At 63.4% G+C, this 110,259-nt stretch carries 115 protein-coding genes, 1 tRNA gene and 2 pseudogenes (1 of these 118 only partly in view); 65 read left to right on the forward strand and 53 right to left on the reverse strand.

Features of this window, described 5'->3' with window-relative positions; genetic code table 11:
• Nucleotides 1-83: 83 nt before the first annotated feature.
• Nucleotides 84-944 carry a LysR substrate-binding domain-containing protein gene (locus J2Y68_RS18030; protein ID WP_309995385.1) on the reverse strand — a complete coding sequence of 287 codons (861 nt, stop codon included), beginning with the start codon at nt 942-944 and terminating at the stop codon, nt 84-86.
• 70 nt (nt 945-1,014) lie between these two features.
• On the opposite strand from J2Y68_RS18030, the gene J2Y68_RS18035 reads away from it, so the two are divergent.
• Nucleotides 1,015-1,980 carry an alkaline phosphatase family protein gene (locus J2Y68_RS18035; RefSeq protein WP_309995387.1) on the forward strand — a complete coding sequence of 322 codons (966 nt, stop codon included), beginning with the start codon at nt 1,015-1,017 and terminating at the stop codon, nt 1,978-1,980.
• Nucleotides 1,977-2,828, forward strand: coding sequence for an EamA family transporter (locus tag J2Y68_RS18040; RefSeq protein ID WP_309995389.1), 852 nt, complete (start codon nt 1,977-1,979; stop codon nt 2,826-2,828). Before J2Y68_RS18035 ends, J2Y68_RS18040 begins: the two co-directional genes overlap by 4 nt.
• Here J2Y68_RS18040 and J2Y68_RS18045 read toward each other — a convergent pair.
• The 3 genes from J2Y68_RS18045 to J2Y68_RS18055 all read right to left on the reverse strand — a co-directional run bounded on the left by J2Y68_RS18045 (nt 2,825) and on the right by J2Y68_RS18055 (nt 5,481).
• Nucleotides 2,825-3,658, reverse strand: a complete 834-nt coding sequence (locus tag J2Y68_RS18045; RefSeq protein ID WP_309995391.1) for an alpha/beta fold hydrolase — start codon at nt 3,656-3,658, stop codon at nt 2,825-2,827. The two genes, J2Y68_RS18040 and J2Y68_RS18045, sit on opposite strands and share 4 nt — an antisense overlap.
• Before the next feature lie 62 nt (nt 3,659-3,720).
• Nucleotides 3,721-4,575, reverse strand: a complete 855-nt coding sequence (locus J2Y68_RS18050; protein WP_309995393.1) for an alpha/beta fold hydrolase — start codon at nt 4,573-4,575, stop codon at nt 3,721-3,723.
• A 9-nt stretch (nt 4,576-4,584) separates the two neighbouring features.
• A complete protein-coding gene (locus tag J2Y68_RS18055; protein WP_309995395.1) occupies nt 4,585-5,481 on the reverse strand; it encodes an alpha/beta fold hydrolase in 897 nt (298 codons plus the stop codon).
• A gap of 75 nt (nt 5,482-5,556) precedes the next feature.
• On the opposite strand from J2Y68_RS18055, the gene lysS reads away from it, so the two are divergent.
• The 15 genes from lysS (at nt 5,557) to J2Y68_RS18130 (ending at nt 20,069) form a co-directional block, all read left to right on the forward strand.
• The gene (gene lysS / locus J2Y68_RS18060; protein WP_309995396.1) at nt 5,557-7,086 is read left to right on the forward strand and encodes a lysine--tRNA ligase; all 1,530 of its coding nucleotides are present in this window, start codon (nt 5,557-5,559) and stop codon (nt 7,084-7,086) included.
• A gap of 2 nt (nt 7,087-7,088) precedes the next feature.
• Nucleotides 7,089-7,262, forward strand: coding sequence for a hypothetical protein (locus J2Y68_RS18065; RefSeq protein ID WP_309995398.1), 174 nt, complete (start codon nt 7,089-7,091; stop codon nt 7,260-7,262).
• Between the two features lie 128 nt (nt 7,263-7,390).
• A complete protein-coding gene (locus tag J2Y68_RS18070; protein WP_211711044.1) occupies nt 7,391-7,717 on the forward strand; it encodes a histone-like nucleoid-structuring protein Lsr2 in 327 nt (108 codons plus the stop codon).
• Between the two features lie 370 nt (nt 7,718-8,087).
• A complete protein-coding gene (locus J2Y68_RS18075) occupies nt 8,088-10,580 on the forward strand; it encodes an ATP-dependent Clp protease ATP-binding subunit (protein WP_309995401.1) in 2,493 nt (830 codons plus the stop codon).
• A gap of 154 nt (nt 10,581-10,734) precedes the next feature.
• On the forward strand, nt 10,735-11,943 hold the full coding sequence (locus J2Y68_RS18080; protein WP_309995403.1) for a glycosyltransferase: 1,209 nt from the start codon (nt 10,735-10,737) through the stop codon (nt 11,941-11,943).
• Nucleotides 11,944-12,008: 65 nt separating this feature from the next.
• Nucleotides 12,009-14,111 (forward strand): S9 family peptidase, encoded by a 2,103-nt coding sequence (locus tag J2Y68_RS18085; protein WP_309995405.1) that lies wholly within the window; start codon nt 12,009-12,011, stop codon nt 14,109-14,111.
• Nucleotides 14,112-14,273: 162 nt separating this feature from the next.
• A complete protein-coding gene (locus J2Y68_RS18090; RefSeq protein ID WP_211711039.1) occupies nt 14,274-14,783 on the forward strand; it encodes an amino-acid N-acetyltransferase in 510 nt (169 codons plus the stop codon).
• A gap of 221 nt (nt 14,784-15,004) precedes the next feature.
• The gene (locus J2Y68_RS18095; protein ID WP_309995408.1) at nt 15,005-16,393 is read left to right on the forward strand and encodes an FAD-binding oxidoreductase; all 1,389 of its coding nucleotides are present in this window, start codon (nt 15,005-15,007) and stop codon (nt 16,391-16,393) included.
• A gap of 27 nt (nt 16,394-16,420) precedes the next feature.
• Nucleotides 16,421-16,597, forward strand: coding sequence for a hypothetical protein (locus J2Y68_RS18100; protein ID WP_309995410.1), 177 nt, complete (start codon nt 16,421-16,423; stop codon nt 16,595-16,597).
• A 147-nt stretch (nt 16,598-16,744) separates the two neighbouring features.
• A complete protein-coding gene (gene dhaK, locus J2Y68_RS18105) occupies nt 16,745-17,746 on the forward strand; it encodes a dihydroxyacetone kinase subunit DhaK (protein ID WP_309995413.1) in 1,002 nt (333 codons plus the stop codon).
• A 2-nt stretch (nt 17,747-17,748) separates the two neighbouring features.
• Nucleotides 17,749-18,411: a dihydroxyacetone kinase subunit DhaL gene (gene dhaL, locus J2Y68_RS18110; protein ID WP_309995415.1), complete on the forward strand. Its 663-nt coding sequence runs from the start codon at nt 17,749-17,751 to the stop codon at nt 18,409-18,411.
• On the forward strand, nt 18,408-19,091 hold the full coding sequence (gene dhaM / locus J2Y68_RS18115) for a dihydroxyacetone kinase phosphoryl donor subunit DhaM (protein WP_309995417.1): 684 nt from the start codon (nt 18,408-18,410) through the stop codon (nt 19,089-19,091). The genes dhaL and dhaM overlap by 4 nt, the downstream gene beginning before the upstream one ends.
• An 89-nt stretch (nt 19,092-19,180) precedes the next feature.
• Nucleotides 19,181-19,357, forward strand: a complete 177-nt coding sequence (locus tag J2Y68_RS18120; RefSeq protein WP_211711034.1) for a CsbD family protein — start codon at nt 19,181-19,183, stop codon at nt 19,355-19,357.
• A gap of 88 nt (nt 19,358-19,445) precedes the next feature.
• Nucleotides 19,446-19,706 carry a DUF4235 domain-containing protein gene (locus J2Y68_RS18125; RefSeq protein ID WP_309995419.1) on the forward strand — a complete coding sequence of 87 codons (261 nt, stop codon included), beginning with the start codon at nt 19,446-19,448 and terminating at the stop codon, nt 19,704-19,706.
• A 3-nt stretch (nt 19,707-19,709) separates the two neighbouring features.
• Entirely contained in the window at nt 19,710-20,069 is a 360-nt protein-coding gene (locus J2Y68_RS18130; RefSeq protein WP_309995421.1) for a VOC family protein, read from the forward strand.
• A 60-nt stretch (nt 20,070-20,129) separates the two neighbouring features.
• On the opposite strand, the gene J2Y68_RS18135 is transcribed toward J2Y68_RS18130, so the two are convergent.
• On the reverse strand, nt 20,130-20,642 hold the full coding sequence (locus J2Y68_RS18135; RefSeq protein WP_309995423.1) for a VOC family protein: 513 nt from the start codon (nt 20,640-20,642) through the stop codon (nt 20,130-20,132).
• Nucleotides 20,643-20,728: 86 nt separating this feature from the next.
• Here J2Y68_RS18135 and J2Y68_RS18140 point away from each other — a divergent pair, with 86 nt between their 5' ends.
• Nucleotides 20,729-21,523: a helix-turn-helix domain-containing protein gene (locus J2Y68_RS18140; RefSeq protein WP_309995424.1), complete on the forward strand. Its 795-nt coding sequence runs from the start codon at nt 20,729-20,731 to the stop codon at nt 21,521-21,523.
• Here the strand turns inward: J2Y68_RS18140 and J2Y68_RS18145 are convergent.
• From J2Y68_RS18145 to J2Y68_RS18160, 4 genes are all read right to left on the reverse strand, one after another.
• Nucleotides 21,477-22,868, reverse strand: a complete 1,392-nt coding sequence (locus J2Y68_RS18145; protein ID WP_309995425.1) for a cation:dicarboxylate symporter family transporter — start codon at nt 22,866-22,868, stop codon at nt 21,477-21,479. The genes J2Y68_RS18140 and J2Y68_RS18145 overlap by 47 nt on opposite strands.
• Nucleotides 22,869-22,995: 127 nt before the next feature.
• A complete protein-coding gene (locus tag J2Y68_RS18150; protein ID WP_309995426.1) occupies nt 22,996-23,541 on the reverse strand; it encodes a hypothetical protein in 546 nt (181 codons plus the stop codon).
• A gap of 89 nt (nt 23,542-23,630) precedes the next feature.
• On the reverse strand, nt 23,631-24,113 hold the full coding sequence (locus tag J2Y68_RS18155) for a hypothetical protein (RefSeq protein ID WP_309995427.1): 483 nt from the start codon (nt 24,111-24,113) through the stop codon (nt 23,631-23,633).
• Between the two features lie 24 nt (nt 24,114-24,137).
• Nucleotides 24,138-25,088: an HhH-GPD family protein gene (locus J2Y68_RS18160; protein WP_309995429.1), complete on the reverse strand. Its 951-nt coding sequence runs from the start codon at nt 25,086-25,088 to the stop codon at nt 24,138-24,140.
• Between the two features lie 136 nt (nt 25,089-25,224).
• Here J2Y68_RS18160 and J2Y68_RS18165 point away from each other — a divergent pair, with 136 nt between their 5' ends.
• The gene (locus J2Y68_RS18165; RefSeq protein WP_309995431.1) at nt 25,225-25,932 is read left to right on the forward strand and encodes a hypothetical protein; all 708 of its coding nucleotides are present in this window, start codon (nt 25,225-25,227) and stop codon (nt 25,930-25,932) included.
• 41 nt (nt 25,933-25,973) lie between these two features.
• On the opposite strand, the gene disA is transcribed toward J2Y68_RS18165, so the two are convergent.
• The 5 genes from disA to J2Y68_RS18190 all read right to left on the reverse strand — a co-directional run bounded on the left by disA (nt 25,974) and on the right by J2Y68_RS18190 (nt 31,717).
• A complete protein-coding gene (gene disA / locus J2Y68_RS18170) occupies nt 25,974-27,050 on the reverse strand; it encodes a DNA integrity scanning diadenylate cyclase DisA (RefSeq protein ID WP_211711025.1) in 1,077 nt (358 codons plus the stop codon).
• Nucleotides 27,051-27,331: 281 nt separating this feature from the next.
• Complete coding sequence (locus J2Y68_RS18175; RefSeq protein WP_309995433.1) at nt 27,332-27,955, reverse strand: Pr6Pr family membrane protein; 624 nt, start codon at nt 27,953-27,955, stop codon at nt 27,332-27,334.
• A gap of 76 nt (nt 27,956-28,031) precedes the next feature.
• The gene (locus J2Y68_RS18180; protein ID WP_309995434.1) at nt 28,032-29,075 is read right to left on the reverse strand and encodes a glycosyl hydrolase; all 1,044 of its coding nucleotides are present in this window, start codon (nt 29,073-29,075) and stop codon (nt 28,032-28,034) included.
• A 92-nt stretch (nt 29,076-29,167) separates the two neighbouring features.
• The gene (radA, locus tag J2Y68_RS18185; RefSeq protein ID WP_309995436.1) at nt 29,168-30,541 is read right to left on the reverse strand and encodes a DNA repair protein RadA; all 1,374 of its coding nucleotides are present in this window, start codon (nt 30,539-30,541) and stop codon (nt 29,168-29,170) included.
• A gap of 48 nt (nt 30,542-30,589) precedes the next feature.
• Nucleotides 30,590-31,717 carry an FUSC family protein gene (locus tag J2Y68_RS18190; protein ID WP_309995779.1) on the reverse strand — a complete coding sequence of 376 codons (1,128 nt, stop codon included), beginning with the start codon at nt 31,715-31,717 and terminating at the stop codon, nt 30,590-30,592.
• 237 nt (nt 31,718-31,954) lie between these two features.
• Here J2Y68_RS18190 and pstS point away from each other — a divergent pair, with 237 nt between their 5' ends.
• The 4 genes from pstS to pstB all read left to right on the forward strand — a co-directional run bounded on the left by pstS (nt 31,955) and on the right by pstB (nt 36,093).
• Entirely contained in the window at nt 31,955-33,076 is a 1,122-nt protein-coding gene (pstS, locus tag J2Y68_RS18195) for a phosphate ABC transporter substrate-binding protein PstS (RefSeq protein ID WP_309995438.1), read from the forward strand.
• A 138-nt stretch (nt 33,077-33,214) separates the two neighbouring features.
• Nucleotides 33,215-34,147: a phosphate ABC transporter permease subunit PstC gene (gene pstC, locus J2Y68_RS18200; RefSeq protein WP_211711020.1), complete on the forward strand. Its 933-nt coding sequence runs from the start codon at nt 33,215-33,217 to the stop codon at nt 34,145-34,147.
• Nucleotides 34,148-35,251, forward strand: a complete 1,104-nt coding sequence (pstA, locus tag J2Y68_RS18205) for a phosphate ABC transporter permease PstA (protein WP_309995441.1) — start codon at nt 34,148-34,150, stop codon at nt 35,249-35,251.
• Nucleotides 35,252-35,313: 62 nt separating this feature from the next.
• Entirely contained in the window at nt 35,314-36,093 is a 780-nt protein-coding gene (gene pstB, locus J2Y68_RS18210) for a phosphate ABC transporter ATP-binding protein PstB (protein ID WP_167269230.1), read from the forward strand.
• Nucleotides 36,094-36,251: 158 nt separating this feature from the next.
• Here pstB and J2Y68_RS18215 read toward each other — a convergent pair whose 3' ends face one another.
• Together J2Y68_RS18215 and J2Y68_RS18220 are read right to left on the reverse strand one after the other, a co-directional pair.
• Complete coding sequence (locus J2Y68_RS18215) at nt 36,252-37,268, reverse strand: inorganic phosphate transporter (RefSeq protein ID WP_309995444.1); 1,017 nt, start codon at nt 37,266-37,268, stop codon at nt 36,252-36,254.
• Between the two features lies 1 nt (nt 37,269).
• Nucleotides 37,270-37,887 (reverse strand): DUF47 domain-containing protein, encoded by a 618-nt coding sequence (locus J2Y68_RS18220; RefSeq protein WP_211711016.1) that lies wholly within the window; start codon nt 37,885-37,887, stop codon nt 37,270-37,272.
• 198 nt (nt 37,888-38,085) lie between these two features.
• Between J2Y68_RS18220 and J2Y68_RS18225 the strand changes: the two genes are divergently transcribed.
• Complete coding sequence (locus J2Y68_RS18225; protein WP_309995446.1) at nt 38,086-38,811, forward strand: hypothetical protein; 726 nt, start codon at nt 38,086-38,088, stop codon at nt 38,809-38,811.
• A gap of 232 nt (nt 38,812-39,043) precedes the next feature.
• On the opposite strand, the gene J2Y68_RS18230 is transcribed toward J2Y68_RS18225, so the two are convergent.
• Both J2Y68_RS18230 and J2Y68_RS18235 read right to left on the reverse strand, forming a co-directional pair.
• Nucleotides 39,044-39,703: a hypothetical protein gene (locus J2Y68_RS18230; protein ID WP_309995448.1), complete on the reverse strand. Its 660-nt coding sequence runs from the start codon at nt 39,701-39,703 to the stop codon at nt 39,044-39,046.
• Nucleotides 39,704-39,725: 22 nt separating this feature from the next.
• The gene (locus J2Y68_RS18235) at nt 39,726-39,878 is read right to left on the reverse strand and encodes a hypothetical protein (protein ID WP_309995450.1); all 153 of its coding nucleotides are present in this window, start codon (nt 39,876-39,878) and stop codon (nt 39,726-39,728) included.
• Between the two features lie 63 nt (nt 39,879-39,941).
• Here J2Y68_RS18235 and J2Y68_RS18240 point away from each other — a divergent pair.
• From J2Y68_RS18240 to J2Y68_RS18250, 3 genes and pseudogenes are all read left to right on the forward strand, one after another.
• Nucleotides 39,942-40,014: transfer RNA gene (locus J2Y68_RS18240), tRNA-Lys, on the forward strand.
• A gap of 125 nt (nt 40,015-40,139) precedes the next feature.
• Nucleotides 40,140-40,580, forward strand: a complete 441-nt coding sequence (locus J2Y68_RS18245) for a hypothetical protein (RefSeq protein ID WP_309995452.1) — start codon at nt 40,140-40,142, stop codon at nt 40,578-40,580.
• Between the two features lie 115 nt (nt 40,581-40,695).
• A pseudogene (locus J2Y68_RS18250) lies at nt 40,696-41,556 on the forward strand (alpha-L-arabinofuranosidase C-terminal domain-containing protein); the annotation flags it as partial.
• Between the two features lie 3 nt (nt 41,557-41,559).
• Here the strand turns inward: J2Y68_RS18250 and J2Y68_RS18255 are convergent.
• From J2Y68_RS18255 to J2Y68_RS18270, 4 genes are all read right to left on the reverse strand, one after another.
• Nucleotides 41,560-41,934, reverse strand: coding sequence for a hypothetical protein (locus tag J2Y68_RS18255; protein WP_309995454.1), 375 nt, complete (start codon nt 41,932-41,934; stop codon nt 41,560-41,562).
• 112 nt (nt 41,935-42,046) lie between these two features.
• Complete coding sequence (locus J2Y68_RS18260; RefSeq protein ID WP_309995456.1) at nt 42,047-42,343, reverse strand: hypothetical protein; 297 nt, start codon at nt 42,341-42,343, stop codon at nt 42,047-42,049.
• A gap of 10 nt (nt 42,344-42,353) precedes the next feature.
• The gene (locus tag J2Y68_RS18265; protein ID WP_309995458.1) at nt 42,354-43,076 is read right to left on the reverse strand and encodes a GAF and ANTAR domain-containing protein; all 723 of its coding nucleotides are present in this window, start codon (nt 43,074-43,076) and stop codon (nt 42,354-42,356) included.
• 144 nt (nt 43,077-43,220) lie between these two features.
• A complete protein-coding gene (locus J2Y68_RS18270; protein WP_309995460.1) occupies nt 43,221-43,946 on the reverse strand; it encodes a GAF and ANTAR domain-containing protein in 726 nt (241 codons plus the stop codon).
• A 255-nt stretch (nt 43,947-44,201) separates the two neighbouring features.
• Here J2Y68_RS18270 and J2Y68_RS18275 point away from each other — a divergent pair, with 255 nt between their 5' ends.
• Together J2Y68_RS18275 and J2Y68_RS18280 are read left to right on the forward strand one after the other, a co-directional pair.
• On the forward strand, nt 44,202-45,206 hold the full coding sequence (locus J2Y68_RS18275) for a LacI family DNA-binding transcriptional regulator (RefSeq protein WP_309995462.1): 1,005 nt from the start codon (nt 44,202-44,204) through the stop codon (nt 45,204-45,206).
• A gap of 18 nt (nt 45,207-45,224) precedes the next feature.
• Nucleotides 45,225-46,325: a D-TA family PLP-dependent enzyme gene (locus J2Y68_RS18280; protein ID WP_309995464.1), complete on the forward strand. Its 1,101-nt coding sequence runs from the start codon at nt 45,225-45,227 to the stop codon at nt 46,323-46,325.
• Here J2Y68_RS18280 and J2Y68_RS18285 read toward each other — a convergent pair.
• Nucleotides 46,322-46,843 (reverse strand): flavin reductase family protein, encoded by a 522-nt coding sequence (locus tag J2Y68_RS18285; RefSeq protein WP_309995466.1) that lies wholly within the window; start codon nt 46,841-46,843, stop codon nt 46,322-46,324. The genes J2Y68_RS18280 and J2Y68_RS18285 overlap by 4 nt on opposite strands.
• A gap of 200 nt (nt 46,844-47,043) precedes the next feature.
• On the opposite strand from J2Y68_RS18285, the gene J2Y68_RS18290 reads away from it, so the two are divergent.
• From J2Y68_RS18290 to J2Y68_RS18325, 8 genes are all read left to right on the forward strand, one after another.
• Nucleotides 47,044-47,346 carry an urease subunit gamma gene (locus J2Y68_RS18290; protein WP_211711008.1) on the forward strand — a complete coding sequence of 101 codons (303 nt, stop codon included), beginning with the start codon at nt 47,044-47,046 and terminating at the stop codon, nt 47,344-47,346.
• Between the two features lie 7 nt (nt 47,347-47,353).
• Complete coding sequence (locus J2Y68_RS18295) at nt 47,354-47,722, forward strand: urease subunit beta (protein ID WP_309995469.1); 369 nt, start codon at nt 47,354-47,356, stop codon at nt 47,720-47,722.
• Nucleotides 47,719-49,449 carry an urease subunit alpha gene (ureC, locus tag J2Y68_RS18300; RefSeq protein ID WP_309995471.1) on the forward strand — a complete coding sequence of 577 codons (1,731 nt, stop codon included), beginning with the start codon at nt 47,719-47,721 and terminating at the stop codon, nt 49,447-49,449. The genes J2Y68_RS18295 and ureC overlap by 4 nt, the downstream gene beginning before the upstream one ends.
• A gap of 6 nt (nt 49,450-49,455) precedes the next feature.
• A complete protein-coding gene (gene ureE / locus J2Y68_RS18305; RefSeq protein WP_309995473.1) occupies nt 49,456-49,932 on the forward strand; it encodes an urease accessory protein UreE in 477 nt (158 codons plus the stop codon).
• Nucleotides 49,913-50,590 carry an urease accessory protein UreF gene (locus tag J2Y68_RS18310; RefSeq protein ID WP_309995475.1) on the forward strand — a complete coding sequence of 226 codons (678 nt, stop codon included), beginning with the start codon at nt 49,913-49,915 and terminating at the stop codon, nt 50,588-50,590. Before ureE ends, J2Y68_RS18310 begins: the two co-directional genes overlap by 20 nt.
• 13 nt (nt 50,591-50,603) lie before the next feature.
• The gene (gene ureG, locus J2Y68_RS18315; protein ID WP_309995477.1) at nt 50,604-51,221 is read left to right on the forward strand and encodes an urease accessory protein UreG; all 618 of its coding nucleotides are present in this window, start codon (nt 50,604-50,606) and stop codon (nt 51,219-51,221) included.
• 248 nt (nt 51,222-51,469) lie between these two features.
• The gene (locus tag J2Y68_RS18320) at nt 51,470-52,219 is read left to right on the forward strand and encodes an urease accessory protein UreD (protein ID WP_397335343.1); all 750 of its coding nucleotides are present in this window, start codon (nt 51,470-51,472) and stop codon (nt 52,217-52,219) included.
• Entirely contained in the window at nt 52,219-53,262 is a 1,044-nt protein-coding gene (locus tag J2Y68_RS18325; RefSeq protein ID WP_309995479.1) for a HoxN/HupN/NixA family nickel/cobalt transporter, read from the forward strand. The genes J2Y68_RS18320 and J2Y68_RS18325 overlap by 1 nt, the downstream gene beginning before the upstream one ends.
• Here J2Y68_RS18325 and J2Y68_RS18330 read toward each other — a convergent pair.
• The gene (locus J2Y68_RS18330; protein ID WP_309995481.1) at nt 53,259-54,236 is read right to left on the reverse strand and encodes a serine hydrolase domain-containing protein; all 978 of its coding nucleotides are present in this window, start codon (nt 54,234-54,236) and stop codon (nt 53,259-53,261) included. The genes J2Y68_RS18325 and J2Y68_RS18330 overlap by 4 nt on opposite strands.
• Nucleotides 54,237-54,354: 118 nt before the next feature.
• On the opposite strand from J2Y68_RS18330, the gene J2Y68_RS18335 reads away from it, so the two are divergent.
• The 4 genes from J2Y68_RS18335 (at nt 54,355) to J2Y68_RS18350 (ending at nt 56,471) form a co-directional block, all read left to right on the forward strand.
• Nucleotides 54,355-54,864, forward strand: coding sequence for an RNA polymerase sigma factor (locus tag J2Y68_RS18335; RefSeq protein WP_309995483.1), 510 nt, complete (start codon nt 54,355-54,357; stop codon nt 54,862-54,864).
• 5 nt (nt 54,865-54,869) lie between these two features.
• The gene (locus J2Y68_RS18340; RefSeq protein WP_309995485.1) at nt 54,870-55,898 is read left to right on the forward strand and encodes a hypothetical protein; all 1,029 of its coding nucleotides are present in this window, start codon (nt 54,870-54,872) and stop codon (nt 55,896-55,898) included.
• A 148-nt stretch (nt 55,899-56,046) separates the two neighbouring features.
• Nucleotides 56,047-56,244: a hypothetical protein gene (locus J2Y68_RS18345; protein WP_309995487.1), complete on the forward strand. Its 198-nt coding sequence runs from the start codon at nt 56,047-56,049 to the stop codon at nt 56,242-56,244.
• Nucleotides 56,241-56,471, forward strand: a complete 231-nt coding sequence (locus J2Y68_RS18350) for a hypothetical protein (protein ID WP_309995489.1) — start codon at nt 56,241-56,243, stop codon at nt 56,469-56,471. The genes J2Y68_RS18345 and J2Y68_RS18350 overlap by 4 nt, the downstream gene beginning before the upstream one ends.
• Before the next feature lie 72 nt (nt 56,472-56,543).
• Here J2Y68_RS18350 and J2Y68_RS18355 read toward each other — a convergent pair whose 3' ends face one another.
• Genes J2Y68_RS18355 through J2Y68_RS18375 form a run of 5 tightly spaced genes read right to left on the reverse strand, consistent with a single transcriptional unit; the run spans nt 56,544 to nt 61,272 of the window.
• Nucleotides 56,544-57,587, reverse strand: a complete 1,044-nt coding sequence (locus tag J2Y68_RS18355) for a lactonase family protein (protein ID WP_309995491.1) — start codon at nt 57,585-57,587, stop codon at nt 56,544-56,546.
• Between the two features lie 2 nt (nt 57,588-57,589).
• Nucleotides 57,590-58,420, reverse strand: coding sequence for an aldo/keto reductase (locus J2Y68_RS18360; RefSeq protein WP_309995493.1), 831 nt, complete (start codon nt 58,418-58,420; stop codon nt 57,590-57,592).
• Nucleotides 58,417-59,451, reverse strand: a complete 1,035-nt coding sequence (locus tag J2Y68_RS18365) for an NAD-dependent epimerase/dehydratase family protein (RefSeq protein ID WP_309995495.1) — start codon at nt 59,449-59,451, stop codon at nt 58,417-58,419. Before J2Y68_RS18365 ends, J2Y68_RS18360 begins: the two co-directional genes overlap by 4 nt.
• A complete protein-coding gene (locus tag J2Y68_RS18370; protein WP_309995497.1) occupies nt 59,448-60,419 on the reverse strand; it encodes an aldo/keto reductase in 972 nt (323 codons plus the stop codon). The genes J2Y68_RS18365 and J2Y68_RS18370 overlap by 4 nt, the downstream gene beginning before the upstream one ends.
• A 31-nt stretch (nt 60,420-60,450) precedes the next feature.
• A complete protein-coding gene (locus J2Y68_RS18375) occupies nt 60,451-61,272 on the reverse strand; it encodes an aldo/keto reductase (protein ID WP_309995499.1) in 822 nt (273 codons plus the stop codon).
• A 199-nt stretch (nt 61,273-61,471) separates the two neighbouring features.
• Between J2Y68_RS18375 and J2Y68_RS18380 the strand changes: the two genes are divergently transcribed.
• Nucleotides 61,472-62,350, forward strand: a complete 879-nt coding sequence (locus J2Y68_RS18380; protein ID WP_309995500.1) for a helix-turn-helix transcriptional regulator — start codon at nt 61,472-61,474, stop codon at nt 62,348-62,350.
• Nucleotides 62,351-62,403: 53 nt separating this feature from the next.
• On the opposite strand, the gene J2Y68_RS18385 is transcribed toward J2Y68_RS18380, so the two are convergent.
• Nucleotides 62,404-62,613 carry a dodecin gene (locus tag J2Y68_RS18385; protein ID WP_211710990.1) on the reverse strand — a complete coding sequence of 70 codons (210 nt, stop codon included), beginning with the start codon at nt 62,611-62,613 and terminating at the stop codon, nt 62,404-62,406.
• A gap of 103 nt (nt 62,614-62,716) precedes the next feature.
• Nucleotides 62,717-63,523 (reverse strand): SDR family oxidoreductase, encoded by an 807-nt coding sequence (locus tag J2Y68_RS18390; protein WP_309995502.1) that lies wholly within the window; start codon nt 63,521-63,523, stop codon nt 62,717-62,719.
• A gap of 160 nt (nt 63,524-63,683) precedes the next feature.
• On the opposite strand from J2Y68_RS18390, the gene J2Y68_RS18395 reads away from it, so the two are divergent.
• Nucleotides 63,684-64,115 carry a universal stress protein gene (locus tag J2Y68_RS18395; protein WP_309995504.1) on the forward strand — a complete coding sequence of 144 codons (432 nt, stop codon included), beginning with the start codon at nt 63,684-63,686 and terminating at the stop codon, nt 64,113-64,115.
• A 67-nt stretch (nt 64,116-64,182) separates the two neighbouring features.
• On the opposite strand, the gene J2Y68_RS18400 is transcribed toward J2Y68_RS18395, so the two are convergent.
• The 7 genes from J2Y68_RS18400 to J2Y68_RS18430 form a co-directional block, all read right to left on the reverse strand.
• Complete coding sequence (locus J2Y68_RS18400; RefSeq protein WP_309995506.1) at nt 64,183-65,859, reverse strand: thiamine pyrophosphate-binding protein; 1,677 nt, start codon at nt 65,857-65,859, stop codon at nt 64,183-64,185.
• Nucleotides 65,856-66,632: a cyclase family protein gene (locus tag J2Y68_RS18405; protein ID WP_309995508.1), complete on the reverse strand. Its 777-nt coding sequence runs from the start codon at nt 66,630-66,632 to the stop codon at nt 65,856-65,858. The genes J2Y68_RS18400 and J2Y68_RS18405 overlap by 4 nt, the downstream gene beginning before the upstream one ends.
• Before the next feature lie 7 nt (nt 66,633-66,639).
• Nucleotides 66,640-68,271 carry a phytoene desaturase family protein gene (locus tag J2Y68_RS18410; protein WP_309995510.1) on the reverse strand — a complete coding sequence of 544 codons (1,632 nt, stop codon included), beginning with the start codon at nt 68,269-68,271 and terminating at the stop codon, nt 66,640-66,642.
• 25 nt (nt 68,272-68,296) lie between these two features.
• Nucleotides 68,297-70,024, reverse strand: a complete 1,728-nt coding sequence (locus J2Y68_RS18415; RefSeq protein WP_309995512.1) for a flavin reductase — start codon at nt 70,022-70,024, stop codon at nt 68,297-68,299.
• A 27-nt stretch (nt 70,025-70,051) separates the two neighbouring features.
• The gene (locus J2Y68_RS18420) at nt 70,052-71,290 is read right to left on the reverse strand and encodes a styrene monooxygenase/indole monooxygenase family protein (RefSeq protein WP_309995513.1); all 1,239 of its coding nucleotides are present in this window, start codon (nt 71,288-71,290) and stop codon (nt 70,052-70,054) included.
• 36 nt (nt 71,291-71,326) lie between these two features.
• Nucleotides 71,327-72,115 (reverse strand): SDR family oxidoreductase, encoded by a 789-nt coding sequence (locus tag J2Y68_RS18425; RefSeq protein ID WP_309995515.1) that lies wholly within the window; start codon nt 72,113-72,115, stop codon nt 71,327-71,329.
• Nucleotides 72,116-72,235: 120 nt separating this feature from the next.
• A complete protein-coding gene (locus tag J2Y68_RS18430) occupies nt 72,236-72,385 on the reverse strand; it encodes a hypothetical protein (protein WP_309995516.1) in 150 nt (49 codons plus the stop codon).
• 160 nt (nt 72,386-72,545) lie between these two features.
• Here J2Y68_RS18430 and J2Y68_RS18435 point away from each other — a divergent pair, with 160 nt between their 5' ends.
• Nucleotides 72,546-73,514, forward strand: coding sequence for an AraC family transcriptional regulator (locus J2Y68_RS18435; RefSeq protein WP_309995518.1), 969 nt, complete (start codon nt 72,546-72,548; stop codon nt 73,512-73,514).
• A gap of 12 nt (nt 73,515-73,526) precedes the next feature.
• Here the strand turns inward: J2Y68_RS18435 and J2Y68_RS18440 are convergent, their stop codons facing one another.
• Both J2Y68_RS18440 and J2Y68_RS18445 read right to left on the reverse strand, forming a co-directional pair.
• Entirely contained in the window at nt 73,527-74,228 is a 702-nt protein-coding gene (locus tag J2Y68_RS18440) for a FadR/GntR family transcriptional regulator (protein WP_309995520.1), read from the reverse strand.
• A 77-nt stretch (nt 74,229-74,305) separates the two neighbouring features.
• Nucleotides 74,306-75,109, reverse strand: a complete 804-nt coding sequence (locus J2Y68_RS18445) for an alpha/beta fold hydrolase (RefSeq protein ID WP_309995522.1) — start codon at nt 75,107-75,109, stop codon at nt 74,306-74,308.
• A 129-nt stretch (nt 75,110-75,238) separates the two neighbouring features.
• Here J2Y68_RS18445 and J2Y68_RS18450 point away from each other — a divergent pair, with 129 nt between their 5' ends.
• From J2Y68_RS18450 to J2Y68_RS18470, 5 genes are all read left to right on the forward strand, one after another.
• Nucleotides 75,239-76,741 carry a four-carbon acid sugar kinase family protein gene (locus J2Y68_RS18450; RefSeq protein WP_309995524.1) on the forward strand — a complete coding sequence of 501 codons (1,503 nt, stop codon included), beginning with the start codon at nt 75,239-75,241 and terminating at the stop codon, nt 76,739-76,741.
• A gap of 26 nt (nt 76,742-76,767) precedes the next feature.
• Nucleotides 76,768-77,670, forward strand: a complete 903-nt coding sequence (locus tag J2Y68_RS18455; RefSeq protein ID WP_309995525.1) for an NAD(P)-dependent oxidoreductase — start codon at nt 76,768-76,770, stop codon at nt 77,668-77,670.
• A 102-nt stretch (nt 77,671-77,772) separates the two neighbouring features.
• Nucleotides 77,773-79,239, forward strand: coding sequence for a GntP family transporter (locus J2Y68_RS18460; RefSeq protein ID WP_309995527.1), 1,467 nt, complete (start codon nt 77,773-77,775; stop codon nt 79,237-79,239).
• Nucleotides 79,239-80,114 carry a class II fructose-bisphosphate aldolase gene (locus tag J2Y68_RS18465; RefSeq protein ID WP_309995528.1) on the forward strand — a complete coding sequence of 292 codons (876 nt, stop codon included), beginning with the start codon at nt 79,239-79,241 and terminating at the stop codon, nt 80,112-80,114. Before J2Y68_RS18460 ends, J2Y68_RS18465 begins: the two co-directional genes overlap by 1 nt.
• A 39-nt stretch (nt 80,115-80,153) precedes the next feature.
• Entirely contained in the window at nt 80,154-80,546 is a 393-nt protein-coding gene (locus tag J2Y68_RS18470; RefSeq protein WP_284986889.1) for a DUF1304 domain-containing protein, read from the forward strand.
• Nucleotides 80,547-80,617: 71 nt separating this feature from the next.
• Here J2Y68_RS18470 and J2Y68_RS18475 read toward each other — a convergent pair whose 3' ends face one another.
• Nucleotides 80,618-81,037 carry a VOC family protein gene (locus J2Y68_RS18475; protein WP_309995531.1) on the reverse strand — a complete coding sequence of 140 codons (420 nt, stop codon included), beginning with the start codon at nt 81,035-81,037 and terminating at the stop codon, nt 80,618-80,620.
• Nucleotides 81,038-81,207: 170 nt separating this feature from the next.
• Between J2Y68_RS18475 and J2Y68_RS18480 the strand changes: the two genes are divergently transcribed.
• Together J2Y68_RS18480 and J2Y68_RS18485 are read left to right on the forward strand one after the other, a co-directional pair.
• Nucleotides 81,208-82,569, forward strand: a complete 1,362-nt coding sequence (locus J2Y68_RS18480) for an acyltransferase family protein (protein WP_309995533.1) — start codon at nt 81,208-81,210, stop codon at nt 82,567-82,569.
• Entirely contained in the window at nt 82,566-82,922 is a 357-nt protein-coding gene (locus tag J2Y68_RS18485) for a GNAT family N-acetyltransferase (protein WP_235520283.1), read from the forward strand. The genes J2Y68_RS18480 and J2Y68_RS18485 overlap by 4 nt, the downstream gene beginning before the upstream one ends.
• A gap of 4 nt (nt 82,923-82,926) precedes the next feature.
• Here the strand turns inward: J2Y68_RS18485 and J2Y68_RS18490 are convergent, their stop codons facing one another.
• Complete coding sequence (locus J2Y68_RS18490; protein WP_309995537.1) at nt 82,927-83,526, reverse strand: hypothetical protein; 600 nt, start codon at nt 83,524-83,526, stop codon at nt 82,927-82,929.
• 64 nt (nt 83,527-83,590) lie between these two features.
• The gene (locus J2Y68_RS18495; protein ID WP_309995539.1) at nt 83,591-84,178 is read right to left on the reverse strand and encodes a hypothetical protein; all 588 of its coding nucleotides are present in this window, start codon (nt 84,176-84,178) and stop codon (nt 83,591-83,593) included.
• A 145-nt stretch (nt 84,179-84,323) separates the two neighbouring features.
• Here J2Y68_RS18495 and J2Y68_RS18500 point away from each other — a divergent pair, with 145 nt between their 5' ends.
• Both J2Y68_RS18500 and J2Y68_RS18505 read left to right on the forward strand, forming a co-directional pair.
• The gene (locus J2Y68_RS18500; RefSeq protein ID WP_309995540.1) at nt 84,324-85,943 is read left to right on the forward strand and encodes a sigma-70 family RNA polymerase sigma factor; all 1,620 of its coding nucleotides are present in this window, start codon (nt 84,324-84,326) and stop codon (nt 85,941-85,943) included.
• 127 nt (nt 85,944-86,070) lie between these two features.
• Nucleotides 86,071-88,653 carry a DUF7507 domain-containing protein gene (locus J2Y68_RS18505; protein WP_309995542.1) on the forward strand — a complete coding sequence of 861 codons (2,583 nt, stop codon included), beginning with the start codon at nt 86,071-86,073 and terminating at the stop codon, nt 88,651-88,653.
• Nucleotides 88,654-88,730: 77 nt separating this feature from the next.
• Here J2Y68_RS18505 and J2Y68_RS18510 read toward each other — a convergent pair whose 3' ends face one another.
• A complete protein-coding gene (locus J2Y68_RS18510) occupies nt 88,731-89,135 on the reverse strand; it encodes a hypothetical protein (RefSeq protein ID WP_309995544.1) in 405 nt (134 codons plus the stop codon).
• Between the two features lie 237 nt (nt 89,136-89,372).
• Here J2Y68_RS18510 and J2Y68_RS18515 point away from each other — a divergent pair, with 237 nt between their 5' ends.
• The 5 genes from J2Y68_RS18515 to J2Y68_RS18535 all read left to right on the forward strand — a co-directional run bounded on the left by J2Y68_RS18515 (nt 89,373) and on the right by J2Y68_RS18535 (nt 95,569).
• Nucleotides 89,373-90,935: a pyridoxal phosphate-dependent decarboxylase family protein gene (locus tag J2Y68_RS18515; RefSeq protein ID WP_309995546.1), complete on the forward strand. Its 1,563-nt coding sequence runs from the start codon at nt 89,373-89,375 to the stop codon at nt 90,933-90,935.
• Nucleotides 90,932-92,275 (forward strand): lysine N(6)-hydroxylase/L-ornithine N(5)-oxygenase family protein, encoded by a 1,344-nt coding sequence (locus J2Y68_RS18520; RefSeq protein ID WP_309995548.1) that lies wholly within the window; start codon nt 90,932-90,934, stop codon nt 92,273-92,275. Before J2Y68_RS18515 ends, J2Y68_RS18520 begins: the two co-directional genes overlap by 4 nt.
• On the forward strand, nt 92,272-92,862 hold the full coding sequence (locus tag J2Y68_RS18525; RefSeq protein ID WP_309995550.1) for a GNAT family N-acetyltransferase: 591 nt from the start codon (nt 92,272-92,274) through the stop codon (nt 92,860-92,862). The genes J2Y68_RS18520 and J2Y68_RS18525 overlap by 4 nt, the downstream gene beginning before the upstream one ends.
• Entirely contained in the window at nt 92,859-94,700 is a 1,842-nt protein-coding gene (locus tag J2Y68_RS18530) for an IucA/IucC family protein (RefSeq protein ID WP_309995552.1), read from the forward strand. The genes J2Y68_RS18525 and J2Y68_RS18530 overlap by 4 nt, the downstream gene beginning before the upstream one ends.
• An 89-nt stretch (nt 94,701-94,789) precedes the next feature.
• Nucleotides 94,790-95,569 carry an SDR family NAD(P)-dependent oxidoreductase gene (locus tag J2Y68_RS18535; protein WP_309995554.1) on the forward strand — a complete coding sequence of 260 codons (780 nt, stop codon included), beginning with the start codon at nt 94,790-94,792 and terminating at the stop codon, nt 95,567-95,569.
• Here J2Y68_RS18535 and J2Y68_RS18540 read toward each other — a convergent pair.
• Both J2Y68_RS18540 and J2Y68_RS18545 read right to left on the reverse strand, forming a co-directional pair.
• Entirely contained in the window at nt 95,566-96,120 is a 555-nt protein-coding gene (locus J2Y68_RS18540) for a TOPRIM nucleotidyl transferase/hydrolase domain-containing protein (protein WP_309995556.1), read from the reverse strand. The genes J2Y68_RS18535 and J2Y68_RS18540 overlap by 4 nt on opposite strands.
• A gap of 23 nt (nt 96,121-96,143) precedes the next feature.
• Nucleotides 96,144-97,202: an FUSC family protein gene (locus J2Y68_RS18545; protein ID WP_309995558.1), complete on the reverse strand. Its 1,059-nt coding sequence runs from the start codon at nt 97,200-97,202 to the stop codon at nt 96,144-96,146.
• Between the two features lie 130 nt (nt 97,203-97,332).
• Here J2Y68_RS18545 and J2Y68_RS18550 point away from each other — a divergent pair, with 130 nt between their 5' ends.
• Complete coding sequence (locus tag J2Y68_RS18550) at nt 97,333-97,803, forward strand: SRPBCC family protein (RefSeq protein ID WP_309995562.1); 471 nt, start codon at nt 97,333-97,335, stop codon at nt 97,801-97,803.
• On the forward strand, nt 97,800-98,315 hold the full coding sequence (locus J2Y68_RS18555) for a GNAT family N-acetyltransferase (RefSeq protein ID WP_309995564.1): 516 nt from the start codon (nt 97,800-97,802) through the stop codon (nt 98,313-98,315). The genes J2Y68_RS18550 and J2Y68_RS18555 overlap by 4 nt, the downstream gene beginning before the upstream one ends.
• On the opposite strand, the gene J2Y68_RS18560 is transcribed toward J2Y68_RS18555, so the two are convergent.
• The 3 genes from J2Y68_RS18560 to J2Y68_RS18570 are packed head-to-tail and all read right to left on the reverse strand — an operon-like array spanning nt 98,312 to nt 100,319.
• Complete coding sequence (locus tag J2Y68_RS18560; protein ID WP_309995566.1) at nt 98,312-98,725, reverse strand: VOC family protein; 414 nt, start codon at nt 98,723-98,725, stop codon at nt 98,312-98,314. The genes J2Y68_RS18555 and J2Y68_RS18560 overlap by 4 nt on opposite strands.
• A gap of 9 nt (nt 98,726-98,734) precedes the next feature.
• Nucleotides 98,735-99,358: an FMN-binding negative transcriptional regulator gene (locus J2Y68_RS18565; RefSeq protein ID WP_309995568.1), complete on the reverse strand. Its 624-nt coding sequence runs from the start codon at nt 99,356-99,358 to the stop codon at nt 98,735-98,737.
• A gap of 28 nt (nt 99,359-99,386) precedes the next feature.
• Complete coding sequence (locus J2Y68_RS18570; protein ID WP_309995570.1) at nt 99,387-100,319, reverse strand: DMT family transporter; 933 nt, start codon at nt 100,317-100,319, stop codon at nt 99,387-99,389.
• On the opposite strand from J2Y68_RS18570, the gene J2Y68_RS18575 reads away from it, so the two are divergent.
• Nucleotides 100,318-101,733: an aminotransferase-like domain-containing protein gene (locus J2Y68_RS18575; RefSeq protein ID WP_309995573.1), complete on the forward strand. Its 1,416-nt coding sequence runs from the start codon at nt 100,318-100,320 to the stop codon at nt 101,731-101,733. The genes J2Y68_RS18570 and J2Y68_RS18575 overlap by 2 nt on opposite strands.
• Before the next feature lie 112 nt (nt 101,734-101,845).
• Here J2Y68_RS18575 and J2Y68_RS18580 read toward each other — a convergent pair whose 3' ends face one another.
• Together J2Y68_RS18580 and J2Y68_RS18585 are read right to left on the reverse strand one after the other, a co-directional pair.
• Nucleotides 101,846-103,480, reverse strand: coding sequence for an MFS transporter (locus tag J2Y68_RS18580; protein ID WP_309995575.1), 1,635 nt, complete (start codon nt 103,478-103,480; stop codon nt 101,846-101,848).
• Between the two features lie 787 nt (nt 103,481-104,267).
• Nucleotides 104,268-105,588: pseudogene (locus tag J2Y68_RS18585) on the reverse strand (type I restriction enzyme endonuclease domain-containing protein); the annotation flags it as partial.
• A 47-nt stretch (nt 105,589-105,635) separates the two neighbouring features.
• On the opposite strand from J2Y68_RS18585, the gene J2Y68_RS18590 reads away from it, so the two are divergent.
• Nucleotides 105,636-106,196 carry a DUF2130 domain-containing protein gene (locus J2Y68_RS18590; RefSeq protein WP_309995577.1) on the forward strand — a complete coding sequence of 187 codons (561 nt, stop codon included), beginning with the start codon at nt 105,636-105,638 and terminating at the stop codon, nt 106,194-106,196.
• 22 nt (nt 106,197-106,218) lie between these two features.
• Nucleotides 106,219-106,737, forward strand: coding sequence for a DUF2130 domain-containing protein (locus J2Y68_RS18595; protein ID WP_309995785.1), 519 nt, complete (start codon nt 106,219-106,221; stop codon nt 106,735-106,737).
• A gap of 54 nt (nt 106,738-106,791) precedes the next feature.
• Here the strand turns inward: J2Y68_RS18595 and J2Y68_RS18600 are convergent, their stop codons facing one another.
• Nucleotides 106,792-107,592 carry a putative protein N(5)-glutamine methyltransferase gene (locus J2Y68_RS18600; RefSeq protein ID WP_397335351.1) on the reverse strand — a complete coding sequence of 267 codons (801 nt, stop codon included), beginning with the start codon at nt 107,590-107,592 and terminating at the stop codon, nt 106,792-106,794.
• Between the two features lie 238 nt (nt 107,593-107,830).
• Here J2Y68_RS18600 and J2Y68_RS18605 point away from each other — a divergent pair, with 238 nt between their 5' ends.
• Nucleotides 107,831-108,031: a hypothetical protein gene (locus J2Y68_RS18605; protein WP_211710949.1), complete on the forward strand. Its 201-nt coding sequence runs from the start codon at nt 107,831-107,833 to the stop codon at nt 108,029-108,031.
• A 34-nt stretch (nt 108,032-108,065) separates the two neighbouring features.
• On the forward strand, nt 108,066-108,326 hold the full coding sequence (locus J2Y68_RS18610; protein ID WP_309995581.1) for a hypothetical protein: 261 nt from the start codon (nt 108,066-108,068) through the stop codon (nt 108,324-108,326).
• 81 nt (nt 108,327-108,407) lie between these two features.
• Here the strand turns inward: J2Y68_RS18610 and J2Y68_RS18615 are convergent, their stop codons facing one another.
• Nucleotides 108,408-110,259 carry the 3' portion of an ATP-dependent DNA ligase gene (locus J2Y68_RS18615; RefSeq protein WP_309995585.1) on the reverse strand. The gene runs 668 nt beyond the window's last position, so the window shows 1,852 of its 2,520 coding nt (coding positions 669-2,520); the start codon falls outside the window, past its right edge; its stop codon occupies nt 108,408-108,410.

The following is a 110,259-nucleotide window of genomic DNA, read 5'->3' on the forward strand; positions in this document are numbered from 1 at the left end:
CCGGGAGGGTGTGGGAGAGTAGGACACCGCCGGACACACATTAACAGGGGAGCCCCGACCACGACGGTCGGGGCTCCACCCATTTAACCCACACACTCCAACACCGCACCCAGCACATGACCACGTTGATTGTCCGTGCGATACACCAGGAGTTCCGTAATGGGCGCAATGGCGTCCGCGAAGTCCAGGAGCACCAGCCTCGGGTCGTCGTTGAACTCGTCCTCGGCGATCACACCTATGCCCAGACCGGCGATCACGGCGGCGTGTACTGCTTCCCTGCTGTCCGTCTCGAGTACTTCGGTGGGCTGGAGTTGGGCGGCGGCGAGTGCCGTCTCAATCGAGCGGCGCGTGACGGAGCCGACCTCGCGAATGACCAGTGGATGGGTGACCAAGTCATGGAGCCGGATCACTTTGGCGCCGGCAAGGGGATGATCGTGCCGCACAAAGGCCACGAGATCCTGGGTGCCCAGCCGGCGGGCGCTAAGGTCCGGGTGGGACGTTTCGTCAGCGATGATGCCGACGTCCACGGTTCCGGCCAGCACACGTTTGCGAATCTCTGCGGAGTTGCCGCTGACGAGTTGGATGCTGACTCCGGGGTTTCGTTTCCGAAAGGTGCTCAGGACCCCCACAGCATTGATGGGCGCGTCGGTACCGAACCGCAGTTCACCCTGCATGATGTGTCGTGCCTTAGCCAGGACAGCCTCCGCTTCCATTTCTGCTGCAAACAGTTTGGACGTGACCTCAAACAGCTTGCGTCCCAAGGCGGTCAACTCCACGGAACGGCCGGCACGCTGCAGCAGGCGAACTTCGTGCTGCCGCTCCAGAAGACGGACTTGTTCCGATAGTGTCGGTTGGCTGACACCCGCTGCCGCTGCGGCTGCCACATAGCTGGCGTGGGTGGCGACATAGTGGAAGGCCCGAAGGTGCGTGAGATTCATAGGCATGGCCTAAGTCTTCTATAGATACGACCGGTAGTTCCTATGTGTTGCCGGGCAAGGCCAGTACCGTCGTCGTGTGAAGAAAGAACCCCACGTCCTGGTGGTCGGCATGGACGGCGTCCGTTACGACTCCCTCAGGTCAGCAGCCAGCCCTGCTTTGGACCGGATCGCCGAGGATGGCTTCCTGGTCCCTGTTCGCGTCCACGCTAAGAACGCCACCATCTCCGGCCCCGTATGGGCCACCGTGGCGTCGGGCGTCCATGCCGACCGGCACAGGGTGACGGGCAACAGCCATCACCCTGCCGAGCTCGGCCGGTTCCAGGACTTCACGGCGGTGCTTCGCTCGGCCCGTCCCGAGTTGGAAACCATGATCGCCGCCAGCTGGCACCCGCTGGCGGTCAGGACCGCGTGTGGACCGATTTTCTCTTCCGGCGGATGGGTGCCGACGCCGGACCCTGAAGAAGCGAACGACGCCGTCAGTTGGCTCTGTGCCGACGACGCCGTTGCGGACTACGCGTCGAGGCGTCTGGGAGCAGAGAACCTCGCGGTCTCTTTCGTGTACTTTGGCGAAGCCGACGTGGAAGCCCACAACCACGGAACAGGCCCTGGCTACATTGCTGCCATTGAACGCTGCGACTCCCGCCTGAACCACCTCCTCGACGTGATCGACTCGCGGCCCAACCACCACAGGGAGGACTGGACCGTCATTGTGGTTACCGACCATGGCCACCTCGACGCCGGCGGACATGGTGGTGAGAGCGAGGTAGAGCGCACGGCCTGGATCGCGGCCAGCGGCGCAAGCCTGACCCAAGGAATCACAGCCACGGACCACGCCGACATCTTCCATCAGGTCTTGGCCACCTTCGGTGTAACCCCGGATGGAGAGGTAGCAGAATCCGGGGGCGCCCCGTTCGGCGCAAGGCAGCGTGAAAGGCAGGAGGCATCGCGGCAGAAGCCAACGCAACCAGGACCAACGCAACAACAATCAACGCCACAAGAACCAGCGCAACGCCTGGCCCAACGAGGGGGAGGCGCCCGTTGACCGTCGCAGTGACGTTGGCTGTCCTGTTCGCGGCGGTCCTCCACAGCGCGTGGAATGCGATAGCCAAGGGCATCCCGGACCGGCTGGCCGCGTCGACGATGATCGCCTTGGCCTATCTGGTCTCCGGTGGACTAGGCGCGGTGGTCTGTGGAATTCCGCTGCAGGACTCATGGCCGTACGTCGTGGGTTCCGCAGTCCTGCAGACCTGCTATCTCATCCTGCTGACCACGTCCTATAAGCACGGCGACTTTTCCCAGGTCTATCCGCTGGCCCGTGGCCTTGCGGTCCTGCTGGTGACGGCAATTGCCAGCACTTTCCTGGCGGAGGCATTGAGCTTTTGGCAGTTGGCCGGGGTGGCCGTCGTCGCGGGTTCGCTGCTGAGCCTGGCCCTGACCGGTCACGGCCAAAAGGCCACCACAAACCGGAAGGGCACCGCCTTCGCTGTGCTGACGGGCGCGGCCATAGCTGCCTATACCTTGGTGGACGGCGTCGGAGTCCGCCTGTCCGGTGACCCGTTGGCCTATATTTCGTGGCTGTTCCTCTTCCAAGGCCTGCTGATTCCCCTTGTCTGCTGGGGCATGGCCGCGGATCGGCGCCGGTTCCCGCAGCGGGTTGCACGCTATTGGAAACCGGGCTTCCTTGGGGGAGTACTGTCCATGCTCGCCTACGGGATCGTGGTGTGGGCGCAGAGCCTTGCACCACTGGCTTTAGTGTCAGCACTGAGGGAGACCAGCGTCCTGCTGGCAGGCCTCATCGGCGTCGTGTTTTTCAAGGAAAGGTTCAGCCGGCTGCGGCTCACCCTGACGGTTGTAGCGGTGGCCGGCATCGCGGCCATTCAGTTGGGCTAGCCCGAGAAGAACTCCGACAACTCCGCGATCAGCTTGTCCGGAGCCTTGTTGGGGCCGTCGTGCCCGAAGCCGGCCAGTATGGTGTAACTCGACCCTGACAGGACGTCGTGGATTTGGCCGCAGGCAACACCGAAGTAGGCAGGGCTCTTTTCGCCGACTACGATCAGCGTTTCCAAGGGGAGTTCAAGGAATGGCTCAGCGGGCATGTCCGCGGCGATGACGGCTTTGATCTCCCGCACGCCGCTGGTCATGAGCTCGCGCATCTGTTTGCCCATGGGCGTGACTGCAGTCAGCTTGGTGGCCAGGGTCAGCATGGACAGCGGCATGCGCCCGAAGGCGCCTTCCGTTTCCACCCCCTTGATCAGCACGGCGAGGGCGCGATCGTAGTCCCCTGCCGCCGCCGCGCGTTCATATTCCGGCGCCCATTCAGCCTTGACGCTGTGGTTGACGGAAACAGCCGGATCATAGACGGCCAGCCGTTCCACCGGAAGCGTCCGCGCTGCGTGCAGTGCCACGGCGCCACCGAAGCTGTGCCCGAACACGTCCGTGCTGGAGGTGTGCTTCATGACAGCGTCCAAGTCCCGGATGTCGGCCTCGAGCGTGTAGTCCTCGGCCTGGGGGGAGGAGTCGCCGCGTCCACGCCGATTGAACGTGTGTACGGGCCGACCCAGGGATTCACTGAGTTTCTGGGCGAAACGCGTGTAATCGGCGGCGGTGACCATGGAGGCCGGAACGACGACGACGCCCGAACCCGCCGCTGCCAGGTCACCACCGGTGGTGAGTACTTCGAGGTGTCCGCCGTCGTGGGTGATGATGATGTCGCGCGTCATGACTCGAGCCTAACCGAGCCACCTGAAAGCGGGCAGCACGCCGGCCCGTATGTGGAAAACCGTCAGCGCGTAAAGTACTCGGAAATATCGGAGACAAGTTCCTTGACCGCCGCCGGAACGGAGCCGTGGAAGCCTTTCGGCGAGACTTCCAAGGTGCTGCCAGGCACTGCCCTGTTCAGGCGCGAGGCGGCGACTTTATAGAACTTCGGGCTCTTCTTTCCCACCATGAAGTGCGTCGTGGGCGGCAAGACGGAGAAATCCCGGGGCGTGTCGGCGGCTTCGAACGCTGCCTTCAGTTCGCCGACGCCCGATGGCATGAGGTCACGGAACAGCTTGTTGACTTTGGTGCGCGAAACGATGGCCATCAACCCGGCCAGGATTGGTTCAGGGACCTTAGCGAGGGCAGTTCCCTGATTCATTCCACGCTTCATCCGGGCCATCGCCCGGCCTGCTTCGCCTTTGTTAACGGCATCAGCGAACCCCGCGAGCCAGTCAGTGTCCATGCTCCCGTCAATATTCACTGCGGCGTCGTAGACCGCCAGCTTGTCCGGTTCGTGACGGGTGCCCGCGAAGGCCTGGGCAGCGTTGAGGGCGACGGATCCGCCCAGGCTATGGCCCAGGATGTGGCGTGCGCCCGTAGCGTCCATGATGGTGCGGACATCGGCAATTTCCGTGGCCATGGAGTAGCCGCGCGGTTGTTCCGTCGACTTTCCCCTCCCTCGGCGGTCGTAGACGTCCACGGCCCAGCCTTCACCAAGTCCCTTGGCCAGGGCGATCGAGAAGGGGCGGTAGATCAGGGCTGTAAGGAACGCACCGCCGATAACAATCACCCGGCGTTCGCCGGGCGCGTCTTCCGCGCCGTAAGTGTATAAGGCGAGTTTGCCGCCGTCGTGCGTGCTGATGTCCCGTTCCCTCACCGAAACATCCTAGGGGGCAACAGCGCGCTGACCGACATGTTGGGTTGCTGACAGGAACCGGGCGACGCGGGCTGCGAGCCGCCGGCCCGGACGCAGGGGGCCTTCGTGGAATTGCAGCGGCACTATGGCGAACTCGATGGCAGGCACGGCCCCACTGAGCATGCGGCCGGTCTCGGCGAAGTAGGAAGGGCTCCAGCCGCCGCTGAGCATGAGCGTTGGCGTGGAGAGCTTCATGAAGTCGTGAAGGTGGGCGTCGGCGTCCAGTACCGCACGCATTTCGGTGACCGCTGTGGGCAGCAAGGAACGCATTTCCAGCCCAAGCCGGGTCCGGGCAGACAACACGCTGAGCGTTCGCAACGCCCCCATGGGCAGGTACGAGATCGGCCCGGCTGTGCCCAGCCCCTGCACAAGGTGGGCCCACGCATGATCCAGTTGCCCCGCCGTTACTGCTTCCTCAAGCTCAGGCCGCCACCTGCTGCTGAGGTTGCCGGAAAGGGACACTGCAGCGTCGTACGTGACCAGGCGATTGATCTTGAAGCGTCGGGCGGCTTGCAGGGCCACGAACCCGCCGTAGCTGTGCGCCACAACATCATTGGATCCGCTCTTCTCCATGACCGTCTGGAGGTCCGCGATCTCCGTCTCCACCGAGTAGCCCGGCGGTTGTGGTGCGGAATGCCCGCGGCCGCGGCGGTTGTAAGCGTGGACCGGGCGCCCCAGCATCACACTGAGCGTCCGCGCGAACGGCCAGTAAAGGGAGTCGGTCACCAAAGTGCCATGGACAAGTACGACGCCGGCCGGTTCAGCGGGTGCCTTCGACCCAGGAATTGCCGCAAGCGACGCTGGCCGGAAGGTGTGCACCTCAAGCTGCCCACCGCCGTCGTTCGTTTCAACCGTCCATGTCTCCACAGCCCGAGTCTATGCGTTCCCCGTATCCCGGGGCCCGGAAGTGAAGACCCGTAATCAACGGTAAACTTAAGGACTGTGACTTCCGCAAACACCCCAGCCCCGAACACCTCCGCAGAACCCGTCGATGCCAGCGAGCAAATGCGCATTCGTATGGAGAAGCGCGCCAAGCTGATCGAGCGCGGCACGGAGGCCTATCCGGTGGGTGTTGAGCGAACCCACTCCCTCAGCGAAATCCGCGAAAAATATGCACACCTCGAAGCCGACGAGACCACGGGCGACACCGTGGGCGTCACCGGGCGCGTCGTGTTCGTCCGGAACACCGGCAAGTTGTGCTTCGCCACGCTCCAGGAAGGCGGCGTGGACGGCAAGGGCGTCCGGCTGCAGGCGATGCTTAGCCTGGCCAACGTCGGTGAGGAAGCGCTCGCGGATTGGAAGGCCCTGGTTGACCTGGGCGACCACGTGTTCATCAAGGGCGAGGTCATTTCCTCACGCCGCGGTGAACTGTCCGTGATGGCAGATTCCTGGTCGATGGCCTCCAAGGCACTGCGACCGCTCCCGGTCCTGCACGCGGAACTTAACGAAGAAACCCGTGTTCGCCAGCGCTACGTGGACCTCATGGTGCGCGATGAAGCCCGAGAAATGGTCTACAAGCGGGCCGCCATCACCCGCTCGGTCCGGGACACTCTGGACCGTCACGGCTATGTGGAGGTAGAGACACCAATCCTGCAGCTGGTCCACGGTGGCGCTACTGCCCGTCCGTTCGAAACGCACATGAACGCGTTCGACCAGAAGATGACCCTGCGCATTGCCACTGAGCTGTTCCTGAAGCGCGCCGTTGTTGGCGGCATCGACCGCGTGTACGACATGGGACGCGTCTTCCGCAACGAAGGCGTGGACTCCACGCACAGTCCCGAATTCACCACGCTTGAGTGCTACGAAGCCTGGGCGGACCAGTTCGTCATGGCTGAGCGGATGAAGGAAATCATCCTCAACGTAGCCGACGTCGTAGGCACGCGCACCATCCAGACCGATGCCGGCGAAATCAATCTCGACGGCGAATGGGCTTGGATTTCGGTGTACCCGGGTATCTCCGAAGCGGTGGGTGTGGAAATTACGCCGGACACCACTGTGGATGAGCTGCTTGCCATCGCCGCCAAGCACGAGGTCAAGGTGGACCCCAAGTGGGACGCCGAGAAGATCGTGGTTGAGTTGTTCGGCGAGATCGTGGAACCCACCTTGCTGAACCCCACGTTCGTCTACGACTACCCGCCCTCCGCGCAGCCGCTGGCCCGTCCGCACCGCGAAGACGGCCGGCTCATCGAGGCCTGGGACCTGATCATTGGCGGGATGGAACGCGGAACGGCGTTCTCGGAACTCATTGACCCTGTCATCCAGCGTGAGCGGCTTACGGAGCAGTCACGCCGTTCGGCTGCGGGTGATGAGGAAGCCATGCAGCTGGACGAGGACTTCCTCCGCGCCCTTGAATACGGTGCTCCGCCCATGGGTGGCATCGGACTCGGCATCGACCGCCTGGTGATGCTGTTCACGGGTGCAGGAATCCGTGAAACCATCCTGTTCCCCTTGCTGAAGCCCGAAGGACACTGATCATGGAGTACATCGCAGTCCTGGCGCCGTCGGTGGTTGTTGGATTGATCTTTTGGTTTGCCATGAAGTCAATCTTCAATGCCGACAAATCGGAGCGTCAGGCGGAAGCCCGCGCCCAGGCGGAAGCGAATTCGAGAAATGTTGGCCCGGCATCCGAAGGTCCTGCCGCTAAATAGCCCCTAAATGGGTTCCCATCATGGATGAATCCATTTGTGCTTTGACGTGCGTGCTTGCCGTGAACGATAATCAACAAAGGAATCCGGGGAATTTCTGATTATCCAACCCTCCAAAAGAGAGGCAACTCATGGCACAGAAAGTAAAAATCATCCTCGTCGATGACCTGGATGAAGGGGCTGCGGACGAAACTGTCCGATTCGGCCTTGATGGCGTCAGTTACGAGATGGACTTGTCCACCGCAAACGCTGCTTCGCTTCGGAAGGCCCTGGAACCGTACGTGGCCAAGGCCAGGAAGACTTCATCCGGCCGCGCCACCCGCGGTCGCGCGACGGCGGCCCGCAGCCAGGATTCCGCACAGATCAGGCAGTGGGCCCGTGATAACGGTTACACGGTGAACAGTCGCGGACGTATTCAGGCTGAAATTCAGGAAGCGTACCAAAAGGCCAATTCCTGATTCATCGCTTCAACGCCCCGGCAGCCACTGCCGGGGCATTGATGTTTTAAGGGGCAGTATGTGGGTGCGCGCGCCGCGCCGGAACCATGGAATATTCTGTGAATCACGGGCTGCCCGACTAGCCGGGATTAGGGGCGCTAATCGGCTCGACAAAGCTGTGTTCAGATACTGCTATTGAATACTCCCGGCCCTTGGTCACCGGCACGAGTGGGAAGCGGTGCGGCAGCATGCCACCGCAGGACGCACGGGTCAAGGGGAAGTGTCCGTTTTATTCCGCAACCCCGTCATGTTTCCCCTGTGGCGAACACGCCCCAAAAGTGTTGCTCCGGCACGTAGCATCAAAGTACGTCGTAGCTAGGAGTGTGGCGAAATGTTTGAGAGATTTACGGACCGTGCCCGTCGCGTGGTCGTCCTTGCCCAAGAAGAGGCACGGATGCTCAACCACAATTACATCGGTACCGAGCACATCCTCTTGGGTCTGATCCACGAGGGTGAAGGCGTTGCAGCCAAAGCGCTCGAGTCCCTGAGCATTTCGCTCGATGGTGTTCGCGAGCAGGTGCAGGAGATCATCGGCCAGGGGCAGCAGGCTCCATCCGGTCACATCCCCTTCACCCCGCGTGCCAAGAAGGTGCTTGAGCTCTCGCTCCGCGAAGCACTGCAGCTCGGCCACAATTACATCGGTACTGAGCACATCCTGCTCGGCCTCATTCGCGAAGGCGAAGGCGTGGCCGCACAGGTGCTGGTAAAGCTCGGCGCAGACCTCAACAGGGTCCGCCAGCAGGTTATCCAGCTGCTCTCCGGCTACCAGGGCAAGGAAACCGCCGGCAGCGGTTCCGGCCAGGGCCAGCCGGAAGGTACCCCCGCCGGTTCGGTGGTGCTTGACCAGTTCGGACGCAACCTGACCCAGGCTGCCCGCGAGAACAAGCTCGATCCCGTGATCGGCCGCGAGCAGGAGATGGAACGCGTCATGCAGGTCCTCTCCCGCCGCACCAAGAACAACCCTGTTCTGATCGGTGAGCCCGGCGTCGGTAAGACTGCCGTCGTCGAAGGCCTCGCTCAGGCGATCGTCCGCGGCGACGTCCCGGAAACCATCAAGGACAAGCAGCTGTACACGCTTGACCTCGGTTCACTGGTTGCCGGTTCCCGCTACCGCGGTGACTTCGAAGAGCGCCTGAAGAAGGTCCTCAAGGAAATCCGCACCCGCGGCGACATCATCCTCTTCATTGACGAGATCCACACCCTCGTTGGAGCAGGTGCTGCCGAAGGCGCCATCGATGCTGCGTCCATCCTCAAGCCGATGCTTGCCCGTGGCGAACTCCAGACCATCGGTGCCACCACGCTGGACGAGTACCGCAAGCACATCGAGAAGGATGCCGCTCTTGAGCGTCGTTTCCAGCCGATCCAGGTCAAGGAACCTTCTGTTGCGCACGCGATCGAGATCCTGAAGGGCCTGCGCGACCGGTACGAGGCACACCACCGCGTAACGATCACCGACGGTGCCCTGGCCTCTGCCGCGCAGCTGGCCGAACGCTACATCTCGGACCGCTTCCTGCCGGACAAGGCGATCGACCTTATCGATGAAGCCGGCGCCCGCCTGCGCATCCGCCGCATGACCGCTCCACCGGAGCTCAAGGCCATGGACGAGCGTATTGCAGACGTGAAGATGGAGAAGGAATCCGCCATCGACGCCCAGGACTTTGAGGGTGCTGCCTCGCTGCGCGACAAGGAGCAGAAGCTCATTGCCGAACGCGCGGAGAAGGAGCGCAACTGGAAGTCCGGCGGCATGGACGACATCTCCGAGGTTGACGAGGACCTGATCGCTGAAGTTCTTGCGAACTCCACTGGCATCCCGGTCTTCAAGCTCACCGAGGAAGAGTCCTCGCGCTTGCTCAAGATGGAAGACGAACTGCACAAGCGTGTCGTCGGCCAGGACGAGGCCATCAAGGCCCTGTCGCAGGCCATCCGCCGCACCCGTGCAGGCCTGAAGGACCCCAAGCGTCCCGGTGGCTCGTTCATCTTCGCCGGCCCCACGGGCGTCGGCAAGACCGAGCTCGCCAAGGCGCTGGCCGAGTTCCTGTTCGGTGAAGAGGATGCCCTCATCACGCTGGACATGTCCGAGTACTCCGAGAAGCACACGGTTTCGCGTCTCTTCGGTGCACCTCCGGGATACGTCGGCTACGAAGAGGGTGGCCAGCTGACCGAGAAGGTCCGCAGGCGTCCGTTCTCCGTGGTCCTGTTCGATGAAGTTGAGAAGGCCCATGCGGACCTCTTCAACTCCCTCCTGCAGATTCTGGAAGACGGCCGTTTGACCGACTCCCAGGGCCGCGTCGTGGACTTCAAGAACACCGTGATCATCATGACCACCAACCTTGGTACCCGCGACATCTCCAAGAGCGTGGCCACGGGCTTCCAGTCCGGCACGGACACCCAGACCGGCTACAATCGGATGCGCGCCCGGGTTACGGAAGAGCTGAAGCAGCACTTCCGCCCCGAGTTCCTCAACCGTGTTGACGACGTCGTGGTGTTCCCGCAGCTGACGCAGGACGAGATCATCGAGATCGTGGATCTGTTCGTGACCCGTCTGGAGCGTCGCCTCAAGGACAAGGACATGGGCATCGAGCTCACGCCCGCCGCGAAGGTTCTCCTGGCCACGCGTGGTTACGATCCCGCGATGGGTGCCCGGCCGCTGCGCCGCACCATCCAGCGCGAGATCGAGGACCAGCTGTCCGAGAAGATCCTGTTCGGCGAGATCCACCCCGGCGACATCGTTGTGGTTGACGTCGACGGCGAAGGTGACGACGCCAAGTTCACGTTCCAAGGCAACGCCAAGCCGCGTATCCCGGAGATCGCTCCGACCGCGTAAGGCAGAGGCTGTGACGTAAAGGACCCCGTCCATTCCGAAAGGAATGGGCGGGGTCCTGCGTTGTCCGCCCCCGTTCCGGGTTTTACGTTTACCTCATGGCCCTAGAGTGGGTTCCTAGGTTCAATAGGCGTACAAAAGCCCGGGGGAGATAGACATGCGCGTACTCATGGTGGCACCAGGCACGCGAGGAGACGTGGTTCCGATGGCTGGCCTGGGGCATCGCCTGCAGGGCGTGGGCTACGAGGTCGCCATTGCCGCCAACCCGGCCTACGCGCCACTGGTGGTGGAGTCAGGGTGCGAGTTCCGGCCACTGCCGGGAGACCTTGCTGAGCTGATCAAGCATCCTGCGCCTGGAGCCAAGGCATCAGCCGGAAATGTGTTTTCCTTCTGGAAGAAGCTCGGCGAGTACATGGACAATGCGGCGACAGGGACGTTGGCGGCAGCGGAGGCCGGCGCGGACGTGATCCTCGCCAACTCGGTGGCGCCGTACGCCTACGATGTTGCTGAGGCTTTCGGCATTCCGGCTATCGGCGCCCACCTGCAGCCCACGGAACCCAGTGCGGCTTATCCTCCTGTCCTGATGAATTCGGCCCGCAGCCTCGGCCCCATGGGAAACAAGATCATAGGGGAGCGGGCCTCCGCTGGCCCGGCCCCTTACGACGGACCCAGCGCGCGCCTTCGCAGGGAACTGGGCCTGCGCAAGGAAAGCCGTGCGACCGGGGAGCGTCGTCGAAGGAAGACGCAGGCAACAGTGCTTTACGGCATCAGCCCATCGGTACTGCCCACGCCGGGTGATTGGCATCCGGGTTTGGTGATGGCAGGGTACTGGTGGCCGGCTGGAAACCCCGACTGGCAGCCGCCCGCAGATCTTGTGGACTTCCTGGCGGATGGCCCGCCGCCGGTCTTCGTGGGTTTCGGCAGCAGCGCCGACATCGATCCTGGCTTCATTCTGGACGCTACCCGTCGTGCCGGCGCAAGGGCCGTTGTCCAGGGCGTTGAGGGTTACCTGGCGGATGACGCAATCGGCGTCGGGAGTGTTCCGCACGAGTGGCTTTTTCCCCGCATGTCGGTAGTTGTTCACCACGCGGGCGCGGGAACCACCGCGGCCGGTCTGCGGGCTGGTGTTCCCACTGTGGGTGTTCCTGTGTACACGGACCAACCGTTGTGGGCTTCGCGCGTGGCATCCCTCGGTGCCGGCCCCCAGCCGATTCCGTATAAGAAGCTGACTCCGGACCGCCTTGGTGAGGCAATAAAGGAAGCCAGCAGCACGCCGTCGTACGCCCACCATGCCAAGAGCGTGGCCACGGCCCTATCGACGGAAGACGGAACCGCGGCTGTACTTAAGACGCTGCGGAATATCTGAAAGTACTGTTTCACTATCAGTGAACCACTCTGTGATTGGGAGCACATTCCGTGTTGAATCAGATCATGGACTCAGCTGACACGCATACCCCGGGCCAGCAGCCCGAAACTCCTTTTCACGACCTTGACCATTACCTCTCCATCCCTCGGGTCGGTGGCCTCTCCCTTAGCCCGGACGGAACGCGACTGGTCACCACAGTGACCACGCTTAATGGCAAAGGAACCGAGTTCGCCACCGCACTTTGGGAGATCGATCCGACGGGCCAGCGCCCGTCCCGCCGGATCACGCGCAGTTCCAAGGGAGAAGCGGGAGCGGTCTTCGCCTCCACTGGCGATCTCTACTTCACGTCGGCACGCCCGGACCCGGAAAGCCCCGATGCTGACCCCGTCAACGCGCTGTGGCTGTTGCCCTCCGGCGGAGGAGAAGCCCGCGTGGTGCATTCCCGCTCCGGCGGTATCAGCTCCGTCATGGCCGCGAAGGACGTGGACGCAACGTTCATCAACGCGGAGGTCCTGGCTGGATCCTCGGACGAGGATGACGATGAGGAGCGCCGTAAGGCCCGCAAGGACAACAAGGTATCGGCCATCCTGCACAGTGGCTACCCGGTCCGCTACTGGGACGCCGACCTGGGTCCGGCCGAGCCGCGGCTCTTCGCCGTGGAACAGAGCGAGGACAAGGAGCCCGGCAAGCCTTCCACCGTAGACGCCGCGCGGTCGCTCAAACTCCGCAATCTGACGCCCGGAGTCGGCGGTTCGCTGCGCGAGGCCAAGACAGTGGTGAGCCCGGACGGCAAGACCATATACACCAGCTTGACCAAAGCGCTCGCGAAAGCCGACAGCCGCGAGGTGCTCGCCGCCGTCGACGTCGCTACCGGCTACGTCAAGGTCCTCCTGGACCACGAAGGCATGAGCTACTTTCCGGGACCAGTCAGCCCGGACAACCGCACGCTGGTGGTTGAAAGCGAAAGCGACACCACCCCCACGCAGGCTCCGCAAGTGAAGCTGCATCTGCTCAACGTAGCCGACGGCGGAACCATGGATTTGGAGCCGCTGGCACACCAGTGGGACCGCTGGGCTACTGCGCTCGCCTGGCTCCCTGACGGCAGCGCCATACTCGCGAAGGCGGACGACGACGGCGCGTCGCCGGTTTTCCGGGTTGACGTCGCCGATGGTGGCGTTACCCGGGTGACGAAGGACTCCGCAGCCTATTCCGACGTCGTGGTGTCACCTGACGGGGCTACGGCGTATGCGCTGCGGAGTTCGTACGAGTTCCCGCCCGAAGCAGTGCGGATTGACCTCGCCACCGGAGAGGCGGTTCGCCTGCCGGCGCCAGCGGAGAGACCTGCCTACAAGGGCCGGTTGGAGCGGGTCGAGACCGCGGCAGAGGACGGCTCCCGCGTGCCTGCTTATCTTGCACTGCCCGAAGGCGCCTCCGAAGAAACTCCGGCCCCGCTCCTGCTTTGGATCCACGGCGGACCCCTGGGCTCGTGGAACGCCTGGACGTGGCGCTGGAATCCGTGGCTGCTGGTGGCCAAGGGTTATGCCGTACTGCTCCCCGATCCCGCGCTTTCTACCGGTTACGGGCAGGAGTTCATCCAGCGCGGCTGGGGCGAGTGGGGCAAGAAGCCGTACACAGACCTCATGGCCATCACGGACGCGGTAGTGGAACGGCCCGACATCGACGGGTCCAGGACCGCTGCGATGGGCGGATCCTTTGGTGGCTACATGGCCAACTGGGTGGCAGGCCAGACCGACCGTTTCAAGGCAATCGTCACGCACGCAAGCCTGTGGGCACTGGACCAGTTCGGCCCCACCACTGATGCGGCCCAATATTGGCTGAAGGAAATGACCAAGGAGATGGCGATGGAGAACTCGCCGCACCTGAACGTCGGCAACATCAAGACGCCCATGCTGGTGATCCACGGCGACAAGGACTACCGGGTGCCGATCGGCGAAGGCCTGAGGCTCTGGTACGAGCTCCTCTCCTCATCCCAGCTGCCGGCTGACGACAACGGCCAGAGCCCGCACCGATTCCTGTACTTCCCGGACGAGAACCACTGGGTGCTCCAGCCGCAGCACGCCAAGGTTTGGTACGGGGTTGTGGAGCATTTCCTGGCCAAGCAGGTGCTGGGGGAGGACGTAGCGGTGCCTGAGGAACTGGGTTTATAGGCGATTCCTTCCGTGCGACAACCGGGACATTTGCCGCATGCTCGCTCGTTCCTCGCTTAGACGCACGCTATACAAATGTCCCGGTCATCGCCGTCGTGCCCGCACTCCGTCATACGCGGCGCCGGGGCGGCCCGCATCTGTTTGCCTCGCTAGTATGGGGGAGTGGATTCGACCTTCAGCCTTCGCCCTGCCCGCACCAGCGATGTGGCGGCGATCAAAAGGCTCGTGGCTCCTTTGGCTGAGGAGCGGATCCTCATGGCCAAGGAGACGGTGGCGTACTACGAGAGCCTGCAGGAGTTCCGGATTGCGGAGTCCGACGCCGGCGAGGTCATTGGTTGCGGTGCCTTGCACGTGATGTGGGAAGACCTGGCCGAGATCCGTACGCTGGCCGCAGCCGATTCCTGGCGGGGCCGCGGCGTGGGCCATGTCCTGGTGGAGAACCTGCTGGAGGAGGCAAAGGCGCTGGGAGTGAGCCGGGTGTTCTGCCTGACGTTCGAGGTGGACTTCTTCAAGCGCCACGGCTTTGAAGTCATGGCGGACCAATCGGCAGTTGATCCGCAGGTGTATTCGGAGCTTCTGCGCTCGCATGACGAAGGCGTGGCCGAGTTCCTGGACCTTGCCCGAGTGAAGCCCAACACCTTGGGCAATACCCGCATGATCAAGCAGCTTTAGCCTGCGCCCAACCCCCTCTCAGACCTCGGCTTCCATGTTCCGCTGAGCCCTGCCCGATTATGCGTGATTTAATACCTCTTCTCTTATCTAAAGTTGATGGATAAACTGATGGAGGCTTGCTGGGGAAGCTTCCACCACATCGGTCAATTTGAGAGAAGATCATGCAGTCCCACGCCTCCACTCCAGATGTTTCACAACTCCAATTAAGCGTGCGCGGTCCCGTGTTCACGCCTGCCGATCCCGGCTTCGCGGCCGAAGTTGCGGCCTTCAATTTGTCCACCCAACACCAGCCGGATGTTGCCTTCGGCGCCCTCGACGCAGAGGACGTTTCGGCGGCAGTCCGCTGGGCGGCGGAGCGCGGAATGCCCGTCTCCGTCCAATCCACCGGTCACGGTGCCACCAATGCCATCGAGGGCGGTCTGCTCATCAGCACCCGCCGAATGCTGGAGCTCAGTATCGATCCCCTTGAGCGGATCGCCCGCGTTGGCGCCGGCGTCCGCTGGAAGGCCGTAGTGGAACTGGCCTCCACGTTCGGGCTGATGGGGCTTTGCGGTTCCACCACCGACGTCGGCGTGGTGGGTTACACGTTGGGCGGCGGCCTGCCCATCATGGGTCGAAAGTACGGCTTCGCATCTGACCACGTGATCGCGTTCGAACTTGTTACCTCAGACGGCACGCACCGACGGGTGACCAAGGACGAAAACCCGGAGCTCTTCTACCTCCTGCGCGGAGGCAAGGGGAATCTTGGCATTGTCACAGCAATGGAATTCCATTTGTTCCCAGGCTCGGACCTCTTTGCCGGCGGCCTCTACTTCGACGGCGAGCATGCCCCGGCGGTCCTCCAGCAGTTCAGCGAGTGGGTTCCGTCGCTGCCCCAGGAAGCGTCGGCGTCGTTGGCTTTCCTGCGCCTCCCGGACATGGAGATGATCCCCGAACCGCTGCGCGGCAAGTTCGTCGTGCATCTGCGTTACGCGTACCAAGGCGACGCGGCAGTGGCAACGCAATTGCTTGAGCCCATGCGACGGAGTGCGCCGTTCATGATGGATGGGACCGGGCCCCTGGACTCCACCCAGATGGACAGTATCCACCAGGACCCGGACCAGCCTGTGCCCGTGCGCGAGCGTGGCTTCCTGCTGGACCGTTTGGACAAGGGAGCGAAGAGCGCGATCCTGCGTCACTTCGGACCAGGCGTCCAGAGCCCGGTGCTGATGGCAGAGGTGCGGCTGCTCGGCGGCGCCCTCGCCAAGAGCGCCGACGGCGAGGACACCGTTGGGGCGCGCGACGCCGCGTTCAGCTTCTTCATGGCGGGCATGGCTGTCCCGCCCCTGGCGGAGCTGCTTCCCGTAGTGTTCGACGCCGTTCGCGACGACCTGCGCGACGCCTCCAGCGGCGGGACTTTCGTTAACCTGCACGGCCACTTCGTCGACGCCGAGGACAGGGAGCGGCCCTGGGGTCCCACTGTCCGTGAACGGCTCCGTAAGGCGAAGGCCGAGCTGGATCCGAAGAACATGTTCAGTTTTGGACACGTTGTGGGGCTTCCGGTGATCGACCAGACAGTGCTGCTTCAAGATGTTGTGACTGCCGGCGGCGACGCCGTGCTGAACAACTAGGGAGCTGGGGCGGCAATGGACCATCGGGTGATTTTTCCTGACTTCTCCGCATTCCAGATCGACATCCCGTATGGATTGTTGCCAAACGGGGAGTCCTGGGCCGGGGAACGCCATCCGGATCCGGACCTCTACTCGGCCTTCTGGCCCGAGGTCCGTCCCCGGAGTGAGCCCGGGTTGATTGCGGCGCCGGGTGCCGATGACTGACCCGTGAACAAAAGTGCATGTGGAGGGATGGCCGAAGGCTGTCCCTCCCACCATTTAAGTACAGTCCCTTCGCCTCGGGGCCTACCGTGGCCCCGCCCGCCGGTAGTAGGGTCAGAGCACCAGCCACAGCACGCCCAGGAGCATCCAATGAAAAAGCTCATCAATGATCCACGCGCCGTGGTGGACGAATCTGTCGAAGGTTTTGGCATGGCCCATGCCGACATCGTGGACGTCCATCCCGACCCCAAATTCCTTGTCCGAAAGGCCGCGCCGGTAGCGGGCAAAGTTGCCCTGGTGTCCGGCGGAGGCAGCGGTCACGAGCCGCTGCATGCAGGTTTCGTGGGCCTGGGCATGTTGGACGCTGCCGTCCCCGGCGCGGTCTTCACCTCTCCCACGCCCGACCAGATCATCCCGGCCACCGTCGCCGTGGACTCGGGTGCCGGCGTCGTGCATATCGTGAAGAACTACACCGGTGACGTCCTGAACTTCGAAACCGCCGCGGAAATGGCGCAGGCCGAAGGCGTGCGCGTCCGATCGGTGCTGGTGAACGACGACGTTGCCGTGGAGGACTCGCTGTACACGGCAGGTCGTCGCGGGGTGGGCGGAACCGTGCTGGTGGAGAAGATTGCGGGTGCTTCGGCGCAACGCGGAGACGACCTGGACGCGGTCACGGCCATCGCGGAACGTGTAGTTGCCAATGTCCGTACGATGGGCGTCGCCCTGTCCGGCTGCACGGTGCCCCACGCGGGAACGCCGAGCTTCGAACTGGCCGATGACGAGATCGAGATCGGCATCGGCATCCACGGGGAGCCCGGCCGGCACAGGATCGCGATGGAAAGCGCCGATGCGATCACGGACCGCCTGCTGGAGCCAGTGCTGGAAGACCTGAAGGTTGCGGAGGGCGACAAAGTGCTGCTGTTCGTCAACGGCATGGGCGGGACGCCGCTGAGTGAGTTGTACATCGTCTACCGGCGGGCGGCGCAGGTCCTTGCTGAACGGGGCGCCACGGTGGAGCGCTCCTTGGTGGGCAACTATGTGACGTCCCTGGAAATGCAGGGCTGTTCGGTGTCAGTGCTGCGCCTGGACGATGAAATGACCAGGCTCTGGGACGCTCCTGTTCACACCGCCGCCCTGCGATGGGGGGCCTGAGCATGGGCCTTGACGTCAAATGGGCGCAGGACTGGTTGAGGTTGTCCGCGAAAGCGATGGCGGAGCACAGGGTGGAGCTGATTGAGCTGGACCGGCCCATTGGCGACTCCGACCACGGGGAGAACATGGACCGCGGCTTCCAGGCCGTGCTGCAGAAGCTCGATGAAAGCCCGCCCGAAACTGCAGGAGCTGCGTTGAAGGCTGCGGCCATGGCCCTTATGTCCAAGGTGGGCGGAGCGGCGGGGCCGCTGTACGGAACTGCCTACCTGCGCGCGGCCACCTCGCTGGGCGAGGCCACCGACATTGATCCCGAGGCGCTGGCAGCGGCCCTCATCGCTGCGCGGGATGGCATCGTGGCACGCGGCAAGGCAGAAGTTGGCGACAAGACAATGATCGATGCTTGGACTCCGGCCGTGGACGCAGCAAGTAACGCTGCGGCCGCCGGCCAGGAAGCAGCGGCTGTGCTGGAAGCTGCTGCGGACGCTGCGGAGGCAGGGGCCAAGTCGACGGACCCCTTGGTGGCACGCAAAGGCCGGGCCAGCTATTTGGGCGACCGCAGTGCCGGTCATCGCGACCCCGGGGCGGTGTCCACTGCGCTGCTGTTGCGGGCAGCCGCCGAGGCAGCGGCCGGCCCGGCAGTCGGGACGGGAGCAGGCGCCGGATGACGGTTGGGATCGTGGCTGTTTCGCACAGCAGCAAGATCGCTGAAGGAGCAGTTGAACTCGCCGCCCAAATGGCACCCGACGTCGAACTGGTCGCCGCCGGGGGAACGGACGACGACCGGATCGGTACCAGCCTGGAGAAGGTGCTTGCCGCCGTCGAGCAGTCCTTGGTTGATTCCGGAGGCGACGGAGTGGTGGTGTTGACCGATTTGGGTTCGGCGGTGATGACCGCTGAGTCGGCGATGGAGTTCGCCAGTGCTCCTGAGGCCGTTCGGCTTGCCGATGCCCCTCTGGTGGAGGGCCTTGTGGCGGCGGCCGTCGCTGCCCAGGGAGGTGCCGGCGTCGAGGATGTGCTCAAAGCAGCTGAGGCGGTACGTTTTGGCGGCGGAACGGAAAGGCCCGACGAAACCCCGCATACGGGGGCGCCGGACGCTAGCGGCGACTTCGAGCTCATCAACCCCTTGGGAATGCACGCGCGTCCCGCGGCAAAGATCGCAGGCGGTTTGTCGGGCATGGACGCCGAGGTGACCGTCAACGGCGTCGACGGCATGTCCATCATGGCGCTGATGGCGCTCGCCGCGGGCCAGGGTACGACGCTCCACGTCGAGGCCCGTGGGAAGGACGCTGCGAAGGCGGTGGGATACGTGCGTCGGCTTGTGGAGGAAGGGTTTGGGGAGCTCTGATTCTCCGGTTTTTGGACCAAGATATTGCTAAGTATGCTGATTAGTGATGTTGTAGAGGTACAAGGTTCCTACGACGAAAGAGGTGCGACATGGGTGCTGACGACAAGATGGAGAATGCTGGCGAGAAGCTCGGCGGCAAGGCAAAGGAAGCTGCCGGCAAGCTGACGGACGACAAGGGTCTCGAAGCTGAAGGCAAGGGCGACCAGACCAAGGCCGACCTCAAGGGTGCCGGCGAGAAGCTGAAGGACGCCTTCAAGAAGGACTAGGAATGTAGACAGGGCCGCTGCGGTTGCAGCGGCCCTGTCTTGCTGTGGGAAGCCTCGTTTCGAGGCCGCTATCTAATGGAGGAACTTCGTGAACCTACTGGTAAAACTGTTCGGCATTGCTGTTAGCCTCGGCGCAGGTGCCATCGCGAACAAGACCCTGGAAGGCCTCTGGGAGAAGAAAACCGGCAAGCCGGCGCCGAAGGACGGGACGGACCTCAACGACTCCCTGCCAGGGGTCCTGGTTTTCGCCGTAGTCTCCGCCGGTGTTGGCGCAATCGTTCACGTACTAACCCAAAGGGGCACCAAGAGTGCCCTGGCACGTATGAAGAAGACAGCAGACGAGGTCTAACAAATGGCAATAGCGAAATTCCCGAGTGTCGTCATCGATTGTCCTGACCCGGCCGCCCTCGCAGCCTTCTACGGTGAGCTCTTCGGCTGGGAAATCGAGGACAAGGGCGACTGGTTCGATATCCGCCCCAGCGACGGCAGCAACTGCATTTCCTTCCAGCAGGTTGAGGTGTACCAGGCGCCGAAGTGGCCCGGCCAGACCATCCCGCAGCAAATGCACCTGGACATGGTGGTGGAAGACCTGGACAAAGGCGAAGAGGTTGCCGTCTCCCTTGGCGCAACCAAGGCCGACCACCAGCCCGGCGAAACGTTCAGGGTGTTCCTCGATCCTGCCGGGCACCCCTTCTGCCTCTGCCTGAGCTAGGGCCCGGGCCCTGCGTGGGGCGGCCGGGCCCGGTTTGGCGGCCTGGCCTGCGGGGGCGGCTTAGCCCTGCTGAGCCGCCCACTCTTCGACGCGGCGGTTGCTCTCCTCCTCTGAGAGGTCCTCGACGCGCGTCATGATGGACCACCGGACCCCGAACGGATCCCGGATGCTGGCATAGCGGTCACCGGAAACGAAGGTGCTCAACGGCTCCCTGATGGTGGCGCCGGCTTGTTCCGCTTTGCGGACCAGGGCGTCCGCATCGGAGCAGTAGAGGCCCAGGGAATAGCAGTCGTTTTCGCCCTCGGGTGCCGCAACCAAGTGGTATTCGGGGCTGGGTTCGCCGAGTTGCAGGTGGCCGTTTCCGAAGTCGAGCTCCGCGTGGACCACCACCCCGCCCATCTCGGTTTCGCCCACCACCCTGGCGCCGAACACGTCCCGGTAGAACGCGATGGCTTCCTTGGCGTTGGGCACAGCAAGGAACGGCGTGAGGCTGGTCAAACCGTGCGGGATGCCGTGCGTGGTGTGCTCGCCATTCGCGGCGGTTGTCGCTTCTGTGCTTGCAGTATCTGTCATGGTTATGACGCTACGTGCCTGGTGCGGGCCGGCGCTTGGAGATTCGCGACGGGTTCGCGAGCGGTTGGTTTCCGGGGAAGGCTCCAATGAAGGATTCGTTCAAAGGCATCCTCTATCCCGCGCGGCTGCCCTCCTTCCATCGCCTTCCGGCGCCGGCGTCGGTGGCGGACCTCGTCCAGTGGTTCTGGATTCCCGAGTGGGACATCGAACCGGGCCGATCGTCCCGGCAACACGTGATCGCCTACCCCACCTCCAATCTGGTGGTGCAAGGTGATGTGGTCGAATTCTCCGGCCCCACCACCCGTGCCGCGTACCGTGACCTGACCGGAAAGGGTTGGGCGGTGGGCGCCTTGCTGCGTCCGGCGGCGGTTCCGCTGTTCAGTGATGCTCCAGAAAGCCTCCGGGACAAAGGGCTCGCTTTGGACTTGCGCGATCTCCACACCGCCGTCTCGGAGGCCATGGACACGCGCGACGGCGGTGCTTACCGGGGACGGGCAATGGATGCGTTTGTTGCGTGGCTGGTTTCGCTGGACGTTGCTGTGTCCGAAGAGGCGCTGCTCGCAAACCGGATGATGGACATCATCGCTTCCGACTCCGAGGTGGTCCGGATCGAGGATGCGGCATCCCTGCTTGCCGTGTCCCCACGAACGTTGCAACGGATCGCGAAGAAGTACATCGGGTTGAGTCCCTCCGCCCTCATCCGCCGCCGAAGGCTGCAGGACGCGGCCGAACGCACCCGGTCTGATCCAACAGCGGATCTTGCGGTGATCGCCGTCGAACTTGGCTATGCAGATCATGCGCACCTCACGAACGATTTCCGGAAGTTCCTGGGCTTCACGCCGAGTTCGTATCGGCGGTCAGCCGGGGCTGCGGACTGCTGAGCGTTGGCACCGTAGGTTCGGTGACTGCGTCCCCTTCCTCTGGGGCGGGGGTCTCCCCGCGGAAAGCTGCCAGCATTGCCTCGCGATCGAATTGACCCTCCCATTTGGAGACCACAAAAGTGGCGACGCAGTTGCCAAGCAGGTTGACCACAACCCTCATGGAGTCCATGAGCCGGTCGGCCCCCAGCAGGAGTGCCACGCCTGCAACCGGGAAGATTCCCAGGGCTCCAGCTGTGGCCGAGAGGGCCAGGAAGGCTGATCCCGGGACTCCGGCCATGCCCTTGGAGGTCAGCATGAGAATGCCCAGTGCGGCCAGTTGCTGACCCAGATCCAGGTTGTGCCCGAAGGCCTGTGCGAGGAATAGGAGGGAGATCGACAGGTAGAGTGCCGCGCCGTCGAGGTTGAAAGAGTATCCGGTGGGAACCACCAGTCCCGTGGTTGCCCGGGAACAGCCGGCGTTGGTCAGCTTGGTCATGATGCGAGGGAGGACGGATTCGGTGGAGGCCGTGCCCAATGCCAGCATGAACTCTTCGCGCGAGTATTTGATGAACTGCCACAGGGGAACACGAGGGTAGGCCCAGGCCACCACAAACAACAAGCCGATGAAGATCAGGGCAGAGCCGTAGCACGCTGCCACCAGGAGGGCGTAGGTGCTCAGGGAGCTAAGCCCGTATTGGCCGATGATGAAGGCCATGGCGCCAAACGCACCTACTGGAGCCACCCGCATGACCCAGGCCATGATCCTGAAGAAGATTTCCAACGTGGTTTCCATGATGTCAATGACCGGCTTGCATTTCTCCCGCCCCACCACCACGATTGCTGCTCCAAAGAAGACGGCGAAGCACAGCACCTGCAAGAGTGAGTTTGAGGCAAATGCCCCCACCACGCTTGTGGGGATGATGCCCAGCAGGAACTGTCCGGCATCCTTGGGTGGGGCCGTGGTGGTCTTGGCGTTCACGGCATCCTCGGACAAGGACGCGGGGTCAATGTTCAGGCCGGCGCCCGGCTGCACGACGTTGGCCACTACCAGCCCAAAAGCAAGCGCGAAGAGTGTAGCGGCGGTGAAGTAGACCAGGGCCTTCACGCCCACCCGACCGACCGCTCTTACGTCTCCCACGGCTGAGATCCCAGTGACGATGACCAGGAAAATCAGCGGCGCGATGATCATCTTGATGAGTTGGATGAAGCCATCGCCCAGCGGGCGAAGCGCGGACCCGATGTTGGGCCACAGGTACCCGATGACGATTCCCGCTACCACCGCCACAAGGATTTGGAAGAACAAGGATTTGTATAAGGGCTTCTTCGCAGCTGGAGTTGAGGCTGTTTCAGGTGCATGGATCTTCAAGGAGGGCGCCTATCTGTGCATGGGGCCGTGCAGGGTCACGGCCGGGATCACACAAGACGCTATGAGTGCCGTGTTTCCGGATTGCTAATTCCAGAGGCGCTCTGTGTTTAATATCGGAATCAAGTTTTCACGATGCGAAATTGACCGGGGATAAGGGCTGGCAGGCCTCCGCCGCAACCTCCGCAGGCTTCGGGACCGGCTTATGCGCTGCGTCGAGGAAGACCCTGTAGGAAACCACTCCCTCCCCGGCTGGTCCCGTCGCGCACCTGCAGCGGTATGCCTGGGACATCCAGGAGCTGTCCAGCAGTGCCTGCATCCAGGCATCACATTCTGCCAGCGAGAGAGGTGTGCGGTATCCGGCATCCTTCCGGTGGGCCGCGAAGGACACTGTGACGCAGGTGCCGGCAGGGGCAGGCCCGGCGGCGAACCACCCCATATCCACGGTTTCGGCGACGATGGTCAAGTTGATGTTCGCGTCGCCGGCCGACGGCATAGGACCCGCCCGATGCTGCCGACGGCCAAGGCGGCTTGCGTCCCCGCGCCGTGAAGACGCAGTCAACGCTGCACGAAGTTCGCTGAGTTCCCGGCCATGCGTGTTGTAAATCCGTGCACTGAGATCCGCATCCACTGACCGGCTTGCAGTTTCAGCCCCTGGCTCATCGGTGCTTGGCACAACGCCTCCAAAGGTCGACCCGGGCAGAATGACACGAGAATACCGCTGACTAAATCAAATCGCTAGAGGAACGGTGCGGTTCGATACTGCTACCCCTGCCGTAGCCCCGCCGCATCAAGGACCACGGCAGCCGTAATGATGCGCCCGCACTGCTCGCCGAACGGGTAGTCGCCCTTCGGAGTGAACGTCAGGGTGCGCATCGGCAAGGCCGCCCCGGCAGCGGAAGTGCCACTCACCGTAGCTTGCATGGGTGCTTCCGATAACGCCTGAAGTTCCATGAAGCCCTGCAGGGTTCCGTCGGGGGATGAAGTCGCTGAACAGACACCCTCCGGCGAGCAACCCTGGTCCACAGCAACCGAGCCCGGATGCAGAACCAGCTCTTTCCCGGTGCAGCTACCGTCCTGGCAAGCCTTGAGCCGAAGAGAACCAACGTCGCCAGCGTAGGTGGCGGCCACCGTCAGGGACACCCCGGTAGCGCGGGCAATGGCCGGGCACGCCACAGGCTCCGGATAGCAGCCAGTAAGCAGGGCCACAGCGCCGGCAAGAGTCAAAGCGAAACCGATTCTGCCCATGCTTCAGGGTAGGACCGGGACGGGCTACGCCGGAAGCCGCAACCCGCCGTCGTGCATTTCCGCAAGGCCGTCGGTCAGCAGGCCGTCCAAGGCACGCTCCAGCTGTTCCGGCGCCGAGTTGAGGCGGTGCAAGGCTGCGAGCGGGATGCCGACGCCGGATGGCGCAAATCCGAGGTCGGCAGGCGCCTGTTCGAACATCTCACGCGGGACGGGTGCGGCAGCTTCGCGGAGTACTGCCATCACGGCTCCGCGCACCTGGCGGTCGGTGCCGTGCCAGGACTGGCCTTTAGGCGTGTACGACGGCGGCGGCTCACCGGCGGCGAGCCACGCACAGCTTGCGCGGACGGGGCAGTCGGAGCACTTGGGGCTGCGGGCGGTGCAGACCATGGCGCCGAGCTCCATGACAGAAGCGTTCCAGCGTACGGACAGTTCCGGATCGAGGGGGAGCAGCGACTCTGCCAGGCGCATCTCCGCGGCGGTCAGCGTTGGTGCCGGAAGGGCGCTCCCGGCGAAGAGCCGTGCATGGACGCGGCGGATGTTGGTGTCCACGACCGTCTCCCGGCGGCCAAAGGCAAAGGCTGCGACGGCGGCGGCCGTGTAACTGCCGACGCCGGGAAGCCCCAGGAGCTCGTCGTAGTTGTCGGGCACTAAACCGCCGTGTTGCTCACGGAGGGCGACGGCGGCCGCGTGCAGCCGCAATGCCCGACGCGGATAACCGAGGCGGCCCCAATGGCGCACGGCTTCTCCGGAGGGCTCGTTGGCGAGGTCGGCGGGTGTGGGCCAACGTTCCATCCAGTCAAGCCATACCGGAAGGACACGGACCACGGGGGTTTGCTGGAGCATGACTTCGCTGACCAGGATTCCCCACGCGCTGCAGTCGGGTTCGCGCCACGGGAGGTCCCTTGCCGTGTCCTCGAACCACTGGTCCAGGGCGTTGTGGAGCGAGGCCAGCTGGAGGGTGTTGGGAAGTGTCATACTGCCAACAACTCTAGTGGATTCCAGCCCGGACCAGCCCGCCCGCAATCGCATGGCCGACGTCACACAGCCCTGGATTGGGCGCCAGCGGCGTGGAGGTTAGGCACCCCGGCCGCTGCGAGCCTAGCCTAGAACCATGTCCACCAAGGGTAAGCAGCAATCCACCGCGCGCTCATCAGCGCCGGCGAAAGGTGCTGCCCGCGGTTCGACACCCCAAAGCACCTCCACGAACCGTCGCCGGCCGAGCCCTGCCGTGTACCGCCGTCGTCGGCAGGTAGTCTTCGGTGCCCTGCTGCTGGTGATCGTGCTGCTCGTAGCTGGCATAGTTGCCGTCACCGGGGCGCTTTCCGGGAAGTCAGAACCGCAAGCGGTCGCGTCTCCCGATACAACGCAGGCACCGACGCAAGGGACCGCACCGTCGGGAACGCCGTCGCCTTCGGCTTCCGCTACGCCCGTGTGCGACTTCAACCTCATGACCGTGGCCGCGAAAACCGATAAATCTGCCTACGGTGCTGAGGAAATGCCGCTCCTGACCATGACCATCACCAACGGCGGCGCAGCTCCGTGCGAGGTCAACGTCGGAACTTCACAGATGGAATACCTGGTGATGAGCGGAGCGGACCGCATTTTCTCCTCCAAGGACTGCCAGACAGGCGGCGTGGACCTCATCAAGACCATCCAGCCAGGCAAGAGCGAAACCGCCAACTTCCCGTGGCAGCGCAACCGGACACTGGAAGGCTGCGGAGCCATCAACGCCAAGCCCGGTGCCGGCGGCGCCTACTACACGTTCGAAGCGCGGCTGGGAAACAAAGCCAGCCCCAAAGCCACCTTCCAGCTGAACTAAGCGGCCTCGCGCCAAGCAAACGTTCGACGGCGGCAGTCGCCTTAGAGGAAACGGTCCAGCAGGCTGGCCTCCGCCATGCGGCTCAGGCCCTCGCGGACGGTGCGGGCGCGCTGGTCGCCGATGCCGTCCACAGTCATCAGGTCGTCGATGGTGGCAGCCATCAGGTTCTGCAGGCCACCGAAGTAATCCACCAAGCGGTCGGCCACAGCCTTGGGAACAGACTTGAGTCCGGACAGCAGCCGGTATCCGCGGGGCTGGACTACCGCATCCAACTGTTCGACGCCGCCGGCGAAACCGATGATGTGGGCGATGCGGCTAAGGTCGATCAACTCTGTGGGCCCAAGGTTCAGCAGGGCCTGGACGGCTTCTTCAATGTCTTCAGGGGTGGCGTCCGGGTCCGAGTAGTCACGGATGATCACATCGCTGCCCGGTCCGCGTCCCATGGTGAGCTCTTCCACCTGAAGGGACAAAAGGCGGCCATCTTCGCCGAGCTCCAGGACGTACTGGGCAATTTCCTCCGATATCCGGCGCACCATCTCCTGGCGCTGCAGCGTGACAGCAACATCCCTGACGGTGACCAGAGCCTCGATTTCGAGGGCCGAAAGCGAGCTGGTGACCTGGTCCAGCCTGGCGCTGTACCGTTCCAGCGTGGCCAGGGCCTGGTTGGCGCGGGCCAGGACCTTCTCCGAGCCCTCCAACACGTGGCGCAGCCCGTTTACGTAGAGGGCGATGATCTGCATGGACTGGCTGACGGAAATGACGGGGACACCGGTCTGGATGGCGACGCGTTCAGCGGTGCGGTGCCTGGTACCGGATTCCTGGGTTTCGATGCTGGAGTCCGGAACCAGTTGGACGGCGGCCCGGACGATGTTGCTGGCATCCTTGTCGCAGATGATGGCGCCGTCCATCTTGGCGAGTTCCCGCAAGCGCGTGGGGGAGAAGTCGATGCCGATATCGAATCCACCGGAACAGATGGAGTCGATGGTGCGGTCCGATCCCAGCACAATCAGGGCTCCGGTGCGTCCGCGAAGGATGCGCTCAAGGCCATCGCGTAACGGAGTTCCGGGTGCGACTCTGGCCAAGGTCGCCTTGAGCGACTCTTCCGGGCTCCGGGCCATGGGGTTTCCCTTCGAAGGTGCAAGCCGCGGCTCACAGACAAGCTGAATCCGGCGTCAGGGGACACGCGAAAAAATGCCCCTTTGACGACTAGCACCATGATAGGGCTTCGCGTCACCATTAACCGCACCAGTAAGCCCCAAAGTGGGTCATTTCGTTATGTTCGGGCGGCCGCGGAAGAGGGTCTTTCCGGCTCTGCGGCGCGGCCCACTTTGGGAAAGCGGCCCGCTGACATGGGCGGATATAACAAGTTGGTGTAGTTAATTGCGCCCTGGCGGCCGACTCAGTAATCCACTTGACGCTTCAGCTTGTTGCCCAGCCACATCATCGCCAGGCTCACCAGCAGGAAGCCGAGGGAAATGGCCAAGGCGAAAACCACGACGCCGCCCCAACCGCCGGCCCGCGCAGGATCGATGAACCAGTACGGGTACCAGTTGACGAACGCACCACGGATCAGGCTGTAGACCAGGTAGCCGATGGGATAAAGCAGCCAGTACCAGATGTGCTTCGCCCTGAGGGTGACCCTGGGCGGCTGGAAGAGCCAGTCAGCCACCATCACCACGGGCATCAGGTAATGCACCACGAAATTGACCCAGGGCAGCAGGGAACCGAGATCCTCACCGGCCAGGAGTGCACCGAACACCAGGCCCACGACGGCCATGGCGATCGTGGCGGTGCCACGCGTGACGTCGTCGGCCTCGCTGGGGCGCTTGCGGATCAGGACCCTGTAACCGCTGATGAGGAGCACCAGCGCAGCGAAGATGTTGGACAGGTTGGTGAAATAGGAGAAGAAGTTCCAGATGTCGTACCCCAAGCCCACATGAACCGTCAGCTGCGCGCCAACGGCCACCAGGGTCAGAAGGCCAAAGAAAAAGCGTCCCCCGATAAGCACATTCCGTTTGGTCATGGCCTAATCCTTGCCGACCACGCGGGCGGATGGGCACCGACACCCCGGAAGGGTCTCCGCCAGGTGCCCCGCACCGCTAAGTTTTGGGCTGGCAGGTCTTGTCCGGGCCGTACTGGAACCACTCCGGAAGCGCAGCCGTAAAGGCCTCCCGCACTGCCGGTGTGTTGGTCACGGTCCAGTCGACGCGGCCCTTGACCTCAATTTCGTCCTTGTCCCATTCGAACCAGTTGATCATCTTCAGGAGTGGGAACTGTTGGTGGGTAGCGGGACTGAAGAGCTGCTTCCACCAGGCTTCGTTTTCACCCCACGGATATTTGCTGCCCCAGTGGTACAGCGACATACCCACCCAGTCCACAGCCTCATCGCCCGGGTAGTAGGGCGAATACGCGTCGTCGTTCATCGTCACTACGCCATCGCCGTTGGTATCCAAAGCGGCGAACTCGGGTGTCCCGGGCTTCGCCTCAAACTGGCCCCCGGCGAAGGGGTAGCCGCCGCCGTAGTTCGGCGCCCACATCATGGCCGAACCGGGCGCGTCCCTGTGCACTGCGTTGGCCAGCGTTTGGAACGCGGCCACGTACTTTTGCGGCTGCTGCGACCACGCGTACCACGAGCCGTTCATCTCGTGCGCGAATCGGATGATCACCGGGACGCCCTCATTGTTGAAATGCGCCAGGTCCTTCGCCAAGGCAGAGGCCGCGTCCTCCGTGACAGCATCCAAGCCACCGGCAGGCTCCAGGGTCAGCAGCATCATGTGTCCGTCTGCATGGATCTGCTCAACAGCCCTCTGGAGGTCGTCCTCGTCCTTGGATGTCAACGGAAAACCGGTAAACGAAACACTGACGGCCGGTTTGTGGCCGAGGTCCTTGGCGAAGGACGCCAAGGACTTGGAGTGCCAGTCCAGGTTCACGCCAAACAGCGACCCACTCGCTGGGGCCAGTTCGCTTCGCACGGGGACTTCGCAGGACGCGAGCGACGGCGTCGCAACTGCTTCCCGGTCTGCCAAAGAGTTGGCGAAGTTGACCCCGGCTATACCGAGCACCACCAAACCGATCACGGCCGGCAGCGTGAACGCCCTCAACAACTCGGCGCGGTTCTCCTTGCGGGACCCGCCATCTTCCACTGGTTGCTCCCCCAAAAACAAACACCAAGCCTTCCTGAGCTGCGCTTTCGTCCTATCCTAGGGATCCGCGGTCCGCGGCTCGCTCATGCAGGCTAGGTGATCAGCAGTTCCAGCGCCTCAGCCAAGTGGCCTACCTCGCGCACCGAGAAGCCTTCAGGGATGACACCCGCCCCTGCCGGACTTGCCGGAACGATCGCGTGGGTGAACCCAAGCCGGTGTGCTTCCTGGATGCGCTGGTTGATTCCCGGGACCGGACGGACCTCCCCGGCCAGCCCAACCTCGCCGAAAGCAATGAGTCTTTGGGGGAGTGCCTTACGTGACTTCGCCGAGGCGACAGCCAACGCGACCGCCAGGTCCGTGGCCGGCTCCGTCAACTTCACCCCGCCGACGGTGGCCACATAGGAGTCGTCCTTATGCAGCATGCACCCGGCCCGCTGCTGAAGGACTGCCAGCAGCATGGCCACCCTTGAGCTTTCCAGTCCGCTGGTAGCCCGGCGAGGCTGCGAATTTGCGCTCTCCGCAAGGAGCGATTGGACTTCGGCGAGCAGGGGGCGCCGCCCCTCCATGGTCACAGTGATGCAGGTTCCCGAGACGGGCTCCCGCGTCCGCGAAACAAACAGTCCGCTGGGGTCCGCAAGGCCTTCGATGCCGGACTCGTTGAGGTCGAAGCACCCAACATCATCCGTGGCGCCGTAGCGGTTCTTGACTGCCCGGAGCAGGCGCAGGCGGGAATGGCGTTCACCTTCGAACTGGCACACCACGTCCACCAGGTGTTCGAGCAGTCGCGGGCCGGCGATAGTTCCCTCTTTGGTTACGTGGCCCACCAAAAGGGTGGTCATGTTCCGGCGCTTCGCTGCCGCAATGATGGAAGCCGCAACTTCACGCACCTGGGACACGCCTCCCGCGCTGCCCTCGACGTCCGCGCTGCTGAGCGTCTGCACGGAGTCCACAATGAGGAGTTTCGGCTCCAGCTTCTCAACTTGCCCGAGTGCTTGCCCCAGGTCTGTTTCCGCGGACAGGTAAAGAGTGTGCGCCACGGCATCGATCCGTTCAGCCCGCAGCTTCACCTGCGCTGCCGATTCCTCTCCCGTGACATACAGGACGTCCTGGCCGGTACGGGCAAACTTGGCGGCGACATCCAGCAGCAGTGTGGACTTCCCGACGCCGGGTTCCCCGGCGAGCAGGATCACGGCGCCGGGCACGAGCCCTCCACCGAGGACGCGGTCGAGTTCGTCCACACCCGTGGGCAGGAACGCGGCGGTTGTCCCATCTACCTCAGCGATACGGCGGGCCGGTTCCAGGACGGTGGCAGCCGCCGTCGTTCGCGCAACCGTGGCGCCGTACTCTTCAACGGTTCCCCAGGCCTGGCACTCGCCGCAACGACCCACCCACTTGATGGCCGTCCAGCCACATTCGGCGCACTTGTAAGCGGGTGTTTTGGATGCGCGTGCAGTCTTTGAAGCCATGGGTTCAAGACTAGTGGCGGGCACCGACAGTATGAGTCTCGGCGCGGGTTAAAGCGCCGGGAGCACGGCCCGCGCCTCTTCCGGCTCCATCCCGCTGGCCTCAAGGAGGTCCACCATGAGGGGGCGGAAGAGCATGACCACGGTCTCGCCCTCAAGCCTTTGGACGTCAAGCATCTTCGGGTGGAGCCTGGCGGCAATATCGGAGAGGTCGTTCCGGGCACGCCGCAAATGAACCCGCCGTGTACCCTCGCTTTGCTCGGCGAGACCAATGGTCATCTCGTCGATTGCGGCTGCGGTTTCCTGCAGGACCTCGGAGATGCTGTCGATCGCTTCATCGGACAGGGCCGCATGGTTAATCGCGCTGGTCAGGCGCCGCGCGAACACGCGGCTGTTGCGCAGTGCGAGATCGATGTACTCCAAAGAATGCTCCAAGCCCGCCAGTTCGTCGCGGTGCCTCCGGTGCGCGGGAGCAAGTGTGGCTACCTCACCGGACGCCCGCAACGTCTGCCGCATCCGGTCCACCAACGGCTGGCAATTGCGGCCACGGATCAGGGCGTGCCAGGCGAGGGTGGAGTCGCTTTCGATCATCGCCTTGCCGCACTCGCGCAGCACCTCGGCGAGCTCGTGCAGGATCTTCTGGACATCCTTCCGAGGCTCGCGGCGAGGATCCTTGGGCACCAGAATGGTCACCAGGAGCGCAAACACGCCACCCACCACCGCGTCAAGGCTGCGCGTGAACGGCCCACCGGCCGGTGCCGGAAGCAGCACCACCAGGAGCGACTGCAGCCCCAGCTGGGTGGTGAAGATCGTCCCGCTGTCCAGGAACCTGGCCAGCAGGATGGAGAAAAGAAGTACGACGGCGGCCTGCCAGATCCCGGCGCCCAGCCAGTGAAGCAGCAGGTCGCCAACAACGATCCCCAGCGTGCAGCCTAGGCCCACCTCAATCACCCGGCGCAGCCTTGGATCGCGCGAGAAGCCCAGTGCGATCAGGGAAGAAGTCGCGGCAAAAAGAGGCCCCTGGTGACCCAGTACGTACTCAGCAAAAGCGTAGGCGCCCACCGCGCACACGGTCATCTGGATCGCTGGAGTCAACGAGTTCCTGCTGCGTACCAAGCCTGTCCGGACCCTGGCGCGCAGAAACCTCTTGCTTGCAGAAAATCCCTTCGCGGCAGCCATGTGCTCCAGTCTATTTGCCCGGGCATCCACAAAGACGGCAACCCGGGTGCCGCTCAAGGTGGCGCGCGCCACATAACCCAATGGTCCGCCGTCGTTCACCTTCTGTTCACCTTTCACCACAGGTCCCGTTACCTGCGCTCCTTACCTTCAGTAAAGGAACAATTTGGTCCACAGCTCGCGCACGCCGAAATCTCCGTTCGGCCCGCATCGAAGAATCCCTGGAAGGGGCACATCCAAGTGAAGGCAACTCACTTCGGCCGCAACGCGGCAATCGCGGTCATCGCAGCCGGCGCTCTCGCGCTCACTGCTTGCGGTTCAGACAACGCAACGGGCACCCCGGCTGGCACCCAGTCGGCAGCATCCGGCACCAAGGTCACCGGTACCCTCACCGGCATTGGCGCTTCCTCCACCGGCGCAGCCATGGACGCCTGGAAGGCCGGTTTCGCCACCGCAAACCAGGGCGCCACCGTGCAGTACTCCCCGGATGGTTCCGGTGCAGGCCGCAAGGCGATCATCGACGGCTCGGCACAGTTCGCCGGCTCGGACGCCTACCTGAAGGACGACGAGCTTGCTGCTTCCAAAGCCAAGTGCGGCCCCGACGGCGCCATCAACCTCCCGGTCTACATCTCCCCGATCGCCGTCGCCTTCAACATTCCTGACGTCAAGGAACTGAAGCTCGACGCCGCGACGGTCGCCAAGATCTTCCGTGGCGAAATCGCCAAGTGGAACGACCCCGCCATCGCCGCCCTCAACGCAGGCGTCACCCTTCCGGACCTCAAGGTCACCCCGGTGAACCGCTCTGACGACTCCGGCACCACCAGCAACTTCACCGACTACCTGGCCGCTGCAGCTCCCGAGGTCTGGACCGACAAGGCTGCCGGCGTCTGGCCCGCAGCCCTGAAGGGCGAAAACGCCAAGGGCACCTCCGGCGTCGTCAAGACCGTCACAGACACCCCCGGTGCAGTGACCTACGCTGACGACTCCGCTGTTTCCGGCAAGCTCGGTACCGCCTCCATCAAGGTCGGCGAAGAGTTCGTCAAGATCTCCGCAGACGCTGCCGCCAAGGCTGTCGAAGCCGGCAAGCCCGTGGACGGCCGCGCCGCCAACGATGTCGCCATCAAGCTGGACCGCAAGACCACCGCAGCGGGCGCCTACCCCGTAGTCCTCGTTTCGTACCACGTTGTCTGCACCACCTACGAGACCAAGGCTGTTGCCGACCTGGTCAAGGCCTTCGAAACCTACGTCGTTTCCGACGAAGGACAGAAGACCGCAGCTGACGCCGCGAAGTCCGCACCGCTCTCCAAGACGCTGCAGGACAAGGCCAAGGCCGCTATCGAAACCATCAAGGCCAAGGCCTAAGGTTTCCCGGCGGGTTTGCTGAACCCGGCTGAACACTGAAGTTCCCTGTCCCGCTCTCCGGTGGCCACCGCGGCACCGGACCGGGGCAGGGAACTTAGCCATGTAAGACCAGTTCACTCCAGACTGAAGGATCGTGAAGTGACCACCAACTCCCTGACAACCTCCCAAGGCGCAGGACGCGCCGGGGACAAGGTTTTCTCCGGGGCCGCCATGGCCGCAGGGTGCCTGATTCTCGCGGTTCTCTTCGGAGTCGCGTTGTTCCTTGTGGTTCAGGCAATCCCTGCGCTGACCGCACCGCCCGAAAGCATCCAGGGCGGGCACGGCTTCTTCGCCTACATCGCCCCGATCGTGGTGGGCACGCTTATCGCCGCCGTGATCGCCCTGGTCATCGCCACGCCGGTAGCCATCGGTGTGGCCCTGTTCATTTCGCACTACGCCCCACGCCGGCTCGCTTCGGGCCTCGGCTACGTGGTGGACCTCCTCGCAGCCATCCCCTCCGTTGTCTACGGCGCATGGGGTGCGGCCTTCCTGGCCAAGGAAATCTCTCCGGCGTATGACTGGCTGGCCAACAACCTCGGCTGGATCCCGATCTTCGCAGGCCCGGCCTCCGCAACCGGCAAGACTATCCTGACCGCAGGCATCGTCCTGTCCGTCATGGTGCTTCCCATCATCACCTCCCTGTCCCGCGAAATCTTCCTGCAGACCCCCAAGCTGCACGAAGAGGCAGCGCTCGCACTCGGAGCCACCCGCTGGGAAATGATCAAGATGGCCGTGCTGCCCTTCGGCCGCCCAGGCATCATCAGCGCCATCATGCTTGGCCTCGGCCGCGCACTGGGCGAGACCATGGCTGTTGCCCTGGTGCTGTCCTCCGGCGTCCTGACAGCCAGCCTCATCCAGTCCGGCAACCAGACCATCGCCGCCGAGATCGCCCTGAACTTCCCCGAAGCCAGCGGCCTCAAGGTCAACACGCTGATCGCCGCCGGCCTGGTGCTGTTCGTCATCACCCTCGGGGTGAACATGATCGCCCGCTGGATCATCACCCGGCACAAAGAATTCTCGGGAGCCAACTAAATGACCGCCACAGCAGTCCGAAAACGCTCCGCGCTCACGAAGGGCCAACTGCCCAAGTTCGCGCCCTACATCGTTCTGGCCGTCGCGCTGATCGTGGGCGCGGCCATCCTGGCGCTCATCGGCTTCAACGCGTTCGGTTGGGGCCTGGTCTCCGCCATCCTGTTCGCCGTGGGCCTTGTTTCCTGGAGCGGCGCTGTCGAAGGTGCCCGCAAGGCCAAGGACCGGCTTGCCACCTGCTTGGTGGTGGGTGCCTTCCTGATCGCGCTCCTGCCGCTGATCTCGGTGATCTGGACCGTGCTGGTCAACGGCATCCCGGGCCTCATCACTCCCGGCTTCCTGGGCACCTCCATGAACGGTGTTACGGGCGCCTTCGACAACAAGGCAGCGGAAGACGGCGCACCCGTCCTCGGCGGTATTTACCACGCACTGTTGGGTACCATCCAGATCACCCTCCTGGCCACAGTCATTTCCGTCCCGGTGGGCCTGCTGACCTCGATCTACCTGGTGGAATACGGCAACGACCGTCCGCTGGCCCGCGCCATCACGTTCTTCGTGGATGTCATGACAGGCATCCCGTCCATCGTGGCCGGCCTCTTCGCGGCAGCGTTCTTCTTCGCAATCGTCGGCCCCGGAACCAAGACCGGTGCGGTGGCCGCCGTCGCGCTTTCCGTCCTGATGATCCCGGTGGTGGTCCGCTCCAGCGAGGAAATGCTGAAGATCGTCCCGAACGAACTTCGGGAGGCCTCCTACGCTCTGGGCGTCCGTAAATGGCGCACCATCACCAAGGTGGTTATTCCGACGGCGATCTCCGGCATCGCGTCGGGCGTCACCTTGGCGATTGCACGGGTTATCGGCGAAACCGCACCGATCCTGGTGACCGCAGGCTTTGCTACCACCATCAACAACAATGTATTTGGCGGCTGGATGGCCTCGCTGCCCACGTTCATTTACACGCAGATCCTCAACCCGACCTCGCCGTCCAACCCGGGTCCCTCGGATCAGCGCGCATGGGGCGCAGCGCTGGTGCTGATCATCCTGGTGATGCTCCTGAACCTCGGAGCCCGCCTCATTGCCCGCATCTTCGCTCCCAAAACGGGACGCTAGCCGGGCCTGGCCCTCCAGGCCGCATTCACACTTCCAGAACCCCCAAGGAACAAAGGAACACCATGTCCAAGCGCATCGACGTCAAAGACCTGAATGTCTATTACGGCAATTTCCTGGCCGTTGAGGACGTCAACATCAACATCGAAGCCAAGTCCGTCACTGCCTTCATCGGCCCGTCCGGTTGCGGCAAGTCCACTTTCCTCCGCACACTGAACCGCATGCACGAGGTCCTTCCTGGCGCACGCGTCGAGGGTGAAGTGCTGCTTGACGGGGACAATCTCTACGGACCCGGTGTTGACCCGGTAACCGTGCGCACGCAGGTGGGTATGGTCTTCCAGCGCCCCAACCCGTTCCCCACCATGTCAATCCGCGACAACGTGCTGGCCGGCGTGAAGCTGAACAACAAGAAGATCTCCAAGGGCGCAGCTGATGCGCTGGTGGAGAAGTCCTTGGTTGGCGCCAACCTGTGGAACGAGGTCAAGGACCGCCTGGACAAGCCGGGCTCCGGCCTCTCCGGCGGCCAGCAGCAGCGCCTCTGCATTGCCCGTGCCATCGCCGTTGAACCCCAGGTGATCCTCATGGACGAGCCCTGCTCCGCACTGGACCCCATCTCCACGCTGGCCGTCGAGGACCTCATCAACGAACTCAAGGACCAGTACACCGTGGTGATCGTGACCCACAACATGCAGCAGGCTGCCCGCGTGTCCGACAAGACCGCGTTCTTCAACATCGCCGGCACCGGCAAGCCGGGCAAGCTCATCGAGTTCGCAGACACCACCAGCATCTTCAACAACCCTGGTCAGAAGGCAACGGAAGACTACGTCTCCGGCCGCTTCGGATAAAGGGTCTGCAGGCTCCGGCTTCTATGGGGGGAGTCGGCACTTAACGACGGCGGCCGTCGCCTTGGGGGTACGGCCGCCGTCGTTTTTTATACCCAACTAGGGGACAGCAAACGTCGCTATGAGCCGTCAATGGGGCGTTTGCTGTCCCCTGGTTGGGTCTACATCTTCGCGAGGGGCGAGAACGCCAGTTCCAGGACGAAGGCAACCGCCGCGGTCACCACGGGAGTGGCCAGCCACAACAGGAGGATCCTCCTGACCAGGCGGCGGTTGACGGTGTGGAACCGCTGGTTGATCCCCGAACCGAGGACGGACGCCGTCAAGGTGTGGGTGGTGGAGAGCGGCAGTTGGAAGCCGATCGCGCCAATAAAGAGCATGACGGACGTGAGGGTTTGGGAGACGAATCCACGCAGCGGATCTACCCGGATGAGCTTGTAGCCCAATGTATGGGAGATCCTCCAGCCGCCCAACAACGTTCCTGCCGTGAGCATGACGGCCGTGACCAACAGGATCCAGAGGGGTACGTCGTCCCCGCCTGACAACCCGGCGGCTACCATTGCCAGGAGAATGACCGCTGCTGTTCGCTGCCCGTCCTGGAGCCCGTGGCCGAAGGCTACTGCTGCGCTGGAGACGGCTTGTGCACGCCGGAAGCGCCTGTTCACCACGTTGGGCTGCGTGTAGCGGGCGGCCCAGGTTACTGGCCACACCAGGAGGTACGCTGCCCCGAAGGCTATCAAGGGGGAGAGCACCAAAGGCAGCACCACTTGCGTGAGCACGACCCCGTCTACCCCGCCGATCGAGTTTCCGCCCACCAGGATGCTCGCGCTGCCGGCACCAATCAGGCCGCCCACCAGCGAGTTCGTGGAGGACAACGGGACGCCCCGCCACCAGGCGTAGATTCCCCACAAAATAGAGGCAGCCAAGGCTGAGGCGAGCATGGTGAGGCCGCTGGGGCCTGCGGGCAATGTGATCCAGGACTGCGTGAAGGCGAGGATAAAAGTGCCGCTCAGCATGGCGCCCACAAAGTTGAAAATTGCGGCCAGGAGCACGGCGATGGAGGGCGTGAGGGCGCGGGTCCGGGTGGAGAGCGCGACGGCGTTGGAGACGTCACGGAAACCGTTGAGGAAGGCGAACCCTGAGGCGAGTCCCACCACCAGGACAAGGAAGGCGATGGTCACGTCAGGATTCCTTGACGATGATGCTGCCTACCTGGGTGGCGACCTTCCGCATGTCCTTGGTTACTTCCACTAACTGGTTGGCGATGTCCCGGTGCCGGGCGTACTGCGCCGATTTCATGTCCTTGAGCATCTCGGCGACCCAGATCCGGTGCGTCCGTTCAGCACGCTTGGCCAGCCGGAGGATCTCGATCCAGTAGTCCTCCAGCTCGTCCAGGTCCTCGAGCTTCCGCATGGCGTCCACGGTGAGCTCGGCCTGGCGGCTGATGATTTCCAGCTGGTCTGCCGCACGCTTGGGCAGCCGGTCCAGCTTGTAGAGGGAGACCAGGTCGCCGGCGGCGTCGAGCTTTTCCATCGCTTCGTTGAGGTGGCGGGAAAGGGTATACATGTCCTCGCGTGGGAGCGGATTCACGAAGCTGGTCCGCATGTGCGTCAGGAGGGCGAAGTGCAGGTCCAGGGACTTGGACTCGTGCTCGTGCAGTTCTTCGGCAAGGCGCTGGTGCTCACTCGCCTGGGCGCCGAGGATTTCCGACAGCGTCCCGGTGGCGGCCACGATGACACCGGCCATCTGCGCGAGCAGTACGAGTCCGGCGGGTTCCTGGGGGAAAAGGCGCAGCTTCATGTCGCTTCCGGGCTGGGGACGGATGGGGCGGCGGACGGCTTGACTTGACGCAGCCCGTTTCGATCCCAACTTTACCGGTCCCGCACGCCCGGATGGTGAGCGCCCCGACCCCGCCGGGCAGAGGTCCCCATCGCAGAGTCCCACCCATCCATGCAAGACTTGGCACGTCAACGAATTTATCCAATCAATGGGGGAATTGTGCGCGTCAACAATACAGTGAAGATCACCAGCCTCGCAGCGGCGGGATTGCTCGCCTTGACCGCCTGTGGAGCTACTACCGCAGGGTCGACGTCGGGTGGTTCCGAACCGTCGTCGTCCTCCTCTTCGGCGGCCGCGCCGACCGCATCCTCCTCGGCCTCGGCCGGTTCCGATGGGGCCGCAGCATCCTCGGGCTCGTATAAGGCAGCTGCTTGGGCCCTTCCGATCACGGACAAAGGCGACAAGCTTGGCAGCATGAAGGGCGACAGCTTCAGCGTCGACATCTACCAGGTGGCCACGGACGTAGCCTCCAAGGACAGCATGTTCCTGGACAAGGAAACCAAGGAAAACCTGCTGAAGAAGGGTGCGCCCATCGTGTACGTGAACTACGTGGTCACCAACACGTCCTCCGCTGACATCCCCTTGAGCCACTCGCTGGTCACTCCCAGCGCCAAGTACACGGACTGGAAGTATCTCGGTGGCATGCCGTCGGACTCCAGCAGCGATGGTTTCAAGAAGTACGGGCTGAGCAGCTCCGGCGTGAAGCTCAAGGAAAAAGACCCGTTCGTGTTGAAGCCAGGCGAGTCCTTCAACATCGCCGAAAACTTTGGCTACACGCCCGGCAAGGAAGCGGAGATTTCGGCCACCATGACACCGCAGGATGCAGCCGGCGACCTTGATCACGACAAGAAGGAACAGGCCAAAACCACTGTCACCCTGAAGTAGATTGGCGCGTTTGCCCGGGTTCGGCCCAGTGCTGGCCCGGGCGTTCTGCATCCGGGCATAAAAATGGTGCCGAACCGGATACGCCTCTCGGCGGTAGGCCGCTCGAAGCGGCTATATGTTGAAGCCCGGGGGTTTCGCGGTTCGACACCAGTTTTAGTTTTCACCGTTGAGCGAGCTAAGTCAACATTGACAGTCGGGGGCCGACGTGGGTACGTTTTGCCCTCTTTGCTGGCTAGTCCAGCTCGCCCAGGCGCCATGCATTGGCGGCGTGCTCAAGGTCCTCGGCCGTTTTGACGAGCTGGTGCGAATTGCGCGTGAGCTTGCTGGCGTGGCCTTCGTTGCTGTGCTCTGCGCCGTCGGCGAGGGTCGCCTGGCCGAGTGCCACCACGCGGCAGAAGGCGGCGGAACGTTCCAGCGCGACGTCGAACTCGCCGTCGAACGCGCCGGAGAGAATGGCGTCAGCCATGGTCTTCATTTCCTCGGCCCCGGGAGGCTCGGCAGCCCCGGCTACGACGTTGGAGACCTGCGCGGTGTCCCGGCCGGCCCTGAAGTAGACCGAGATCTTCTCGGGGTTCTGGATGGTGGCGGCGCGGAGCGCGTAAAGCCGCCACAGCGCGCCGGGGAGGCTGCGGGCGGGGCTTTCTGCCCACATCTCGGCGATGGCTTCCAAGCCCTGCTCATCGGCCAGTTTCACCAGACGACGCGTGACCTTGGGGTCGTCGCTGTCGCGGCCTCGCCTCACCAAGGCCTGCGCAGCAAGGTGGGCGGCCTCGGAAACCCGCGCGGGGTCGGCGCCACCTGCGAACGGTTCAAAATCGATGGGCGCGAAGGGCTTCGGCTTGTGATGCCGGTTTGCTCCGCCGTACGCTCGCGGTTCTGGCTGTTCGCTCATGAGTTCACCGTACTCCTGTGCTCTAGCGGGGTCGAGTAACGGTTGCCGGGCCGCTTTGTTGCTGGTGGCGTGCCGTCACCACCCACTTTGCCGCCGTTCCGGGTCCGGCACGCCGCTGTCGCCGCGCGCCGCCGTCGAACGTTCGCCCAAAGAAGGTGACGACGGCGCACGTCACGTTGAGTTCCTTGCTGGCCTTGACCTTGAGGTACAGTATTCATGGCTGTTTCTACAGCTGGAGGGGCCTTTAGCTCAGTTGGTAGAGCATCGGACTTTTAATCCGTGGGTCGTGGGTTCGATCCCCACAGGGCCCACCCTCCAAGACAGGCCGGAGACCTTGAGTCTCCGGCCTGTTTTTTATTTCCCGGTCACGTCCCACACTCTGGTTCCGCCAGTTATGCTATTCGATGGATTAACTATTCAAGGGCGGGGGCTCGGCGTGGGGATCTTTGATACGGCGGTGGAGATTGCGTTCGACGATGGCGCCGCCGACGCTTTGATCGGCGCTGCTGATTCAGCGGATCAGACCCTGCGCTCCGAAGGTAGCTTCCTGGGTGTCGTCACGGGTTATGCAATGGAACACTTCAAGGGCGGCTATGCGACCTTGTTCGCCAACGCTTTGGACGTCCGGGCCGATGACCGGGGCCGGCTTGCCGGTGTCCTTGCGGCGTTGGCGGAGGACGTCAGGCAAGCAAAGCTCAAAGCGCGGGAAGAGAAGGCCCGGCTGAAGGACCTTAATGCCTGGCAGCAACGCGCCGATTTACGTGAACAACACTTTCAGACTTTCCAGAGCGTGGCGATCGATCCGATGCCCATGGAATGGCCGGTCGCTGCACCGACGATTTCAGCGGTGTTCTCGGGGAGGCTTCAGGAAGAGTGAACCACATGCCCTTTGGACCCAAAGCCCGGCTCGCGGGCCGCCGCATACCCGCCACGTTGTTCGGCGCTGCCCTTGCACTGAGCGCCTGCACGCCCGCTGCCCACGGAGTACCCCCTGGCACTCCAGCGATCCCAACCTGGTGGGCGTGGACGAGTTCGCGAAGTGGTCGGAGAAGGCCGGTGTGGCACCCATGATGGCGGTCAATCTGGGTACCAGGGGCCCGCAGGAAGCTCTGGACCTGCTGGAGTACTCCAACATCAAGGGTGGAACGGCCCATGTGAGGGCGGCCAACAAGTCCGGGAAGCAGGTCAATATCTCGTTCGATGAGTGGAACGTCTGGCACATGTCCCGCGACGAGTCCAAGATGCCCACCGGAGACGACTGGCCCGTGGCGCCAGTGCTCCTCGAGGACCGTTACAGGGTTGCCGACGCCGTGGTGGTGGGAGATCTTCTCATCACGCTGCTGCGCAACACGGACCGCGTCCACTCCGCCAGCCTGGCCCAGCTGGTCAACGTGATCGCCCCAATCATGACCGAGCCGGGTGGCCGGGCCTGGAAGCAGACCACGTTCCACCCGTTTGCGCTTACTTCGCAGAATGCCTCGGGTACGGTGCTGAACCTCGCCGCCGAATCCCCGCTGCTGGAGACCGAAAAGACGTCGGGCTTCACCGCCCTCTCAGCCGTGGCGACCTTCGATGCAGAAGCCAAGGAGGCCGTGGTGTTCGCAGTAAACCGCTCGGCGACTGACGCGCTGACGCTGGATGCCGCCGTCGGGAGCCTCAACGCCGGCAAGGTCATTGAGGCCGTCACCTACTCGAACAAGGACCCGTACTGGCAGGCCGCTGCCGACGATTCGACGTCGGTCCTGCCGTCCGGGAACGTCAGTGTGAAGCTCGACGGCGGCCGCCTCACCGCCGCGCTTCCGGCCGTGAGCTGGACCACGATCCGGCTGTCGCTGGAGGACCAGGTCAACTGAAAGCTAGGCGATCTGCTGCGTGCCGTCGTGGAACATGGGGTACGCGGAGATCGGTGTGACCGTAGCTGACGGAGTTGGGTCCGGTGCCTGCGATGCGGGTGCCGGAGCCGGCTCGTCAACGGTGACGATTTCCATGGACTCCATGTCCAGGAGCCGCCGGCTCCCGGTATCGTCCGTCAGCCAGAAGAGGTCGGTCCCCGCGACGGTTTTCACCACGGTGCCCCGGTGATAGAGGCGGCCGTTGTGCCAGGCCTCGATGTAGTCGCCAGGGCTCAGCAGGTGCGGTTCTTCCTTGCTGCCCGGCATGCTGCCGAACGCCTGCGCCAGGCTCGCTTGCGTCTTAAGTGCTTGGAAAAGATCCCTGTTTGCGATGCTCATGTCCGTTCCCCTCACTCTTCGCCGTCCATTTCACCCCAGCATTCCGCATGTTTGTTGCGGGCGCGTTGCAAGGGGATGAGCGATGTGTGACGGCCCGTGGGGTCGGCGTGCGTCAGGGAGTTTCAGGGTCCCCAGTGGTTGGGGGATCATCCCCGGGGAGTTCATCCGAGTACGGTGCCCGGGGCTCGCCGCTATTGTTCAGGAGGTCGTTTGCGGCCATAGCAAGCAGGTTCCTCTCGAGTTCCGGGATGGACAGCATGCCCTGCAAGTAGGCCTCAACCTCGTATTCGCCCACCGAGCCGCCGATGCTGAAGTAGTACAACCAGAGTTTGCCGATGTTGATGCCGGCGGAATCGATCGCGGCTCGGAGTTTGCGCCGTTGCTCGGGTTCGTTGATGTCGAAGCCCATATCCTGCGCCTTAGTTTTGGTCAGCCGGGATCCCGGCTACTATCTCGGCGCTGACGTCTTGCAGTGTACTGCCGTGGTCGCGTGCGTGCTTCAACATACGCTGGAGGGCGGACGCGTGGGGGATCTGGTGGCGTTCCATGAGAATGCCACAAGCCCGGTTCACCAGGTCCCGGCTGTGCAGGGCTGATTGGAGACCTTCGCTGATTCGCTTGGGAGTCTCCGCGCTTTGGATGTGCGAGAGGAGCGTGGCTGCGGGCGACGCGAAAAGCTCCAACAACTTTGCCGTGGTGGCATCGTAGGCTGAGGTTTCAGGTGAATAGACCTTGATGGCCCCTATGCTGCGGCCACCCGCCAGCAGGGGTGCGCTGATCACGGACTTGATGGGGAGGTCCCTGACGGATGCAGTCCATTCGGGCCACCGGATGTCGGCGCTGACGTCATGCACCAGTACCGTCTGTTCTGAAGCCCATGCGGTCAGGCACGGTCCTTCACCCAACTGGTACTGGAGGAAATCAGCCTCCTCCACCACCGCGTCCGTGAATCCCCTGCTGGTCCGGCGGCCCAGGGCATCAAGGATGGACACCCCTGCACCCAAGGTTCCGGGCACTGAATCCCAGATGGCCTGTGAAAGATTTTGGACCGCGTGGTCTACCTTTTCCTCTGTCAGCAGGAGGCCCAGAATTCTCCCGATGGCGGTGGAGAGTTCATCCAGAGGAAGCTGCTTCTTCGTCATGGGTTCTCTCCGGCCGTCGGTGTCGGCTGGCCGACAAAGGAATGCAAGCGGCTCCTTGAAGTCCGCCCTATGGTCCCAGCCTAGTGGTTTTCCTGGAACAAGTCCGTGACAACGGACAGGTTCCCAGTCCTCAAAGGTGCCCAGTCATGAGCTCTCGCCATTGGGTTCCGGGTCCCCGCTCCGGGCCAGCATGTCCCTCGCGATGTCGTGGAGCCGCTGATTACTGTTTCTGGCTGCCAAATGAAGGAGCTTCATTGCCGATTCCCTGCTGCAGCGGTTCTGCACCATGATCAGCGAAATCGCCGCGTCCACCACAGCCCTCGAATCCAACACTGACCGCAGCGCCGCCGGGTAGGGGTCTGTGGAGTGCATTCGTAGGGCAAGTCTCAGGATTTTTGACAGAGACTCCGCATGTCTCTGCACCGCCTCGACAGTGTGGGAGTCAAATGCTTCCAGCTCGTTGGAGTAGCAGTTCAGTGCCGCACCGGACTCGCTGTCTGTACTTATAGGGACAGCGAGAATACTGCGGACCGGCGTCCCCGAAATGGCATGGGCGTAGCCCTGCCAACGATCATCGGCGTACAGATCGGGAATCTGGACGAGCTGTCCGGTCCGTAACGCGGTGAGGCATGGTCCGTCGTTGAATTCATACTGCTTCTCGTCCAGCACCCGTGCGGCGTCCGTACTGCTGGCCACCGTGATTGGTCCGTCGTCGCGTTCAACCGTGATGGCGCACAGCATGGGTGTCTCACCACCCAAAAGGGAGGCGGAAATGGTGGTGAGCCCAAGGAGGAATTCGGAGAAGCCGGGACTTTCCAGGAGCAAGTCCTGTAACTCTTCGGCTGTGGGTACTGCGTTGTTCTGGGCCATGCGGCCTCAATTCCAGCAACGCCGGAGTCCACACATCTCCGGCTGGCGGCAGTACGCTCGTGGTCGCGCAAAGCCCGGATATTCAACCCCGGACATCAACGCCACCCGAAATCTCCTACGTTCAACACTACGCTTGTGCATTGCGACAAGATACAGACGGCCTCACCTGTTGGTAGGAAGGGGCCGTAACGGACAAGCACCACCCGCTCGCCTCGTCTGCAACGATGTATTTATCCGTACCAAAGGAGCACCTGGATGGCCGTCACCATGAACGACGTCGCACGCGCGGCGGGGGTCTCGTTGAAGACGGTTTCCAACGTGATCAACAACTACGAGTTCATCCGGCCAGCCACCAAACAGCGCGTCCTGGATGCCATTGATGAGCTGGGTTACGAGACCAACCTGACGGCCCGCAGCCTCCGCTCGGGCAAGACCAGCATGCTCGGCCTGGTCCTGGCCGACCTCTCCATCCCGTACTACGCGGAACTGGCATCGGACATCATGAAAGCCGCGTGGGCCCGCGGCTACCGGGTGTTGGTAGAACAGACCGGCAACGAGGCTGACCACGAAAAGGCGGCGCTCCAAGGCCAGTTCCGAACCCTTACTGACGGCCTCCTCTTCATTCCACTTGCCCTGGACGCTGAGCAGATCATTGCTGTTGCCGGCAAAAAGCCGTTGGTCCTGCTGGGTGAATTCGTGCAGGATCCGCGGCTGGACATGGTCCTCATCCAAAACCACCAAGCGGCCGCTGCGGTCACCACGCACCTTCTGGCCGGGGGTCGCCGTCGTATAGCCGTTTTAGGCGCGCACGACGGCGACACTGCCGGCAGTAGCGGCCTGCGTCTTGAGGGTTACAAGGCTGCGCTCGCTGACGCTGGTGTGCCCTATGACCCGGCCCTCGTGGTGCCGTGCGATTGGCGGCGGGATGGCGGCGCCGCCGCCACGTCCGGACTGCTGGGCAGCGGAGTGGAGTTCGACGCTGTCTTCGGACTCAACGATGCCCTCGCTTTGGGGGCGCTGCATGAGCTTCTGGTCCGTGGCAGGAAAGTCCCGGAGGAGATTGCCGTTGCTGGTTTCGATGATATTGACGAGGCGCGGTTCGCGTCGCCGTCCTTGACCACAGTGGCGCCGGGGCGCACGGAAATCGCGGAGCGCGCCGTCGAACTTCTCATCGGGCGGATTGAAAGCAAGGACGCGGCGCTCACTGTCCAGCAACCGGAGGCGGCGTTCGAGCTGCGGGTCAGGCAGTCCGCGCGCTAGGACGTTAGGGTTTGAGGAATGAACGTCATCCCTGCTGAAGTCATCACCCCTGCCGTCCTGATCGACGTCGATGTCCTTGACCGGAACATCGAACGGATGGCGTCCAGCATGCACGGCCGCGGGCTCGGGCTCCGGCCGCACGTGAAGACGCATAAGACGCTGGAGATCGCGCGAAAGCAGCTGTCAGCCGGGGCCGTGGGGATCACCGTTGCCACCATCGGCGAGGCCGAGGTCTTCGCGGCAGATGGAGTGAAGGACATCTTCATCGCGTACCCGCTCTGGGTTGAAGCCCCTCACGCGGAACGGCTTCGCGCTTTGCTGGCATCCTGCCGCCTAGCCGTTGGCGTGGATTCGGCAGAAAGTGCGACGGCGATGGGCCGCCAACTCGGAGCCGACGCAGCAAACGTTGAGGTGCTGATCGAAGTGGACAGCGGACACCATCGCAGCGGCGTGCTGCCGGACGAAGTGGTGGCTGTTGCCGACGCGGCGGCTGCCGCCGGACTGAGCGTGCAGGGCGTCTTCACATTCCCGGGCCACAGCTACAAGCCCGGCATGCCGACTGGCGCGGCGAGTAATGAGAATGAGGCACTGGGCTTGGCGGCGACGGCGATGACGTCGGCAGGCTTCGAAGTCACCACCATCAGCGGAGGATCCACGCCTACTGCCTTGATTGACGGCGAAACGGTAGCCACGGAGCTCCGTCCGGGAGTATACGTGTTTGGCGATGCCCAGCAATTGGAGCTTGAGCGGTGCACGTGGGACGACATCGCTTTGACTGTCGCAGCCACCGTCGTCAGCCGCCACGAAGCCGCGGGCGGAAACGTGCGCCGGGTTGTGGTGGACGCCGGCAGCAAGATCCTGGGCAGCGACCGACCGGACTGGGCCACAGGTTATGGGCGGCTTCCCGAGTATCCCGAAGCCAAGGTGTCCGCATTGTCCGAACATCATGCAACGGTTGTGTGGCCGGATTCGTCGGAACTCCCGGCGCTTGGTACGCGGCTCCGTCTGATTCCCAACCACGTGTGCCTCACCATGAACCTGGTGGACGAGGTCACCGTGGTGCGTTCGGGGGCCGTCGTGGAGCAGTGGGCTGTGGCGGCCCGCGGGCGCAACAACTAGCCCAGCGACGGAACGCTCTTAAACACCGTGTGGAATTCGCGGTTGTGGTAAACCAGCGGAGCTGAACTGGAAGCACTGGACCTGATATCCAGGACCTCCGCGGCCAGAAGTACGGAGCTGCCCAGGGCTGCCCGGTGGACGATTTCGCAGCGAAGCGCCCATTGGGCCTCCTTGAGCAGGGGCTCACCTGTGGGCAGCACCTCCCAGTCCATGGTCTCGGTGAAACGTGGAGCCGCCGGGTTGGCGAAAATCCGGACGAGTTCCAACTGGTCGGCGCTTACCAGGTGCACCACGATCGTCTGGGCCGCCGCAATGACGGATGCGGATCGCCCGCTCGTGACTGAGAATGCCAGCGTCGGTGGATCGACGGCCACTGATGCCACCGATGATGCAGTGAGCCCCACCGCGCCGTCGGGTCCGGTGGCCGTAACGATGGCGACGCCTGCCGGATGGCCGCGGAACGCGCTCTTGAAGAGTTCGCTGACTTCCGTGGATGGCAGGGGTTGGGGACGGCTCATTCAAACACCTCGGGGGACTGGCTGGGATGGCGCCGGATCTCGTGCACTCACCGGAAGCGATGCTAGGACCTCAACATATGTTGAGGTCAATTCGGGGCAATTTGACCCCCGACTGAGACGCTTTGGTAACTTCTCGGAAACCTCCGCTCCCTACGCTGGTCACATCTGTCATTGCCCGTGCCCAGCTTTCAGGAGAATCAATGCATCTTTTGCCCCGTGAGCAGGAGAAACTCATGATCGTAGTGGCCGCCGACCTTGCCCGGCGCCGCCAAGGACGCGGGCTCAAGCTCAACTACCCCGAGGCTGTGGCGATCATCAGCTACGAGCTCATCGAAGGCGCACGCGACGGCAGAACGGTCGCCCAGCTGATGAGCTACGGAACCACGCTTCTCCGCCGCGAAGACGTGATGGAAGGCGTACCGGAAATGATCCATGACGTCCAGATCGAGGCCACCTTCCCTGACGGCACCAAGCTCGTCACCGTGCACAACCCCATCCGATAGGAGCCCCATGATCCCCGGTGAATACAGGCTCCAGCAAGGCACCATTGCGTGCAACAGCGGCCGCGAGGCGATCGCCGTCGAAGTCGTAAACCGCGGCGACAGGCCCGTCCAGATTGGTTCGCACTACCACTTTGCCGAGGCGAACCGCGCCCTGGAATTCGACCGCAAAGCCGCCTACGGCCGCCGCCTCGACATTCCTGCAGGCACAGCCGCGCGCTTCGAACCTGGGGACAGGAAAACTGTCCAACTGATTGAGATCGCCGGGTCCCGTGAAGTCTTCGGCCTCAGCAACGCAGTCAATGGAAAGCTCGATCGCGGAACCGGGGTTGCCGGGGAACCCCGCCCGGGCGTCGCAGCGGAAAGGGACCACCAGTGAGTTTCGAGATTCCCCGCAAGCAGTACGCCGAGCTGTATGGCCCGACGACGGGCGATGCTATCCGCCTTGCCGACACTGAGCTGTTCCTCGAAATCGAGAAGGACCACACGGTCTACGGCGATGAAGTAGTGTTCGGCGGCGGCAAGGTCATCCGCGACGGCATGGGCCAGAACGGCCAACTCACCCGCGCAGAGGACATCCCGGACACCGTCATCACCAACGTGATCGTCCTGGACTACAGCGGAATCTACAAAGCGGACGTTGCCCTCAAGGACGGCCATATCTTCAAGATCGGCAAGGCCGGGAACCCGCAGATCACCGACGGCGTGGACATCGTGATCGGCGCGAGCACCGAGATCATCGCCGGCGAACGGAAAATCCTCACCGCCGGAGGCATCGACACCCACATCCACTTCATCTCCCCGGAGCAAGTACCCACGGCGTTGTGCAACGGCATCACCACCATGGTTGGCGGCGGCACCGGCCCCGCTGAAGGAACCAAAGCCACCACCATCACGCCCGGTGCTTGGCACATCTCGCGGATGCTCCAGGCCGTGGAAGGGTTGCCCGTTAACATCGGCCTGTTCGGAAAGGGCCACGCGTCCGCCGTCGAGCCCCTCGCCGAGCAGATCCGCGCAGGCGCCGTGGGGCTCAAAGTCCATGAGGACTGGGGCTCAACAACGTCCTCGATCGACATGTCCCTGCGCGTTGCGGACGAATACGACGTCCAGGTAGCCATCCACACCGACACCCTCAACGAATGCGGTTTCGTGGAAGACACTATCCGGGCAATCGACGGACGCGTCATCCACACCTTCCACACCGAAGGTGCCGGAGGAGGGCACGCGCCGGACATCATCAAGATCGCCGGTCTGCCCAACGTTCTCCCCGCATCCACCAACCCCACGCTGCCGTACACCAAGAACACCATCGAAGAGCACCTGGACATGCTCATGGTCTGCCACCACCTCAACCCGGACATCCCGGAAGACGTGGCCTTTGCAGACTCCCGCATCCGCGCCGAAACGATCGCCGCCGAGGACGTCCTCCACGACCTCGGAATCTTCGCCATCACCTCCTCCGACTCCCAGGCCATGGGCCGTGTGGGCGAAGTAGTGACCCGGACGTGGCAAGTAGCGGACGCCATGAAACGCCAGCGCGGCGTGCTGAAAGACCCGACCGGCGCTGCCCATGGATCCGACGGATCGGACAATTTCCGGCTCAAGCGCTACGTGGCCAAATACACCATCAACGCGGCCATCGCACAGGGCATGGCAGACGTCATCGGCTCCGTTGAAGAGGGCAAATTCGCTGACCTCGTCCTCTGGGACCCTGCGTTCTTTGGCGTGAAACCCGAATTGGTCATCAAGGGCGGGCAGATCGCCTACGCCCTCATGGGCGACTCCAACGGTTCCATCCCCACCCCGCAACCGCGCACCATGCGGCCTATGTTCGCCACCTACGGGAAAGCCCTCCAACAGACGTCCATCACGTTCCTGTCCAAGGCAGCCATCGACGCCGGAGTGCCCGCCGAACTCGGCCTCGAACGCATCATCAAACCCGTGTCCGGCATCCGCAACCTCACCAAAGCGGACCTGAAACACAACGGCGAAACCCCGGACATCGCCGTCGACCCCGAAACCTACAAAGTGACGGTCGACGGCGAAGAAGTCACCTCCCAGCCGTCCGATGTGCTGCCCATGGCGCAGCGCTATTTCCTCTTCTAGGACCCCATGATCATCGAAAAAATCCTCGGCAACCTGCACGAACAACCCTTGGATGCCTTCGCGGGGCGCCACACGGAAAAGGTGGTGCTCCCCAGCGCCCTGCTGGTCAAACGCATCCAACGCGTCACCACCGACCATGGCAAGGAACTCGGAATCCGCCTCCCCTCCGGGACCGGCGACCTCCGCGACGGCGACATCCTTGCCATGGACGACACCAACCTCATCGTCATCTCCGTGCTGCCTACCGATGTCCTGGTGATGGCGCCGAGGAGCATCCACGAGATGGGGGTCGTGGCACATTCGCTCGGCAACCGGCACTTGCAGGCACAGTTCTTCGATGCTTCGTCCGAGTACAAAGCCGAAGTAATGGTCTGCCAGTATGACCACACGGTCGAAGACTATGTGAAGAGTGTCGGCGTCCCCTACGACAGGCAAGAGCGGGTCATGCCGGTGCCGTTCCGCCATGCTGAGCACTCGCACTAGTCAGCTGGCTCTTCAACAGTTGACCGACTCGGCCTTGCCTACGGGGGCGTTTGCTCATTCTTTGGGGTTTGAGAGCTATATCGAGCGTGGGCTGGTTTGTGATGAAACCACCTTCAGCGCGTGGTTGCATGCCTTCATTGCCCAGCAGCTGACTTATTCCGATGGGGTGGCTATCCGCTTCCTATATGAGGGGGTGGAAGTTGGTTTGTTGGATGGGGTGTTGTCCGGGCAGTTGTTGGCTCGGGAGGTGCGGGAGGCGTCCCTGAAAATGGGCGGGCGGCTCTTGGAGATTGGCAGTGAGGTGTTCCCGTCCGGGGAGTTGGAGGGTTACCGGGAGTTGGTCCGTGGGGGAGGCGCGTCGGGGCACCAGCCCTTGGCTTTTGGGGTCATCGCCCGGTCTCTGGAGGTGCCCTTTGAGGAGGCGGTTTCGGCGTATCTCTTTGCCACCGTGACTTCCCTGACCCAGAACGCCGTGCGCGCCATTCCGCTCGGGCAGAACGCCGGGCAGCGGGTACTTCGGGACGCGCACGACGCCGTCGCTACCGCCATCAACGTTGTAGCACAGCTGTGCTGGGACGACTTTGGGGCAGTGAGCCCCGGACTTGAAATTTCACAGATGCGGCACGAGCGGCAACGCGCCCGCATGTTCATGAGCTAAACAAGGAGGACAGATGACAGAACCCATCAAGATCGGTGTAGGTGGACCCGTCGGAGCAGGCAAGACCCAGCTCGTGGAACGCATCACCCGGCACATGAGCGGCGACATCTCCATGGCCGCCATCACCAACGACATCTACACCATTGAGGACGCCAAAATCCTCGCCGCCAACGGCATCCTCCCCGAGGACCGGATCATCGGCGTCGAAACCGGTGGGTGCCCGCACACTGCCATCCGCGAAGACACCTCCATGAATACCGCGGCCATCGAAGAACTGAAATCCCGCCACCCGGACCTCCAGGTCATTTTCGTCGAATCCGGCGGTGACAACCTCTCCGCCACCTTCAGCCCCGAACTCGTCGACTTCTCCATCTACATCATCGACGTTGCACAAGGCGAAAAGATCCCCCGCAAAGCTGGGCAAGGCATGATCAAATCCGACCTTTTCATCATCAATAAAACAGACCTCGCCCCCCACGTCGGGGCGGACCTGGCCGTCATGGAGAGGGACTCCAAGGAGTTCCGCGGCAATAAACCGTTCTGTTTCACCAACCTGAAAACTGACGAAGGGCTCGAAAACGTCCTGAGCTGGATCCGGCGGGATGTCTTGATGCTCGACTTGGCGCAATGAGCCGCATCGCGACGGCGGCTTCGCCGGATTTTGGGCCGTGCCCGTCCCCAGCCGCTCCCAACTCTCGCAAGCTCGAGTCGGGTCCCTCGCGGCAGTGGGCCCCCCGCGCGGCCAGCCACGCCGCAGCCCAAAAATCCGGCTCACCCACCTCGGCGGTCACGTCGCCAAGGGGTGAACTCCGGTTACAGATCGCCGTGCGGAACGGACGGTCTGTTGCTTCGCATCAGTTCCATGAGGGGGCTTTGCGGGTGCTCAGACCGCATTACCTGGATCAGAGTGGGCAGGTTTGCTACGTCATGGTCAATCCGGGCGGGGCGTATCTGGGGGCGGATCTGTTCCTCATTGACGTGGAGGTAGAGGATGGGGCGGACCTGCTTCTCACCACGCAGTCGGCCACGAAGATTTACCGCACTCCGGGGTCGTTTGCTGAGCAGCGGGTGAACATCACACTGGGGGAGGGCGCCCGGTTGGAATTGGTGCCCGACCAGTTGATCGCCTACCGGGAGGCCAGCTACCGGCAGAATTCGCACCTTAGCCTCCACCCGTCGTCGAGCCTTGTCATGGCTGAGGTCATCACGCCGGGATGGTCGCCGGACGGTGCTGCCTTCAAATACGAAGAGGTGCGGCTGCGCAACGAGATCTGGATCGAGGACGACGACGGGCCCAAGTTGCTGGCACTGGACAACCTTTTGATCCGCCCACCGCTGGGCGACGTGAGGGGGATTGGGTTCATGGAGGGCTTCAGCCATTTGGGCTCCCTAGTGGTGGTGGATCCCAGAGTGGATCAGGCGCTCGCTGATGAGTTGCACCAGATGACCCGTGATTTTGATGCTTACACGGGGGTTTCCTTGACGCAGGCTCTTGCCGGGAGCACCGGGCTTGTGCTGCGATCGTTGTCGAACAGCACTGAGGAGCTCAACAATTTGCTGGGTGCGTGCACCGGCGTTCTGCGGGAACGTTGGTTCGGCCAGGCGCCTTTGAACCTGAGGAAGTACTGATGACTGCGCTGACTGAGTTCGCCACCATGTACCGGGAGCGGGAACACCTTTCCCTGCGGACCCGGTTGCTCTTCACGTTTGGTGCCGTGGCCGCATTGCATGCTGCCGCCGTCGTTCTTCTGCTGGCCGGCGCCGCCGGTGGTGCCCAGCCGCTGGCGCTGGGCCTGGTGGTCACCGCCTACGTTGCGGGCGTCAAGCACAGTTACGACTGGGACCATATCGCCGCAATCGACAACTCCACCCGCAAGTTCGTCGCCCAGCACAAGGACCCCGTGAGTGTGGGGTTCGCGTTCAGCCTGGGCCACAGCTCGGTGGTGGTGCTGGCCGGGTTGCTGGTGGTAGCGGGTGCCACGCTGGTGGGCCAGTTCATGGAGGACGGCACCACAGGCAACAAGGTGCTGGGCCTGATCGGGAGCGGCGTTTCGGGACTGTTCCTGCTGGCGATGGGCCTCTTTAACGGCTCGACATTCGTGCGCGCCACCAAGCTGTACAGGGAGGTGCAGGCCGGCGGCGAGGTCCGCCACGAAGACCTCGAAGCGAAAGGTTTTGTGGCCAGGCTCCTGGCCAAACCCCTGTCCAGGGTGGAGCGGCCGCGGAACATTTACGTGATCGGCTTCCTCTTCGGACTGGGCTTCGATACGGCCACCACCATCGGGCTGCTGGTAATAACCACGACGGCGTCCCTCGCCGGTGTGTCGCCGCTCGCCTTGATGGCGCTACCGCTCGCGTTCACCGCAGCCATGACCCTGTGCGATTCCGCCAACGGCGTGGCCATGATGAAAATGTACAAATCCGCGATCAACAATCCGCAACGCAAGCTCGGCTTCAACGCGTTGATCACAGGCATCTCAGCTGTGTCGGCCCTTTTCATCTCCGTGATCACGCTTGGCGGGTTCGCTAACACCGCTTTTGGGCTGGAGGACCCGCTGACCTCCTGGCTCGGGGAAGTGGACCTCGGCGACGCGGGCCTGATCCTCGTGGCATTGTTCGCGATGGTGTGGGCTGTGTCCGTGTGGCGTGGACGGGTTGCCCGCAGGGGTTAGGAAGCCGCCACTGCGTTGAGCAACTCGGTGGTGTCCACGCCGAGGTCCGGGGTGTCCAGGACATTCGTCAAGAACACCACGCAGCGATCCTGCTCAGGGAACATCCACCACTCCGTTCCGGACCAGCCAGGGTGGCCGTAGATCCCCCGGGCGATCAACTCAGACTCGTTGGCCGGCAGTTGGAATCCCAAGCCGGTTTGGCGAAGGGGCTTGGGCCGGGTGGTGATGTGTGAAAGCCTCGTGGTCCGCGGCCGGCGCATGGCTGCCAGGGTTGCCGGTTGGACAGCTTTGCCGGAATCCCTGAGTAACTCCGAGCCCAGGTTGAGCAGGTCCGTTGCGGTTCCGAAGAGCCCGGCCCCCGGATGCCTCTGCTCGAACATGGCCCCGGCGTTCAGCCCCGCCGCTTCGGTTCCGTGCACCGTGTGTGGGTTGCAGTCAGTGCTGAAGGTGAGCCCGCTTGCGCCGGTGTCGGCGGCCAAGGACAGGACCTGCTCCTCGAACGGGCGCCCATCAGCCCACTCGGCCATCGCTGCGGCACCTTCGAAAGCGATGTTGCAGTACTGGACCAGGGATCCCGCGTAGAAGGTTTGCCCCGCCGAGGTGAGGGCGTCGCGGAGGGGGACTCCGTCGTCGAGCTCCGGGTCGGTGATCCCGGACCGGTGACTCAACAGGTGCTCCAATGTCACGGTGTCGGTGCGGCCGGTGCCGAAGCCCGGAACCGCCGTCGAGAGTGCGCTTCCCAGCGACAGCTTTCCCATCTCAACCTGGCGCATGACGGCCAGGGCGCTGATGGGCTTTGAGACCGAGAACAGCGCGAAGTGGTGGTCGGCTGTGGCTTGCCGGCCGCCGTCGGACCCGAAGGCCACGACGTCCTCGATTCCGTTGCTGGAAGCGATCCCCAGAACCCCAACAGGCACGCGCCCGAGGTCTACCTGCTTACGCGCCCATTCAACTGACGCCCCTGTATTCACCATGACTCGAAACTATCGCAGGGATCACAGCAAAAAACTTTTCGCCGCGTGTAACCATGGCAGCCGGGCCGGAAACTAAACAAGTATCCTGCAGGTCCGGGTTCTATTTTCAGGGGGAATCGTGCTTTCCGAGCGCGAATTGGCATTCATCGCCATTCACAAAGACAGCTATCCATCCGTCTACAAGTTCGTTTGCCGACGCGTTGAATCGGCGCATGTGGCGGAGGAAATAGCAGCGGACGTATTCCGTGTCGTGTGGCAAAAATGGGTGGATGACTCACGCCCGGACCTCGCTTATTTGTTGACCATTGCCCGCAACCTGGTGGGCAATGCGTACCGCAGCCGCGACAGGCGGCAGGCGCTGCAGGAGAAATTGCGCACGACGGCGGTGCAGCGGTTTGGCGACGACTCGGAAAACGTCGCGGTACAGGAAGCGATGGAACGCCTCCGCGAGAAGGACCGCGACATATTGCAGCTGGCCTACTGGGACGATCTGGGGATCTCCGACATCGCCGCCGTGCTGCAGTGCAGCGAATCGGCAGCGAAAGTCCGTCTCCACCGGGCACGCGCGGCCTTCCGGAAGCACATGCCTGCAGGGGCCGACCCGACTACAGAGAAGATGGGGGTCTGAAGACAATGGATCCGATCAAGAACCAAATTTCAGCGATCGACCCGCTCACTATCGATCCAGTGACGGAACCGAACGGCGAAGAAGCCCTGCACAAGATCCTGTCGGGATCCACGGTGTACAGCGACAGCCGTCCACTGGCCGGGGTGACGTCCCTGGAAGGCCGACGGCGGCGCAAGGCGCAGATCGCCGGCGGGCTGTTGCTCGGCGCAGCCGCCGTCACCGCTGGGGTGCTTGTCGCGGCGAACTTTGGGACCGTGACCTCAACCCCGGCGCCCGCGAACACGGTGACGTCCACCGAAGCGACCCCCACGCCCAGTGCGTCCGTAACGCCGACTCCGACGGCTACCCCGTCCGCAACGCCCACGGCAAGCCCGACGCCTACAACTACCCCGGTGCCGACACCCACAGTGCCTGCTGCGCCGACCACCGCTCCGGCAGCACCGCCGGTTCAAGCTCCCACCTTGCAGACGTTCACGTTCCCCGACGGGCACCTGTCCTTCACGTACCCGGTGGGCTGGAGTGTCCGGGCGGAACAGGGGCCGTACGATCCGCCCGGGACCGCGGAAGCCTCACGCATTGTGACTGTTTTCGATGCCGCTGGGGCCGAGGTAGCGCGCGTGTTCAACGGAAACTACGCGGATGGGACGGGCGGCTGGGTGAAGCGAACCGTCTACGACCGCGCCACAGTACCTGGAGTGGTGTCCACAACCTCAGCCAGTGATCCCGTGCAGTTCGGTTTCTTTGCCCATCAGGCGGCCATGATGGTTCACCCAGGAGAAACGCCATCGATCGCGGAGATGGATCAGACGCCCACATACATCATGGATGTCCGCCTTGCCTCAGAGATGCAATCCGGGGAAACGGGCTCAGGTATCAATCAGGTCCGTGTGCCCAACGGAATCATGAGTGCCTACGCGATCTTCGACCCCGCCAAGCAGCCGGCCTTCGCCACTCCAGAGGCAGCCAAAGCCTGGATGAAGACCACGCAATACGCGCAGCTGAAGGCACTTTTCCTGAGCCTGAGCTACAAGTAGCCGGGGCCACGCAGGGTTCCTGTGCAAAAGCACTGTGCCGCAGGAGAACGTTATTCATTTGTCCATAACGATCATCGCTTGAGTTTCATAGGGTTGAGGAGATCTGCTTCACAAAATCCCCCGAACTACCCAAGGACGAGTTTCAACGATGAAGAGCATCGCCCTCCTGCGCGAACGAGCCACCCGCGTCATGCCTACCGGTTCCCACTGCCCGGCGTCGGGCCTGTGGAGCCCGGACTCCGACCCGGACGCAGTCCAGGTCTTCGCAGAAGGCAGTGTTCTTCCGGCCTACGAGGGCACGCCCACGGTTTGGCGGCGGCGCTCCACAGCTGAAGTACCGGCATGACCAGCACCATCCTGAACAGGCCTGCCGATTACCGCCACGTGCCGTCGGCTGAGTGGTCGGAGCTCAGCACCGGTGATCCTGTGTGGATTTACGATGTCGCGTGGGGCGCCGGGATAGGTCGCGTAGACGACGTTTCCAAGCACCAGGAGTTGCTGTGGGTGGTCCTCGAACCGACGGGCCGCAAGCTGATCTGCGGTACGGACGACGTCCAAGTCTGGTCCGCCTGAAAACTCGCCGAGATGGCACATAATGACAATTTCTGAGCGGATGATTGTCATTAAGTGCCATCTCGACGTCAGTTAAACCGCCAGGACAAGGACGCTGGGAGAACCCGTCTCCACTCGGCCCACAGGCCCTTCCGGCAGTCCCGTTTCCGGGTCCAGCCTGAAGCTCACGACGTCGTCGGAACCTTCATTCGCGACATACAGCCAGCCTTCGCGGACCACGTGGTGGCGTGGCCAGTCGCCCCCACACGGTACGTCCGCCATGGGTTCGATTTCAGCGCCATCCGCGGAGACCTGCAGCACGCAGATGCGGTTGGTTCCGCGGACGCCCACGTATGCGAAGCGGCCGTCCGGAGACAGGGCGATTTCCGCTCCCGCGTCGCCCTCCTGTGCGCCGTTGGTGCTTGCCGGAACCATCGCAGTCAGCTCATATGTGCCGTCCGGTTGCATACGGACCGCGGCCACCTCCACCGAATACTCCGTGTCCACCAACACTGTGCCGCTGTGGTGGCGGGCCATGTGCCGGGGGCCCGAACCCTGGGGCAGGATCACCTGATGGTCGATCACCAGTCCCTCACCCGCCGCGTACTTCCAGACGCGCACCAGGTCATGCCCCAGGTCTGTGGTCATGACCCGGCCGTCGGGCAGCATCAGGCTGGAATGCGCACGGCTCGGGCGGGCCTGGTCCGGGGACGTTGCCGTGTGGGGGTCGACGGCGGCTTCCGCGCTGGTGCGCGAGGTGATGGCGCCGTCGTTGTCCAGTTCGTAGAGGATGACCTGGCCGTCGCCCCAGCAAGTGGCCACGATGAAGCGGCCCTGCGGATCCACCGCGACGTGGCACGTGGCCTCGCCTGCGGGCCACGGTTCCCCAAAAGCCTCCAGCTCGGCGGCACCAGTCCGCCGGTAGGCCCGCACCGTTTTGCCCTCCTCCGCCACGGCATAGATCACGGGAAGCATGGGGTGCAGGGCGAGGAATGACGGCGAGTTTGCCTCGGTGGCCAAGCCGACCGAGGTGAGTTGGCCACTGTCATCGGCGGAAAGGGCGGCGATGCCCTTGCCGTTACCATTCCTGTCGGCAGTGTAAGAGCCGGTCCAAATGAGTGTTTCCGCGGTTTCCATGGTCAGTGCCCCTGAACGTCCGAGTCGACGCCCGCGTCCGGGCCGGCGTCGAGCGTTTGCAATCTGGTGAGGTCGTCGTGATCCAGTTCGAAATCGAACACGTCCAGGTTCTCCTTCATCCGTTCCGGGTTGGCGGTCTTGGGGATGGCAACCAGACCCTGCTGCACGTGCCAGCGGAGCACAACCTGGCCCGGCGTCTTTCCGTGCTTTTCACCAACGGCAGCCAGGACCGGGGCGTTCAACAACTCGCTACTGGCGCCCAGTGGGCTGTAGGACTCGGTGATGATGCCGTTGCGTTCGTTGTAAGCCCTTGCCGCAGGCCTCGGAATGGACGGGCTGACCTGGATTTGGTTGACGGCTGGAACCACGTCCGTTTCCCGGAGCAGCCGGTCCAAATGGGCGGGCTTGAAGTTGGAAACGCCGATGGAGCGCACCTTGCCCGCAGCCTGTAGCTCCTCGAAGGTCTTCCATGTGGAGACGAACTCGTCGCGGCGGGGGAGTGGCCAGTGGATGAGGAGCAGGTCCACGTAGTCCAATCCCAGGCGCTCCAATGAGCCGTCGAGTCCAGCAGCGGCCTTGCCGGAGCCCTGGAATTCTCCGTCCAGCTTGGTGGTGATGAAGAGTTCCTCCCGGCCCACCCCGCAGGCCCGGATGCCGTTGCCCACGCCCTTTTCGTTGCCGTACTTCACGGCAGTATCGATGTGCCGATACCCTCGGGACGCAGCCTCCACGACGGCGTCAGCCACCTGCGCGTCGTTCAGGGGCCACGTGCCCAAACCCAGTTGCGGAATCTTGTTGCCGTCGTTGAGTTCGATGAGCGGGGCTGGTGTCATGGCCGTAGGTTCCTTTCATAAAGCCGGTCGCTGAGCTCCATATAGTCTTCCTTCACCACTTGCAGCTCAGGATGCTGATCATGCCATGCCACGATCTCCCTGGCACCGTCCGCAAAGGGAATGGTTGCCCGGTAATCCGGGACGAGTGCCTTGATCTTGGAGTTGTCGAAAACTACTGAGTGGGAGCGGTCGCCCAACAGGTTGGGTCCGAGCTCCGGGCTGTGGGCGGCTATGGTTTCGGACGCTACGTGGAAAAGCTCGGGTTCCGGAACGCCGGCCGCGCGCGCGAACAAGCAATAGATCTGGTTCCACGGCAGGTACTCGTCCGAGGTGATGGTGTAGCTCTCGCCAATAGCCTGCGGCCGTCCAAGGAGTCCGACAAACGCCTTGGCGAAGTCGCGGCTGTGGGTCAGCGTCCATAGCGATGTTCCATCCCCATGCACCATGACCGGCATACCCGCGCGCATCCGGTGGATGTCCGTCCAACCGCCAACCATGGCAATCTTGGTCCGGTCATACGTATGCGACGGCCGTACCACGGTCAGCGGGAAGTCCTGCTCACGGTACGCCTCAAACAGGAGTTCCTCGCACGCGATCTTGTCCTTCGAGTACTGCCAAAACGGGTTCTTCAGCGGAGTCGACTCCCTGATGGGAAGCGTCGTCGGGGGCTTTTGGTACGCCGAAGCAGAACTGATGAACACGTACTGACCCGTCCGCCCGCGGAACATCTCCAAGCCGGCGAACGCCTGATCCGGGGTGAAGGAGATGAAGTCCGCTACGGCGTCGAACTCCCTTCCCTGAAGTACCTCACGCACAGCCAGGGGATCGCGAATGTCCGCATGGAGCACTTCTGCGCCATCAGGAACCGGCCGGCCGGCTGACCGTCCCCGGTTGAGGACGGTCAGCCGGTGGCCCAGTGCGACGACGCGTTCAGCCGCCGCCGCACTGATGACCCCGGTCCCGCCGATGAACAGGATGTTCCGCGGCGACACGGTGTCGGTTCCGAGGCTGTCGGGTGGAAAGATTTTCACCAGGCGTAATCTTCGGGGGCGGGACGGTGGCCCGGGAAAATATCATCGAGTCGCTTGAGCGCATCCTCGTTCAGGGAAACATCGAGTGCGCGGATGGCGGCGTCCAACTGTTCCTGCGTGCGCGGTCCAACGATCGGCGCCGTGACGGCAGGCTGGTGGAGCAACCAGGCCAGTGCTACATCGCCAGGTGCGTGGCCGAGCTCGTCCGCGAAATCCTCGTACTGACGGATCTGGTCTTCGTGCTTCTTGAGGGTTTCGAGTGCCCGGCCCTCGGCGCGGCGGACGCCCTGTTCTTCCTTCTTGAGGACGCCACCCAACAAGCCGCCCTGCAGTGGGGACCACGGGATCAGTCCAAGGCCATACTGCTGTGCAGCAGGGATGACCTCAAGCTCAAGTTCGCGCCGGAAGAGGTTGTAGATGGACTGCTCGCTGACCAGGCCGGTGTAATTCCTCCGGCGGGCGGCTTCCTGGGCTTGGGCAATATGCCAGCCGGCAAAGTTGCTGCTCCCCGAGTACAGGATCTTGCCCTGTTGAACGGCAACCTCGATCGCCTGCCAGATCTCGTCCCACGGCGTATCGCGGTCGATGTGGTGGAACTGGTAGATGTCGATGTAGTCCGTCTGAAGCCGTTTGAGGCTGGCGTCCAGCGCCCGGCGAATGTTCAGTGCGGACAGCTTGGACTCGTTGGGGCGGTCTGTCATGGTGCCGTACAACTTGGTGGCCAGGACGGTCCGTTCGCGGCGCTCGCCGCCCTTCGCGAACCAGCGGCCGATGATTTCCTCGGTCCAACCGCGGTGCCCCGCTCCGCCGTAAACGTTGGCGGTGTCAAAGAAGTTGATCCCGGAATCCAGAGCAGAGTCCATGATCGAGTGGGCGGTCGCTTCGTCGGTTTGCGGGCCAAAGTTCATGGTGCCCAGGCAGAGGCGTGAAACTTTCAGGCCTGAACGGCCCAAGTGCGTGTACTGCATAACTGTGGGGTCCTTTTGTCTGGTTGTGTGACTACATCTGGGTGAAGGAGGCGACTGCGGGATCGGAGCCGATGCGGGCGCCAGCCTCCAGCGCGGTGATTGCTGCCAATTCGGATTCGGTCAGGGTGAGGTCGGCCGCGCCAAAGTTCTCGCGCATGCGGGTGGAGTCTGCGGACTTGGGGATCACGATGGTCCCCTGGGCGAGGTGCCAGGCCAGGATCACCTGTGCAGGAGTAGTGCCGTGGGCCGCCGCCACCAAGGCCACTTGCTCGGCGTTCAAGTCCTTGCCCTGGCCCAGCGGGCTGTACGCCTCAACGGCGATGCCCAGGTCGCGGCATTTGTTCGCCAGATCAGCCTGTTGATACGTGGGGTGGAGTTCGATTTGGTTGACGGCAGGCACAACCTCGGCCTTCCGGAGAAGGTTGTCCACATGGTCGGCCAGGAAGTTCGAGATGCCGATGGCCCGGATCTGCTTGTCCTGGTAAAGCTTCTCCATCTCCTGCCATGCCTGCGTGTAAAGGTCCTGCGACGGGACAGGCCAGTGGATCAGGTAGAGGTCAACGACCTCCAGGCCCAGGGCATCGCGGCTTCGCTGGAAGGCGTCATAGGCTTCGCCTTGCTCGCCGTTGCGGAGTTTGGTGGTGATGAAGAGTTCCTCGCGGGGAATCCCGGAGGCCGCGACGGCCGCGCCGACTCCGGCCTCGTTGCGGTACGCGGCCGCGGTGTCGATGTGCCGGTAGCCGGCCTCCAAAGCATCTTCCACCACCTTCTGCGTTTCATCCGCAGGCACTTGGAAGACACCAAATCCCAGCTGTGGGATGGTGACGCCGTTGTTCAATGTCAGCTCTGGCATGACGGTCTCCTTCGACGGATGGTTAGCTGGTGACACTCCGGCTTGCTGATATCCAGAAAGCGTTTTCGGAGGCTCTGTACCGAGCCTATGCAGTTTTAGCGGCGGAGTCAGCAATCCTGCCTGATCCTGTCTTTCCTAGGTCTGGTAGTCCTACCCATAATGGTGGTCTTTCAAGCACTTTGACCGGCAGAATGGACGGATGGGTCAAAGCGCCGAGTTCGGTAAATTCCTCAAAGTCATGCGTGCCCGCCTCTCACCCGACGACGCCGGGACGCAGGAGTCGGGCGGTTCGCGCCGTGTCCCCGGACTCCGCCGCGAAGAGGTCGCCAGGCTCTCGGGCGTCAGCACCGACTACTACACGCGCCTGGAGCAGGGCCGCAACATCCACCCCTCCAGAGCTGTCCTGGAATCCGTGGCCAGGGCCCTCCGCCTTGACGCGGGGGAGCAAGCGCACATGATGGACCTGCTGGAACACTGTGCCAGCTCCTCCGGCAGCCCAGGCCCCGTGCAAAAGGTGCGCCCGGCGTTGCGGCAACTGCTTGACGCTGTCGGGGATGTTCCGGCAATGGTGCTGGGCAGGCGGGCGGACGTCCTGGCGGGCAACCGGATGGCGTATCTGCTCTTCACGGATTTCTCCGCATTGTCTGCCCCCGAACGCAACCTGACGCGTTGGATCACCCTGGATCCAGCGGCGGGGCGCCTGTTCAGGGACTGGAAAACGGTGGCGGCCGAAGCCGTCGGCGCCCTGCGCATGGACGTCGGCAGGCATCCCAACGATCCCCAAACCAACCAGCTGGTGGGTGAACTGGCCGTGCACAGCGAACACTTCCGCCAGTGGTGGGCCGGCCACCGCGTGGCCACCAGGTCCGCCGGCACCGTCCGGCTGCACCACCCCGTGGTGGGGGACCTGGAACTGAACTTTGAAACCCTCAGTCTCCCGGACGACCCCGACCAGCTGTTGAGGGTGTATTCCGCGAAGGCGGGCTCACCGTCGTCGGACGCTTTGACGCTGCTGAACTTTGGCGACGTGGGCACCACCTCGCAGGTGCCCGAGCCTGCGCGTCGAGATGACAGTTAATGCCAATGTTCCTCTGAAACATCGGCATTAACTGTCATCTCGCGCAGAGCGTTTCAGCGCTCCAGGCGGAAACCAAGCTTGATGGTGACCTGCCAGTCGGCCACTGCGCCGTCCTCAAGGTGGCCGCGGATTTCCTTGACCTCAAACCAGTCCAGGTTCCGCAGGGTCTGGGAGGCTGTAGCGATGCCGTTCTTGATCGCGTCGTCAACGCCTTCGCTGGAAGTTCCTACAATTTCGGAAACGCTATATGTGTGGCCAGCCATGGTGCTCCTCATCGTCGTTCCTGAATCTTGAATCCGGCCCGCCAAGCAGGCCGTCCAAGCAGACTAGCCCACTGACCTCCGGGCGGCCAGAGCTTGCACGGGCCTAGCTTTCACGCCAGTCATTGCTGGTAATGTGCGAGCCTGCCTGGGGTCCCATCTGCAGCATTCCGCCATCCACCGGCCACGATGCGCCATTGACGTAACTGGATGCCGGGGACGCGAGGAAGGCGATGACCGCGGCGATCTCCCGGGCATCTCCCGGACGGCCCAGCGGAACCCCCGGCCGTTCCTTCGTGCTCGGATCCTCGTCTTCCTGGCCCGTCATGGGGGTCGCGATCTCGCCCGGCGCGACGTTGTTCGCGGTGATCCCGTGCTCAGCGAGTTCCAAGGCCATGGTTTTGATGAGCCCACCCAGGCCATGCTTTGAGGCATCGTAGGCCGAGGCGCCAACCCTTGGCTGGAACTCGTGCACGCTGGTCACCGCGATGATCCGCCCACCACGACCCGCCTTCACCATGCGCTTGGCCGCGGTTTGCATGGCGACAAAGGCCCCGTTGAGGTTGGTGTCCAGGGTGGACATCCAGGTGTCGTAGTCGAGCTCCAGGAACTTGGTGCCGTCGCCCGTGCCGGAGTTGTTGACGAAGACGTCGACGCCGCCGAGTTCATCGGCGAGCTTCTCGATGGCGGCAGCTGTTCCCCGGACGTCCGTAGTGTCCAGTTGCTGCACCGCGGCTTTGCGGCCCAACGCCCGGACCTCCTCCGCGGTTTCTTCCGCGCCCTGCTGGTCCGAGTGCCAGGTGACGCCTACGTCCATGCCGGCCTGGGCCAAAGCCACCGCGGTAGCCCGTCCGATGCCTGAATCCGATCCCGTGACGATGGCGGTCTGCGGGGAAAATGGTGCGTCGCTCATGGTCCTGCCTTTCGGTCGTGTGATCGTTCCGATGCCTTATCTCTACCCGGACCCGCCGCGCCGTAAACACCCGAGTCCCTGTGCTTATCCCGGGCAGATCAGGATGGAGTGTAGATTTCTTGCAGCAGCACCCAGTAAATCCCCAGAACCAGGAGTACTCATGTCAGAAGTAATTGTGGTCGGCGTCGACAACAGCGAAACGGCCAAACGTGCGGCAGTGGCAGCAGCGAAGCTCGCCACCGCGCTCGGTGCCGAACTGCACGTGATCAGTGGCTTCTCCGATGACCGCATCGAAGAATTCGGCAGCGGCAGCGACCGCATCACTGTCTCTTCGGCGGACTCGGCAGAATACGTTGCCCGCAAGGTCTCCGAGGAGCTGGACATTCCTGCCGCTAACGTCAAGTACTTCGCTGCACGCGGCACGCCGGCCAACGCCCTCATCAACTACGCCGAGGCCAACAACGCCTCGCTGATCGTGGTGGGCAACAAGCGCATGAAGGGCCTGGGCCGAGTGCTGGGCAGCATCGCGAACAGCGTGGCACACGGTGCTCCGTGCGACGTGTACATCGTGAACACGGACGTGGACTCTTAGGACCGAATTGAGGTGACAGAGGCCGTTGTGGATGCCCACAACGGCCTCTGCTGCTAAACCAGGGTACTTAGTGTCCTTGGAATGCCTCCGCCAGCCACCACGAGCCGCCGTCTGAGGCGATCTTGGCGTCGATGACCAGCGGCCGGTCCTGCGACCCGGCTTCGTAGGCTGCGATCCATGGGCGCACGGCGTCCAGATCCGCCACGGTCCTGACGGTGACTCCGTGAGCCCCGAAGCCACGGGCAATCGCGGCAATGTCGGTGTCCGGGAACACCACGCTGGACAGGTCCTCCGGGGAATGCTGCGACGCGAAGTGGTGTACTTCGGCCCCGTAGGCGGCGTCGTTGTAGACGATGCACACCAGCGGCAGTTTCAGCCTCGCGGCGGTCTCCAGCTCGCTGATTCCCATGAGGAATCCGCCGTCACCCGCGCCCAGCACCGGCAGGCGGTGCGGCTGGGCAAGCGCGGCGCCAATGGCTGTGTAAAGCCCCAGTCCGATCGCCTGAAATGCCTGGGTGAAGCAGAACCCGAACTCGTCCGGCACCGCGAGGTACTGGCTGGGATAGCCCATGAAGTTGCCCGAATCCACCGCGACGATCCTTTCCGTCGGAAGCATGGTGTCGAGCTCGCGGGTCAGCACGCGCGGATCAATGGACGTCGCCGTGGACAGGTCAGGCGTTTCGACGTCCCGCCAACGCGACCCCCGCTTGATGGCCAGGGCGTTGGCTTCGGTACGGTACTTCTCGGCCGGTTCGGCTTGCGCGTCCTTGAGAGCTGACAAGGTATCCACGGCAGCCAGCGCCGAATCACCCAGCACGCCCAAGGTGATGGGCCGGTTGGCGCCCAGGGCGGCATCTTCGACGTCGACTTGGACCACCTTTGCACCAGCAGAAATCAGCCGTCCGTGCCGCATGGTCCACATGTTCAGCGCGCAACCCCAACCCACGATCAGGTCCGCGCCGCTGATCAACTCCGCTGTCAGCGGTGAAGAGAACCCACCCGAAATCCCGAGGTTGTGCGAGTCGCCGTTGAACAGGCCATTGGCTACCGCCGACGTCGCCACCAACGCGCCGGCGTGCTGGGCCAGTGCGAGGATCTCGTCCCGGGCAGCCCGGCCACCGCGGCCCGCGACAAAGACCGGGCGTTCCGCCGCGGCGATCAGCGCCACCAGTTGTTCAACTGCGACAGCGTCCGGCCGCACCTTCAGCGGTTGAGGCACGACGACGGCACCCACCTCGTCCGCGGCCGTGCCACTTTGGATGTCCAACGGCAGGCTCAGGACCACGGTGCGGCGCTCGTTCACTGCGGTCCTGAAGGCCCGGAGGGTGTCCGCGACGGCTGTGGCGGGGGAGTGGATTCGCTCCGCAACTGCACCAACGCTGCGGGCCAGGGCATCCTGGTCGATCTTGAAGTTCGATCGGATGGCCGCGGCCTGGGTGTCGGCCGTGAGCACGATCATCGGAGTGTGGCTCTTGGCAGCCTCGCCAACCCCGGTAATGGCATTGGTGAGGCCGCACCCCTGGTGCGTAGTAACCACGCCCACTTTGCCCGACATTCGAGTGTAGGCGTCCGCCATGGTAGCTGCGCCGCCCTCGTGACGGGCCGCGGTGAACGGGACGCCGGACTCCATCAGCGTGCTGGTGACGTCGAAGTTTCCGGAGCCCACCACCCCGAAAACATGCCCGACGCCGAGCTTCGCCAGCGTCCGCCCGACGAGCGTGGAGACCCTAAGCTGCTCACTCATGCGCGCTCCACCAGCGCGTACACGCGGCTCGGGCTGCCCGTGCCACCGACAATAGGCAGTGGCGCGACCACCAGCGTGGCGCCTGTGACCGGAAGCCGGTCTACGTTCCGCAGCGAGGTCACGCCGTACTTGTCCGCCCCGAGCAGGAACGAGTGCACCGGGAACATCGGATCCAGGGTTCCGGCCTGCCCGGCATCAATGCCCACGGTCTCCACGCCGAAACCGCTGATCGAGGCGTTTCCGGCGAGCCACTTGGCACCTGCCGCAGAGACGCCGGGAGTGTGGGGTCCGGCGTCGTCCGCGTTGACGAAAGCCGCAGCGTCAGCGCCCCGGGCCGCCCAACCGGTCCGGAAGATGACCCAGCAGTTCTCCGGGAAAGCACCGTGCTCTTCCTGCCACTGCTCAAAGTGTTCGGGCTCCAGCAGGAAGTCCGGGTTATCCGCTACCTCGCGCGACTTGTCGATCACCGCGATGGGCCCCACCAGGCGGTGGGGTTCGATCTGGTCCACGGACTTGCCATCCTTGCCGGTGATCCAGTGCACGGGCGCGTCCAGGTGCGTTCCCGCGTGCTCGCCCACCGTGACGTCGTTCCACGCCCAAGCCGGTCCGGCGTCGTCGAAATTGCTCACCGGCGAGACCGACAGTCCCACCGTGTTCGCGAACGGTTGCGGCAGGTTCAGGATGGGGGTTTCGGAGCTGAGGGGAGTTGTGAGGTCGATGATCTCCACCGAGCCATTCGAAAGGGCTGCTGTGAGCCCGGCCAGAACAGACATTGTTCTCCTATCGCTTGCTTGGTTTAAGTGCTGCTTGAAGACGTGAAAATCGTGAAGCTTTGGTAGTCAGTTTTTGGGCGACCAAATGTCCCGAGCCACCGGAAAGGCCGGGCCCCGGGTGGGTTGACGCGCCAATATGCCAGAGACCTTCGACGGCGGTTTGGTGGCCTGCCGCCGCGGGGAACGGCCTCCAGAGCAGGTTTTGAAAGAGTTCAGCGGACCCTCCATAGGGGTCGCCTTTGACGGCGTTGGGATTGGCTGCGGACAAATCCGTGGGTGCAAGGATGTCTGAAGCGAGAACCGTGGCTTGGGTTCCCGGGGCGAACTGCTCCAAACGCGCCAGCACCCGATCCAGGTAGGCCTGCTTCAGCTCGTCCGTCCAGCCTTCGCTGACATCGAGCTTTCCCGCAGCGTCACCCACCGGAGCAAAGGGCACCTCCTGCAGCTGCAGCCACAGCGTGGCCTTGCCTTCCGGCGCCCGCGACGGATCCAGGACGCATTGCTGCCCCACCACCACAGTGGGTTCGGTGGGCAGCAGGCCGGCTTCGGCCTGGGCGCAGGCGATTCCCGTACTGTCCGAACCGTTGCTGATATGCACCAGTGGAACCCGGTTGAGCCGGGAATCGAGCCACTCCACAGGTTTGTCGAGGGCGAGGTGGATCTGCATGGCTCCGCGGCCGTTCTGGTACTTTTCAGCCGCCGCGGCAGCGGCGGCAGGCGGCCGGCGGAGGAGTTGGGTGTAGAGGGCCTGCGGTGAAACGTTCGCCAGGACGGTCCCGGCGGGGACCACGCCATTCGAGGTCCGAACTCCCTTAACCGATCCTGCGCCGACCAGGATCTCTTCGGCTTCAGTACCCAGCATGATCTGAACCCCGTTGTCGTCCAGGAGCGACTCGAACGCCGCAACAAACCGCGAAGCACCGCCCTTGACCACCGGAAGTCCAAAGCCGTGCATGCTCATGGCCATCACCGGCAGCATGACCCCGCCGGTCGCCTGGTCCGGGCCGAGCCCTGCGTGCAGAAGCCATGGTGACCACAGCTGGTCCGTTTCCCAGCCGTCAAAGCGGCTGCGGACATAGTTTCGGCCGCTCATCATCGAGTCCCTCATGAAGGCCTCCGTACCGGCAAGCCGGCCCCGCCGCAACGCCCCGAACGCGATCTTCGCGACCTCCTTGAAGGAACGGAGTTCTGCGGCAAAGGCCCCGAAGACAGTGCCGGCGTTGCTGCCCAGGTCATCCAGCATGTCCGAGTACGCAGCCTGGTCCGAGGAGACCTTGAATGCTGCGGCCGTTTCCGCTGGATCCCGGTGCGCAATCACCACGCGGTGCGTCCCCGTCGCCGGGTCCGTCGCTACGCTCGCCGTCACGGGCCCGGTGGTGTTGCAGTACTCCAAGCCCCTTGCCTGCAGTTCCTTGCCCAAGGTTGCGTAAGCGCCGCCGGAAACGAACAGGGGATGCCAGGAGGAGAAAGTGTCGTGGATGAAACCCGGCAAGGTCCGCTCGGACGAGTCGATGAAACCACCCAGCCGGTCCGAGCGCTCGATGATGCACACGCGCTTCCCGTCCAGGGCAAGCTCGGCTGCAGCGACCAGGGAGTTGATGCCCGAACCAACGATGGCGACGTCAACGGGATCGTTCATACGGAACCGCTCCTTTCAGGAGGTGTCAGAAATCCGGGTGGTTGGCTGTTGCGTGGTACTTGCCGGCATGGAACACCAGGGGGGCGCCGCCGTCGTGGTTGTAACTTTCCACTTCACCCACATAGATGACGTGGTCACCGGCATCATGCCGGGAGACCGTCCTGCATTGGAACGTGGCTACGGCCCCGTCCAGGAGCGGCACACCGGCGATGCCCTCGGTGGTCTCCGTCCCCGCGAACTTGTCCGTGGCGGGCGTTGCAAACTGGCGGGACAGGACGTGCTGCTCGCTGGCAAGAATGTTGATGGCGAAGTGCGTGGCATCCTCAAAGTCGCCCAGGCTGGGCGCCCGCTTGCTGGGGCACCACAGCACCAGAGGGGGTTCCATGGAGACTGACGTGAAGGAGTTCGCGGTCATGCCTACCTTCCTGCCATCGGCGGCAACAGTGGTCACCACGGTAACGCCCGTGGCGAACTGGCCCAAGGCGCTCCTGAAGTCCCGGAGGTCGAAGGCGGATGTGTCGTCCTCCTTCCGGGCTTGCATGAAGTCCGTGGCGGCCGTGGGGTCGAACCACCAAGGGTACGACGTGCGGGGATCATCGAAGCCGGCCACAATTCCTGCTGCCAGCGCAGGGTGTTCCGCGGCTTCGGCCAGGAGTGTCTTCTGGTGGTCCCTGCGGGGCTTGAGGAGATCGTTGGTCCACTCCACCGCCCACTGACCCCAACCGCGCCAGAACTCGTCGAAAGTGCGCTCCATCCATGCGCGGTCAAAGGGCTGCTGGCCGCGCCGAACGATCGAATCAAGGTAGTACTTGGCGGCCAGCGTGGCGTTGTTGGAACCTTGCCCGGTGAGGGGGTCGTTGAGGACCACGGCGTCGCCGAGGCCGAACACCAGGTGCCCGTTCCCGAGTTCCCCGACGGCGGATCGCACAGTAGGCGTGATGCGCCCCAGGAGCGTGGCCCCGCTGTCGGTCAGTTGCGCGTCGGCGAAGTTTTCGGCTTCATGCGGGAAGTGCTCGCGCAGGATCTGCAGGGAGCGTTCCAGCTGCTCTTCGGGGCTTCCGACGTCGGTCCAGCAGTCCATGGGACCGCCCACCACGCCTTCGAAAACCATCATGCGGCAGGGGCCGGAGACGGTCAGGCCCGGGAACGTAAAGAACTCGCCGACGCCGGGTGCCATGGACATGCGGATGGCGTCACCGGGCGTGTCCGTGCTGTCGGAGGACGTGACGTAGTTCAGGGCCAGGACCCGCTGCGGACGGTCGAAGGGCGACTTTGCCTTGTCCCGCGGAAAGATCTGGCCGATTTCGCCCTTGCCCGTGCTCACAATGACCAGCTCGTAGTCGCGGGCGAGTTCTTCGAGCCTGCGCGGGGTGACCTTCTCGATCCGGAAATCGCCACCGGCAGCCACGAACGTCTCAATCCAGAGGGCACTTTTGATCCGCTGGTCGATGGACCGGGCGGGGCCATCCAGGGGAGCTGCCCATTCGATGGGTTCTTCCGCGTCCACCCGGAGCTGGATGGAGGTGATGGCCGGGACTGCTCCGGATTCGTAGTATTCGGTGAGGGCGGTCCCCATCTGTGCCTCGGCATCCAGGGCCGTGGAGAACATGCACTGGCTGGACATGACCTTGCCCGTGCGGATCTGCGCGGCCGAGCGGTCGGACAGCAGCGTCACCTCATAGCCGTCCCGTTGCAGGCCAAGGGCCAGTTGGGCGCCGGACTCGCCGGCCCCGACGATTGCTATTTTTCGCATGGTTGAATCCTTGCTGGCAGGGGTGTGCTACAAAACTTTGGCGGTGGCGAGCTCGGCGAGGTAGCCGGCGGCCTTGTCGGGGTACATGAACCACTCCTGGAATTCCGGTGGATGGTTGAAGCCGTTCGCGAACCGGTGGGCGATAGCGGGTTCCTGGTTGGCCGCACCCAAAAGCTCCAGGACGTGCGGCGGTGGCGGGGCCAGGAGCGCATTGGTCCAGTGTGCAACGTGCTGTGCGTAATCCCAATAGCGCTCGAACGTGGCCTGCATGAACCCGGCGTCGAACGGACCGCTGTGTCGGACGATGGAGTCCAGGTACGACGCCGCGCATTTGCTCGCGTTGTTGGAGCCCTGACCCGTGATGGGATCGTTCAAAACCACGACGTCGGCCAGGCCCAGTACCTGCCGGCCGCTCGGCAACGTGGCGATCGGGTGCCGGACCGTGGGTGCGAACCGGCCTTGGAGGATGCCGTTGGGATCGGTGAGTTCCACATCCGAGGCGCGTTCGGCTTCCCACGGCAGGAAGGTCTGCAGGATCTTCTTGGAGTTCTCCAAGTGCTCTTCGGGCGTCAGGCCCTTCCAGGTGTCCATGGGACCGCCAGGCACGCCCTCGAAGACCATGATTTCGCATGGCCCGGTGGTGGTGAGTGCAGGGAAAACGAAGTACTCCCCAACACCGGGGATGAGGTTGAAAGACACCGCCGAATAGTCTTCCCGCGGCGTCAGGCCCTTCACGTAGGTCAAGGCCAACGCCCGTTGCGGTGCGTCATAGGTGCTGCGTTCGGCGTCGCGGGTGAAGAGCTGAGCGATTTCGCCCTTGCCGGCGGCCACGATCACCAGGTCCGAGTTCAGCGTGTACCTCTCCAGCTCTTCAACCCCCGCGTCTTCGAAGACCAGCTCGCCGCCGCGCCCGACGAACTCTTCCATGAAGCGCGGGAACTTCACCCGTTGGTCGATCGACTTGGCGTGATTGTCCAGGCGGGAGGCCCAACTGATGGCCTTCTCGCCCGGCACTTCGGGGTGGGGGATGGTGAATGAGATGCCGTCCACGGTGGGCGCGTCCGGCCAGAAATCCAGGCCCAGCGCCCGCTCATGCTCCAAGGCGTCATGGAAGATGCACTGGCTGGAGGCGACTTTGCCGTCACGGATTTCTTCCGGTGTCCGGTTGGAGATGGTGGTGACCTGGAAACCGGCGTCCAGCAGGCCGATGCCCAGCTGCAGCCCGGACTGGCCGGCACCGACGATGGTGATGTGGCGTTGAGTCATGATGGTGTCCTCTTCTGTTGGTTCGGATCGCGGATGTCAGTTCGCGGCGAGCAGTGGAATGGTTTCTTCGGCGCGCTCGGGCCCCAAGGCGGAGTAGCCGCCGTCGACCGCCCAATCGGCTCCGGTCACGAAACTGGCTTGGTCGCTTGCAAGGAACGCCACGACGTCGCCTACCTCGTGCGGACGGCCGACCCGCCCCAGCGCATGAAACGGGGCCGCGACGGAGTCTGTCTTTTCCAGGTTTCCGTTGCTCAGGGTGTCCATGATGTTGCTCCACACCCAGCCGGGGCTGACGGAATTCACCCTGATGCCGTCTGCCGCGAAGTCCACGGCCATGCTGCGGGTGATCTGGACCAGGGCTGCCTTGCTGGCCGGGTACAACCACCGGCCGGTCTGGGCCACGGAGCTGGAGATGGAGGTGAAGTTGATGATGGCTCCGTGCCCGGATTTTGCCAGGTGGGGCCGGGCCGTGTTGGCCGCCATTACCGCGCTCACGAGGTTGACGTTGAGGGCTTCGAGCCAGTCGGCCCTGCCGGACGCTGCGCCGTCGTCCTTGTAAGTGCAGGCGAGGTTCACCAGGATGTCCAAGCCTCCGTGCTCCCTGGCAGTGTTCTCTACGAGTTCCGTGACGGCGGCGTCGTCCGTGATGTCCGTGTGGGAGTAGTGGATACCTTCGCCCAGCTCCTTGGTGGCCATTCCGCCGTCGGGCGCTATGTCCGCAACCACCACGGTGGCGCCGGCATCCCGTAACGCGGTAACCACTCCCTGACCTACCTTGGTGGCGCCGCCGGTAACGATTGCCGTCCTGCCCTTCAGTGCTGACATGGCCAGACCTTTCCTTGGTGGATTGTTGCGGAATTATGACGTGCGTCATATTCGTTCTGGAAGCGACTCTAGATAGTGCGTGGCGGCGTGAATATCCGGTGAGCGCAGGCACTATCCGGATTACGCAGGTTCGTCCTCTTCTTCATGCCAGCCCACCCATGCCGCCGATGTGAGTCGCGTTTCCCTTGCCAGCAGCTCCGCGGCCCATAAATCAAAGTGGTTGAGGTCCCGCTCTTCGCGACGATCGTGTACGAGCTTGATGTTCTTCACTTTCCCCACGTGCCTTTCGAGCGTTGTTACGGTGCTGTGAGCTGGGTCATACTTGTCCTAAAAGCGACTCTAGACAGCCGCTGCACTCCGGAATATCCACATGGCGCGGGGATCATCCGAAAGGCGAAAGCTGCGAAAAACCCTGTGAAGTAGGTGGCAGATGGTGAGGATTCTTCCCCGGGACGTTCTACGGGGACGGCCGACAACGGCCACCAAGGACGTGGATGAAGCCCACGCGAAGATTGCCGAACTGTTCTGCAGCCATGAGCTGGCGCCTCGGACCAGGACATCCGCCGTGGACATGAAGTTGCGGTCCCTTCATCGGGCCGATGTTGGAATCGAGTTCCTGGACTACGGCGCGGACGTCCGAATCGACCCCGAGGGCCTGCAGGATTTCCACCTGGTGCAGATTCCGTTGGCGGGCCATGCGACCATGCAGGTGGGGTCCACCATCGTGGAATCCAGTCCCACGATGGCCAGCGTCCCGCCGATCGACAAGCCTTTTTCCATGAGCTGGGACGGTGGCAGCCCGCACCTGATCGTTTACGTGCGCCGACTGGCCCTGGAGCGCGTCGCCGGGCAGTTGTACGGCGAAAAAACCGTGGATCTGGGCTACGGCATGGACCTCAGTGGTGGGGCAGGTCGCGCCTTCCTGAGGGCCGTCGTCGAACTCCACGACGACATGATCAGCCGGCCACAGTCCACTGCACCGGAGTTTGTGCAGGGACTCATGGCTGACAGCATGGTGTCGCGTTTGCTCATGGCCATGGAACGCCCCGGTGACGATGTCCGCGATCCCGAAGCCGAGAGCAGGCTGGTGCGTGAGTGCCGTGAGCTACTGGAGCGCCACGCCTTCGAAGAGCTCACCGTCCCGGACATTGCAGAGTGCCTGGGTGTTTCCGTCCGGACCCTGCAGACCGCGCTCAGGGCGGAGACCGGTGCAACGCCCTCGGAGCTGCTGCGCAGCATCCGGCTGGACCGGGCGCGGGAGATGCTGCTCGAAGCCGACCCTCGCGAGCAGAGCGTCACGGCGGTGGCGGAGCTCTGCGGATTCACGCATCAAGGGCGGTTCTCGGCGCTGTACCTGAAAACGTTTGGCGAGTTGCCCTCGGAGAGCCTGCGCCGGTGACCCAAACGGGTCCTACGCCTCGAGCACGTACGTCTTCAGGTCGTCCAGCGTCTGCTGCATGTGGGCGTCCATGGCGAGTCGCGCTTCCTGGGAATCCCGGGAGGACAGGGCGGCGGCGATCTTCCGGTGGTGCGCGATTGCGTGTTCCTGGATTTCAGGGAAAGCCGAGGTTTCCGTTCGCCGGGCTTCAAGGACCCGGTGCAGCGGTTCGAACAGGACGGCCACAAACACGTTGCCGGAAGCATGGAGGATCACGTCATGGAAGGCGAGGTCTGCTTCCACGAAACCCGCCACATCATTGACTTCGTGCGCGGATTGCATCTTTTCTACGTGCTCTCTGAGGGCCGCGAGCTCATCGTCCGATATGCGTTCGGCGGCCAGTTCGCACGCGCCGGTCTCAAGCATCCGGCGCAGCTCAATAAGCTGGATGGCAGCCGCGGCGTCCTTGGTTCCTTCGGAAGCTGCGCGCAGGACTGCTTCGAGCGAGGCCCACCGATTCAAGGGGTTCACGAATGTGCCACGGCCTCGCTCCACGCTGAGGATCCGCTGCGCTTCGAGGGTTTTCATGGCTTCGCGCACGGTCATGCGGCTCACCTCATGCTTGGCGCTGAGTTCAAGCTCGCCCGGGACCACCGTTCCGGGCGGGAATTCGCCCGCCACAATGCGGTCCAGCAACTCGTCAGCGACGACGCCGACCAGCGACTTGCGTGCCATGTTTCCCCGTTTCCTGTCCTTCAGACCGCCCGGCGCCCTTGGGATTTTCCCGCGGGACCGGATGGATGTCAGACATCTTACGCTGGCGAGTGCCAGCTCGTTCTCCAAAACCCGTGTAACGCTTGGGCACATTCATCCGGCCGCTCCCAGTGCACGTTGTGACCGGCGTCGGGAATGGCCTTCAGCTGCCGGTTGCGTCCTACAGCCACGAAATCACGCATCTGGTCGATGGACCGTACCCGGTCCCCGGTTCCGGCGATCACCAACAAGGGCGCCTGGACGCGCCCGGGTACTGAAGGTCCGACGCCGGTCATGGCCGCCATCGCGCTGGCGGACAGAATCGCGAAAGGTACGTCGAAGCCTTTGCCCAGCCATGCCATCTCGTTGTCGGTCAGCGGCCCGTACCACGCATTCATGAGCTTCGCCTTGGTGGCCGCATCGAAGAATCCCTGCCTCAGCTGGGACACCAGGAGCTTCTTGAAGCCCTCATTTTGCGGCGCTGGAACCATGCCTACCAAGGTCACTGTTGCCACCAGTTCCGGCCTGCTGGCGGCCAGGGTCAGGGAGACGCTGCCACCCATCGAGTGGCCCACCACATGGACCGGGCGGCCCCCTCGGTCAGAGATGAGCGCCGCTACCGAAGCAGCGGCGGAGTCCAGGGTCCACTCGAAATCCTGTGGCAATTCCTCGCCGGGGTGATAGCCCGGGAGGTCCAGCACCCACACCGTCCGGCCGCCGTCGAGCAGTTTCTCCACCAGCGGTTCCCAGTACACCGAGCCCGACGCCCAGCCGTGGATGAGGACCACGGGAACCGGCTGACCTGCGGAAACTGTGGGCATGCGAACGTCCACGAAAGGTAGCGGAACCGCGCTGTCGGCCATGCTCCCAGCCTAGTGACACGCAGCACCTTGCACGGCGAAGAGCGGTGTGTCACACTAATTCAAATGTTAGATGTCTGACATCTTACATTCACCAAGCCGCTACAAAGATTTCCCACGATGGAGTGCACAGTGACTTTTGAAGCCGACGTTCTGGCCGCTTTCCCGGCGGAAGTCCAGATCCCTGCCCAACTGGTTGCCGACGCCGTTGCCGCGTCTGCTGCTGCCGCACCGAAGATCCTGGTGGTCCTCGACGACGACCCCACCGGCACGCAGTCCGTCGCAGACCTCGCGGTCCTCACCCGCTGGGATGTGCAGGACTTCACGTGGGCCTTCACCCACATCAGTGAAAACCACACCAAGCCTGCCGTCTACGTCCTCACCAACACCCGCAGCCTGGACCCCGCTGAAGCCGCATCCCGGAACGAAGAAGTCGTGCGCAATGCCTTGGCTGCGGCCCGGCTGGCCGGTTTGAGCATCGGATTCGTGAGCCGCAGCGACTCCACCCTCCGTGGCCACTACCCGCTGGAACCGGACGTCATAGCCGCCACCGTGGCCGCTGAAACGGGCGAGGCCACCGACGGCGTCGTCATCGTTCCGGCCTTCCCAGACGCCGGACGGGTCACCATCGGCGGCGTGCACTACATGAGAGGCGACGCCGGTTCGCTCACCCCCGTTGCCGAGACGGAATTCGCCAAGGACGCCAGCTTCGGTTTCGCCAATTCCGAGATGGCCAAGTATGTGGAGGAGAAGTCGCACGGCCGGTTCCCCGCCAGCGACGTGATCGTCCTGGACCTGAACATCATCCGCGCCGGTGCTTCCGCCCAGGACCCCACCATCTCCGCGAAGGCCATTGCCGACGCCCTGGAATCCGCCACCAACTCCACCCCGATCGTGGCCGACATCGTCACCGAGAACGACTTCCGTGCCTTGGCACTGGGTCTCGAAGAAGCCGAGCGCCGCGGCAAGAAGCTCCTCTACCGCGTAGGTCCGCCGTTCGTTCGCGGCCGCATTGGCCAGGAAGTCCGCACCGCGCTGACCTCCGAAGAGGCCTATGCGGGCAACACCCCCTCCGAAGCCGGTGGCCTGATCGTGGTCGGCTCCCACGTTGGTGTCACCACCCGCCAGCTCAACGACCTCACGGCCGCTCACAGCTCCGCACGGATCATCGAGATCGACGTCGAGAAGCTCATTGCCGGAACCAAAACTGCGGGCGAAGCGGAAGCTGACGCCTATATCGGAACCGTCGTGTCCGACGTCGTCGATGCCCTCCACCAAGGCGATGTCATCGTCCACACCAGCCGCCTGCTGATCAAGACCGACGACGCCGCAGCGAGCCTGGAGATCGCCCGCACCGTCTCGGCCGCGGTCGTGGCTGTCGTGAACCGCACCCTGAAGACCTTCCCTCCGCGGTTCGTCATCGCCAAGGGTGGCATCACGTCCTCGGACGTCGCCGCGCACGGCCTGGAAATTCGCCACGCCATTGTCCGCGGGCCCATGCTTCCGGGCATCGTCTCGCTGTGGGAGCCGGTGGACGGCCCCGCCAAGGGCATCCCTTACATCGTCTTCGCCGGCAACGTGGGCGACGACCAATCCCTGACGCAGGTCACCCGCAAGCTCAGCGCCACTTTCTAACAGCGAAAAATTCAATGGAGAACACCATGACCAGCAGCAACTACACCATCACCGTCCTGGGCCTCGGCGCCATGGGCCTGCCCATGGCAACCCGTCTGGCATCCGAGCTGACCGTCCACGGCTTCGACATCGCCGAGCCCCGCCTGGAACTCGCCGCAGCCGCCGGCATCAAGACCTTCGCCTCGGCCCGCGAAGCGTCCCAGGACGCCGACGCCCTGCTCCTTGCAGTCCGCAACGGCGAGCAGCTCAACGATGTCCTCTTCGGTGAGAACGGTGTTGCCTCGGTGCTGAAGCCGGGCGCCGTCGTGATCCTTGGCAGCACCGTCGGCACCGAAGCCATCCCCGCCACGGTCGCCAAGCTGGCCGAATACGGCGTGGCACTCGTGGACGCTCCGCTGTCCGGCGGCCCTAAGCGCGCCGGTGAAGGCGACCTGCTGATCGTGGTCGGCGCCGAGCCGGAAGCACTTGGGAAGGCCCGTCCCGCACTCGAGCTGCTGGCCTCAACCCTGAGCATCGTGGGCGACAAGCCCGGCGACGGCCAGGCACTCAAGACCGTCAACCAGCTCCTGTGCGGCGTTCACATCGCGGCCGCTGCCGAAGCCATGGCTCTCGCCGACGCCCTCGGACTGGACCAGGCCAAGACCCTCGCCGCACTCGAAGCCGGAGCAGCAGGTTCCTTCATGCTCTCCAACCGCGGCCCGCGCATCCTCGAGGCCTACACCGAGGACGGCGCCGAGGTCCTGAGCCGCCTGGACATTTTCGTCAAGGACATGGGCATCGTGGGCAAAGCAACCCGCGCCGCAGGTCTGGCCGCACCCGTTGCTGCCGCTGCTGAACAGCTCTACTTGCTCGGCCAGGCCCAGGGCCTCGCCGCCGCAGACGACTCCGCCGTCATCAAGGTTGTCGCGCCCACCAAGCGCACCGCCTAACCACCCCAGTTAACCCGCGACGACGGCGGTCCCCCCTCCGCCGTCGTCGCCACCTCCCGCCGGTCTTCTCTCTAGACTGGTTTGTCAAAGGAGACACCCCCAATGAATCCCCTCATCAATTCGCTGATGGTTCGGGCGGCCGATGCCCCCGCCATCAAACCCGCAGTGGAGCTGGGAACACCCCTCCTGCTGACCATCGCGGCAGCAGGCATTGCACTGCTCTTGGTGCTGATCATCCGCTTCAAGATCCAGGCTTTCGTAGCCCTCCTCGCAGTGAGCATCCTGGTGGCTGTCGCCGCGCAGATTCCGCTCAAGGACATCTTCACCGTGGTCACCAACGGTGTGGGCAGCACCATGGGAAAGGTCGCCTTGCTGATCGCCCTCGGCGCCATCCTTGGCCGGATGATCGAAGTCTCTGGCGGTGTCCAGTCGCTGGCGACGCACTTCACGGAGAAGCTCGGTGCCAAGCGTGTTGCCGTGGCGTTGACCGCCGTCGGCTTCCTGGTTGCCATCCCGGTCTTCTTCGAAGTGGGCGTGATCGTCCTGGTCCCCATCGTTTACGCTTTCGCCAAGATCGCGAAGGTCCACCCCATCAAGTTCGGCCTGCCCATGGCCGGCATCATGCTCTCCATCCACGTAGCAGTTCCGCCGCACCCTGGCATCGTTGCGGGCGCGGGTGTCTTCGGAGCCGACATCGGTCTCATCACCATGATTTCGTTGATCATCTGCGTGCCACTCGGCTTCCTGTCCTACTGGGTCGCCAGCATCATGAACCGCAAGGACTACGAGCTCCTTCCCGGCGTCAAAGCCCAGGTTGAAGAATTCGGCTCCGATTCATTGGTTCGCGTTGGTCACGACGGCCCCGGTGCCCGCGCGATCGCTCCGCCGCGTCCCGGACTGATCATGTTCCTGATCGCCGCTCCGATTGTGCAGATCCTCCTCGGCACCGTTGGCACCCTCACCATCGCCAAGGACAACTACTGGTACGGGGTGGCCTCGTTCATCGGCAACCCGTTCTTTGCCCTCCTCGTCGCCGTGGCACTGTCCTTCTTCCTGCTGGCAGTTCGGCGTAACTGGTCGCTCAAGGAAACAGGCGAGATCTTCGAAGGCGCGCTGCCTCCCATTGCCTCCATTCTCATGGTGGTCGCAGCTGGTGGCGTGTTCGGTGAAGTCCTCCGCACCTCGGGCATCGGCGCAGCACTGTCCCACACCCTGGACAGCCTCGGCCTGCCGGTCATCGTCCTCGGCTTCATCATCTCCCTGGCGCTGCGCGCCGCGCAGGGTTCCGCCACCGTCGCCATCGTCACCACGACGGGCCTGCTCACCTCCGCTGTCATGGAAGGCGGCTACTCACCAGCGCAGATCGCCGTGATCGTCATCGCTATCGGTTTCGGTGCGCTGGGCCTGTCCCACGTGACGGATGCCGGCTTCTGGACCGTGATCCGCTACTACGGACTCACGGTGTCCGATGGCCTCAAGACCTGGACCGTCCTCACCACCATCCTGGGGTTGGCAGGCTTCGCACTGAGCTACGTGGCGTGGATCCTGGTGGGAGGGCTGGCCCACTGATGCGCGTTGCACTCCATCAGCTGGTCAACTCCGCCCTGGCCTCCGGCGCCGCTGTTCCGGCCTTCACTTGCTACGACTTCACCACTGCCATGGCAGTCGTTTCAGCCGCGGAGGAAGCCCGGCTGGGCGTGATCCTGCTGGTCGCGCCCAAGACTGCATCCACCAGCAACGGTTTGCGGCTCATCTCTGCCCTGCGCGGTCTGGCCGACTCCGCACGCGTCCCGGTGTCCGTCCAGCTGGACCACGCTTCGGATCTCAAGGTCATCCGCGATTCCGTGGCCGCCGGTGTGGACGCCGTCCTGGCCGACGGTTCATCTTTGCCCTTCGAGGACAACATCGCCTTGGTTCGCGAAGTCCGTGCCGCGTTGCACGCGGACGGCCATGCGGACGTGGTGATCGAGGCCGAGCTGGGCGGGCTGGCCGGCGATGAGGACAGGGCATTCGGTACCGCCCGTGAAACGCACGACGCCGGTACTCCGGTTGAGGGGCTCACCAACCCCGCGCAGGTGGCCGACTTCGTGGAGCGGACGGGTGCGCAGTTGCTGGCTGTCGCCGTGGGCAACGTGCATGGCAAGTACAAGGGTGAGCCCAATATTCGTTGGGATGTACTGCAGGACGTTGCCTCGAAGACCGGCGTCCCGTTGGTACTGCACGGCGCTTCGGGCATCCCGGCGGACGAGCTCGCCAAAGCTCCCTCGCTGCGGGTCGGCAAGGTGAACTTCAACACTGAACTACGCACCGGCATCCTGTCCACGCTTGAGGCGGAAACCGCGGCATACCGGGCAGATGGCGAGAATCTCCAGGGTTTGTTGGCGCGTTGGAACGGCACTGCGGGCGCATTCGCGGGCGCCACGCTGGAGCTGCTGAGCGCCTGACGGCCCGGTCCCACCAACACGGGAGGCTAGGATCAGACCATGATTCTGGCCTCCCTGATTTTCGCCCTGATTGCGGCTTTGCTTCACGTATTTATCTTCACCATGGAGTCCATCACCTGGACCAAGCCATCCACGTGGAAACGCTTCAGCCTCACCTCGCAGGCCGACGCCGAGACCACCAAGCCGCTCGCTTACAACCAGGGGTTCTACAACCTCTTCCTGGCCATAGGCGCGTTGATCGGCATCATCGCAGTCTGGGCCGGGGCTCCACAGGTAGGTTGGACCCTCGTGTTCAGCAGCTGTGGGTCGATGCTCCTGGCAGCGCTGGTCCTCGCGGCCAGTGGGAAGAAGTACCTCCGCGCAGCCACCACCCAAGGCATTACACCTTTGCTCGCCGTCGTCCTGGGCGTGCTGGCCGTGACGCTCGGCTAGAAAACGTTGGTGGCCCGCTGTTCCGCTGTTGGGCAGCGACGGAACAGCGGGCCACGACGTGCGTGTCGAAATCAGTGCTCCGGCGGGCCGGCCTGGGCTGCTGCGTCATCCATCCACAGCACCTCCCAGTGGTGGCCATCGAGGTCGCGGAAGGCCCTGCTGTACATGAATCCGAGATCCTGGGCGTCATAAGTCTCTGATCCGCCGGCCTCGAGGGCCTTGTTCGCCAAAGCATCTACATCTTCACGGCTCTCGGCTGAAATGGCGACAATAGCCGCCGTCGAATTCTTCGTATCCGCGATGGGCTGCTTGGTGAACTCGCTGAACTTGGCGTGCGTCAGGAGCATGGCATAGATGGTGTCGCTGAAGACAACGCAGGCAGCCGTCTCATCTGTGAAGTTGGGGTTGATGGAATAGCCAAGTGCTGTGTAGAAGGACTTGGAAGCCTCGAGGTCGCTGACAGGCAGGTTCACGAAAATAGAGGTAGTCATGGCTCTGATCCTGCCGGTGTTTCGACGCCCCGTCCAGACCTGCGCCGCCGGCTGTGGGCAACCCCGCTCATCCTTCTCCCACAACAGCAGCGGCAAGCCTGCTGGCCCCGTTCCACAAGGGGGCGGACAATGGAGGCAGCGCGTGGGTCAGCGCGCTCGTAGGGAGAGCCATGGAGAGGGCCACGCATACACACCCTCCCGCCGGCCTGGATGAGGCCGTGCGGCGGGATCCGGCGATCGACCTTGTCCGCTTCACATGCCTGCTCTTGGTTGTTGCCGCGCACTGCATGATGGTCAGTCCTGTCCTGCACAAAGACGGCACAGTGGACACACAGAATGTCCTCATGGACCAAAGCTGGTTCACGCCAGTGCTCTGGGTGCTGATGATCGTCCCCCTTTTCTTCGTGATGGGCGGGGTTACCGGGCTCCAGTCGTGGCGGAGGCTTGCGGCCCGCGGCGGAACGGGCTTCGACTTCGCCCAGCTCCGGCTCCTGCGCCTGGTCCGCCCCGCCATGGCCTTGCTTGCGCTGATGTGGGGCGGGCTATGGGTGGCGTTGCTCCTGGGCGTGCACCCCCAGGTCATTCAGCTCATGACCGCTGGTGCCGCGATGCCCCTGTGGTTCCTCGCGGCATTCCTGACCGCGCAACTGAGCATTCCGCTGATGGCCCGGTTGCATCAAAAGTCGCCGTTGGTGGTTTTCGGTGTTCTGGTGGCAGCGATTATCACTGTTGATTCCCTCCGCGGAGCCATCCCGGTGCTTGCGTTCACCAACATGATTTTCGTTTGGTGCGCCGTCCAGCAACTCGGTTTCCTGATGGCCGACGGCTTCTTTGAGCGACGTAGCCGCACGTGGCTCGTGGGCGCAATCGTGACCAGCAACCTCCTGCTGGGTCTCGTCACCGGCGTGGCTGTATATCCGGGAAACATGGTGGTGAACATCAACCCGCCCAACCTCTGCTTGCTTCTCTTGGGCATCTCCCAAACAGCAACGCTCCAGTTGCTCCAGCCGGGCCTGCGGTGGGTGGCCAGCGCCCGCTGGGTCCAGACGGTGATGGCGCTCGCTGGCCGCAGGTCCATGACCATTTATTTGTGGCATCTTCCGCTGCTGGTGGGATTGTCGGGGATGCTGCTGCTGACGGACCTTCCGGTACCCGACGCCGGCACTGCCGACTGGTGGTGGGCGCGGATTCCCGTCTTCGCCGCGGTAGTCGCTTTGCTCGTTCCAGTCGTATGGCTTTTTGGCCGTCTGGAGGAACGTCCGACGGCGGCCAGCCACGCACGCGGTCCCTCACGCATCGCTGTGGTGACCGCCGCCGTCGTGGTTTTCGTGCCGGTTGCGGACGCTGCTTTCAACGGCCTGACGCTGGCTCTTCTGGGTGGGGGAGCGGCCTGCTTCGCGCTGTCAGTCCTGCTGCTGGGCAGGGTTCCGACGCCGCCGTTGGCCGAGCCGGGCGCGAACGTTACGGAACGGCGTGAGGCTCAGGCGCCCACGTTGCCAGAGCCGGATTTAAGTGCCAATCTCGAACCATGACCGAGTACACGGATTCACTGGCAGAGTCGTTCCGCGCTGGCGTCACTACGGTGCGCAACGACAAATTTCACCGCTATGAGCTTCACGTAGACGGCGAGCTGGCGGTGATCTCCCAGTTCCTCGACAGGCCCGGCCACATCGATTTCATTCACACCGAAACCAAGCCCGGCTTCAACGGACAGGGCTTGGCCAAAGTGCTCGCCCACTTCGCCTTGGACGATGTAGTGGCGTCCGGCAAACGCATCATTCCGCACTGCCCCTATATCGCGGCCTACCTAAAGAAGCACGAAGGTTACGAACAGGATGTCGATTGGCCTGCAGAGCCGCCCACCGGCGAGCCCGACAACGAGTAGCGGGTTATCCGGCCGCCCTGATGTAACCGCCTGAACTGAGCTTCACACGCGCACAGCATTGGTCGGTGACCTCGGTGTTGCTCCCTGTGCTCCTGGCGCTGACCGTAAGGTTGCTCACCAGGTCTCCTCCGCTGCGGGCCTCATGCTCGGAGACTTTGTGGCTGAACGAGATGGAGCTCATGCCGCCTGCGGGGAGATCGCCCATGTCGAAAGGTGACGTGATCGGAGCGAAGATAACGTCGCCTTCCGCAGCGGTGGTTTCGAGGGGGCGGCCCGGCATCAGATTGGTGTTCAATAGGGCGGCCGAGTCATCGTTGAGGATGTCAGCGGTGAAAGTTACCACCTGGCCCGCGCGTGCGACCAGGATGTCCGGGGTGTAGACCAAGGTCAGGCCAGGATGGCCCTCAGGGGCTGCAGCCTGCAGTGCCGGTGAGTCGCCGCCGAGGGTAAAGTCCGAGGCCAGGTTGCCGAGCCGTGATAGCCAAAGCAAAACAGTGGCAAGAGGAAGCCCCAACAGCTCCGCCATTTTTTCGGGACAGCAGCCCTCACCCAAGGCCATCATGAATTGGTCATAGATGGTCCGCCGTGCAATCGCTTCCGGCACGCGGAATTCCTCCTGCTTACTGCCTTGTGATTGCCCCCTGCCCTAGCCACGTTATAGCTCGGGGCTAGGCTCCGGCAAGGTGGGCCTGATGTTGATAGCCGGGCGGCCGGGCCGGGGCCTGGTATCCAGCAGGCCCGAAGGGCCAGTCCTTTCGCGTCCCGCTGAGGGAGACGATGGCGTCGTGCTCGTCGAGTACTGCGAGGCCACGGCACGTACCGCGAACCTGCATGGCGCTGATGATGCTGCCGCCGTGCACATGATTGGATTCCGTCACCAGGTAGGAAAAACTGCGCATGACGGACTGGCCCGGGGCCAGGAGGTCGATGCGGAGGTCCCGTTCCACCGGTTCGGACGTGTACGCCAGCATCTCCATTCCCTCATTGGTGAGGGACCTCGGCACCAGGGTGATATCCCGTACGTGACTTGCGGAGTCGTTGGTGATCCAGGCGGTAAAAATGACGGTATCGCCGGGGATGGCCACCGGCCGGTCCGCTCCATAGACGAGGACGACGTGACCCGCGTTCTTCTTCCGGGCCAACGGCCCGGAGCGGCGCATCGGCAAGGATCGAACGATCGTGTTCTGCTGTGCGAGCAGGTTTTTGTGGGTGGCGCGCATCAGTTTCAGGAAGGGCCGGGGGCGCCTGATATCCATGAGTCCTCGCTTGGCTCCAGGGGATGGGAAGTTCACGCCTAACAAGTAATGCGAGGGCCCGAATCGTGATGCGAAAAACCTGGTTGTCTACAGGGCGGGGGCCTTCGATTCAAGTCACACAGGTTGTGATGGCACACTATTGTTTATGGATCAAGTATTTGCGGGTGGGGCCGGTGGGGCGTCCCCAACTTTCGCGATGGCCTCAGGCAGTGATCCCCAGATCATGTCTTTGGTGCGTGAAGGCGTCACCGAGGCCTTTGATGTGCTCTATCAGCGGCACCTGAAAGTTGCCCAGTATGTGGCCCGTGCGCAGACCGATAACCCAAGTGACGCCGATGACGTCGTTGCTGAGTCGTTCGCCTCCATCTTCCAGTTGCTCAAGGAAGGCAAAGGGCCAAAGGAGTTCTTTCGGTCGTACCTCCTGACCGTCGTCCGGCGCACCGCCCATGACAGGAACCGCAAGGCCCGCCGGATGCCGACCGCTGCCGATGAAGCCATTCTCGATTCCCCCGTGCTGGACAACGACCCTGTTCTCAGCGACCTCGAGTCGAGCATCATGGCCAAGGCGTTCAAATCCCTGCCTGAGCGGTGGCAGGCCGTGCTGTGGCACTTGGACATCGAAGGGCTCAAGCCAGCCGCGGCGGCGCCTTTTGTCGGGCTCACTCCAAATGGCGTCTCTTCATTGGCCATCCGTGCCCGCGAAGGACTACGCCAGGCCTATTTGCAGCAGCACATCAGCCAGACCGTGGACCAGGCATGTGACGAATACGCCAGCCAACTTGGAAAGTATGCGCGGAACGCACTGAAGCGCACCTCGCAGGAAAAGGTCACAGCCCACCTGGAAGGTTGTGCGCACTGCACCGCGCTGCTGATTGAGCTCAATGATGTCCAGGGCGGCATGCGCACCATCCTGTTCCCTTTGGTCACGGGGATCGCTTTTACCCCTGGCGTGATTGCGGCCATTGGATCCGGAGCTTTGTCCGGGACGGCATCCTCGGGTGCCGGCAGCACCGCTGTGCCCGGCAAGGTGGGACTCCAGTCGGGCAGCAGGGCCTGGCAGCTGGTGGCGTCCATCGTCCTGGGCGCCGCTGCCTTGGCCGGTCTCCTTGTGTGGTTGATGCAGCTCAACGCGGGCTCCCAATCGGCTGCCGAAAACAACACGGCCACCATAGTCCCGCCCGTTCACGAAACCTCGGCGCCCAGCACCTCGCCAAGCCCGGGCATCGGGCCGACGTCCACGCCGTCTTCGGAAAGCGCGGCCGTACCGCCGGCCGCAAAGGCGAGCCAGCTGCCCGCCGTCGAGGTTCCACCAACGGAGCGGGCGCGGCAAAGTGCCGTAGTGGTTGACTCCGGGACGGTATTTTCGACGACGGCGCCAGGCGTTTCCGCCTCCTCGTCACCGTTGACCCAAACGGTTGATGCGACGTTCGCCGCTGCTGTGGGTTCGACCTCAACGGATCGGGAGCTCCGGGTGGGGTTCTCGCTCCAAGGGGACGGAACCCCCACCACAGGAGAGGTCGTTTTTGCGTTGCCGGACCAGGCAGCCTTTGTGGAGGGAAGGGCGGTGGCTCCCAACGGGTGGACTTGTGCCACTGACGCGGCAAATACGCGCCAGCTTCGCTGCACCACGGACTCCCTGAATGCCGCCGATCTTTCCTTCACTTTGGGAGTGGACATGCCGCCGGCTGCCGACGGTGGAACGGTGAGTTATCGGTTCGCTGGGCAGGGCATCGTGCCTAAATCGTTCGCCAACACCGTGCACTAGAAACAATTCAAAAAACTTTTTCAAAAAACCGCGTCACGATTTGAGCTTCCCCCGCACTTTATAGCGGAGCCCATCTGGGCCTCCTGTCGGGAATGCAGAGCGATCTGCTAAAAAGTGAGGATCGGCCGTGAAGACGACTGGCATCCCACCCACGTTGTCGGTACGCCCGAGTCCCCGTGGGTTGGCCAAGGGTACCGCCGGGAGGATTGTTGCGATCCTCCTGGGCGCCTGCCTCGCCCTCGGGGCGGTGGCGGGTATCGCCGTCGCGCCCGTCGAGGCAGCGGCGACGTCTTCGGACGGCCTGACTGCCACGCTGAACCCGGTCAGCATCCCTCCCCGGACAGCAGCAGGAAGCCCGGGATTTACGCTGGCGGCCACGGATACGAATCCGCACGGCGTTTCCTTCACCCACTACACCCTTTCGGGTGTTCCGTCCGGCTGGGACGTCACGGTGAACGGCGTCGTCATAGGGCCGGCGTCGTCAAACCCTGTGATCTACCTCCTCGAAAAGGCGGATGCGCTGGGTGGGGCGGTCCGGATTCTTCCGCCGCTTGGTTTCCGGGGAACCCAAGCCGGCATAGCCTTATCGAGGATCACGGCTACCGCTGGGTTGATGACGGATTTCGACGGCGGAACCTTCAATTACGTCGGAACAGCCAAGCCCCAATTACCTGCTGCCAACACCCAGTACGGCTACCACGACCCCACTACCTTGATGGGTACGGCGCCCTACAAGCAATATGGGCCATTGGACGGCTACTACTCGATCTGGGGGACATCCCGGTTCCGTGGGCCGGACGTTTCCTACAACAACCTCTGGGCGGATTTCCGGAGCGTGACCAACCCACTTCCGGATGCAACGTACAGCTCTGCGGCAGCCTGCCAGAACGCTCCCGCAAACTTTGCCGGCATGATGCTTCCGCCAGGGACTCCGGTCACTGACTCCGAGTCCGCAGCAAACGGCAAGTTCATGATTGTCAATGGTTCGAAAGACCTCCCAGTACCCAACAACCTGATTCAAACAACTGTCAGCGTGGCGCCCCATACCTGGTACAACTTCACCGGGTACACGGCGAATTTGAGCTACGACAGCTCGGCCACTGTTGGTGTGCGGTCAGCTTTGTTCGTCGGCGCGCACCCCGGTGATTCGGGCGAGTTGGTGGGTACCTCGCCAGCCCTTGCCAAGCAGCCTTCATGTGCCAACTCCGAGACCACATGGTCCTACAACACCGGAATGTGGTTCTCGGGATCGAACACCACCGCGGTCCTGGGAGTCCGCAATTTGAGCGGCGGGGGATTCGGCAACGACCTTGGCGTTGACCAACTCAGCTTCCAGGAAATGGCCACGTCAACCTTTGACGCTGTAGTTGAGGTTCCTGATCCTTCTCCAGTTCCGGTTCCGGCGATGGAGTTCTCCAAAGCCGCGGATACCTCGGGCATCCAGCAGCCGCCTGTTGCCGGAGACCGGATCACGTACACGTTCACGTCGAAGAACACGGGCAACGTGAAGCTCACTGGCGTGGACATTGTTGATCCGCTTGCTGGCCTCCCGGCGCTGGCCTTCACCTGGCCGGGCGCCACGGGTGAACTCCTTCCCGGCCAAACCGTGACCGCGAAGGCGGTTTATGCCATCACCCAGGCGGATATCGACGCCGGACACGTCGCCAGCACTGCAACCACCACCGGGAGTCCGCCCACCGGGCAGGCGGTGACGCCCCAGCCGGTGAGCAGTAACACCGCCTTGGTCCAGGCGCCGGGCATTGCCTTCAGCAAAACGGCCGATGTTGCAGCGGTGCAGTCACCGGCGAAGGTCGGTGACACGATCACCTACAAGCTGGTGGCCCAGAACACCGGAAATGTCACGTTGACCAACGTCTCCGTGGACGATCCCTCGGCTGGATTGCCTGCGATGACGTACAGCTGGCCAGGTGCCCCCGGTGCGCTTCTTCCGGGTGAAGCCGTCACCGCTACAGCGAGCTACCCGGTAACCCAAACAGATATCGACGCCGGTCACGTCGCCAGCAGTGGAACAGCCACGGGGACCCCTCCATCCGGCACCCCCGTCACCCCACCTCCGGGCGAAACCGACACCCCGCTCCTGCCGGGTTTCGGTTGGGAGTTCTCCAAGACGGCCGACGCCTCGGCAATTGGAGATCCCGCCCGGTTGGGAGAGGTGATCGTTTACCACTTTGTCCTTAAGAACACCGGCACTGTCCCCATGTCTGGAGTCGAGGTCAACGATCCGCTGGTGGGCCTCCAGGACATTGTCTATGCCTGGCCCGGTGTGGCAGGAACGCTGCTTCCCGGTCAAACGATGACGGCTACCGCGGACTACGCCATCACCGATGCCGACATCAAGGCAGGCAAGGTTGCCAACACTGCGACCGCAATGGGGACCCCTCCCATGGGGCCGTCCGTCACCACGCCTCCGGCACATGTCGTGGTGATCTTTCCTCCAGTGGACTCCGCAGTCACTGCACCCGCTCCACCCGCCGCTTCCGGCGGGGTGGATCAATTTCCGTCGGGACCCCCGGTCACTGCACCATCTGCAAGTGTTGCTGTGACTTCCCCGCCGGTGGTTCCGGGCCAGCCGGGAGGGGCGTTGGCCAGCACGGGAGTTGTCCTCACCGTGTTGCCGATCAGCCTCCTGGCATTCGGCTCGGGACTGTTCCTGTTCCTCAGTGGACGTCGCAGGCGTTCCGGGGCATAGGACAAAGAGTGCGCGGCAATCGGGGCCCCAACCCCGGTTGCCGCGCATTTCTGTGCAGCGCGCAGCTCAGGTATTTGTTACTTGGTCGGTCGTTTCTTTTGCCATTGCGCTGCATGCCAAAACAGGAGGGCGGCAGTGAGCAGGACGGCCGCCAGAAGGGCATACGGTGCGTTGGAGAGCATCAGGAAATTCAGTTGGGCGGACTCCGGCCCCTGGTTGGACGTGGGCGTGATGATTGCAGTCGTGGCTGTGGTCAGCGCCCACGTCCCGAACCACGCCAGCCCTGCGTCCAAAACCCACAGGGCAATCACGAATGGGTTGACGGAAAGGCGGGAACTCCCCGGGTCAGCAGGCTCGGGTACATGCGGACTGATCGCTTTGACGGCATTGCCGTGTTCGTCTATCTCACGGAAGCCGATGCGCTCGTGAACGTGGTCCTTCATGGGATCCCCCAGCCGCTGGCCGTCGATGCTTCCTTGCACTCTACCCCCTTCCGCTGACACCCCAGATGGCAATCCTGCAGTGCCCGGGGGCAGGGATGAAGGCCTACATTGTGCACTCCGGAGGGTCGCCAGGAAAGTCAATGAAGCTTCGACGCCGTAGAAAACCGCAAGAAACCGCCTTCTAAGCGAAATAGGTCACAAAAGTTTGACGGAAAGGCTTACCTAAGTAAGGCTTACCTTGCTAACAAGCGCCCAATGCAATGGAAGGAAGCTGACGTGACGTCACCCAGTGTCGAAGAGCGGATCGCTCAGGAGCAGGATTTTGGCTCCAAAGTGGAACTGGCCCTCGCTGCCACCAACCAGCTGTTCAACGCACGAAATTCGCCCAGTTACGTCGCGCAGGTCCTTCAAGGAGTCAATGCTGTCTCCACCAAGGTGCAGCGGACCGCTAAGCCGTTCACCGGCGTCGGGCATGCTGAACTGAAGGCCAAGGTTGGCGCCGTCGACCTCGAACGCCCCCTGCCCGATACGGCAGCGGCGCTCGAGGAGCTCGACGAGCTGTACCTCAAGGACGCCATCTATTTCCACGACGCCCGCTACGCTGCCCACCTCAACTGCCCGGTAGTCATCCCGGCGCTGGTTGGCGAGGCTGTGCTCTCGGCAGTGAACTCGTCCATGGACACCTGGGACCAGAGCGCAGGTGCCACCATGATCGAGCGCCGCTTGATCGACTGGACCGCTGAGCGCATCGGCTTCACCCCTGACGCGGACGGTGTTTTCACGTCGGGTGGCAGCCAGTCCAACTTCCAGGCCCTGCTGATTGCGCGCAATCAGGCGGTGGCCAAGCTGCGTGTTGGACACCCCGACGCCCGCCTGCCGCACCTGCTGGACCGGCTGCGGATCTTCACTTCCGCAGACAGCCACTTCAGCATCCAAAAGTCTGCCTCAATGCTGGGCATGGGATTCGACGCCGTCGTCGCCATACCCACCGCCGAGGACCACCGAATGGACCCCACCGCGCTTGCGGCTGCTTTGGCAGAAGCGCACGACGCCGGGCTGGTACCCATGGCGGTGGTGGCGACCGCTGGAACCACAGACTTCGGATCGGTTGATCCCCTCACGGAGCTGGCCGCTCTGGTGCGGGCCTATGATTCCTGGCTGCACGTCGATGCCGCCTACGGGGGAGGGCTCATTGTGTCCGGCCGTTACCGGAACCTCTTGGACGGGATCCACCTGGCCGACTCCGTCACCGTGGACTTCCACAAAACGTTCTTCCAGCCGGTCAGCTCAAGCGCGGTGCTGGTCCGCAATGGTTCCATGCTGGGACACGTCACCTACTACGCGGACTACCTCAATCCTGAGAGCGCCGCCAAGGCCGAGATCCCCAACCAAGTGGACAAGAGCATCCAGACCACGCGTCGTTTCGATGCCCTCAAGCTCTGGCTCACACTGCGCATCATGGGCGCGGAGGCCATTGGTGCGCTCTTTGACGAAGCGATCGACCTCGCGGGACGTGTGGGAACCTTGCTTGCCGGTGACACCGAATTCGAGCTGGCCGCCACGCCGCAGCTGAGCACTTTGGTGTTCCGATACCGCCCGGTGGTTGACGGTGCTGTCATCGATGATGACGCGGCCGATGCCATCAATCCCGCCATCCGCGCAGCGATTTTCGCTTCGGGTGACGCTGTTGTTGCAGGCACTAAGGTGGCAGGGCGCCACTACCTCAAATTCACCCTCCTCAACGCTGAGGCCTCCCTGGGGGACATCCAGGAAATCATCGAACTTATTCGCAGGACCGGCGCCAGCCTCCTCGCAGAAACCACGGAGGCCGCCGCATGAGCACCCCAAACAACGGCAGGATTTACGACGTCGCAGGCATCGGCGTCGGGCCCTTCAACCTGGGCCTGGCCGCGCTCAGCGAACCGGTGGAAAACCTCGACTGTGTGTTCCTGGATCGCCGGGAATCCTTCGATTGGCACCCGGGCATGATGCTGGAGCCGGCGCACCTGCAGGTCCCGTTCATGGCGGACCTCGTCACCTTGGCCGACCCGACGTCCCGGTTCTCGTTCCTGAACTTCCTGAAGCAGACCGGCCGCCTGTACCGCTTCTATATCCGCGAGAACTTCTACCCCCTGCGCGCCGAGTACAACCAGTACTGCCAGTGGGTGGCGGGTCAGCTTGAGTCAGTCCGTTTTAGCACGGATGTGCTGGATGTGACTTACGACGACGGCGTGTACCGCCTTTCGGTGCAGGGGCCCGGGGGCGCGGAGGTGCTTAGCGCCCGGAAACTGGTCCTTGGCACGGGCACATCACCCTATGTCCCGGACGCCTGTGCAGGGATAGTCGACGCTGGGGGACTGGTCCTCCACAACGCCGACTACCTGTCGAGGAAGAGTGAGCTGCAGTCCAAGCGCAGCATCACCATTGTCGGGAGCGGCCAGAGCGCGGCCGAGCTGTACTACGAACTCCTTCAGGAAATCGACGTCTACGGGTACCAGCTCAACTGGGTAACCCGCTCCGGCCGCTTCTTCCCGCTCGAGTACACCAAACTCACACTTGAGATGACCTCGCCGGAGTACGTGGACTACTTCCACTCACTCCCGGGCGAGCAGCGCGATTCCTTGATCAAGAACCAGAAGAACCTGTACAAGGGCATCAACTCGGACCTGATCGACGACATCTACGATCTCCTCTACACCAAGAGCCTCTCCGGCATGGTGGACACCCAACTACACACTCACTCGTCGCTGACTGCCGCCGCGTGGGACGCTTCCGCCGGAATCCATACACTCCAGTTGCACCACGAAGAACACGGCCGCGACTACTCGTTGGATTCCGAGGCCGTGGTCCTCGCCACCGGCTACACCTACAAGGAGCCCGTGTTCCTGGCCGGCATCCAGGACCGAATCAGCCGCGACTCCAAGGGCCGCTTCGACGTAGAGCGCAACTATGGAACCGGCGTCGAACCCGGCGAAATCTTCGTCCAGAACGCCGAGCTGCACACCCACGGCTTCGTCACCCCGGACCTCGGCATGGCCGCCTACCGCAACTCCTGCATCCTGCGCGAAATCACGGGCCGGGAGGTCTATCCGATCGAGCGCAGCATCGCGTTCCAGCAGTTCGGCGCACCGGCTCCTGTGGCTGCCAACCTCCCGGAGACAGCTGGAGCAACCGTATGAGCTTCACGTTCCGGCCCGTGGATCCTGTGACCGATGCACCCGTCCTCCACAGCTGGGTCAGCCAGGAGTACGCCCGGTTCTGGGGCATGGTTTCGTCCACAGAGCAGGATGTTGTGGAGGAATACTCGAAGATCGCCGATTCGGGCCATCACCAGGCATTCCTGGGGCTCGACGGCGGTGTCCCCGCCTTCCTGATGGAACGGTACCGTCCCGAATCATCGCCATTGGCGGACGTGTACGAGGTCCAGGACGGCGACATAGGAATGCACCTCCTGGTGTCCCCGCCAAGTGGCGAGCCGCAGCCGGGCTTCACCACCGCCGTCATGCAGTCCGTGATGGCTGAACTGTTCGCCGACCCCGCCACACGGCGGGTCGTCGTCGAGCCTGACGCCCGCAACCACAAGATCCACGTCCTGAATGAAAAGGTGGGCTTCCGGCCGTACGGCGTGGTGACCCTTCCCGCCGTCGACCCTGCGGAGGACCACAAACAGGGGCTCCTGAGCTTCTGTACCCGCGACGACTTCCTTGCCACCCTGACCCCGATTCTGGCCGCGCCCGCCGCGGCGACCAGAGGAGAATCCCTGTGACCACCACTGCTGATAACGTGACCGCCGCGGCTGCTGTCCCGGTGTCCCACCTGACACCTGAGCGCTGGGCCATTGCCAACCGCCACGTGGTCCGCAAGGCGATTGCCGAGTTTTCGCACGAACGGATCCTGGTTCCGGAGCTGATCCGCGACGAAGGTGCCGGCGTTGGCCTGTACAAGGTGGTAAGCGACGATGACGCGACGGAATACCGGTTCCGCGCCCGTGTGCTGCGGCTTGACCACTGGTCCATCACCGCTGATTCCGTGGTTCGCGTGCGCAACGGCGAAGACTTATCCGTGGACGCCCTGGATTTCATTGCCGACTTCCACGAAGCCCTGGCCATCCGGCAGGACATGCTGCCCGTCTATCTCGAGGAAGTCAGCAGCACACTGGCCAGCCACGCGTACAAGCAGGGCAAGCCCTTCTCCTCGGCGCAATTGGCGGCAGGTATCACGGGCGGTGCCGACCGTGCCGCGGATTTCCAGGCGATCGAGCACAGCATGACCGAGGGGCATCCTTGCTTCGTGGCCAACAACGGCAGGCTGGGATTCGGTATTGCGGACTACCACGCGTTCGCGCCGGAGACCGGTGCAACGGTGAAGCTGCAGTGGATCGCGGTGCACCGTAGCAAAGCAGTGTTCACCTCGAGCGCGGGGCTCGATTACCGCACCCACTTCGAAGCTGAACTAGGACCCGCCACCTTGGCGTGGTTCAACGCCGAACTTTCGGCATCCGGCCTGGATCCAGAGGAGTACCTCCTCATGCCGGTCCACCCATGGCAGTGGGACAACAAGCTCACGGTGACGTTCGCGGCAGAAATCGCCCAGCGCCACATCGTGAACCTGGGTGCAGGCGAGGATTCGTACCAGGCTCAGCAGTCCATCCGCACCTTCTTCAACACCACGGCACCGGAGAAGGCGTACGTCAAAACGGCGATGTCCGTGCTGAACATGGGCTTCATGCGTGGGCTCTCGCCGCAGTACATGAAGGCAACGCCGGCCATCAACGATTGGTTGCAGGAATTGATCGGCAATGACCAGGAGCTCCAGAACCGGGGCCTGGCCATGATCCGTGAAACAGCGGCCATCGGCTATCACAACCACTATTACGAGGCTGCTTCGGCCAAGGGTTCGCCTTACCGCAAGATGCTCTCGGCCCTGTGGAGGGAAAGTCCGCTGCCGTTACTCAAGGACGGACAGCAGCTGGCCACTATGGCGTCGCTCCTGCACGTGGACCAGTCCGGAGCCCCTATGGTCACGGCACTTATGAAACGTTCAGGCTTGGCTCCCACTGAATGGCTTCGCCGCTACTTCGAGGCCTATCTTGTGCCCTTGCTTCACTGCCTCTATGAGTATGAGCTCGCGTTCATGCCGCACGGCGAAAACGTGATCCTGATCCTCGAGAATGGCGTGCCTGTCCGGGCGATCATGAAGGACATTGCCGAGGAAATCGTGGTGATGGGGGACCGGCTGGAGCTCCCGGAAGACGTGTCCCGCATCAAAGCCGACATCCCCGCCGAGGAGATGGTGCTGGCTATCTTCACCGACGTGTTCGACTGTATCTTCCGGTTCCTGGGGGCGATCCTTGTGGAGGACGGGACGCTGAGCGAGGACGAATTCTGGGGAACCGCCGCAACTGTTGTGAAGGAGTACCAGCAGCGCCACCCGGACCTCACGGACCAGTTCGCCATGCATGATGTGTTCGCTCCGGACTTTGAACTGTCGTGCCTCAACCGGCTCCAGCTGCGGAACAATCAGCAAATGCTGGACATCTCGGATCCTTCAGGCGGCCTCCAGATGGCTGGGCGCCTGGCTAATCCGCTGGCGAAGTTCGCCTGAAGACCCGTGAGGGGTTAGCTCTCGGCACTCCCGCCGGAGCAAAAGGGTGGGAGCTAACCCTCCGGGGTGCGGGCGGCTAGTCTTGGCCCATGACGACTCGAGCCAATGAACTCACCGCCCTCATCACTGGTGCGACGGCGGGAATCGGCGCTGAATTCGCCCGCCAACTCGCCGAAGCGGGGCACCATGTGGTCCTGGTGGCCCGCGATGAGCGGCGCCTGAAGGAAAAAGCCGAGGAGCTTGAACGCGACTTCAGTATCTCGGCGGAGGTCCTGCCCGCAGACCTGACCACCGACGTCGGCGTTTCGGCAGTAGCGGACCGTCTCAGGGACGCCGAAAGGCCCATTGACGTGCTGGTGAACAACGCCGGTCTGGGACTCCTGAAGTCGTTCGAACGCAACGAGCTGGAGGAAGAACGCCGCCATCTGAGGCTGCATGTCCAGACGCCCATGGAGCTGTGCCATGCAGCCCTTGAGGTGATGCTGCCACGCGGCCGGGGCAGGATTATCAACGTCGCCAGCGTCGCCGCGTTCGCCAACAGGGGCACGTACTCCGCCGCCAAGGCGTGGCAGGTGACCTTCAGTCGGTGGGCCAACCTCAACTATGCGAAGTCCGGCGTCCAAGTCACTGCCGTGTGCCCGGGTTTTACGCATACCGAATTCCACGACCGGATGGGCATGGACAAATCCGTGGCACCCCGGTTCCTGTGGCTGACCGCCGAACGAGTGGTCCGTGAGGGTCTGGACGACAACGCCAAGGGCAAAGGCATTTCCATCCCCACCAAGCGCTACAAAGTGGTCAGCTTCTTTGCGCGCGTCCTGCCGGCAAAGCTGACGTCGGGCCCGCCGCGTCGGCCGCTGGAGCCCTAGCTTTCACGCGCGAACCCTTCAACGAGCCGCGCGAGCGGGTCGGGTGCGTGCCCCGTGGGTAAAGCGGCGACCAACAAGGGCGCGTAGCGGATCTTGTTGCCGCTGCGGCCGCCGAAGAACCGGCGCAACTGTGCCGGTACCGGCTGCCCGCGCTGCGATGGCTGGCGTTGGAGGAGCCGGAACGACGCAAGCTCACCCTGGGCGTCAATGACGTCGAGTACGGCGTCGACGCCGAGGCAGCGGATGAGTTCGTCCTCAAGATCGGCCCGACAAACATGGAATCCCAGCTCGTCCAGTGGCCCGGATCCGAGCCCGGCCCTTTCCAGTGCGCGGGCTATGCCCCACGACTCACCTTCGTCGCACAGGCCCAGGAGCCGGTGGTTCGCCCCACGCGGACCGTAACGGTCCAGGAAGCGGACGATGCTCGTGGCGCCTCCCATGGGAACCACTGTGATCTGCTCTGCAATCAGGTCATGTCCGCAACGACGAGCGAGCGACTCGACCGCAAGCCGGTCACTTTCGCCCTCGACCAACACCGTTGTCGCCTGCATGGAACCAGTATGACTTACGGCCTTTAAACGGTGGGCTTTGCCCGGGGCGCCCGCACAAGAACGGCGACGGCGATGCCCACCACCGCCCCGACGAACGTTTCGATGGCACGCTCCATCACCAGCACACCCGGATCCATCGGCGACGCGAGTTGGGCGATCAGCAGGATCACCGGGGTAAAGAACACCATGGCCCACCCGTAGTGCCGGGCCATGAACAGCTCCGTGGGGAACTGGCATAAGACCACCACCACAGCCAGGACCACGGCGGCGTGGCCGGGAAAGTACTGTAGGGGCGACAGTGGACTGGGGAAAAGGACGACGGCGACCACCACCAGCCCAAGGAACGTCCCCACGATGCGGTGGATGCCCCGGTGGACGCGACTGGGGAGGTCGGCACCGGCGAGCGGCACCGCCGCCGCGGCCATGGCCCAGTGGGGGTGGCCGCTCACGCTCAACACGCCAATGACTCCCGCTGCGCCAACCGCCAACATGTAGCGGGTCGCATGGACAAGTGCCGCTTGGCGCAGAGGCCCGCTGAGCACGGGAACGTCACGGGCAGCGCCGGCCACCCACGTGCGGTGCCGGAACCAGCCGGCAAAACCGACCACCACGGAGAAGGCGGCCGACGCGGCCCCGATGAGTATCGCCGTCGTGAACGGGACGCTGGTTGGCACCGAAGCGCAGGCGCCCAAGGCGAGGATGCCAAAGAACGGACCAATTGGCTTCAGCCGCACGGCATCGGCATACAACGAGCCGAACCCTGCGAAGAGGGTAGCCACCAGCACCAACCACCACGAGTGGATGTGGTTCACGGACAAAACGACGCCGATGGTCAGCCCGCCCACAAGGATCAGCGCAGCCTGTGCCTGGTGCTTGAGCCGGAGCTGGTGGGTTTCATTGCGGCCGTACATTCCGGTCAGGGCGCCGAAGACTGCGTACATCATGAGATCGGGGCGCCCAATGAGGACCAGGACCAGCCCTGGCAAGGCAACGCTGAGCGCAACGCGAACGGCCGAGAGGCGATCGTTGTTGGCCGGGCCAAGCCGGTGGAGTTCACGGGCGTGCGTCAAAAGCGCGGGCACAGGGAACACCACCAATCTTCAAGGGTTGCTTTCGAAATTATCAGGGTGCCCGGAGATCCCGCTATAAGGCCGGTCACAACACAGGGCGAACAGGGGCATCGGAAGCATGAAGGTCTGGGAAGATCAACATATGCCTGTCGCTTTCGTTTGCCGCACCCGCTCCGCCATGCCGCCGCAGGAGCTGTTCGATCTTTCGCGGAACATCGACGCCCACGTGGGATCGATGACCAAGAGCCGCGAGAAGGCAATTGCAGGTGTCACAACAGGCCTGATCTCGGAAGGCCAGACTGTCACATGGCAGGCGTGGCACCTGGGAGTCCGGTTCCGCATGACCAGCCGCATCGTGCGGATGGACGCTCCGGCGTCGTTCTCTGACGAACAGGTGAAGGGCCCCTTCAAGTACCTCCGACACACGCACGAGTTCCGCCCGGACGGCAGCGGAACACTGATGGTGGACACCATCGAGTTCGCAGCGCCTTTCGGGCCGCTCGGCCGCTTGGCGGAAAAGCTGATCCTCGCCCGGTACATGCAAAACCTCATTGAAAAGCGCAACGAGTTCCTGGTGGCACAGGCACCTCCGGCGCTGGACGCACGGCAATGATCCGGCTCGCCCACGCCGATGACCTGCAGATGATGCAGGACATTGAACGTGCCGCGGGGGAAGCCTTCCGCCAGCTTGGTATGGACTCGATAGCCGACGACGAGCCGTTCCCCGTGGAGAAGCTGGGCACCTACGCGGCTGCCGGGCGTGCATGGGTGTACGTCGACGGTCTTGACTACCCGGTGGCGTACCTGCTGGCCGACGTCGTGGACGGGGAAGGCCATGTGGAACAGGTCAGCGTCCACCCCGACCAGGCGCATCAGGGCCTCGGCCGCGAACTGCTGCACGCCGCCCGCGTTTGGGCCAGGGGCCATGGAATGCACCGGCAGACCCTCACTACTTTCCGGGACGTGCCCTGGAACGCGCCGTACTACCGGCGGCTCGGCTTCGAAGTGCTCGACGCCGGCGCCTGGGGTCCTGAGTTGACTCGCCTGATGCAGCATGAGGCCGACGTGGGGCTGGCCCGCTGGCCGCGGGTGGCCATGTGGCGGCCGGTAGCGCCACCCACCTAGCCGGCAGCCACCAGCTCAACCTCGTAGCTGTCGGTGTTGATCAGGTAAGCCGCGTAGTGGTCCGGACCACCGGCGTGCGGGTACTTCGACTCGAACATCTCGTACCAACCCGCGTCGGCTCCGCGCTCGCGGATGCGATCCACGTTTTCCCGCGTGCCGGCGTGGAAGGCAACATGGTTGACCCCCGGATCGGTGCGGCGGTGCGCGGTGCCAGTGATGGCGTCGGAGCACTCCACCACGACGTAGGTTCCACCGAGTCTCCAGCTGCAGCCGGTGGGCCACTCCTGGAACGGCTCATAACCGAGCTCGCCCAGCAGCCATCCCCACTCGGCCCGTGCGCGGTCCAGCAATGGCACCCAGATTTCAAGATGGTGGATGGACCCCACGGATCCAGCTGCAACCTCACGCATGCGCCGAGTCTACGAGGTCCGGGCCCGTTCCACATCGGCGGCGCTCGCGGAGTCTCCACGGGCCCGAAGCCCGGCAATCACACCATCCACGTCGGCGGGCGCACGGTTTTGGCTGAGTTTCGTCTTGGCCTCCACCCGGCTGATGACAAGTTCGACGCCGACAATCGCCCGTAGCTGCCCGGCAATGAAGCGCTCGGGTGCTTCGTCCACCGTCCAGGGTTCGGGCATGCCGGCTTCGTTCTGGTTGGACAGGCGCCGGACATGCGTTGCCAGCCAGCCGGCGTCGTCGTGGATTATCAACTCGCCGTAAGCGTGCGCCGTGGAGTAATTCCAGGTGGGGACGACGCGGCCGTGTTCGGCCTTGGACGCGTACCAAGAGGGCGAGATGTAGGCGTCGGCGCCCTGCAGGATCATTAATGCCTCACCGGAAACCGGCAAGGACCACTGCGGATTGTTGCGGGCCATGTGTGCCTGAAGTGCGCCATGTTCCCCAACCGAGGGGTCATACACAAAGGGCAACAGGGTAGCCAGCAGTCCCTCCGGGGACATGGTGACGAGGTTGGCGGCGTTGTTCTGCGTGAGCAACGCCTTAAGTGCTTCGGGTGAAGCGGCGAAATGCGCCGGGGTGTACATGCCAGGTGTCCTCTCGGGGTGACGGGTCTTAGGAGGCCGACGGCGGGTTGAGCCTGACGCGGACGGCGGCGCCTGCGCAGAGAATCACGGCTAGGCCGCCCACCACGGTGGTCCAACTCATGGATTCGCCCAGTAGGAGCGCGGCCCATGCGATGCTCATGACTGGTTGGACCAGTTGGATTTGGCTGACCTGGGCCATGGGGCCGATGGCCAGTCCCCGGTACCAGGCGAAGAAGCCGAGGAACATGCTAACGACGCCCAAGTAAGCGAAACTGAGCCATTGAACAGGCGTGGCTGACGGAATCCCGGACCCCAACGACAGGGCCGTCAGCGCGATCATCACGGGCGAGGCCACCACCAATGCCCAGGAGATGGTCTGCCAGGCGCCCAATTCACGGGCCAGCAGTCCGCCCTCTGCGTAGCCGATGGCTGCAGCCAGGACAGCACCGAGCAGGAGGAGGTCGGCCCAGTGCAGGGCACCGAAACCACCTGACTGCACCAGGGCGAAAGCAAGGGCCGCAATAACGCCCACTGCGGTGAGGACCCAGAACAGGGGGCGAGGCCGTTCCCGTCCCCGGATGACCGCTGCTGTGGCCGTAGCCGCCGGAAGGAGCGCAATGACCACCGCTCCGTGGCTGGCGGATGTAGTAGTGAGGGCGAAGGTGGTGAGCAACGGGAAACCCGCAGCGATGCCTCCTGCCACTACGGCCAGCCTGAACCATTGCAGCCCACTGGGAAAGCGCTGGCTGGTCACGGCCAGGGCCAGCGCAGCGAGTACGGCTGCCACCACCGCCCTGCCGGCACCAATGAACAGCGGCGACAAACCCTCCACGGCTACTCGCGTGAACGGAACAGTGAAGGAGAAGGCGACGACACCGAGGAGTCCCCACCACATGCCCGTGGGAGTCTTGGTGGATATCACTGGCCGTGAAAGCGTAGTAGCGCTACTATTGTGACTCATGAATAACGATAGCAGTTCCCGCATTGTCGCGCGACTAAAAGATTGGATCGCCGCGGCCGCTCCCGGATCGAAACTGCCATCAACACGTCACCTCGTGGCCGAATACCAAGCGAGTCCGGTCACCGTCCAGAAGGCATTGCGAAGCCTAACGTCCCAGGGGCTGATTGAGAGTCGTCCCGGCGTGGGGACTTTCGTTCGTGCCTACCGTACAGCGCGGCCATCGGACTACGGATGGCAGACTGCGGCACTCAGGTCAGCCCATGCGGCGCGGCCCCTGAACTCGGCTGCCATGCGCAGCGCTTCCAACGACGTCATAGCCTTCCACTCCGGCTACCCGGACCGTGAACTCCTGCCCGAAAGGCTGGTCCGAGCCGCGCTGACACGGGCCGCGCGAGGTGACTCCGCCCTGTCGAGGCCTCCGGCGCAAGGCCTCCCCGAACTGCAGTCGTGGTTCGCGCATGAGCTCAGCACCTCAATGCCCGTTGGGGTGACGCCGCCCCAGCCGAGCGACGTCGTCGTACTTCCTGGGAGCCAGAGCGGACTGAGCTCAATTTTCCGTGGATTGGTGGGGCATGGCCAGCCCCTGCTGGTGGAGTCGCCCAGTTACTGGGGCGCGTTGCTGGCCGCGGGCCAGGCAGGCGTGAACGTCATCCCAGTGCCCAGCGGCCCGGAAGGTCCCGACCCGGACGAACTGGACAGGGCATTCGAGGAATCCGGCGCGCGGCTGTTTTATGCCCAGCCGAACTTCGCCAACCCCACAGGAGCGCAGTGGTCGGCCAAGCGTGGCGAGGAGGTGCTGAGGATCGTGCAGCAGCACGGAGCTTTCCTTGTGGAGGACGACTGGGCCCACGATTTCGGGATCACCGCTCCTTCCGCTCCGCTGGCAGCCAAGGATGATTCGGGCCACGTGGTCTACATCCGCTCGCTGACCAAAAGCGTGTCACCGTCCGTTCGCATTGCGGCGATTATTGCCCGTGGACCAGCGCGGGAGCGGATCATGGGCGCACAGGCCGCGGAGTCGATGTACGTCAGCGGTTTGCTGCAGGCGGCAGCGCTCGACGTCGTCACGCAGCCCGGGTGGCAAACCCACCTTCGCGGACTCAGCCATCAACTGCAGTCGCGACGCGACCTCCTGGTCACCAGCCTCGCGGAACACGTCCCCGAAGCCCACCTCAGCAACCTGCCAAAAGGCGGCTTGAACCTGTGGTTGCGGATGCCGGACGGGTTCGACGCCGAGCAGCTCACCAAGGATTGCGAAGCGGCAGGGGTGCTCATTGCTGCCGGGACCGAGTGGTTCCCCGCAGAGCCCGAGGGGCCACACATCAGGCTCAACTACGCCGGCCCCAACCCCGGAGCTTTCCCGGAGGGCGCGCGGATTATTGGGGAAGCGGTGCGGAAGTTGCTGGGCGCTTAACGACCGTAGCCACCAACCTCAAGGAGAGCGCCTTGGGGCTGGTGGCTACGTTGGGCGGCGCATGGCCGCGAACTATCCGTGTCGCGTTGCAGAAGTTGCAGGCAAAGAGTTCCTAAGCGGGTGTCAGGTCCTTGTTGCCTTTGCCGAACACTGCGTCATCAATGGGCTGGCCGTCGAACGGCATCTCGTCCAGGTTGATGAGCGGGTTGGTGTCCTGCGTTGCGACGAGCTCGCGCGCTTCAGCCTGGGTGTCCACGCTGGGCATGGAACCCGGCAGCGGCCGCTGGGCGGATTCACGCAGGAAGAAGATGGCAATCGCACCGACGATGGACGTGGCCATCAGGTAGTACGCAGGCATCATGTCATCGCCGGTGCCCTCGATCAGGCCCTGCACGATGAACGGCGTGGTTCCGCCGAAGATCGCTACCGAGAAGTTGTAGGCGATACCCATGCCGCCATAACGGCTGGACGTCGGGAACAACGCGGGGAGAGCCGAGGCCAGGTTGGCGATGTAGAACGTCACTGGGAAAGCGATCAGTGCCAGGCCGGCCAGCGTGGACCAGATCTCACCGATGCCGATCAGCATGAAGGCCGGAACCGAGAAGACGATGGTGCTGCCAGCGCCGATCCACAGGACGGGACGGCGACCGATGCGGTCCGAGAGCTTACCGGTCAGCGGGATGCACACGGCCATGATCACCAGGACCGGAATGGTCAGCAGGGTGCCGTGGACGGGGTCGTAGCCCTTGGAATCCGTGAGGTACGTGGGCATGTAGGAGGTCAGTGCGTAGCCAACGGTGTTGGCTGCGGCTGCGAGGATCATGGCCAGCACGATCTGGCGCCAGTAGGCCTTGACGATGCCGATGGGTCCCTTGGCGACGGCAGCATCCTGCGAGGCTGCATCCTTGGCGGAGGCTTCCTGGGCGTCCAGGGTTGCCTGGAACTGCGGGGATTCCTCGATCTTGCTACGGAAGTACACGGCAATCAGGCCCAGCGGGCCAGCGATCAGGAATGGAATCCTCCAACCCCAGTCCTCCATGGCTGCCTGTCCCAGCGTGAGCTGCAGGACTGAAACCAGGGCGGCGCCGAGGGCGAAGCCGATGTAGCTGCCCATGTCCAGGAAGCTGGCAAAGTAGCCGCGGCGCTTGTCAGGGGCGTACTCGCTGACGAAAGTCGTGGCACCGGCGTACTCGCCACCGGTGGAGAAGCCCTGGATGAGCTTCAGGATCACCAGCAACGCGGCGGCCCAGATGCCGATCTGCGCGTAGCCGGGAAGGAGGCCGACGGCGAACGTACTTGCCGCCATCAGCATCAGTGTTGCTGCGAGAACCTTCTGGCGGCCCACCTTATCGCCGAGCCAACCGAACACGACGCCACCGAGGGGGCGGGCGATGAAGGTTGCGGCGAAGGTGCCCAGAAGGAAGAGTGTCTGGACGGACTTGTCTGCTTCCGGCAGGAAGACAGGGCCCATGGTGGTGATGAGGTAGCCGAACACGCCGACGTCGTACCATTCCATGGTGTTGCCGACGATGGTGCCGCCGAGTGCTTTGCGCAGCATCGGCTTATCCACCACGTTGACGTCGGACTCCTTGAGCCGGCGCTTCGGGCGAAGCTTCGTTTTCTTGGCTGCGTTCTTTACTGCGTTTACTGCGTTTGCGGCGGCCGGGGTGTGGCCTGCCGATACCTGGTTCCCGGTGGCGTTCCTTGCGCCATCCGGAGAGACGGTGTTGCTTTGGTCTGTGGGCATTTGGGCTTCTCCTAGGGAGGTCATTTGCTTGCGACTTCTGCTGCCCCGCTCTGGGCAGGGTTTCAATTTTACGCGGTTTTGGCCCAGAACCCGAGTTGAGATCCGATTTTTGGGCCCTTTGAGGGTGCAAATTGCCTAGGTGTGTTGCATCTCATTACCCGCTCTTGCCCCGTGATCATGCGGATGTCGGCCTGTTTTTGCCTCACAAAGCGCGTTGTTACCAAATTGTTTAGCCAAGCCCACCGAACGGGGCGGAAACGGGGTCAAAAACTGACTGTTTGGGAGTCGTCGCTCCGATCATCGGCCCACTAATACGGACCGGGCGGTTGCCCGAGTAGAACCAGTCGATGGCACATTGACGGTGGCCGCCAGCATTGCGCCGGTGGCCACCGCTCCCGGTTAGGGGATGTTGTGCCAGAACAGGCGGACGACATCAACGACTAGTCGGATGATGTTCACCGCCAGGTTCCAGGCGCCCCATGGTTCTTCACGTTTCCGCTTGGACTCCATGCCGGCACCTCCTCCCGGAGGAACAGGGCACGGCCAGCACGTGTCTGTGGGCACAACAACGTTGCGCCCTACGTGCGCAGGGCCATAGACTCAAAGTGTTCGGATTTGAGGCTATGACCCTCTCGACCGCACCAATGAGCGCACCGCGCTGAACAAAGGACCCGATTGCACTCGGGTCCTTTGTTCGTTAACGGCACAGCAGGCTTTTGCCTGATGATCCCAGCGTATCGGCCAGAAGGCGCGTCAACGGACAGCCCGACCTGTTAAAGACGTGCCTCGCAAACCGAGGAGCCATAGACTCCATCTGCTCCATCACCAGTCTGATCGCTTCAGGCTGCTTGTCCGGCGGGTACCCGAAACGGACCAGAAGCCTCTTGATCGAGGAACGAAGTTTGGCCCTGACATCATCGCGCACCGTTCCAATCGGTCCGGACGTCCCGGCGCATCACTGACAGCAGCTCGCGGGCGATATCGGCGAGCACGCCTTCGCCCTGTATTTCCACGGCAGACTCGTTGGAGGCCACAGCGTCATAGAAAGCAAGCTCGTCAGAACTCAGAGGGGGAGTGAAGTGAGCGCCTCGGTTGCCCTCGGCTGCGACTTCCCGAGCCAGCTCCACCAGCTCCGCGATGATCTCCGCCGACGTCAGCTACTGGTTAGTGTACTTCCGCATCAGCTCAGTAATGCGTTCTGAGAAGGCCCGCTGGCGAATCACGTTGTTTCGCGTCGCGACAGCAGACTCGTCAGCGATGAGCTTTCGCAGTGCCTCGATCGCCAGCTGCGGGTTGCGGGCATTCTGGGTCTTGGCAATGAATTCCGGTGTCAGGTCATCCAATGAGGGCTTCGGCATGCCAGCTGCCTCGTAGATGTCCAGTACCTCGCCGGAAGAGGTTGCGGAAGCCAGGAGGTTGCCCAGCAGTCGCTGGATCTCCTCCGGCACCGGTTCGCCGCTGGCCTGTCGGTCCGCGGCGTCGAACTTGGCCATGTAGACCCGCGTCTCCTCGTAGACCTGAATTTCGGGCCGGAGTCCGGCCAAGGTATCCGAGCCGGAACACAGCGCCCACGCCCGTGACAATTGGCCGGAGTATCGGCGGTACTTTGAGGCCAGAGATTCTTCGCCCTCGGCGGGCTTGTTGCCTGGTGTCTCCGGGCTTCGCAGATAGTTGGCCGCGCCCGTCGCAGCGTTGACAAACGCCTGCGGGCCGCCCTTCGCGAGCACGGATTTCCAGTCGTATCCGGAGACCATCCCACGGAGTTCGTCCACCAGCGACACCGTATGCCCAACCGCTTCGTCTACGTTCTTGCCGACTGGCATGTTCGCCTGATCGTCTTTGGTGTACTCGGCCAGCGCCTTGGTTAGATTCTCAGCCAGCGGAGCGTAGGCCACAAGCAGACCGTCCTGTTTGCCGCGGAAGGTGCGGTTTACGCGTGCCAGGGTCTGCATCAGCAGCGCGCCCTTCAATGGCCGGTCCAAGTACAGTGTGTGCAGCGGCGGTGAGTCATAGCCGGTGAGCATCATGTCCTTAACGATGACGAACTCCAGTTCGTCGTCGACGTCCTTGAGCCGCTCTTTGACCGTCGCATTCGCCGAGTCGCGGCGCCGTAACAGAGGCGCTTGGGGCCGTCGAAAAGGAGCGCGATGGGCTGATGAAGGAGCTCGAACAGGCGAAGCAGGAGAAACAGGCATCGGTTGAACTGGCCGAGGCGAAGCTCGCTAACGAACTTCTGAAGACTGCATCGGAGAAAGACTCCGCTATCCAGGACCTCAAGGCGAAGCTCGAAGCCATCGAAACCACGCAGAAGCTTGAGATCTCCGGAGCAGTCAACACGGTCGAAAAGGAGCGCGACAAACTCAAGAGCAGCCTTGAACGGGCCGATCTCGAGAAGCAGCTCGGTGAGAAGGCTCTGAAGGACAAGTACGAGACCCAGATCAAGGACCGTGAAGAACAAATCGAGCGGCTGCGGGACCTGAAAGCGAAGCTGTCGACCAAAATGGTCGGAGAAACTCTCGAACAGCACTGCGAGACCGAGTTCAACCGCATTCGTGCCACAGCCTTTCCCCTTGCCTATTTCGAGAAGGACAACGATGCGCGGGCCGGGAGCAAGGGTGATTACATCTTCCGCGACTCCGATAGTGCCGGTACTGAGATTGTGTCGATCATGTTTAAGATGAAGAACGAGAACGACGGAACCGCGACTCAAGCATAAGAACGAAGACTTCCTGAAAGAGCTGGACAAGGATCGCACGGAGAAGGGGTGCGAGTACGCCGTGCTGGTCTCTCTGCTCGAGCCTGATAGCGAGCTCTACAACACCGGGATCGTCGATGTCTCTCACCGCTATCCGAAGATGTACGTCATCCGGCCGCAGTTCCTCATCCAGTTGATTGCGCTGCTGCGGAATGCCGCGATGAATTCGCTCGAATACAAGACCGAACTTGCGTTGGTCAAGGCGCAGAACTTGGACATCACGAATTTCGAACAGCAGATCAGCGACTTCAAGGACGCGTTCGGTCGGAACTGGCGGCTCGCCTCCGACGGTTTCGTGGAGGCGATCAAGCGCATCGACGAAGCGATCAAGGACTTGGAAAAGACGAAAGTGGCGCTGCAGAAGTCTGCCGACAACCTGCGGCGTGCGAACGCCAAAGCCGACGATCTCACCATTAGGAAGCTGACGAGGGGTAACTCGACAATGACTGCCAAATCTGCCGAGTTGGAGGCGGCGAAGACGGTAGGGTGGGACGTCAACTGAAATAGTGAAGGCCGACATCCGAAAAGGTGCCGGCCTTCACTTCTCCGTTGCTAATCACTCCCTGACTCGTGAACCGATCACCACTGTCGCCCCCAGTTCCTCATCCGATACCACTGATGCTGCGAGCCCTGCGCCGGCCATGATCCCGGCCGTCTCCGACGCCTGTGCCGTGGAGGTTTCAATGAGCAAGGTACCACCCGGCGCCAGCCACTCACGTGCCCCCGACGCGACTCGACGCTGCACCGCCAAACCGTCAGCTCCGCCGTCGAGCGCCACCATCGGTTCGTGGAGCCGGGCTTCCGGCGGCATCATCCCTATGGACCCGGTGGGCACGTAGGGTGCGTTGGCCAGAAGCACGTCAACGCGTCCACGGAGTTTGCGGGGGAGTGCCTGGTAGAGGTCGCCTTCATGGACGCGCCCGCCACGGGGCTCAACGTTGCGGCGGGCGAATCGGACAGCCGTGGGATCAATGTCCGCCGCGTGCAGCTCGCAGCTCCCCAGCAGTTCGCTGAGCGCTGCGCCGATCGCGCCGGAGCCGCAGCAGAGGTCGACGACGACGGCGCGACGCCCATCTGTCAACGGCCGGGCGATGGTCGCGGCTTGCCGAACCAGGAACTCGGTGCGACGCCGGGGAACAAATACGCCCGGTCCCACTGCCATCCGCTGTCCGCAGAAATCAACCCAGCCCACAATGTGTTCGAGCGGGAGTCCGCGGACCCGGTGATCCACCATGCTGGCCAACTCGCTCGGGGTCCGGGCTGCGCTGATCAGGAGCTGGGCTTCGTCTTCGGCGAAAACACAGCCCGCAGCCCGCAAGGTGGTGACGATCGAAGTACTGCTGGTCACGAGAGCCATGCTAGTCGAGGGGTTCACAAACATGGCGAAACTTGGTTAGGGTAAGACCCATGGGAACACTGATTTTTGAGTAGACCAGCCCGTGCCCGCCATGGTGCACCAGCTGCGTTTCAGAAGACAAAAATCCACGCCTGTTGAGGCTTGCCTCCATGCCGTTCCCGTTGTCGACGCCTTCTTCTTTGAACCGCAACGCACGGGATACGTGTCTCTTCAGGACTCGCACACTCTAGGAGTCCGTATGACCGCCAACCCTTCCGACAACAAGAACCAAGCCGCTTCGGGCGGTATCAAGTCCAAGCTCACAGATGCCCAGCGGGCCATGCTCGCCAGCAAGTCGGGCGGCGGAGCGCCAGCCGGCTGGCAGAGCACCGGCAAAGGCCACAAGCCCACATCCGCCAGCGGTAAGCAAGCCAAGACCGAGAAGAAGGTCCGCTGGTAAATCCAACGGACAGGCACACTGAAAGGGAAGAACCATGACTGCGAAGCATTCAGCAGAAAAAATCAATCCTGAGGTTGCGAGCCACTTGGTGGAGTCCATGGACATGGCCCCGATGCCCGAACCTGCTGCCATAGCGTTGGCACTGGGCGCGGATCAAAGTCAGCAGTGGCCGGACGGTAACGGCAAGCGCCGTCACCCGAAGGACCGCGGCCAAGCCCACGGGCGCATGGGCCAGGGGGCCGCAGTGTCTGCGATCCACCGGACCAGCCGCCCGCAGATGCCACACTCCTCCTAGCGCGGCTTACCTCCGCGTTCCCAACCCAACTAGGGGACAGTAAACGCCCTATTGAGCGCTCATAGCTGCGTTATCTGTCCCCTAGTTGGGCTGGCTGATGTCTGAGGGGGACTTGTCCGGGCGCCAACCACGCCACACCGGATGGCGTAGCCGGCCAGGACCGGTCCAGTTGCCGAAAGTCACCTCGGCCACGAGGTCGGGGCTCACCCAATGGGCGCCGGCCGCGTCCTCACGAGGGATGTCCGCGAAGGGCGAATCGCTGGCTTCCCGCGATTCCAGCTTCTCGATGATGTCCCGCAGTTGCCAATCCTTGAACCCGGTCCCCACCCTGCCCACATAGTGCAGCTGGTCCCCGTCCGGGATGCCCAAAAGCAGTGCCCCGAAGGTTCCGCTCCGCGCGCCTGCCCCTGGCCGCCAGCCGCCCACCACAACCTCCTGGCTTTGCTCCAGTTTGAGCTTGATCCAGGCCCTGCTCCGGCGTCCCACGGCGTAACGGCTGTCCGCTTTCTTGGCCATGACCCCTTCCAGGCCCAACTCGGCGGCGCTGGACATGAGATCTTCAACATCGTGGTCCAGTACAGCCGAAAGATGCAGGGGACAGCCTGCCTTCAGGCGGCCCGCGAATGCTTCCAGCTTTTCTCGGCGCTCAACGAAAGGCAGCCCGCTGAGGTCCGTGCCGTCGTCGTACATCAGGTCGAAAAGCATGAGCTGCACCGGAACCGAGGCCCTGGCGCGTTCGATTTCGGCAGCCTTGGCCAGGTTCATCCGGAGCTGCAGCCGCCCAAAGTCAGGCCGGGAACCCTTGCCAAGCGCCACGATTTCGCCGTCGGCAACAAAGTCTCCTTCCGGCCAGCAGGCGCGGTCTGTGAGCTCCGGGTAGGTGGCGGTGAGGTCGTTTCCGTTGCGGCTCATGAGCCGGATCTTGCCCTCGGTTCCGGTGATGACAGCCCGGATGCCATCCCATTTGAGCTCGTAAAGCCAGTGATCCCCGCTAAGGTCCGCCGTGGTCCCGGACGTGGCCAGCATGGGGGCATAATCACGAATCGGCTGCCGGGCAGCGGGAGCGGCAGCGGGCTGCGGCTCCTTTGCCGGTGCACTCCGGCGCGCTCCCGGCTGCTCCTTCATCAAGTGGATCAGCCAACGGTCACCCGTATTGATCAGGGCCAGGCGCTTGGTGCCGCCAAGGCCACCACCCGGCTCGCCCGTGAGCGTCGCGATGACTTCCTTGCCATCGCGCCACTTTTCGCACGTGAACTCGCCGCGGTCCCAAATGGTCATGGTTCCCGCCCCGTACTCACCCTTCGGAATGATCCCGGCGAACGTTGCGTACTCCATGGGGTGGTCTTCGGTGTGGACGGCCAGGTTGTTGCGCTCGGGTGTTTCCGGCACACCTCGGGGCAGCGCCCAGGACGCCAGGACACCGTTGTGCTCCAAACGCAGGTCCAGGTGGTAGCGCCTGGCGTGATGCTCCTGGATGACGAAGATGCCGCCGGGCGGCGGAGGGTCACCCGGTTTTGGCTGCTCCGAGGATGTCGCGGTGGGCGCCGCCGAGGCAGCGGCCGACGACGACGGAAACGGCTCCGGGGTTTTGTCCGGATCGCGCATCCCAACATATTTGGCGAGACGGCTCTCCACCGTCACCGCCCGGCCGCGCGAACCACCCGAAGCAGCCTCGCCGTCGTCGGTATCCTCCCCATGCGGCGGAAGGTGCCGCTCGGAGATGGACGCGAAGTGGTCCTTGCCGGTGCGGACCCGTTCCATCACGGCGGTGTAGTCCAGATGGTCGAGCGTGGGGGAATCCAGCTCCCGCCACGTGCGGGGTGCGGCAACCGTGGGGTGGGCTTTGCCGCGCAGGGAGTACGGCACGATAGTGGTCTTGTTGCCGCTGTTCTGGCTCCAATCCACCAGGACCTTGCCATTGCGCAAGGACTTC

It is taken from the genome of Paenarthrobacter nitroguajacolicus, from assembly GCF_031455195.1.
Lineage (GTDB): Bacteria > Actinomycetota > Actinomycetes > Actinomycetales > Micrococcaceae > Arthrobacter > Arthrobacter nitroguajacolicus_D.

What these genes read in the sequence shown, in the direction of transcription:
- ureE (WP_309995473.1), top strand. Translation starts at nt 49,456, where the DNA reads ATGATCATCGAAAAAATCCTCGGCAACCTGCACGAACAACCCTTGGAT.
- J2Y68_RS18230 (WP_309995448.1), bottom strand. Translation starts at nt 39,703, where the DNA reads ATGAGCGAACAGCCAGAACCGCGAGCGTACGGCGGAGCAAACCGGCAT.
- J2Y68_RS18265 (WP_309995458.1), bottom strand. Translation starts at nt 43,076, where the DNA reads ATGACGAAGAAGCAGCTTCCTCTGGATGAACTCTCCACCGCCATCGGG.
- J2Y68_RS18130 (WP_309995421.1), top strand. Translation starts at nt 19,710, where the DNA reads ATGGCAATAGCGAAATTCCCGAGTGTCGTCATCGATTGTCCTGACCCG.
- J2Y68_RS18370 (WP_309995497.1), bottom strand. Translation starts at nt 60,419, where the DNA reads ATGCAGTACACGCACTTGGGCCGTTCAGGCCTGAAAGTTTCACGCCTC.
- J2Y68_RS18395 (WP_309995504.1), top strand. Translation starts at nt 63,684, where the DNA reads ATGTCAGAAGTAATTGTGGTCGGCGTCGACAACAGCGAAACGGCCAAA.
- J2Y68_RS18070 (WP_211711044.1), top strand. Translation starts at nt 7,391, where the DNA reads ATGGCACAGAAAGTAAAAATCATCCTCGTCGATGACCTGGATGAAGGG.
- J2Y68_RS18455 (WP_309995525.1), top strand. Translation starts at nt 76,768, where the DNA reads ATGACCAGCAGCAACTACACCATCACCGTCCTGGGCCTCGGCGCCATG.
- J2Y68_RS18565 (WP_309995568.1), bottom strand. Translation starts at nt 99,358, where the DNA reads ATGTACACCCCGGCGCATTTCGCCGCTTCACCCGAAGCACTTAAGGCG.
- J2Y68_RS18535 (WP_309995554.1), top strand. Translation starts at nt 94,790, where the DNA reads ATGACGACTCGAGCCAATGAACTCACCGCCCTCATCACTGGTGCGACG.
- J2Y68_RS18480 (WP_309995533.1), top strand. Translation starts at nt 81,208, where the DNA reads ATGGAGAGGGCCACGCATACACACCCTCCCGCCGGCCTGGATGAGGCC.
- J2Y68_RS18410 (WP_309995510.1), bottom strand. Translation starts at nt 68,271, where the DNA reads ATGAACGATCCCGTTGACGTCGCCATCGTTGGTTCGGGCATCAACTCC.
- J2Y68_RS18165 (WP_309995431.1), top strand. Translation starts at nt 25,225, where the DNA reads ATGTCCACCAAGGGTAAGCAGCAATCCACCGCGCGCTCATCAGCGCCG.
- dhaK (WP_309995413.1), top strand. Translation starts at nt 16,745, where the DNA reads ATGAAAAAGCTCATCAATGATCCACGCGCCGTGGTGGACGAATCTGTC.
- pstA (WP_309995441.1), top strand. Translation starts at nt 34,148, where the DNA reads ATGACCGCCACAGCAGTCCGAAAACGCTCCGCGCTCACGAAGGGCCAA.
- J2Y68_RS18405 (WP_309995508.1), bottom strand. Translation starts at nt 66,632, where the DNA reads ATGTCTGTTCTGGCCGGGCTCACAGCAGCCCTTTCGAATGGCTCGGTG.
- J2Y68_RS18560 (WP_309995566.1), bottom strand. Translation starts at nt 98,725, where the DNA reads ATGCGTGAGGTTGCAGCTGGATCCGTGGGGTCCATCCACCATCTTGAA.
- J2Y68_RS18275 (WP_309995462.1), top strand. Translation starts at nt 44,202, where the DNA reads ATGGCCGTCACCATGAACGACGTCGCACGCGCGGCGGGGGTCTCGTTG.
- J2Y68_RS18525 (WP_309995550.1), top strand. Translation starts at nt 92,272, where the DNA reads ATGAGCTTCACGTTCCGGCCCGTGGATCCTGTGACCGATGCACCCGTC.
- J2Y68_RS18350 (WP_309995489.1), top strand. Translation starts at nt 56,241, where the DNA reads ATGACCAGCACCATCCTGAACAGGCCTGCCGATTACCGCCACGTGCCG.
- J2Y68_RS18385 (WP_211710990.1), bottom strand. Translation starts at nt 62,613, where the DNA reads ATGGCTGGCCACACATATAGCGTTTCCGAAATTGTAGGAACTTCCAGC.
- J2Y68_RS18445 (WP_309995522.1), bottom strand. Translation starts at nt 75,109, where the DNA reads ATGGCCGACAGCGCGGTTCCGCTACCTTTCGTGGACGTTCGCATGCCC.
- J2Y68_RS18500 (WP_309995540.1), top strand. Translation starts at nt 84,324, where the DNA reads ATGGATCAAGTATTTGCGGGTGGGGCCGGTGGGGCGTCCCCAACTTTC.
- J2Y68_RS18080 (WP_309995403.1), top strand. Translation starts at nt 10,735, where the DNA reads ATGCGCGTACTCATGGTGGCACCAGGCACGCGAGGAGACGTGGTTCCG.
- J2Y68_RS18540 (WP_309995556.1), bottom strand. Translation starts at nt 96,120, where the DNA reads ATGCAGGCGACAACGGTGTTGGTCGAGGGCGAAAGTGACCGGCTTGCG.
- J2Y68_RS18435 (WP_309995518.1), top strand. Translation starts at nt 72,546, where the DNA reads ATGGTGAGGATTCTTCCCCGGGACGTTCTACGGGGACGGCCGACAACG.
- J2Y68_RS18295 (WP_309995469.1), top strand. Translation starts at nt 47,354, where the DNA reads ATGATCCCCGGTGAATACAGGCTCCAGCAAGGCACCATTGCGTGCAAC.
- J2Y68_RS18555 (WP_309995564.1), top strand. Translation starts at nt 97,800, where the DNA reads ATGATCCGGCTCGCCCACGCCGATGACCTGCAGATGATGCAGGACATT.
- J2Y68_RS18575 (WP_309995573.1), top strand. Translation starts at nt 100,318, where the DNA reads ATGAATAACGATAGCAGTTCCCGCATTGTCGCGCGACTAAAAGATTGG.
- J2Y68_RS18375 (WP_309995499.1), bottom strand. Translation starts at nt 61,272, where the DNA reads ATGCCAGAGCTGACATTGAACAACGGCGTCACCATCCCACAGCTGGGA.
- ureG (WP_309995477.1), top strand. Translation starts at nt 50,604, where the DNA reads ATGACAGAACCCATCAAGATCGGTGTAGGTGGACCCGTCGGAGCAGGC.
- J2Y68_RS18220 (WP_211711016.1), bottom strand. Translation starts at nt 37,887, where the DNA reads ATGAAGCTGCGCCTTTTCCCCCAGGAACCCGCCGGACTCGTACTGCTC.
- J2Y68_RS18030 (WP_309995385.1), bottom strand. Translation starts at nt 944, where the DNA reads ATGCCTATGAATCTCACGCACCTTCGGGCCTTCCACTATGTCGCCACC.
- J2Y68_RS18470 (WP_284986889.1), top strand. Translation starts at nt 80,154, where the DNA reads ATGATTCTGGCCTCCCTGATTTTCGCCCTGATTGCGGCTTTGCTTCAC.
- J2Y68_RS18465 (WP_309995528.1), top strand. Translation starts at nt 79,239, where the DNA reads ATGCGCGTTGCACTCCATCAGCTGGTCAACTCCGCCCTGGCCTCCGGC.
- pstB (WP_167269230.1), top strand. Translation starts at nt 35,314, where the DNA reads ATGTCCAAGCGCATCGACGTCAAAGACCTGAATGTCTATTACGGCAAT.
- J2Y68_RS18345 (WP_309995487.1), top strand. Translation starts at nt 56,047, where the DNA reads ATGAAGAGCATCGCCCTCCTGCGCGAACGAGCCACCCGCGTCATGCCT.
- J2Y68_RS18330 (WP_309995481.1), bottom strand. Translation starts at nt 54,236, where the DNA reads ATGGTGAATACAGGGGCGTCAGTTGAATGGGCGCGTAAGCAGGTAGAC.
- J2Y68_RS18580 (WP_309995575.1), bottom strand. Translation starts at nt 103,480, where the DNA reads ATGCCCACAGACCAAAGCAACACCGTCTCTCCGGATGGCGCAAGGAAC.
- J2Y68_RS18570 (WP_309995570.1), bottom strand. Translation starts at nt 100,319, where the DNA reads ATGAGTCACAATAGTAGCGCTACTACGCTTTCACGGCCAGTGATATCC.
- radA (WP_309995436.1), bottom strand. Translation starts at nt 30,541, where the DNA reads ATGGCTTCAAAGACTGCACGCGCATCCAAAACACCCGCTTACAAGTGC.
- disA (WP_211711025.1), bottom strand. Translation starts at nt 27,050, where the DNA reads ATGGCCCGGAGCCCGGAAGAGTCGCTCAAGGCGACCTTGGCCAGAGTC.
- J2Y68_RS18485 (WP_235520283.1), top strand. Translation starts at nt 82,566, where the DNA reads ATGACCGAGTACACGGATTCACTGGCAGAGTCGTTCCGCGCTGGCGTC.
- J2Y68_RS18355 (WP_309995491.1), bottom strand. Translation starts at nt 57,587, where the DNA reads ATGGAAACCGCGGAAACACTCATTTGGACCGGCTCTTACACTGCCGAC.
- J2Y68_RS18420 (WP_309995513.1), bottom strand. Translation starts at nt 71,290, where the DNA reads ATGACTCAACGCCACATCACCATCGTCGGTGCCGGCCAGTCCGGGCTG.
- J2Y68_RS18310 (WP_309995475.1), top strand. Translation starts at nt 49,913, where the DNA reads ATGCTGAGCACTCGCACTAGTCAGCTGGCTCTTCAACAGTTGACCGAC.
- J2Y68_RS18075 (WP_309995401.1), top strand. Translation starts at nt 8,088, where the DNA reads ATGTTTGAGAGATTTACGGACCGTGCCCGTCGCGTGGTCGTCCTTGCC.
- J2Y68_RS18425 (WP_309995515.1), bottom strand. Translation starts at nt 72,115, where the DNA reads ATGTCAGCACTGAAGGGCAGGACGGCAATCGTTACCGGCGGCGCCACC.
- J2Y68_RS18270 (WP_309995460.1), bottom strand. Translation starts at nt 43,946, where the DNA reads ATGGCCCAGAACAACGCAGTACCCACAGCCGAAGAGTTACAGGACTTG.
- J2Y68_RS18255 (WP_309995454.1), bottom strand. Translation starts at nt 41,934, where the DNA reads ATGAGCATCGCAAACAGGGATCTTTTCCAAGCACTTAAGACGCAAGCG.
- J2Y68_RS18260 (WP_309995456.1), bottom strand. Translation starts at nt 42,343, where the DNA reads ATGGGCTTCGACATCAACGAACCCGAGCAACGGCGCAAACTCCGAGCC.
- J2Y68_RS18460 (WP_309995527.1), top strand. Translation starts at nt 77,773, where the DNA reads ATGAATCCCCTCATCAATTCGCTGATGGTTCGGGCGGCCGATGCCCCC.
- J2Y68_RS18140 (WP_309995424.1), top strand. Translation starts at nt 20,729, where the DNA reads ATGAAGGATTCGTTCAAAGGCATCCTCTATCCCGCGCGGCTGCCCTCC.
- J2Y68_RS18400 (WP_309995506.1), bottom strand. Translation starts at nt 65,859, where the DNA reads ATGAGTGAGCAGCTTAGGGTCTCCACGCTCGTCGGGCGGACGCTGGCG.
- J2Y68_RS18360 (WP_309995493.1), bottom strand. Translation starts at nt 58,420, where the DNA reads ATGACACCAGCCCCGCTCATCGAACTCAACGACGGCAACAAGATTCCG.
- J2Y68_RS18285 (WP_309995466.1), bottom strand. Translation starts at nt 46,843, where the DNA reads ATGAGCCGTCCCCAACCCCTGCCATCCACGGAAGTCAGCGAACTCTTC.
- J2Y68_RS18175 (WP_309995433.1), bottom strand. Translation starts at nt 27,955, where the DNA reads ATGACCAAACGGAATGTGCTTATCGGGGGACGCTTTTTCTTTGGCCTT.
- J2Y68_RS18190 (WP_309995779.1), bottom strand. Translation starts at nt 31,717, where the DNA reads ATGGCTGCCGCGAAGGGATTTTCTGCAAGCAAGAGGTTTCTGCGCGCC.
- J2Y68_RS18120 (WP_211711034.1), top strand. Translation starts at nt 19,181, where the DNA reads ATGGGTGCTGACGACAAGATGGAGAATGCTGGCGAGAAGCTCGGCGGC.
- J2Y68_RS18440 (WP_309995520.1), bottom strand. Translation starts at nt 74,228, where the DNA reads ATGGCACGCAAGTCGCTGGTCGGCGTCGTCGCTGACGAGTTGCTGGAC.
- J2Y68_RS18520 (WP_309995548.1), top strand. Translation starts at nt 90,932, where the DNA reads ATGAGCACCCCAAACAACGGCAGGATTTACGACGTCGCAGGCATCGGC.
- J2Y68_RS18415 (WP_309995512.1), bottom strand. Translation starts at nt 70,024, where the DNA reads ATGCGAAAAATAGCAATCGTCGGGGCCGGCGAGTCCGGCGCCCAACTG.
- J2Y68_RS18590 (WP_309995577.1), top strand. Translation starts at nt 105,636, where the DNA reads ATGAAGGAGCTCGAACAGGCGAAGCAGGAGAAACAGGCATCGGTTGAA.
- J2Y68_RS18380 (WP_309995500.1), top strand. Translation starts at nt 61,472, where the DNA reads ATGGGTCAAAGCGCCGAGTTCGGTAAATTCCTCAAAGTCATGCGTGCC.
- dhaM (WP_309995417.1), top strand. Translation starts at nt 18,408, where the DNA reads ATGACGGTTGGGATCGTGGCTGTTTCGCACAGCAGCAAGATCGCTGAA.
- J2Y68_RS18325 (WP_309995479.1), top strand. Translation starts at nt 52,219, where the DNA reads ATGACTGCGCTGACTGAGTTCGCCACCATGTACCGGGAGCGGGAACAC.
- J2Y68_RS18495 (WP_309995539.1), bottom strand. Translation starts at nt 84,178, where the DNA reads ATGGATATCAGGCGCCCCCGGCCCTTCCTGAAACTGATGCGCGCCACC.
- J2Y68_RS18610 (WP_309995581.1), top strand. Translation starts at nt 108,066, where the DNA reads ATGACTGCGAAGCATTCAGCAGAAAAAATCAATCCTGAGGTTGCGAGC.
- J2Y68_RS18475 (WP_309995531.1), bottom strand. Translation starts at nt 81,037, where the DNA reads ATGACTACCTCTATTTTCGTGAACCTGCCTGTCAGCGACCTCGAGGCT.
- J2Y68_RS18135 (WP_309995423.1), bottom strand. Translation starts at nt 20,642, where the DNA reads ATGACAGATACTGCAAGCACAGAAGCGACAACCGCCGCGAATGGCGAG.
- J2Y68_RS18340 (WP_309995485.1), top strand. Translation starts at nt 54,870, where the DNA reads ATGGATCCGATCAAGAACCAAATTTCAGCGATCGACCCGCTCACTATC.
- J2Y68_RS18280 (WP_309995464.1), top strand. Translation starts at nt 45,225, where the DNA reads ATGAACGTCATCCCTGCTGAAGTCATCACCCCTGCCGTCCTGATCGAC.
- dhaL (WP_309995415.1), top strand. Translation starts at nt 17,749, where the DNA reads ATGGGCCTTGACGTCAAATGGGCGCAGGACTGGTTGAGGTTGTCCGCG.
- J2Y68_RS18390 (WP_309995502.1), bottom strand. Translation starts at nt 63,523, where the DNA reads ATGAGCGACGCACCATTTTCCCCGCAGACCGCCATCGTCACGGGATCG.
- J2Y68_RS18085 (WP_309995405.1), top strand. Translation starts at nt 12,009, where the DNA reads ATGGACTCAGCTGACACGCATACCCCGGGCCAGCAGCCCGAAACTCCT.
- J2Y68_RS18155 (WP_309995427.1), bottom strand. Translation starts at nt 24,113, where the DNA reads ATGGGCAGAATCGGTTTCGCTTTGACTCTTGCCGGCGCTGTGGCCCTG.
- J2Y68_RS18290 (WP_211711008.1), top strand. Translation starts at nt 47,044, where the DNA reads ATGCATCTTTTGCCCCGTGAGCAGGAGAAACTCATGATCGTAGTGGCC.
- J2Y68_RS18550 (WP_309995562.1), top strand. Translation starts at nt 97,333, where the DNA reads ATGCCTGTCGCTTTCGTTTGCCGCACCCGCTCCGCCATGCCGCCGCAG.
- J2Y68_RS18160 (WP_309995429.1), bottom strand. Translation starts at nt 25,088, where the DNA reads ATGACACTTCCCAACACCCTCCAGCTGGCCTCGCTCCACAACGCCCTG.
- J2Y68_RS18605 (WP_211710949.1), top strand. Translation starts at nt 107,831, where the DNA reads ATGACCGCCAACCCTTCCGACAACAAGAACCAAGCCGCTTCGGGCGGT.
- J2Y68_RS18600 (WP_397335351.1), bottom strand. Translation starts at nt 107,592, where the DNA reads ATGGCTCTCGTGACCAGCAGTACTTCGATCGTCACCACCTTGCGGGCT.
- J2Y68_RS18045 (WP_309995391.1), bottom strand. Translation starts at nt 3,658, where the DNA reads ATGACGCGCGACATCATCATCACCCACGACGGCGGACACCTCGAAGTA.
- J2Y68_RS18065 (WP_309995398.1), top strand. Translation starts at nt 7,089, where the DNA reads ATGGAGTACATCGCAGTCCTGGCGCCGTCGGTGGTTGTTGGATTGATC.